Raw genomic sequence first — 115,343 nt, forward strand, 5'->3', positions numbered from 1 at the left:
AATTAAAACAATAAATAACCAAAAAAAATCATGTTAATAGCAACTATACATGAGTAGGATAAACACAGCACCTAATCGAGGTGTCAAAGAGTTAAACATAATCAAATGAAAAAAACAAAACACCTTATCTCTAAAATCACATTCAGCCTGGCCTCCCTTTTTATCGGAGGATGCCTATTAAAAGCCCCAGCACCGACTCAATCTGCCGATACCTTTCAAACTTTTATTGAATCCAATGAACCTGTTATCTTTGCAAAACAGTGTGGCGATAATGTTACCCAAGTTCTCTGTGACGCTATTGATTCTGCAAAAAAAAATATTTTTCTTAGCATTTATGATCTTTCCGCTCCTGCCATCACAGCAAGTTTGAAAAAACAAGTGTCCGCTCAGATCCCTATATGCATTCATTACCAACGCATCTCCAAAAATGCGGATTTCTCAGAATCCCCCTATCTTACATTGGTAGAACATCCCCCCGTGGGAAGAAAGCTTATGCATCAAAAAACCTTATCTATCGATGAGGAAACAGCTTGGCTAGGATCAGCAAATTTCACATTAGCCTCTTTAGAGAAAAGCGCTAACCTAATCATTGGTTTAAAAAGCCCAGAGCTTTGTCATTTCATCAAAACACAAACTTCTGGCCGTTGCTCAATCGATCAACAACACATCGAATATTTTTCGATCAATGAGGGCAACTCTTTAGCTTTAGACAGAGTACTCCATCACATTCGTTCTGCTAAGGAATCTATCCAAGTGGGTATGTTTGCTCTCACTCTTCCCCAGATTATTGTCGAACTGAATGCGGCTCAAAACCGTGGAGTTGATGTCATGATTTTAGTCGACAAAGGATTCAAATCCTTTACTGTACAACAGATTAAGCAACTAGAACATCCTAGCCTTTCCATTTACGAAAAGGTGACTCCATACCAACTACATCATAAATTTGGAATATTCGATAAAACCACTCTAATTACAGGATCTGTAAACTGGTCTGAAAATGGTTTTCTTCTGAACACGGAAGACATGATCATTATTGATAACCTTACGGAAAAACAGCAGCAGAAAATGCAAGCAATCTGGGAAGGATTAGTGAAGGAATGTGCTTTATATTACTCCCCAGATCAAGAAAAAGAAAACGACCCTTTAATTATTCCTTTTCCTCCAAACGAGGGGAAGCAAGCTGCTTAATTTTTGCAAAAGATTACTCGTCCTCTTTGTTGTGGAATAATGACAAAGTCATCTCCAAAACTCTTTCATTACGAGCAATCACCCATGCTTCTGCAGCATGAGCAATCGCTTGTGCTGCAGCAGTTCCAATCCGAATAGCTTTTTTAGATTTTCTAGTAATACGGGAACCTAACGATTTGAAGCGTTCTGTCTCATCATCCCAAGAACACTCAACAATACCTGTTCCCTGTTGAAGCTTATGGAAATTGAATCGAAAATGGCGCAGCTGACTAAGCAGTACCTTAGTTTGTTTTTTAGTTAGAATTTTAAATTTATGGCCTTGTTTTTTTTCTTTATCTTCTTGATCAGCAATGACTAATAAAGCCATGCGCAACGCCTCATTACGAGAGATCTCTTCAGCAATCTTTTCTGATATACTACCAGAATGACGTTCATGAGGATCTTTCGCTATGGCTTGAAAAGCCATCAACCCATAAGGATCAAAAGGGATAATTCTCAAGAATCACCTCCCGCGTCCTCAGTTTCTCTAGTCTTATCTTGATTCTGGTCCTGCTCCTCTGAACCACCATCATGATCCCCTGAAGATTCTTGCTCGTTATCGTCATAAACAGCAAACACCCCAGGTTTCCCTTGCACAGAAAAACGTGAAGAAACACTGAATGGTGAAGGCGTCTGAAAAATAATCGCAGGATCAACAGCAACATTACGGTACTGATAAATGAGAGGATCTGGAGGTCCTCCAGGACCTTTTCGGTGATCCACTTCTTTCTTATAATCATTCACAGAAAGAGGAGTGGGAGCGAGCGCAGCCATTCCCAAATGAGAGGGGAACTGATAAGCTGAACTTATGACATCATTTCCTGACTTTTCAGCAGAAACATTGAATTTTTCAGCACTTTCTTTTGGAACCCAATCCTGACTGACATTAGTATTTTCTGCTGGAAATACGGCACTTTGTTGAACGGCAAAAGGAATTTCATTAACGTCCCATGGAGACTCTCCCATTGGGAATCTGTAAGAAGCTTCTTCATGCAAACCTGTTGTTGGTAAGGGAATCACAGATCTCTCTTCGCGCGTATCAAAAGATATACTTTTCGAAGAAACATCTTGCCCCCAAATATCTTCCACCCTTTCTTTTTTAGAAAAGTTATGGGGGATAATTCCTGAAAATTTAGGTGCAGGAAACTGTGTAGATCCCGTCCCTGGTGTTGAAGATGCTACGAAAAATGTCATCTCCTGACCAGAGCTCAATAACGCAGCCATCATCTTTGCCATAGCGGCCATCTCTTCCAAAGAGAGCTCTTCTTTTTTCTTCTCTCCTTCTGCAGAGGAGGGCTCATCAACAACGGAATTAACGAGTCCTTCCATAGATACACTTGCCGACTGATTACCCATATCTGATACATCAATCATACCTTCATTATTGACAGTAGGAGCTCTACGTAAAAGAGATGAAGTCTCAACATTAGGATCTAAAAGAGAAGAGACCATCTCTCCTCCTAACCGTGATTCCGTCCATGTTTTGATTGTATGCTCATTTAGAGAAGCAGCACGGATAGTAGGATTAAAAGAGGCTAAAGCTGTCACTTCTCCTGCGGATAAATGCTCTACAGACACAGGATCATGCAAAGATGTTAACGATGGAGAAGCAGATAGAGAAGTAGCCCCTAAACTACTCTCAGTTGTTGGAGAAATGTCTGATGATTGGACACCAAATCCACTTGCTCCGAGATAAAAATTTTGCATTTCAGGAGAAACGCGATTTCCTTTCTTTTTTACATACTCCATCTGACTAGGGATCATAGACATCCCTTCGCCATTTGCTTCGGCCTTACGTGCAGAGATACGAGAAGCTCGAGTCCCAAATCCTGTCAAAAACCCTTGAGTACCTGCACGAACTTTAGAAAAATTTCCTTTTAATTTTGCTTTGGGAGATTGCGAAGTCTTATCGAGAGTTTTTTTATACTTACCCTCGCTCTGCTGTAAATCTGAGACATAGTCCAGTTCTACTCCTGAGCTTATGATAGCTTGTTGTTCCGCAGACGATGTCTCGCTAGGTCGAGCAGCTCCTGATGATTCTTTAGCAGCATTTGCCGATGCAGCCTGCTTACCCATCAAGATAGAGGGGTCGAAATCAGGTGTTGCAGGAGATACATTACCACTTCCAGAAACAGACATGCTTTTTCCTAAAAAAACAAAAAACCTGTGAAGATAATAATAATTTTAAAATGAAACAGTTAATAATAAAACAAAACAAATCCATGTAGATCAAAATCTTTTTGAAAGAAAATTTTTAGACAAAAAAAAACGCAAGGTCTTTGTACCTTGCGAAAAAAAACCAAAAATAGGTCAGACAGAAAAAAAAGCGGGTAGATGCAATAAAGTGCATCTCTGTAACCCCAAGCAGGCCTCAGCCTAACCGCTCAGTAATAAAGATTTTGGAAGTCTTTATTACTAAACGGTCTTTGGGGCCTATACATTACACCCAGGCTCCCCATCTTTCCATTGTAGGTTAATCCTACGTGTTTAGTTTTTTTATTAAAATCCGTTTGTCCCCTAACTACATTTCACTGAATATCTACCAAAGTTATGTAAATCCGTTTCTACAAAACCATTTTGGTAAGTAAAAATCAAAATCTGATCAGAATTCTTGGACGTCTGTTTATCTAAGAGAGAATGCACCAACTTATCGAATTCCTCAGCTCGTTCTCGCAATGCATATTTCGAGGCCGTACTGTAGTGGTGTTTTCTCCCTTTTTTGGTTTCACTCTCAGTAGAAAAAGGGAAATACTGTCCCGTCTCACGATCAATCACTTGTGCTAACTTGCGACAGTTTCTTTTTTTCATGAGCGGAAACCAGCATATTTTTTTAAAAAGTATATTTTAATAATAAAACAAAACAATTTTTAAAAACAAATTTTTAAAGTTAAAAATTTATTAACAAAAAAAATGCAATTTTTATTACTCCCCCCTAGTTGCTGTAAATCACTTTATCTTTTATAGTCTGATCGTGTTTTCTAACCCTAGAGGCCTCCTATTCCCCGGCACAAAATTTCTTCCCTAACTATCTCTAAAAGATTCTTGAGTAATCTTTCGCTAATTGTTCTGCTCTCGGCTTCCTTAATCAGTTTTCTCTTTTTTTCTCGCTATTTCCCAAAATGGCGTCCCGTGTATTTCTCTCCTCTAGTCGTTACTACGTTCTATTCTCATCCTAAAGAACGGGTTCTTCTTTGGGCTTTGCTGTCTGGGCTCCTTTGCGATATGGGCTCGACCTGTTTTATGGGTATTCAAGCCTTTCTTTATGTGAGTACCTCCCTTGTTCTCTACAAAACCCAAAAATTTTTTATCAAAGAGCGCTGGCTCTCTCTCCCTCTAATCAATGCTTGTTTTGCTTTGACCTTTTATGGATTGTCTTATCCGGTCCTTGCATTCTTCAACCGCCCTCTTTGTTTATATGGCGGAGCCCTTCTTGCAGACTTACAACATGTAATTTTAGTAGATCTTCCCTATGGAGCTCTTCTAGGTCTCTTAGTCTATAGAAAACCTTATACTCCTCAAATCTAATGCCCCTCTGTCTTCTAGTTTGAAAAATTCATCAGCTTTTGTACACTGGGCGAGAGATTCTATTCTCTCCCAAAGACAATCTGATAATGAAACTATTCAACTAAGTACTTGTACATGTTATTGAAAGGTGCTCCGGCAGCTGACCGCATTCTAGCCACAATCAAAGAAAATATTCGCTCCCACTCAAGTGCCCCAGGTCTCGCTGTTGTTTTGATAGGGAATAATCCAGCTTCAGAAATTTATGTGAATATGAAGGTGAAACGCGCTACGGACCTAGGAATGCTATCCAGATCTTATCGGAAACCTTCAGACGCTACTCTTTCAGACATTTTAGCTCTTATTCAACAGTTAAATTCTGATGAAAGCATTCATGGAATACTTGTTCAACTCCCACTACCTGCGCATCTAGATACTCAAGCAATTCTCTCTTCTATTGCTCCAGATAAAGACGTTGATGGACTTCATCCCGTGAATATGGGTAAGCTTCTTCTTGGAGAAACTGGAGGATTCATCCCCTGCACCCCCGCTGGTATAGTAGAGCTTCTCAAATATTATGCTATCCCTCTCTATGGGAAACATGTTGTTGTTTTGGGAAGAAGCAATATTGTAGGAAAACCTTTAGCTGCCCTACTCATGCAAAAATACGCAGACACTAATGCCAGTGTAACTGTGCTACATAGTCAATCTGAACATCTTGCAGAAATTACTAGAACTGCTGATATTCTTGTTTCCGCAATTGGAGTTCCTCTTTTTGTTACAAAAGAAATGATTTCAGAAAAAGCTATTATCGTGGATGTGGGAACATCGCGAGTGCCTGCAGCTACTCCAAAAGGATACTCACTTGCAGGAGATGTGGATTTTAATAATGTTGTACCTGCCTGCCAGGCTATTACTCCTGTCCCGGGCGGAGTTGGCCCAATGACCGTGGCCATGCTAATGAGAAATACATGGGAAAGTTTTTCACGTCATACATCTTGATTGTTGTAGCTCTCTTTTTTCAATCATGCTCCTCTCCCTCAAAAACAACCTTTGAAGGAATACGCATGACTATTCCTTATCGTATTATACTAGGAGAATCTTTTTCCTTTTCTCAACTAAAACAAATCGAAGAAGAAATCGATAGAGTTTTTTGCCTTATTGATAACACGTTTAATAATTGGAATCCTTCTTCTGAAATCTCCTGTATCAATCGCGCTGAAACACTATCTCCTATTCCTTTATCTGCAGAGCTCTTCTCTTTTTTATGCGAAATAGATCGTTTTCATGCTTTCTCAGATGGTCGGTTCGATCCGACTTTAGGAGCGTTAAAAACTTTGTGGATGCTTCATCTGAAATCACAAACTATCCCTTCTCAAGAGGTACTACAATCCTATAGACAACATACAGGCTGGCATCTGCTCTCTTTAGATAGAACACAACAAACAATAAGAAAACTATCTCCTTTCGTGCAATTAGATCTCTGTGGGACCGTAAAAGGATTAGCAGTAGACCTATTGGGGACTGTATGTTCTCAATTCTGCCACAATTACTATGTGGAGTGGGGCGGGGAAATTAAAATAGCAGGAAAACATCCTTCTGGAAGATCTTGGACAATTGCCTCTTCAGCGACCCCAGATATCCTTTACCTTGATAATCAGGCTATCGCAACGAGTGGCAGTCAATACCAAAGATGGTTTGTCAACAAAAAAACCTATACGCATATCCTAGATCCTTTGACAGGGATCCCCTTGGAGGATAGTAATTATCCAATCTTAGCAGCATCCGTAATTCACGAAAACTGTGCCTTTGCAGATGCAATGGCTACCGCACTCACCACTTTTTCTTCCAAACAAGACGCCTTAGATTGGGCAAGAAAGAAAAATCTTTGTATCTATATTACCGATAAGAGCGCTTCATAGCAGCTGCTAACTCACGATTTTTTTCTCTTTCAATAATGGACTGGCGCTTGTCATGTGCTTTCTTCCCACGGCAACATCCGACACGTACCTTAACATATCCCTTGGAGAAGAAAAAACTCAATGGAACTACCGTTAATCCTTTTTGAGAAATACGTGAATCCAATTTTTGAATCTCATACTTATGTAAAAGAAGTTTACGCTTGCGATGCTCTTCGTGATTATTGATATTCCCAAATCGATAAGGTGCAATACTTGATTGCAGCAACCATGCTTCTCCTTTAGAGATAGTCACATAAGCGTCACTTAAATTCCCCCCATGATCTCGCAAAGATTTAATCTCTGTTCCTGTTAACACTATTCCAGCATCAAATGTCTCGAGTATCTCATAATTATGAAAAGCTTTGCGATTCGAAACAATTTCCTTAGCGCTCATGTTTTTACCTCTTAAAAACTAAGGAGAGTATAGCAAAAACAGTTTCTTCTTAAAAGCACCGTTACTTCTCCTTACATACAAAATAGATTCGTCCTTTGTCGTTGATAATAATCCCAATCAGCAAGTACCATGTGGTTTCCGCCTCAAGGAGCCTTTGCCGCAGCCGTCTTTTGTCAAGATATTTTTTACTAAAGCTGGTCCCAAGAGACGACTTATGCCTCCGCGCTATGAAGCTCGGTTGTTCATTCCAAGAAGACTTGCATGATTACAGGAAAGTAATGAAATTTGTTATCTCTCGCAATGAATTAGGAAATCTGATCAAAAAAGTTCAGAATGTCGTTCCGCAAAGCACGCCCATTCCGGTATTAACCCACGTACTCATAGAAAGCTGTAACGATGAATTAGTATTCACAGCTACAGATCTGACTGTCAGTACACGTTGTGTTGTTAAAGCAAAAATCTATGAATCAGGATCCGTAACGATCCCCTCTCGACGCTTCTTTCAGCTCATCCGCGAACTAACAGAAGCAAATATAGAGGTAGCTGCAAACTCCGGGGAAATGGCAACTATTACTTCGGGATCTTCATGCTTCCGTCTCTTAAGCATGGGGAAAGAAGATTTTCCTATGCTTCCTGATATACAAAACTCTCTCCGATTTACGCTGGATTCTGAGCAACTTAAGGATATGTTCCAAAGAACGTCTTTCGCTGTCTCTCGAGAAGAAAGTCGGTATGTACTTACTGGAGTGTTACTTTCCATTTCTAACGGAACGATGACGGTTGTTGGAACCGATGGAAAGCGGTTAGCGAAAATCGATACAGAAATTTCTCTGGATCCTAGCTTTTCAGGTGATTATATCATCCCTATCAAAGCTGTTGAAGAAATCATTCGTATGTCTTCGGAAGACACTCAAGCAACTATCTTCTTAGATCAAACAAAGATTGCTGTAGAATGTGGTAATACACTTTTAGTCACAAAGCTCCTCTCCGGAGAATTCCCAGACTTTTCCCCAGTAATTGCTACTCAGAGTAATGTTCGACTAGCCCTTCACCGAGAAGAGCTTATTTCTCTTCTCAAACAAGTCGCTCTCTTCACAAATGAGTCTTCCCATTCTGTAAAATTTAGCTTCTCTCCAGGAGAACTCACTCTTACAGCCAACTGTACCAAAGTAGGAGAAGGAAAAGTAAGCATGGCCGTAAATTATACAGGTGAAACACTAGAAATCGCTTTCAATCCTTTCTTCTTCCTAGACATACTGAAACATAGTCGCGATGAACTTGTCCAATTAGGAATTTCAGACTCCTATAATCCTGGAATTATTACGGACTCTACTCGCAGCCTATTTGTGATTATGCCTATGAGATTACACGACGATTAATGAGAGTTTTTTCTCTATTTCTTAAAGATTTTAGAAATTATGCGGAGCTCCGTTTAGAATTCGGGCCGGAAATGAACTCGGTTTTCGGCCTTAATGCTCAGGGAAAAACGAATCTTCTTGAGGCTCTGTATATTTTGTCATTGGGACGTTCTTTTCGAACTAATCGGTTGACTGATGCTATCCGTTTCGGAGCTTCTCATTTTTTTATAGAAGCCGTATTCTCTCAGAAACAGGTTTCCCATACGCTCTCTATTCAGGTAGATAAACGAGGAAAGAAGATCCTTTTTGACGGGGCTCCCATTACTAAATTATCTGAGTTAGTAGGGTTATTTCCTGTTATTCTTTTCTCTGTAAAAGATAGTGCGATTATCGAAGGACCTCCGGCAGAACGTCGCCGTTTCCTTGACCTTCTGCTAGCCCAAGCCTCAGATAAATATACCGAGCATATTTCCCTATATCACAAATCTTTGGATCAACGCAATTCTTCTATTAAAACACAGGATCTTAAAACCATTGCTGCATGGAATTCCCCGCTTATTGCCTACGGAAGCCTGGTTACCTTCTTACGTCATGAATGTACTCAGAAACTTAATAAAATTTTTCAAAATCTTTGGGATAATACATTAAAAGAGTCTCTCTCCCTTCGCTACGAAAGCTCTCTCATCATAACGGAATCTCCTTCCCTCAATGACATAGCAAATCAGTACTATGAACAATTGCGAGTGGCTCATACCAAAGATCTTGAAGTTGGCTACACTACGGTAGGACCACATCGAGATGAACTTGTAATAACAATGAATGACCTTCCCGTCGCTAAATTCTCTAGTGAAGGACAAAAACATTCCCTTTTAGCTGTTCTCCGATTTGCTGAATGTATATATCTTCGGGAAGAATTTTTCATTCATCCTTTGTTGTGTATGGATGATATTCACGCTTGTCTTGATCAACAGCGTTTAGATCAGCTCTTCGAGCTCTCAAGCTCTCTAGGACAGACAGTTACGACTTCTACTATTTGTCCTCATCATTCGGATACGAAATCTTTTATTTTTCATGTTGCAGAAGCGCAAATATCACTTGTCGCTCCTACCCTTCTATAATGTTCTTTTCGCAATCATAGATTTTGCATTTGTTAATTAAAACAAAGCTTTTCGTTTTATTTTATTAATAAAAAGATATTTAAACTGTTTATTGAAATTAACAAAACAAACACTTGTTTTTAATAAAACAAACTTAATTAAAATAATATTAATCGGTGTTGCGAAATGAAGAATTTTTTATTAACTATACTCTTTCTATTAATGGGAACCTCCCTACTAGCAGATCCCTCTGTTATTCAAACACTAACATCTGGGGTCTCTGGGGTAAACTCTTTCCGCGAAGAAAAAGAATCCGTGGTGTGTGTTCATGCATTCCTAAGATCCTATAGTTCGCTAAAACCTATCGGTAGGATTCTAGAAAAAGAAAATTACGATGTTTTTATTTGGAACTACGAAACTCGGAAATTTACGTTAGAAAAGCATGCAGAACATCTTATTCGACTACTCAATAAGATCGCAGAACTAAAACCTGGAATACCTATTAACTTTGTTACACACTCTGTCGGAGGTGTTATTGTTCGCGTTGCATTGGCGCATCCAGACTGTCCAGAAGAAGCGAAAAAAGGGAAAGCTATTCTCATGGCCCCTCCTAATGCGGGATCTACATTAGCAAGACGTTACAGTCGCAGCTCTCTAGTACAATTTGTCTTTGGGGGAAAACTGGGCATGCAACTCCTTACTTACAGCCCGGAGAATATGTTAAATGTCGCCAAAATACCTCCTTCTGTTGATGTCTTAATCTTAAGCGGAAATAGAAGAAGCAAATTTTTACCATTTCAGTTAGAAGAAGCTAATGATGGAAAAGTCTGCGTGACAGAAACAAGACTTGATACGCCTCATCAAAATTATGTGATTGATGCGAATCACACCTATATCATTACCAATAAGACCTCTTTGTTCTTGATGAAAGAGTTTTTAAGAAATGGCAGCAAAAGCCCTACTCTTACACAAGTTCCAGAAGAAATAGAAGCTAGTATGAAACAATCTCCTAGATCTTCGGAAAATAAAGAGAAAAGTAAGGATATCTACATCATTCATTGTTTGGGGGCCCATCCATATAGCCTTTACGGGTTCCCCAAAAAAAACAAAACATCATCCAATGAAAACCCTAGAAAGATCTTGAAGAGTCAAGAAAACAAAAAATAAGATCAGCAGAATCATGAAAGGAATTAACCCCTTCTCAATTAGTCTCATATTCAATCGGCGTCTGGAGCAAATCTCCCATAAACATAGAAGTATATAACCCCCATCTAGAACCGGAATAGGGAGCAAATTCAATACTGCTAAATTCATGCTGATCAAACCAATCCAAGCCAAAGCTTCAGGGACTCCCATGGACCATCCTGTATGCAAGACGCGGACTATTCCTACAGGCCCTGATAACCACTGTGGACTTAACCGACCCATTCCTAAAGCTCTTACAGTCCTTAAGCTGTCTGAAATAGACTCTTCTATTAAAGCTAAAGGAGTTGGATTATATTGAACAGCTAGATCCTTAAGGGGAATACCCAAAGAGATACGCTGTTTTTCCGCTTCGATTCTTTCCAAATAGTGACGTCTTTCTTGTTCATCTCGAATCTTAGAAACAAGAGAACGTTGTTTATTCAACAACTCTTCAGAATAAATATGTGCCCAAGGTCTTGGCTGTATTCTAGTTACTAAACGATACTCTCCTAATTGAGAAACTTCTTTCTCTTCTCCCACAGATTCTGCAATTCTTAAAAGGTCATCCATATCATAAGAATTGATAAACGCTTGATCTGCAGCTCTCTGATCTAAAATAGTGAGCTGTTTTGGAGACATTCTCTGGAAGATCAAAGAAACTCTATGATCTTGCACAAGACGTAAAATATCCGCATTGCTTATAACAGGAATCCCATCAACAGCAATAATTCTGTCTCCTAGCTCTAAATGGTAATCTATTTCCCCCCAATTCTTGTTTAAAAGACCGATCTTACTTTCAACAAATCCATCGCTGTTAATAATATAGGGGAGCATGTGTAAAGATGCCCATTTTCCTTTAAGTCCCGCCTCGTACTGACAATCGATGAGTTCGTTCTTATAGTATGGAGTTAGATGCAAATCCCCTGCTAAGACTCTTACGTGACGAACAAAGATAATCTTTCCTTGACGCTCAACTCGTAAAAATGCTTGTTTCTCATTTAACATTTGAGCAATCTGTGCTCCAGAAAACACCAGCTCTCCGTCCATCCATACTAGACGATCCCCTTCAGATAAACCTGCATCTATCAAAGGAGATTTTTCCGGTAGAGGCTCATTTCCACGATAAAGCAAATAACTAGCACCCAGACAAGGAACTCCTTCCAAACTGGGATTGAATGGAGCTTCTAAAGAAAAAGCTCCCGTTTCAGAGAAATAGGCTGGATGCTCTCCCTGTAATAAAAGCTTTCTATCAAGCAAAGAAGATGAAAACGCCATTTTACTTCCAGAATAGGGCTGCCCATTACAAAAGAAAATCTGATCTCCTAGATGCAGTCCCTGGCGTTCCAAAGAAGGGTGAACCCAACCAACAATACTTGTGTGTTCAGAAAAAGATTTGGTTCTTCCTCCAGAAACATACAGAATCCCAAAAGCAACTAGAGCTGCGAGTATATTAGCCAAAGGACCTGCAGCTAAAACAAAAATACGTTTCCAAGGAGACTTACTAAAAAATCCTCCAGGAATATCGTAAACAGTCTTTTCCCTATCGATGGACTTATCTTTGTTGCTCTTATCCATCCCTTTGATACGAACATATCCCCCAAAAGGAATAACTCCTATTCGATACTCTATGCCTCTTACTGTCTTGCGCACAAGTGCAGGACCAAAGCCAATGCTGAAACTTTCTACAGTCATCCCCACAGCTTTAGCAGCCAATAAATGGCCGAGCTCATGAATTAAAATGAGGAAGCCTAAGGCTAGAGCTGCAAGAACAAAATATATTATTGTCATATCTATATACCCGGGTCATCAGCACTCTAGGTAGCTTAACACTACACTTAAAATCGCTGCTACATACACCTCTACAAAGAAGTTTTAATACCATTTATAGAGGCTCCATAAAATAAAGAACCGCCCCTATATTACACGATCGTTTTTTTCCGCACCACAATCGAACAAGAGAGAACATCTTCACTGAGAGACCAGGTTTAACACTCGCAAGCAAGAGCTCTTGCTTCAGAGTCTATTTGAATCACCTCTTCTAAAGACAAACATGGTCGCACTGTATGCTTATCCATCAGTACTTGCAATTTGGGCAAAATTTGATGCCAGGCAATCTCCCCTGCTAAAAATCTTTGGACTAAACCTTCATTAGCCCCATTGAAAAAGCAACCTGAAGACCCTTTCTCACACAAAACCTGTTTCGCCAAACGGATGCTAGGAAATCTTTCCTCATCTATGGGGAAAAATTCTAAAATTTGCCTTTCACGAAAATCTAATCCGGATCTTAAAGATGGATAGCAATCAGGGAAAGTTAAAACGTGTTGTATCGGGAAAAGCATACTGGGAGGATTCATAACAGAGATAATCGTTCCATCACAAAACTCCACCATTCCATGAACTAGACTTTGTGGATGTATTACAGCATCAATCTCAACAGACTCTAAACCAAAAAGCCAAAAAGCCTCTATAATCTCCAGTCCCTTATTTACCAAGGTAGAAGAATCTACTGTAATCTTAGGCCCCATGTCCCAAACAGGATGTTGTAACACCTCTTGTAAAGTAACTGTTTGCAACTCTTTTTTGGATTTATTCCTTAACGGCCCTCCTGAGGCAGTTAATAATAATTTTTTTATCCTAGAAGAATCCTTGCCTTCTAAACATTGAAAAAGCGCATTATGCTCGCTATCAATGGGGAGAATTTGTACATGATTCTCTTTAGCAAGAGTAGTAACTAATTCTCCTGCCGCTACTAAAGTCTCTTTATTCGCTAAAGCAATTGTTTTTTTCTTTTGAATAGCCGCAATTACCGCTGGCAAAGCATCTATACCAGAAGAAGCAACGATAATCATGTCCAAAGAAGACTCAGATGCAACTGCAACTAACCCCTCTTCTCCTAAAAGAATTTCAATATGAGGGAATAATTTACGAAGTTTTTTATAAGTTACCTCTTCACGGACAGCTACTATTCTCGGCATAAATTCTTTAATCTGAGCAACTAACTTCTCTTGATTTCTTCCATATGCCGCAAGCGTTTCCACGATAAAAGTATCTGGAATTGCTCTAACTACTTGCAAAACCTGTTTCCCAATACTCCCTGTCGAACCAATCAATGCTAATCGCTTCAAATCAACCCCTATGTATTTCGACGAAGTGAAATGTATCTTTTAGCAGAAACGACTATAAGAACTACTAAATAGAAAGCAAGCAATAGCCCCACAGCTAATCCTGACGTAGATAACCCAATCCCATAAACAGAAAGAATGGATCTAGAAAGAGCTGGAGCAACCAAAGCCGAAAGGATTCCAAAAATCATGGAGTAGATGATCATTTCTCGAATAGAAGAGGCTACGAGCTTAGCAATCAGTCCTGGAATCAGAAGAAAAGCTAAAGACATTAACACACCAACAGCTTTAAACGCCCCAACAACGGATACAGAAAGTAAAAACATGATCAGATAATCCACTAATCGTACTGGTATCCCTAAGGAAAAGGCAAAAATAGTATCAAAAGACACGCAAACAAAATTAGAAAAGAAAAAATAAGAGACTCCCAGATTAATCAATAAAACTAGAAATACAGGGAAAATATCCGATTTAGCTAAAGCATCCGCATTACCAATAACGAGCTCAGTCCCCACGTGAGCATTCCGAGTCAAAAAAACAAGAAGCAACAAGCTTGCCGAAAATAATAAAGAAAAAACCAAAGCAGTACTAGCTTCTTCTGCCACTTTGAATACGTTGCGAATAAAATGAATGGACGCACCAGTAAATAAAGTTGTTGAAACGGCCGCGATAGTCAAAGTTCGCATAGACAGGTGTGTGAGCTGGTCAGTAAACAAACAGGCACATACCAAACCAAACAATATAGTGTGAGAAACAACATTTGCATACATCGCCATCTTTTTTAAAACCAAAAAAGTGCCTATTACAGAACAAGACACTGCTATTGATAAAAACACAATTACCTGAATATCATCGATATACAAATGTCCGTTGAATAATTTCCCAGAAAATAGACGAGAAAAAAAGACAATAAAAAATTCAAAAAAAGATACCCCGTAATACGGAGAGACAGCAGCAAACATTTTACTCCCCTTTTCGTTTCGGAATCTCTCGTTGATGCGGATCATAATCTGGATCCTGTAACATCTGTGAAAGCGTGGAATCTAATTCATCTGTCAAAACATGCTCCATCTCTTCAGCAAAATTGTGTACCTTATTTTTATTAAAATCTAATTCACTAACGAGATACGACTCCCACAGTCTATGAGCTCGCACTAACTTAGCTGCCTTTGCTAATCCTTGATCCGTCAAAGACCAGCGATGTTCTGAACAAGATACTAAACCCTTTTTACACAGCAAAAATATTCTGAATCTAGGGAATGCTTTTACCCCAAAATATTCCTGATACTTTCTAGAACGAACAAAGTCTCGCATGCTCACGCGAAAGATGTTCTGCTCTTGCAAATACCAAAAAATTTTCAATAGATGCTCTTCATCTCTTAAAAATAGGAACCATTGTCTTCGAATATATCGCGTAACCCAACCAGTCTTCCAAGAAAAAATCAAACATAAGAAAACTAGCACCCCAGCGAAAAAAACAACTAAAGGCCCTGTTGGAAGGGTAATTGTAGAAATTTTATTTTCCACAGTAGTTTGACATGTAAACGCTACAGAAAAATAACATCCCAAAGCTCCACAAATCCCTCCAAAAATGCTAGACACAATAAGTATTGAGCTTAATCGATCAGAAAGTTGTCTAGCAGATAAAGGAGGAGCAACAAACATTGCAGAAATGAGTAAAATACCAACAGCACGGACACCACTTACTATGACAAGCGAAAGAAAAACAAGGACCACCATTTCTGATGTACGCGTTCTTAATCCACAAGAATAAGCAAATTCTTTATCAAAAATTGCCACAGAGATCTGTCGATACCACCACCACAAAAGAAGCGCAGACAAACAAAAAATTACAAAAGCAATCTTAGCTTCAGCATACCCTAAAGTTGCAGCCTGTCCATACAAATAAGCATTGATCTTATTGTACAAAAGAGGACAACAATCTTTAACATAGCTGACAAGAATAACTCCTATGCCAAAAAAGGAGACTAGAATAAAACATAAAGCAGAATCTTTATGCATGGAAAGTTTTTTCTCTAAAAACGCTATGCATAAACAACCCAAAACAGAAGCCAAACAACCGAAAAAAATAATTACCCACAAAGAGTCAGAAAACACAGGTATTTTGTAAGAAAGAAGAGCTCCTATCAAAAGACCAGGATAACAAGCATGGGAAAGACTTTCACTCAACAAAGGTCGTCTTTCTACTAAAAGAATTGTCCCCCACAAGGCTGTCGTCATGCAAATTAATGAAACAGCCAAAAAACTTGATAGAAAAATTGTATCTTCAAATAGACAACTAAGCATCTAATACGATCCTTGATACCTTCCTCTAGACAATTTGAGAGTGTAATCCAAGAGCTCAAGTTCACACCCATAAGCCTGAAAAATGGCCTCTTTAGTCAAGCATTCCTCTACACTCCCAGAACAGATAAGATGCTTGTTCAGCAAAATAACATGATCAAAGAGCTTACGAACATTACTTAAATCATGATGGATCACTACGATAGTCTTCCCCTCCTTCTTTAATTCTTGTAGAATATCCACAACCATTTGGTAAGAAGCCATATCAATAGCAGAAAAAAGCTCATCCATAAGATATAGATCTGCTTTTTGCATTAATGAACGGGCTAAAAATGCTCTTTGTTGTTGCCCTCCTGAAAGTTTTCCAATCTGACGATTCGCAAAAGACTCTAAGCCAACCTGCTCTAAAATATTCATTGCTTGTCGACGATCATCCGCGGAAATACGATTCCACATTCCTTTATAGCCATAACACCCCATCAACACGAGATCCAAGACAGTCATTGGAAAATCCCAATCCACGCTCGCTCGTTGAGGCATATATGCTATTCTTTGATGCACCTTCGAGAATTTTTGACCAAAAAATAAACTTTGACCAGAAGAAGCACGAATAAGTCCCAAAGAGGCCTTGAGTAATGTACTTTTCCCCGCTCCATTGGGTCCAATGATAGCCGCCTTTGATCCTACTGGCAAAGAAAAAGCAACATGACACAAGACGTCCGCGTGATCATAATTGACACAAAGATCTTCTACAGACCATGCAATGGTATTATCTTTATTCAAGAACAGTTCCTCCTAATTCCTCTGTGATAGTGCGAACATTGTGCTGAAAAGTATCAAAATAATTATTGCAAACGTTGTCACTATACAGAGGAGACTTCGCTAAACGAATCTTCTGCCCGCTCTTTGAACAACAAACAATTTTTCGTAAAGCATCCTGATTTAACGTATCCTCTAAAAAAACGACTCCCACATCATTCACACAAATATACTCCACTACTCGCATAATATCCCGAATACTAATTTGGGCTTCAGGAGAAAGCCCCTCAGGAGATATGCAACGCTTCTTCCAGTCTCCAGACTCACGCTCTTCACTAGAAGACAGGTATCGACGAGTAAAATAACTAAACGCGTTGTGTCCAGTTACTAAGTAACGATTCTTCTCAGGAATAGTCCCAAGAGAACGCACTGCCCAGTGATCTAACTCTTTCATTTCCGACAAAATACGATCCGCATTACTCTGAAATTCTTCCGCATATTGAGGAAATTTTTGAACAAGAGCTGCCGCCATCTCTTTTACAGCGGCACTCCATACTTGCATATCTGTCCAGATATGTGGATCGGGGAATCCATTTTCACTCAAAAGTTCAAAACTTTTGTTATTAAGTAAACGAGACCCTAAATCTACCACTTTAGGATTCCCTTCCAAATGTTTGCGTAAACTTGCTGAATGCTCTAACCCTAAACCATTACAAAAGATAAGCTGACTCAGAGCCATTCGATCTTCATCTCCTTTAACCATTTCATATGAATGAGGATCTATCGCGCCATCAATTAATACAATATTTCTAACTCGATCCCCTGTTATACGAGAGACACAATCATAAATCATACGATTCATAGACAAAACGTAGATTTTTTCATCAATTGGCTTATCTTCCTTATTAGAGGAGCAGCTATTCAGTAAACAACAACTCACAAAACATAAAAATCCTCTAATAACCAGCTTATATTTTCTAAAACGGAAAAAAGACATAGGAGCCTCCAGATAGCCTAAGCGAGAAACCAGCTCTGAGTTTCTTACTATTTTCAAAATGATATAAAAATCTGCCGAGTCTCCTGCTATTACAATACAAGTATAGATCCCCGACTTGTTGCGACATAACCATTGAAAGACAACTTCGCAAATTTTTTGTGGAAACACGCACCTTTTACGCAATTCCCCCTCTAATAATGCCAAAAGCCATGTCACAAAGATACTTTTAACAAAGATGGATTTATATCCTCAACTCAAAGAAACCCCTCTCCGGTATTCTAAGTAAATCTTAAACAGCCTTTCTACACAGCAATAAAAAAGACAATCACTATAGAAAATGATTCTCAAAAAAAAGATAAAAGATCTCATGACAATAGTAATTTTGTCTAAACAGATTCTCATTACTAACCAACAATCAGGCATATTTATTTCTTTTGTCAGTCTCAAAAAAATCTCTAAAATGATATTGCAAAAAACCAAAAACCACTATAAAATTCGCCAAAAGATAAACACTAATTGATTTTTATTTCGACCGAACATTAAATCGAAAAAAAACAGGTCAGTGACTATTACAGTTAATAAAGTAAAAACTATCATCTGTAGAACTAGATTCATCCATTAAGGAGCTATTCATGGCTACGGCACAGATTACTATCCAAGAAGAAATAGAGCAGCTCATAGCGAAAGCGATCAATAAAGTTGGCGGAAGTAAAGAAAATGATCTTTGCCGTTATCTCCCAGGACCAACAGGCGGATATATGCATCATTTCACTTTAAAAAAGATGAAAAATTCTGCACCGGAACAGCTTCTAAAAATGTTGAGAACGTTTGTCATAGACTCTATGACCCCTAGATCTATCAGTCCTAAACCTCGGGCTCCTCGAGGTTCCAAGAAGCGTCGCGACTTTGTTAACTTCACCAAAACTGATATTGAACGAGTCCTAGAACTTGCCCGTCAGGTCGGTGATAAGGATCTTCTAGCTCGGTTCAGTCCTAAGAAACCTCTCCCTTCACTAAAAAGAGAGCTTATTCGCTCCATTCGTAATAATATAGTGAGCACGGAGCTTTGGAATGCTTACGTAGAAGCACTTTCTCAACCAGTAGAATAAAAATATAAAAATTTTTATATCTGATATAAAATCATCTTTCTAGAGGGCTCTTCTAAGGAGCCTTTTCTCTCATTGGGCTCTCCCCCCCTTTTCTATTGCCTTCCGAGTCCTTTGATGGTATACTCTTTTCCTAAAGGCTGAATTTCTGTCATTTTTTACTTCAACCCTTCAGCTTCTCAAGAGGAGGGTGTTATTTCTCTACGTGATTGTAAAAATTCAGCTGGAATGAGCATTAAAGAAAACCAGGGATCGTGATGCTCAGAAGGAAATTACTTTTAAAGTTCGTTGATTTAATCAACAAAGGAAACTTAACAATAAACATAAGCTTTTCAGAGGGTGAAATATGACTCAAACCGCGGAAAAACCTTTTGGAAAATTGCGCTCTTTCATTTGGCCAATACACATGCATGAGCTAAAGAAAGTTCTGCCAATGTTCCTAATGTTCTTCTGTATTTCATTCAATTACACGATTTTGAGAGATACAAAAGATACTCTTATCGTTACAGCACCGGGATCTGGGGCGGAAGCTATTCCTTTCATTAAATTATGGCTGGTGGTCCCTTCTGCTGTTGTGTTCATGCTTATCTATGCCAAGTTAAGCAACATTTTGAGCAAACAGGCTCTTTTCTTTGCAGTGCTCTCACCTTTCGTCGTATTTTTTGCACTGTTCCCTGTACTTATCTATCCGTATCGTCACATTCTTCACCCAACAGCCTTCGCTGATACATTGCAATCAATACTCCCTTCGGGATTCATGGGTTTCATTGCGATGTTGCGTAACTGGACATTTGCAGCATTCTACGTGCTTTCTGAACTTTGGGGAAGCGTTATGCTCTCTCTAATGTTTTGGGGATTTGCTAACGAAATTACAAAAATTAGTGAAGCTAAACGCTTCTACGCTCTTTTTGGAGTTGGAGCCAATGTTGCTCTCTTAATTTCTGGGCCAGCTATTATATGGTCTTCTAAACTACGCGCAAGCCTCGGCGAAGGAGTTGATCCTTGGGGAATTACTCTTTACTTCTTAATGGCTATGTTTCTTTGCTCCTGCGCTATCATCTCTGCCAGCTATTGGTGGATGAACCGGTATGTGCTTACGGATCCTAGATTCTATAATCCTGCAGAACTAAAGGCTAAGAAATCTAAGCCTAAGATGAGCATGGGTGAGAGCTTCTCTTATCTGTTAAGATCTCCTTACATGTTACTTCTTGCTGTTTTGGTTATTTGCTATGGAATCTGCATCAACCTCGTTGAAGTAACTTGGAAGAGCCAACTTAAAATGCAATTCCCTAATCCTAATGATTACAGTGCTTTCATGGGGAACTTCTCTTTCTGGACTGGAGTTGTATCTGTGATCGTTATGCTTTTCATTGGTGGTAACGTTATCCGTAGATTCGGCTGGTTAACAGGAGCTTTGGTTACGCCTATCATGGTTCTCATAACAGGAGCTGTTTTCTTTGCTCTTGTTATCTTCAGAGACCATGCAACTGGATTAGTCGCAGCTTTGGGCACGACTCCTTTAATGCTAGCAGTCATTGTAGGAGCTGTCCAAAATATTCTGTCGAAATCAACTAAGTATGCCCTTTTTGATGCAACTAAAGAAATGGCCTACATTCCTTTGGATCAGGAACAAAAAGTTAAAGGGAAAGCTGCTATCGACGTTGTTGCGGCTAGATTCGGTAAATCAGGAGGCTCTTTAATTCAACAAGGTCTTTTGGTTATTTGCGGAAGTATCGGCGCTATGACTCCGTTCTTAGCTATAGCACTCTTTGCGATCATCATGGTCTGGTTAACATCCGCAACCAAACTGAACAAACTGTTCTTGGCAGCTTCTGCTGCTAAAGATCGGGAATTGGCAGAAGCCGAAGCTGCTACAGAGAAGGCTGCTTCTTCTACAGCTAAGGAAGCTTCTCCTGCCGTAGAGGGTATTTAAAGATATTCTTTAAATTTTCTCTAAAAAGGCCCCATTCATTCCGAGTGGGGCTTTTTCTTTTATCCTGTAAGCTTCTTCCACAGAACAATCTCTTCAGAATACATTTACTTTTCTCTAGATAGACAACTCACAATTTCGTTAACATATCTTTTTCAAATTCAAATCAGAAACCGGTTAAAAACCTTGAAACCGTATAAAATTGAGAACATTCGTAATTTTTCTATCATTGCCCATATTGACCACGGAAAATCTACTGTCGCAGATCGCTTGCTAGAAAGTACAAGTACCATCGAGCAACGAGAAATGCGTGAACAACTTTTAGATTCTATGGATCTGGAAAGAGAGCGTGGTATTACTATCAAAGCTCATCCAGTCACAATGACGTATGAATATGAGGGAGAAATTTACGAACTGAATCTGATAGATACTCCTGGTCACGTAGATTTTTCTTATGAAGTTTCTCGGTCTCTAGCAGCTTGTGAAGGCGCTCTGCTTATCGTTGACGCTGCACAAGGAGTCCAGGCTCAAAGCCTAGCTAATGTATATCTAGCATTAGAACGCGATTTAGAAATCATTCCTGTATTAAACAAAATCGACCTTCCTGCAGCCCAACCCGAAGCAATAAAAAAACAAATCGAAGAATTTATTGGGCTAGATACCTCTAATGCTGTCGCTTGTTCAGCAAAAACCGGTCAAGGAATTCCAGAAATTTTAGAGTCTATCATAAGGCTCGTGCCACCACCAAAACCTCCTCAAGAGACAGAACTCAAAGCTCTTATTTTTGACTCTCATTACGATCCTTATGTTGGGATCATGGTCTATGTGCGCGTCATTAGTGGAGAAATCAAAAAAGGTGATCGTATTACCTTTATGGCAACTAAAGGCTCTTCCTTTGAAATTTTAGGAATCGGAGCATTCTTGCCAGAAGCAACCTTAATAGAGGGCTCCTTACGAGCAGGACAAGTAGGTTACTTCATTGCGAACTTAAAAAAGGTTAAAGATGTAAAAATAGGGGATACTGTCACCACAGTTAAGCATCCTGCCAAAGAGCCTTTAGAGGGGTTTAAAGAAATTAAACCCGTAGTATTTGCGGGGATTTACCCTATAGATTCTTCGGATTTTGATACCCTTAAAGATGCCTTAGGCCGGTTACAACTTAATGACTCAGCTCTTACAATTGAGCAAGAGAGCAGTCACTCTCTTGGATTCGGATTCCGTTGTGGTTTTTTAGGTCTTCTTCACTTAGAAATCATCTTCGAGAGAATTTCTCGAGAGTTTGATCTTGATATTATTGCTACAGCTCCTAGTGTTATCTATAAAGTGGTCTTCAAAAATGGTAAAACCCTTTTCATTGATAATCCAACAGCATACCCAGACCCAGCTTTGATTGAGCATATGGAAGAGCCTTGGGTTCATGTAAACATCATTACTCCCCAAGAATATCTCAGCAATATCATGAGCCTTTGTATGGATAAACGCGGAGTCTGTTTAAAAACAGACATGCTTGACCAACATAGGCTTGTTCTTTCGTATGAACTTCCTCTTAACGAAATTGTTTCTGATTTTAACGATAAGCTCAAATCTGTTACTAAGGGATACGGTTCTTTTGATTACCGTCTTGGAGATTACAAAAAAGGTTCTATAATCAAACTAGAAATTCTTATTAACGATGAGACCGTGGATGCGTTTTCTTGTCTTGTACACAGAGACAAAGCAGAATCTAAGGGAAGAAGTATCTGTGAAAAACTTGTAGAAGTTATCCCTCCCCAACTCTTTAAAATTCCGATTCAAGCAGCTATCAATAAAAAAATTATTGCTAGAGAGACTATTCGTGCATTGGCAAAGAATGTAACAGCAAAATGCTACGGAGGAGATATCACAAGAAAACGTAAATTGTGGGAAAAACAGAAAAAAGGGAAGAAACGAATGAAAGAATTTGGGAAAGTATCTATTCCTAATACAGCTTTCGTCCAAGTTCTTAAAATGGAATAAAGGCTTCTTTGAGTTTTTTATAAAAAAAAGCCCAGTTTCTCCTTAACTGGGCTTTTTTCTTCTAAACTCTTACGGTTTCCTTAGTTCCTAACCAATCTGTGTGGTAAAACTCTCCACGAGGACGATCCTTTCGCTCGTAACCGTGAGCTCCGAAATAATCCCGCAATCCTTGCGCTAAAAACAAAGGAGAATCTGCGGTCCGATATCCATCATAAAATGACAAAGCAGCCGATAGACAAGGAATAGCTACACCAGCTCCAATAGCATGCAGAACTGCCCTTCGGAAACTCGTTTCAGAGTTGAACAGAACTTTTTTGAAATAATCTTGTAACATAAGCGAATGAGCATCTGGACTTTCTCTAAATCCTTGATAAATTTTATCTAAGAACACGCTCTGTATAATACAACCTCCGCGCCATATCAAAGCTAGTTCACCCAGATCCAGATTCCATCCTTTTTCCTCAGAGACCTGCTTCATTAGCATAAATCCTTGAGCATAGCTGATAATCTTTGCTACATAAAGGGCTTCTCTCAAATCTTCTATGAACGATAAAGTCTCTTGTGGAGGATGATGAAGAAACGGAATCCCGGGCAATTCCAACGAAGCTTCCTTACGAATCTCTTTCCAAGTCGACAGATAACGAGCTAGAACAGACTCAATAATCAGTGACATAGGAACCCCTGCTTCAATAGCATCTTCAGCAACCCAACGCCCTGTCCCTTTCTGTCCTGCCACATCAAGAATAGTTGAAGCTATAGGATTCCCATCCTCATCTTTTGCCATTAACACAGCAGCTGCAGCCCCTATGAGATAACTATTCAGATCTGTCTGATTCCATCTAGAAAAGATATCTCCTATCTCTTCAGAAGAAAATTGAAGACGAGATTTCAATATCTCATAAGTTTCACAAATTAACTGAATATCTCCATATTCTATACCATTATGAACTGCTTTCACAAAATGCCCAGCTCCTCCTGCACCAATCCAAGAACAGCAAGGTTTACCATCAACCTGAGCAGCTATTGACTGAAAAATAGGAGCGATAATAGGCCAGGCATCAGCATTCCCTCCTGGCATAATAGAGGGTCCCTTCCGAGCACCTTCTTCCCCTCCAGAGACTCCCATACCGACGAATAAAATTCGTTCTTTTTTGAGATCGACATAGCGACGCTCGGAATCCAGGTAATAACTATTCCCCCCATCAATCAGAACATCTCCTTCCTCCAAAAAAGGAAGAAGAGAGGCAATCATTTCATCAACAGGAACCCCCGCTTTGATCATCATCATAATCTTACGAGGACGTTTCAAAGATTGAACGAACTCTTTAATCGTAGAAAATCCTTGCAGAACCCCATTCTCTCCATGATTTTCTAAGAAAGCCTTTGTCTTCTCTGGGCTTCGATTATAAACAGAGACAGAAAACCCTTTATCTATCATGTTCAATACAAGGTTTTTGCCCATTACAGCCAAACCAATCAACCCAATATCTGTATTTGGAGCCACTGCCCCCTCCTAATCTAGTTAAGATCTATAACCTGTTTTTTCTTCTTCCCTTGGGAAATAAGAATATACCGACCAAAGCATAACTGTGTACCATCTAGAATGCCTTGCTCATCTATCAAAGGCTCTTGGTTAATATAAAGTCCCCGCTGCTGAATCAGTCTTCTCGCCTCTCCTTTTGAAGCACAAAAACCAAGTTGCACAACGATATCCAACCAGCGCTTTCCTATCACATCTGCTCGCGCAACTTTAACACCAACTCCAGACTGAATTAAAGCAGCCAGTTCTGACTCAGAGATTTCCTTGCCCTTACTAACAAAAAAGCTTTCTGTAGCAGCTTGTGCCTGGGCTAACCCCTCGTCACCGTGAACATCCTTAACAATAATATCCGCAACGTATCTCTTTACGACTTGTGGATCAGTAACTAGACGCTTATCAAGAGCAAAAACTTCTTCATTATCAAGTAAAGTGAGAGTTCGTACTATTTTGGGGATTTCTTGATCTGGTAAACGTAAGAAATACTGAAACAATTCGTAAGAAGATGTTAATGTGGGATCCAACCAAACAGTCCCAGATTCTGTTTTCCCAATTTTCTTCCCTTTGCTATCAGTTAGCAAAGGATAAGTGAGTCCGTAGGCTTGTCCCAATCCTCGCCGACGAATATAGTCGATTCCTGATGTAATATTCCCCCACTGATCACTTCCTCCACATTGCAATACAACATTATGTTGTTTGAAAAGATATGCAAAATCGTAGGACTGTAATAACAAGTAACTGAACTCAGTGTAACTGATCCCTTCCTCAGAATACACCCGTTGTTTCACTACATCTTTAGCTAACATTGGGCCCAGACGAAAATGTTTCCCAACATCTCTGAGAAAATCAACCATGCTCAAAGATCCTAACCAATCAGCATTGTTGACAATACGAACACCAGGTAAATAGCTAGCAAGGGCAGATATAATCTTTTCAGTATTATCAAGTACTTGAGCTTGATCTAATAATGAGCGCTCTACACTTTTCCCTGAAGGGTCCCCTATCATTCCTGTTGCTCCTCCAACAAGAGCGACGGGCGTAATTCCATATGCTAATAATCGACGCAGAAAACAAACACCAATCCAGTGTCCTATATGTAAAGAAGGAGCCGTCGGATCGAAGCCCAGATATGCAGAAACAGGAGCAGTTATATTTTCTAACCCTGCGGAAGAATTATCTAAAATCCCCCGTTTCCGAAGGCTTTCGATTAATTGTTGCATAGAATCTGTCCTTATAAACTATCCGGCAACATCTTATCCATCCTGTTCTTTTTATAGCAAGGCAAGCTACACTAGATATTCTACCGAATACCACGCCCCTTTGGATGAGATTGCGCAATAAGAAAAGCAAAAAAAGATTATTCAGAACCAGTTACTACAACAGGCTCGATAACGTGCCCCGTAACTTTAATAAGGCTTTAGAGTGAATTTGAGAAACCCGAGATTCGCTGACCCCTAAAATCTTCCCGATTTCTTTTAACACCAAATCGTCATAATAGTATAAAGCCATGACTTGCTGCTCCTTCTCATCAAGAGAAAGCAGCGCTTCTGTCAGAATAGAAATAGCTTCTTTTCTTTTAATAACATCATACCCGGTTTCCGCTCGTTCATCTGCAATTCTTTCTTCTAAAGCCAAACCTTCATCATCATCTTGAGAGGAAAAATCATCGTTCAGAGAAAGAACAAGAGCTGGTCGAGAGGAAGAAAACCAATATGATAATTCCTGCTGTGAAATATTCAAATACTCACACAAATCTCCATCAGTAGGCTCCTTTCCAAGAGTCTGCCTCAATGAATCCATTGCATCAGTTAATCTGTTTGCTCTCTGATAAACACTTCTTGGCACCCAATCCTGTTTACGCAGATCATCAATGATCGCCGCCTTAATAACGAAAAGAGCATAACTTTCAAATCGCTTACTTTTTTCTGGATCAAACCGCTCAACAGCTCGAACTAATCCCTCCACTCCGGAAGCATACAGATCCTCTATCTTCACATGCGGAGGCATACCTGATGCGAGCCGATGCGCTACATTTTTCACAAGAGGAAGGTAAGCTTCGATCAAAAAATCCCTATGCTGGACTTCTTTAGTCGACCAATACAGTTGCCAAGTATCTGCGAGATCCTGAGTCTTCACGAAAAAAATCTTTTATAAACTAAAAAAATAAGGTTAAATCAAATAAATTTTTTAAACAATATCTACCCGTACGTAACTAATAGGCGATTCCTAACAAATAACTCTTTTTAAGATAATAAAACTTCATCAGAAATGGTTCCTAACAAAGTTATAGGGATCTCCTCTGGCAACTCGCTATGAGCAAGAACGAGTAAATCTGGGAAATATGGATCGATTATGCGCTTCAGCTCTTTTCTCGTTTCAGCTCCTGTTACAATAGCTCGGAAATCCCCTTCACCAACTTGCAACAAACTCCTAACCTGAGAAACCACTTTCTCATTTAAATCTAACGCAACTTTCTCCTGAGAATCACGCACAAATTGCTCAACCAGAGAATCAACGGTAATCACCTTTAAAGCATCTTTTCTATTCCATAGAGATAACCCAATCTGTTTCCCTAAATATTTACGTACGCACTCTACTAATGACTGAGAATCTTTTGCTTGGGAACTAAATAAATCAATAGCTTCAAGAATTTTAGGGAACAAATGCAATGATACATTCTCCTTAACGAGGGTCCTAAGTAAAAAAATCAAAGAATTTTCTGAAATTTTAATTGGGACAATTTCCTCTATCGATAAGAAAGATTTCTTTTGAAATTCTTCAACTAAATGGGCAACAAAACTTTCATTAACAGTTTCAGAAGCTAACCTTTTCATTGCCTCTAACAGAGCAGAGAAAGAAAGCTCTTTTAGAGAAATTTCCTGCCCTGCAAAAATCATTCGAGAAGAAACGCCACTGACGTGATGTATAACGCTCGACTCAGGAAAAATCACTCCTAATTCTCGATAAATCTCACTACGAGCTTTTGCATAAAGGCTCGTAATATCTTCTTGAGCTTGACTCCCAAGGACTAATTCTACCCGCTCATTCTTGAATAATAAGTGCTCTTCTGAGGGAGGTTTCTTATATCCTAACAACAAGAGCGCAGAAAATCCTAATATCAAAATTTTAGGAGCCCCAGGAACGCAACACATCCCACATAAAATCAAAGCGATAAAAAGAAAACTTGGTCTGCATTGCTCATAATAATCGGCTAAATGCTGCGCTAAGCTCTCCTTTTCTCCAACCTTGGCAATAAGTGTCGCTGCTGAACAAGATGTTAGCAATGCAGGGATTTGGCTAACCAAAGCATCTCCTAGTACTGTTAACCACAAGTCGTAACCAGAAATATCCTGTCTTAAAAACAAGGCCGATAGAATATTGACTCCCAATAAGATCCAACTCATTATGGCATCGCCTTTTACGAAGCGAAAAACTCCCTCCATAGCAGAAAAATACGCACTCTCTTCTAGGAAAAAGCTCTTTTTAGCAGAAGCTCTTCCATACCCAATTCTTCCCGCTGCAATGTCAGCATCTAAAGACATTTGCTTTCCTGGAAGAGCTTCTAAAGAGAATCGCGCTCGCACCTCCGCTATACGCTCAGCTCCTTTAGTTACTACGAGAAAATTTACTAAAAACAATAGTAAACATGCTGTAAGAGCAACAGGCACTCGACCTAAAGAAAAAAAATTCCCTAAAGCAAAAATTAAAGGGGATGCCCATCCTGAAGCTAAAATCCATCGAGTAGAAGCTAAATTTAATCCAAGTCGAAGTAAACAGAGATAGAGTAAAAGCGAAGGAAAGATTTTAGCAGAAGATACGGAGCGAAGTGAGAACACCCAAAAAACCATCGACAGAGAACACGCTAAATTCGCGCATACGCCAAAATCAATCAACCAACGAGGAAGCGGAAATATTAAAGTGAATAATACACAACCAGGAATTCCTATAATTTTCCAAGAACTTCTTCCAAAATTATTCACAATATTCCCCCAATTATACCGAACGAATACCCAGCAAGAACTATATCTTCAAGAAGAAGTTCGAAGAATATTTTTCATTTATACTATCTTTCTCTTGTCGAGTATATAACTTATATGATAACTTCAGTGGCTTCTACTTCCTATTCGGAGTATAGCGCAGCCTGGTTAGCGCGGTTGCTTTGGGAGCAATAGGTCGGGGGTTCGAATCCCTCTACTCCGATCTTTTATGAACAGGAAATTGTTTTCTTCTCTGGAGATTTTATGGCTAAACTCATTGTTTCAGCGGATGGTGAAACTCAAGAGTTCGACCTAGAAGATGGTTCCCCTATAGCCGAAGTTTGTGAAAGCGTTGGCATTCCTTTGGCTTGTGCCGAGGGGGTTTGTGGAACATGTGTTGTCGAAGTTTTAGAGGGAGAAGAGAATTTGTCGGAGTTTTCCGAAGCCGAGCAAGATTTTTTAGGAGAACCTGGGCCATCTCATGAGCGTTTAGCTTGTCAGTGTTGTATTAAGGGCGGCTGTGTCAAATTAACCTTTTAACTGCTCCATTGCCTATTACATGGGATAGTCCTTCATCCAAAGTCTTCGGTTGAATTTTGATAAATAGGGCCCCATGTCTACTTCATTATCTGCAATACAAGGCATTACGCATACTCATCGAGAACTTGTTACTGTGATGCGTGAAGAAGCTTCGGTTACATCTCTTCTATCTAGTGTGGGAATTATCTTAGGGCTTGTCGGTTGCTTAATAGGAATTGTTGCCTCCCTTCCAGCTTTAGCTATTGTTTCTGTGTTTGTTTTGGGAATCAGCATCTATCTTCTCATTACAAATGTTTTTCTTCACAAAAGACATCTGATAGAAAAAAGCCTGATCAAAAGTCTTCCTTCCCCTACTCCCTCTGAAGACGTTCCGGAAGTTCTTGAGCAAGAGGCCCCAGAATCTCCTAAACCGTTAAAGGGCACTATCGCAGAAACTTTACTTAACTGGAACCGCATAGATTCGTCCTCTCTTTTTCCATACTTCCTTTCTTCTGATAGGATCTTACTTTTTAGAAATCCCTCAGCTCGATTCAAAGCATGGAATATGCCGGGGACACGAACTCTGTTCATTTCTACATCTGGCCCAGCTGCATCTTTGAGAATCCAATCGGAGTTACCTGCAGCCGTTGTTAACGGTACACATTCAGCTTCTTGCGAACAAGGAGGAAGAGGGGTCAATGATTTATTTTCCGTAGTACTTACCGATAAGTGTTGGGAGCGGTCCAAGCCTAAGTCTGGTATTCTACTTCCAGGAGAATGCTCTTCAACAGCCTGGGAAGATAACTATTCTATAGTTCCCCAATGGGACTCCCAAACTTCGACCTACAATAAGCCTGTTCTGTTTATGCAAGCATATGCTCCTAAAGCGTCTTGTTATGCGAACAATGTTGACTATTGTTATTATCATTGTTGTAGAGCTTATATAAATTGTTTTGAAAAAGCTTTGAACCAAGGCTGTCATATTATTCAAACTCCTCTCCTCGCTTCTTTTCCGGATTTTGTTCCTCAGGAGGAGCGCAAACGGAGAAGATGGATGGAAGCTGCTAAACTGGCTTTACTCCATGCGGTAGAAATCATATCTTCTAAACATCCATCAAAAGATATAGTGATTGTTTTAACCGATGTGCCTCAGCCGATTCCTTTCTAAAAAAAATAAAGGAGGGTATATTGCTATAATAAGCCTTCCTTTCAATCAATCTAACACTTACACTTCTTCCGTCCCCAGTTTTTCTAAAAATGAGCAAGTTTGCTCTACGGCATAATGTAAATCAAAAAATTGTTTATGAAAGACCTCGCTAGACAACATCCTGCTACACAAAAAGTTTTTCGAAGGAACACATTTTCAGTGAAAATCGGTGATCTTTTTGTTGGTAGCAAGCACTCTATCAAAATCCAATCTATGACAACAACGGCCACTACGGATGTGGAAGGAACTGTTAGACAAATTTGCGCTTTACAAGAGAGTGGGTGTGAAATAGCTCGGGTGACAGTACAAGGACTAAAAGAAGCGAATGCCTGCGAGGAGATAAAAGATCGTTTGATTCAACAAAATGTCTCGATCCCTCTTATTGCAGATATTCATTTTTTTCCCCCAGCTGCTATGCATGTCGCAGATTTTGTAGACAAAGTGCGTATTAACCCAGGAAATTACGTGGATAAGCGCAACATGTTCTCAAGAAAAATCTACTCCGATGAGCAGTATGCGCATAGTCTAGAACGTCTGGTAGAAAAATTCTCTCCTCTTGTTGAGAAATGTAAGCGTTTAAGAAAAGCTATACGAATAGGAGTTAATCATGGCTCCCTATCCGAGCGCATTACGCAACGTTATGGTGATAGTATTGAAGGAATGGTCTATTCTGCACTTGAATATGCCGAAATCTGTGTAAATATGGATTACCATGATGTGGTCTTTTCGATGAAATCAAGTAGCCCGAAGGTCATGGTGGCAGCTTATCGGGCTTTAGCTCATGAATTGGATAAGAGAGGATGGTTTTATCCTCTACATCTAGGTGTTACGGAGGCAGGAACAGGCCTCGATGGAATTGTGAAGTCTGCAGTAGGTATAGGAACTTTACTCTCCGAAGGATTAGGAGATACCATTCGCTGTTCTCTAACAGGACATCCCACCACTGAAATTCCTATTTGTATAAACTTACTCAATCAAACAACAAAATACTTTGATATCGTAGAGAAATTTAATCCTTTCAAAATCAATTGCTCCGAGCAATTGGCTTCCCAGGAAACTCAAAAAAATCTTCCTTGGGGGAACGTCTATGGTCTTCTCGTTAATTTAACTGAAAAGCACTTACTAACTACAGAACCAGCTACTCTCCTCGAATGCTTAGGAGTTAACATAACAACTGGAGAAAAAGACCCTACAACTCCCGAAGGTGTAGTCATTCCCAGATCTATGAGCTCTTCAGCAATTGTCTCTGAAATAAAAAAACATTTGCTTGTTTTGCATAAAGAAGATTCACCTGTTCTTAACACAATGAACCAAGAATCTTGGACTTCTACAGAAACTTTTTCATCATCATTTGTGTATTTTGAAGTAGATGACATCTATGAGGCACGTCAATTTTTCTTTTTACGACGAGAACATACACAACCAGTTTGTCTAAGTTTCTCTTTGAATCCTAATCTTCCTGAAAATGAAGCTATTATTGATTTATCTACTCGTTTGGGAGCCTTACTCTTAGACGGATTAGGATCTTGCGTGCTTCTTAATTTATCAGACTTAAAACTCTCCCGAGTTCTTGGTTTCTCGATTTTACAAAGCGCGAATGTTCGATCTGTAACCGTAGAATACATTTCTTGTCCGGGATGTGGTAGAACATTATTTGATCTTCCTCAAGTTTCCCAACGTATTCGCGAAAGAACCAAACACTTACCTGAAGGGTTAAAAATTGCTGTAATGGGCTGCATTGTCAATGGACCTGGGGAAATGGCTGATGCAGATTTCGGCTACGTAGGGTCTAAACCAGGAATGATTGATCTGTATGTGAAACATAAATGTGTAAAATCTTGCATTCCTATGGAAAATGCTGAAGAAGAATTAGTCCAATTGCTAAAAGAACATGGTGTATGGAAAGAACCAGAATAGGGTGACGAATGACTACTCAATCGCAAGTTTTGCGTATACATACTTTTCCTGAACTGGAGCACTTTCCTATTCGTCATGGGGTTTTCCCAAAACAAAATGACGAAGAACATGCTTGTCAGGCTTCTGATAAGGTCATTTCCTCTTACTTAGGAGGAGATGATTTTTGTAATGCGCATCAAGTGCATAGCACAAGTTTGCGCTATGTCACTCATAAGACACCGAAACGGTGTCCTGCTGATGGACTATTAACGGATATTCCACTACTTTCATTGCATATTTATCATGCAGACTGCCAAGCAGCTATTTTTTATGATCCAGAACATCATGTGATTGCTGACGTACATGCAGGATGGCGGGGTCTTGTAGGTAATATCTATGCTGTTACCGTTCGTCTTCTTAAAAAAAGGTTCGGCTCTGATCCTCGAGATCTTATCGTGGCTATAGCCCCTTCATTGGGCCCCGATATGGCGATTTACCCAGATTATAAACAACTATTTCCTTCTAGTTTTTTCCTTACAATGCCCCAAGAAAATCACCTAGATTTCCGCGCTGTAGCAAGAAATCAACTTCTAGCAGAGGGATTGTTAAAGAATCACATCTTCATCTCAGAACGTTGTACGTGTTCGGAATCCGATGTATTCTTCTCCTTCAGAGGTTGGCGATCCCATCATCAAAATCATCCTTTGGTAACCCGCCCCCGAAGAAATAATGTAACTGCGGTTCTACTTCTACCTAGATAATTAGGTTCTAGGAGACTCCTCAATTTCACATAATCAATAAAAGCTCTGGTTGTTCTAACAACTCTTTAATATTAACGAGAAATCCCACAGCTTCTTTCCCATCAATAATCCGATGATCGTAACTCATAGCAACATACATCATATCAGCTATAATAATGGTATCTTCTCTTACTACAGGGCGCTTCTCTATCTTGTGCATACCGAGAATACCAACTTGTGGAGGATTGATAATTGGCGTCGATAAAAGCGAGCCATAAACCCCACCATTAGTAATCGTGAAGCTTCCTCCCTCTAGCTCATGAATGGCCAGATTGCCTTTTCGAGCACGAGAAGCCAAATCTGCAAGCTGTAATTCAATATCCCCATTGGATAACTGATCACAATTACGAATCACAGGAACAACTAATCCTCGATCTGTCCCTACAGCAATAGAAATGTCATAGTAATGACGATAAACAATTTCATTTCCATCAATGTATGCATTCACACGAGGATACTTCTTCAAAGAATCAACAACGGCTTTAATGAAGAAAGACATATAACCAAGTTTAACGCCATATTTCGACACAAAAGCATCTTGCTTTTCCTTACGCAAAGCAATCATGGGCCCCATATATACTTCGTTAAACGTAGTTAGCATTGCTGAATCATGCAAAGCCTGAACCAATCTACGAGAAATGGTCTTGCGAATAGCACTCATAGACTCTCGAGATTCTCTACTATTAGAGTCAGATCGTTGTATCTCTTTTAAAGGAACAAAACGTTTTCCTTCTGCAGGAGGATCCTGTCTTAAGGATGAGGGGAAAGAAATAATCTGCGCATCGCTTTCCTGCTCTACAAGACTAAACGGCATCTGCTCACGAATTTGCAAAGTATCTTGGCTTTCAGATTCAAAGATTGTGCCGACAACACTACCAACTGCTACCGTATCACCAACAGAAACACTCCATTCTACCCTTCCTGAACAAGGAGCATAGATCAACTGATTAACCTTATCACTCTCTATCTCGAGTATCCCCTGATTCTCTTGAACACAATCTCCAGAGGACACTAATAGCGAAGAAACTGTCACTTCACTAATAGACTCTGCAATATTTGGAATACGAACCTCTATACCCATGCTCTACTCCCTACCTATAGAAAACAAAGTTTCCATTAATGTGGACAATTCTTGTTGGCTCAAACTTGCAGATCCTGTTGCTGTTGAACTACTTCTAGGACGACTTACACATTGTAACTTACTCGGAAAGATCTCATCGGTTGCTAAAGAAAAATAACTAAAAGCTCCCATATTCTGAGGTTCTTCTTGCAACCATATATATTTTTCAACTTGAGAATACTTACCTATCAAAATCAATAAATCTTCCAAATATAGCGGATATAGACTTTCTACACGTATGCAGGCAAAAAGGGATGCACAATCTTTTGGTAGAGCCCCGCAATAGTCGTAATAAATTTTACCACTACATAGTACAAGAATTTTCGCTCGATAATTAGGATTCGCATCCTCCAAGAAAGGTTTGAATCCTCCTTTTACCCCAAAATCTTCTATAGAACTGACACACTTAGGATGTCTTAACAACATTTTAGGAGTAAAAACAATCAATGGAAGGGAGAGATCTCTTTTTGTATGTTCTCTGAGAATACGGAAATATTGTACGGGAGTCGAAGGGAGTACAACTTGAAAGTTCCAATTAGCAGCTAGCTGTAGATATCGTTCTATGCGAGCAGAGGAATGCTCTGGCCCCTGTCCTTCATAACCATGAGGAAGTAAAACTACCAAATCTGAATGTAGATCCCACTTCTGAATCCCAGAAGAGATGTATTGGTCAAAAATAATCTGTGCTCCGTTAGAAAAATCTCCAAACTGAGCTTCCCAAATCACTAAAGTCCTTTCTGCTTGTTGTGCATAACCATACTCAAAACCCAACACAGCATACTCTGAAAGAGGAGAGTTGTATAATTCTACACTCCCCTGACTTGAGGACACATGATACAAAGGAGAGAAGGTATCCTCTGTTTGAATGTCTGTCCAAACAAGCTGTCTCTGGCTGAAAGTTCCTCGAATCGAATCTTGTCCAGATAACCGCAAAGAAAAGCCTTCTTGCAATAAAGAAGCAAAAGCTACCTCCTCTGCCATTCCCCAATCATAATCCTGATCTCCATTAGCCATACTCATACGTTTATTTAATAAAGCTTTAACTTTAGCGTGTAGAGTAAAATGCTCAGGGACATCACAAAGTTTCACACTCAAGTCAAACAACGAGTCCTTATCTAAAGAAACATCAACATTATCAATAAGAAGCTCTCCTGCCTCCATACGGGAACAGTGCATACATTCTTGTTTCGTCCACTGTTCGACACCAGGATCTTTCAAAGAGGCAAATTCACGGTTTAAAGTATCCGCAATCTCTGTATCAATATGATCTAACTCCTGGGAAGAGATTTTCCACTCGGGATGATTCAATATTCTCTCTTTCAGTAGTACAGAAATAGGCCTTTTCTTTTTGATTTCTTCATAAAGAAACGGAGCTGTAACGGAAGGATCGTCACTCTCATTGTGGCCATATTTTCGATAGCAGCATAAATCAATAATCACATCACAATGGAATCGCTCCCGAACACTCAACGCGTGCTCGACAACCTCAAGACAAGCTAAAACATCTTCGCTATTCACTCTAAATACGGGGATGCCCATCATCTTGGCAATATCTGTGCAATAGGGTGTAGACCGAGATTCTCTAGGATGAGCTGTGAATCCTATCTGATTGTTCACAACAATGTGTAAAGTCCCTTCCGTGGAATACCCTGGAATTCTACTCAACTGAAAAGTCTCGTATACTACTCCCTGTCCGGATAAAGCGGCATCTCCATGCATCAAAACTGCTAAACAAGACTGCTCTTTTCCAGCTTCTCCCTGATGTTGAATAGCAGCTACAGTGCCTTCTACAACAGGATCCACAGCTTCCAAATGGCTTGGATTCGGTAATAAGGCCATCATGACATTCTGTTCAGGTCGATTGGCTACATAACCTTTGTGATACTTTACATCTCCAACATCTTGAATTCCTCTCATTTGAGGGGCATCCTCAAATTCCATGAAAATCTGTCGGTAAGGTTTATGAAAAACGTTTGCTAAAACATTCAAGCGACCGCGATGAGGCATCCCCATTACAAAACGATTGGTTCCTTGCTGTGCACCACACGCAATGAGCTGTTCCAGCATAGGGATCAAACTCTCCCCACCTTCTAAAGAAAAACGCTTCTGTCCAGTAAATTTAATCTGTAAAAATTCTTCAAAAGCTCCAGCTTGTTTTATTTCCCGATACCGAGCAAGAAGCACTTCTTTAGTTAGGGCAACTTTATCTCCCTCCATCAGTTTCCAAATATATTCTTGAATCTCAGGAGAACAGTTTAACGTTTCTACAGCAATACTACGACAATACTTATCTTTTAATACCTGAATGAAATCCGCGATACGAACATGCGATTGAGGAAGCAGTCCTAAAGACGGAACCATTTCCTGTAAATCAAACCCCCGAACTTTCTCTGAGACTAAAGGAGATTCTGATACAGAAGATAACGGAGAAATCTGACTCTGCAAATAGCCATAATGACGATATATCATGAGGAGACTTTGAGCCTTTTTTTCCTGTAAAGCTTCCAAAGCCTTATCACTAGAAGTGGAAGGAGAAAGGACATCGGACTTGCCAACTTGATAACCTTCAAAAAAATATTTCCATGAAGAATCTAATGGCTCGTGTCTTTCAAATCGTTTAAATAGAGCTTCTATCCAATCAATATCTGACGAATGTACATGCTTAGCGAAGTCTGAATCCATAAAAAGAATCTATTTATTGAGGGAGATACTTTTAGAAGTTTTTCCATAGCAAAATTTTTATTTTTCAAAAAAAGCAATCTTTGCTTTTTTTTGAGTATCGAATACCCTGGCCTCCTGACTTCTTATAAGAGCTGGTGGAGCTTAGCTATTGCATAAATACTTCGGAACGAGTATTTTGTTTTCCAAAATCTCTCCCGATCTATTTGTTCATGCCCGCTCACTTTTGGCCTTTCTAGGCAAAAGATGCAGTCACCCTTAGTAGGAAGCAAGTAAATTGGCTCTCAGGGGGGTTCCTATTTCAATCATAGAACAGGACTATTTACGAATGAAAAGTGAGCGTTTAAAAAAATTAGAATCAGAACTGCATGATCTTACTCAGTGGATGCAACTAGGCCTGGTTCCTAAAAAGGAAATCGAGCGGCATCAAGAAGAAATCCGTCTTTTAGAGAGCAAGATCTTAGAAGAAAAAGAGCGCTTACAACTCCTTAAAGAAAGTGGTGAAATCAAAGAGTATGTAACCCCAAGAAGAAGTCCAGCTAAAACTATTTATCCGGATGGTCCAAGCGTTTCGGATGTAGAATTCGTGGAATCCTCTGATACTGAAGTTGATCTTGATACCAGCGAGACTATCGAGATTGACCTAGGAGAGGAGGGAAGAGAGGATAGTGGACACGAGCTGGATTACTCTAACGATGATGATGAAGACCCCTTCAGCGATCGCAATCGCTGGCGTCGAGGGGGTATTATAGACCCTGATGCCAATGAATGGTAAGATTCCGTTAGCTCTGTACATACACATTCCTTTCTGTTCGAAGAAGTGTCACTACTGTAGTTTTTATACAATTCCCTACAAGGAGCAGCTCATCACCTCTTATTGTGAAGCGGTAATTAAGGAGGGGCAAAAAAAACTTGCCTCTCTACGTTCCTCTCATTATGTCGATACTGTGTTTTTTGGAGGAGGAACACCCTCCCTCGTCCCTCCCTCTCATATTCAAGATATCCTTATGGCATTAGAGGCCCATCTCGCAAGAGAGATCACTCTCGAAGCTAATCCCGAAAACCTTTCTCAAGACTACTTACGTGATCTAACCTTTACTGCGGTCAACCGCATTAGTATTGGCATACAAACATTCAATGACCCTTTGCTCAAGCTTCTTGGGCGCACTCATAATTCCTCCAAAGCCACAGAAGCTGTTTCGCTTTGTTCTCAGTATGGATTCTCAAATGTGTCCACAGACCTCATCTACGGTCTTCCTACACAATCTTTCAGCGATTTCATTACAGACCTTCACCAAGCTATTGCTCTTCCCATCCAACATATTTCGATCTATAACCTTACCGTAGATCCTCACACCTCATTTTATAAACACCGTAAACAAATCCTTCCTTCCATAGCTAATGATGACTCTTTAGCAAAAATGGCTCTAACAGCAGAAGAGCTTTTAGAAAGTGAGGGATTTTCCCGTTACGAGCTTGCTTCTTACGCAAAAAATCGAGCCGCTTCTCAACATAATTTATACTATTGGACAGATCAGCCTTTTTTAGGATTAGGTGTTTCAGCTTCACAATATCTCAACGGTATTCGGTCCAAAAATTTTTCCAGAATTTCCCATTATCTAAGAGCCGCGCATCAAAATCTACCAACCGTGGAATCTATGGAAGAGCTTCCTCCTAGCGAGCACATTAAAGAGGCTCTAGCTCTGCGTCTTCGTCTCTGTAAACCCATTCCTTTTGGCATTTTCCCCCAAGAACTTGTTAATGAGATTATCAACAATCCGTCCATACACTCTCTATTTACAACAGATCACCAGGCATTTTCATTAAATAGAGAAGGACGCCTTTTTCATGATTCTATTGCAGAAGAAATCATGGCCTCTTCTTTTTCATTTTAAAATAAAAAATTAATCGATATTAAAACCATTAAAACTAATCGATCAATTTTTAATTGAAAAATGAATAAAAAAGAACTAACTACTAAAAATAACACATCTACAATTTCCCAAAGGAATACTCCTGCTGATGCATTGCTAAGTGTAAGCTCACAGCAAATCTCTTCGTTCACTACGCTAAATTTTAACAACAAGGCTAAGTTAACGGGAGTCGCTAACCCAACTCGAGATACAGACGTCGTTCCACTTCAGTATCTGCAAATGTACTACCTGTCCAAAAATGATCCTAATCCAGGGTATCTTCCTATTCAAGGAGGGAACATGTTTGGAAACATTAACATGGCAGCGAATTCCATCTTCAACTTGAAACAACCTACTGAACCAATTTTACAGCTCCCCGAAGAATCTACGAAACCTAAAGATCCTCGAGAAGAAAAGGATTTCGCAGATAAAACAGCTGAAGAACAGGAACTGGCGCTAAAAGAATACGACACGGAACTCGCCGAGTATCAGAAGAAAATCGATGACTATAATGCAGCTTGGCAAACGTTCTACTCAGAGGCAGCGACAGTAGAATATGTCCAAGATATAGTCAAAAAAATCACTGAGAACCAAAAATTAGATACAACCTTAGCCTTTGTCGATGAAGTAGAAACAAAAATTGAATTAGCCTACAAAGCTCTTGGCATTAAAATAACCAAGAACCCTGATGCTCCGCAACCAATCGATATTGATGGAGTAATTCAAGGAGCAACAAGCTCAACCACTACAGACACTTCAAACGACAACACATCCTATGACAAGCTTCCGTCTATTATCAACGACTCCCCATTCGTACTGACGCAATCCAACAATACACTCAAAAACGATCTGAAAATGACAAATTCTCAGATTTCCAATATCAAGACGCCAGAAAATACTGAGAACGATTACGCAGCTAACGTCACATACCTAGAATCTAAACTTAAGCAGCCTAAGCGCGCTTTTGTTTCAAATTCCGTTCCTTTTAGTTCTACACCTATTTCAATAAATGGACACATTCCTTGGCTCAGTACAAATGGATCCAGTAACAATGAACCTAATTTCAAAACCTCTCTTGCCAGTAAGTGCTTTGAAACTACTGCAGACAACCTAAAAATAAAAACACCTGGGTTACTTGTTCTATCTGCGAGAGGAACCTGGTCAGGTAATAGTGGAACGAACTCAAATACCCTTTCCGTAAATCTAACAGTCACTCCAGATAGCTCTAGTGGCTCCGGTTCTACAGGAAGTACAACAACAGCATCTCTCTCTATCCCTTTAACACTCATCTCTGGGAACTCTATATTCTTGCAAATTCCCATTACAGATGTATCCAACATAAAAATGGCAACAACTTCTGGAGGAAGTGGTGGGTCATCTCAAATGCAATTATCGTCTTGGTCTTGGGAAGCATCGCTCTACCCAACAGATGTGCCTTCTACAACAACAACACCGACACCTCCTCCACCTGCTCCTTAAGGAGAGATGATGTATTGAACAGGCTAAGTAAAATCTTAGCCTTTATTTGAAAACACATAGAAAAAATCAAAGATTAAACAAAATAGCAAAAAACATATGGGCAATAAAAAAGATATCGTTTCTTCCTCTATCTGGAATCGTAATCAAGTGATTAAAAAAGTTTTATTGAATACTACTGAAACGGGAATCGAAACAACTCCAGGAATCATAGCAAATGGAAAAAAAATTACACAATTACAAGATCCCACAGATACCACAGATGCCGTTACACTAAAATACCTGAAAGATAACTACACTAAAGAAAACGATCCTAACCCAGGGTTTCTTCCTACGACAGGAGGAACAATGACTGGGGACATCAATATGCAAGGAAATACTATCACTGATCTTGTGATGTACACAAATGGTCAAAAAGACCCTGTTGATGATTCTGCCGTTACTATTGACTATGTGAACCAGCAAGCAACCGTCATTAAAACGAATGATAAAATTACACAAGTAGTCTCCAAATTATCTGATATCAACTCACAAGTGGGAACATTAGAAGAGCTATTAGGCATCACTGAAGGTGCTGAAGCCCAGACAAACGCCGAATTCTTAAAAACGAGTGGGGGCACGGTCTATGGTAATATCGACATGAGCGACAAAACCATATCCGATTTAGGAACACCAACAAACAAAGACACAAAAAGCGCCATCAATGTAGAGTTTGTGCAAGCCAAAATTACCTCTCCACAAATGGCTTTTTTAAAAAACAACGATAAGGAACTCTCAAACATTACTGTTTCAGAATACTTCGATTGGCTACAAAATCCCAATCCTACAGTTCCAGATCCTGCTCCATCCCCAACTCCTCCGAGTCCTCCCACAACACCCATCATTACATCCATTTATAAGTACGGAGCAGCTCCTTCAGGAAACACTGAAACTCCCTCATCAACTACAAGCACGAGCTCAGAGACAACATCACCAGCTACAACCAGCGACCCCATTTTACCAAACTCAACCTTCTCAGAAAAATCTCCTTTGTGGGATGAGTTTTTTTCTTTCTCAGAAAGTTCTCGATCAGAAATGATCATTCAAAAAACAGGCATTCTAACCTTTTTTATGCAAGGCACTTGGGAACATCCAAGCAACTCTCAACCATCATCTACAGACTCCATCTCCTTAGAACTTACGGTTAGCTCTCCAAGTTCTGTCACAACAACAACTACTGCTACGCCTGGTACACCATCTGCGACGAATCCAAAATCTAGTCTCCCTCAAAAACACTATATAGTATCATCTACTGCTACACAGCCTACACCTACTAAAGTAGATTCAGTGACTAGAACATTCTCTCTCGCTTCAGGACAATCTTGCACGCTACAAATTCCTATACAGGCAGAAAGATCCATATTAAAACTGAAGTACAATAACCCTAATAACAACACAGGAGGCAATACAGGATCTGTAACAACAACAACAACAACTACTACTACGTCTGGTACATCAGCTAGTGGCATAAACATACAACACATGATAGCAGCCACTGATTCATCAACTCAACCAACATCTGCAAATACAACAACAATACCTATCGGTATTACTCTGAAATCTTTCGCCTGGTCTTTAGTGTTGACCCCAGGAGAAACTACAAAAGAAACAACTACATCCTCACCAACACCTTAAAAAGCGTATAAATGGACAATAAAAATGTTAAGGGAGAGTTCCTCCCTTAACTAAGATTTAGTATCCAGCACCCATATAAGAAATTGCTACATAACTCTTAGAAGCTGTCGCGTCTGTTGTTGATCCTGCATCGCCAGTCGTTAATTTCAATTCTAGTGTATGTTCTGAAGAAGCCTTATCTCCTGGAACTAAGATATATGAGCTTCCTAATAAAGTTTGGCCTGAAGAGCCTACTATAGTAAATACCGTCTCTGAAGCATCGGGATCCTTAGGCGGTGATCCTGCCGGAGCCACAGGACTTGCTGCTGGTTGCGAGCCTGAACTTCTTGTTGTTGTAGTGGTTGTCTTTTCTTTAAGAATTCCTGTACAAGTGACAACGCCATTTTGTGAAGGAGTAACCTCATACGCAAATGTTACAAGATAGACCCCTCTTCGTAAAAGAGTATACGTACCGTTATCCTCATTGATGTAATTATCAGCATTACTAGATTCAACGAGATTTTGTGTACTTCCTCCTGGGGGAGTAGCAGGATTCTGAGATACTAAACAAGGGACCTCTTGTCCTGTCCAATCCGGGAATTGTGTTGTTGTACCTGATCCTTGCGAGCTTCCTGAGGAAGAATTATTTCCCTTCAAGCTATTCAATATGGTGTTTAGATCAGAAACCGTAACAATTTTCTGTAAATCATCTTTAGACGTAGCTGTCCCAACACTTACTACATCTCCTGTTTTCAGATTTTTTATCGTAGGTTCAGGTTCAGTAGGTAAGGCCCCCTGTTTTTGTTCAAGACGTAGTGGCCCTGTCATCGCGTTCTTAGCGCTTAACAACAACCACTTAGCATCTTTAGGCTTTTCAAATGTTACAGCAGGAGTCAGCCCAGTATTCTCTTTAGGACTACCAAGATCTTTGAGTAGCTGATCCATGCTGCCTTCTCCTGACCCGGCATACTTGGTAATCTTCTCGATTAAATCATTGAGGCGATCTCCATAATCCCCCAAGATATCTTTCACGATCCCAACAGAGGCTATATAATCGTTCCCGAGATAGCCTGATCCTCCCCAAGAATAAGGTAATCCAACTATAGTATTAGCATCTCCTTGGTTTGTGCCCATATCGATGTTCCCGACCATCATTCCTCCAGAAGTAGATAGAAATAGTCCTGCTATCGATTGAGATCCTTTCTGTAGATATCCATTTAATTGCGAGCGAACAATAACATCCTGGTCTTCAGTCCCTTCTCCAACCTGACGAACCTGTTGATTCTTGGCATCTAAATTGACGTAAACATTAGCAACCATGTCACCAACAGAAGGATTGCCTCCATTTTGTTGAGAAGTAGCGTATTCCAATAACAACATTTCAGTAACAGGAGTCCCAGGCTGCGTAGGCGGAACAGCAGCAATGACCTCTTTTTTATGATTTAGAGTTTTTTTATCCATGCCTCATCTTTTATTTAATTAATTTCAATTTTCTTTTAATTAGAAAAAATTAAATTAACAAACAAAACAAAGGATTACCTAAATTCAATTAAAAAGAAGCTATAAATAAAAAAATAGCCGGCACCCTCTTCAATCGTTCGCGGACTGCCTCTAGATCTGTTGCCTGATTCCAGCTAGCTATACTCCGTATCGAGACGTATTCCTGCTCTCCCATCAGATCAATGGCAACACAAAGCTCCCCATGAGCAGGCAGATGATCCAATAATGCTTCAAATGTGTATGGATTACGATAAGGAGTTTCTATACAGATGTGAGTATGCGCCTTCCCTAAACAACTACGTAAATAACGAGCTCTCTCCTTAGGATTCTGGGGAAGATAACCATGAAAAGAAAAATTTTGTCCCGGAAGCCCTGAAAGCATCAATGCTTGTGTAATCGAACATGGACCAGATACAGCACAGACCGGTATTTTTAATGATCGAGCCCGTCGAACTAACCTGGCCCCTGGATCCGCAATACACGGCAAGCCTGCATCGGAAATAAGCCCCCAAGCTTCCTGTTTTTTAACAATGGGCTCTAAATAAAAATCACAGGCCTTAACGGAAACATCGTTCTTGCTCATCACAGCGAGAGGGAATTTATGTGGCTCCGCTACCTTACATAGACTTAGGAATAGTCTCCCTCCTCGATCACTTTCTACTATCAATCCTTGAATTTTGCTCCGGACAATCTCCCCAACAGAAGCAGGAAGATCCTCTATTCTTTTGCTACCTAAGGTATTGGGAAGAAGATACAGCGTCATAGGAAAAATTCATTTTAAACATTGGCACGCCATCCATTTTAGAGAATGCTAATGAAAAAATACACAGAGAAACCATCAACTTAACAGTAGTCTATAGTCGCTCAACCATAGTTTCTAAAGAAAGAAGCGGATCTTGTAGATGATTCTTAATCAAACTTTCCGTATGGAAAAACACATTGAGCCCATTCAAAAGTGCCTGCTCCCCTGCGACAATAAAGATCTGCGCCTTTCGGTCCTTTGATCGTTCTGTGATTGCACGAAGCCCCAACAAATACTGACTTCGTAAAAAATTTAGAATCGCTAACGGATCTTCTCCTGAATCCGACACTAAAGATTGTATTAAAGTTTGTGCTGTCACACGATCTTTACGAAGGAGAAGATCTCGAAGCTTCCAGAGAGAAACAGATTCTTTTTTCTCTACAAATGCTTGGATATCAGAAGTTTCTACACATGTTTTGTCTCCAATTTGACAAACAAGCTTTTGAAATTCACTAAGTATTTCAAGTACCCCCGTCTGAGGAAACTTACTAACAAAAAGCTTAGCAACTCCTAAGGAGCAAGCGATTTGCATTTCTTTAGAGCGCTTCATGAGTAACTGTGCCATACGAGAGTCTCTTTCTGCAAAATACTCTCCAAAAAGAGATAAACAAAGAGCGTTAGATAACTTCTCTGAAAAAGAAGAAAAAAACTCGGCTTTATTAATGAAAAGGAAGAGAGAAAGAGTGGGATTCGGGTTCTTGGAATACCGGATTATAAATTCCTGTAAAGAAGCACTCATCTTCTCCGCTTGGTAGACACCTATAGTCTCCTCAGAGACAAACAACCCGAAATTATCTGTCCAAGACAAAAGTTCCTGTTGTATTAGGCGCTGTCCATCAACAAGGCGCCTCCCACCAGCAACATAAAGTTCTAAGAATATATCTTTATCCTCTATTGATGACGAACCGATCACAATTATCTTAAAACGCTTACTTTCAATGCGATGAACAAAATCTTTAATCGACTCAATATAAACGTTATTTTGACTGTTCTCCATAACCTTTTGCCGAAATTCCAATCTCCATTCTTGTTCCAAGATTCTATCTCTAGATGAAATTTCAACTAAGTGAATAAATAGAAAAACCGGGAAAAGGTGGTCCCTTATTCCCGGTCACTCGAGAAAACTAGCTATCTCTAATTTTATCTAGCAACAAGCTTCATTAACTGTTGACGCCAACTATGCGCTGTACGAGTGCGGTTGTGATGAGCTTTTCTTTTAGTTGTAGAAGCACAAACTTTTACACCAGAAGCAGCTGTACGTCCACAGGCTGCAGTATGTTTATGTTTTTTCATACAAACTCCAGCTTTTGCCGCGACGGCTGTTTTCTTAGTTGATGTTGTTCTTGAAACTGAAGGCTTACGAGTAGCTACAGTCTTCTTAGCTGCAACTTTTCTTACTGGAGCCTTTTTAGCTATTGTTGTCTTCTTAGCTGTAGGCTTACGAGTAGCTACAGTTTTGCGAGCTACAGTCTTCTTAGCTGTAACTTTTCTTACTGGAGCCTTTTTAGCTATTGTTATCTTCTTAGCTGTAAGCTTACGAGTAGCTACAGTTTTGCGAGCTACAGTCTTCTTAGCTGCAACTTTTCTTACTGGAGCCTTTTTAGCTGTTGTTGTCTTCTTAGCTGTAAGCTTACGTACTACAGTTTTGCGAGCTACAGTCTTCTTAGCTGCAACTTTTCTTACTGGAGCCTTTTTAGCTGTTGTTGTCTTCTTAGCTGTAGGCTTACGTACTACAGTTTTTCTTGCAGCAGTCTTTCTTGTGCTGCGTTTCTTTTGTACTCCCAACATGTTCATTCCCCTAATTAGACAGGTAACTACTACTTACTTGATCTATCGGCAGGAAGAATGAAAAACTTTAATAAAAAACGGTTAGTTTTTAATTTTTATAAAAAACTAACCGGAAAATCTTGTTTAATAAAAACTAGAAGGCAATTATTTAGATAAGAATTTCTCCATATAATGAACTAAACAACGTACACCAAACCCTGTTGCATACTTAGGATATGGAAGTTCTTCTTTTTCGTGATAAGCAGTACCTGCTATATCCAAATGCGCCCACGCTACGGATTTTTCCTCTAGAAAACGTTGTAAAAATAATGCCGCGGTAATCGACCCAGCACGATTACTCCCTATATTTTTCATATCAGCAATATCTGAATGGAGAGCTCGGTCATACTTCTCTACTAAGGGCATTCTCCAAAGAGCTTCTCCAGTCTCAGCTGCTGCTTCTGCAAGATCTCTAGCCAAAACGTCATTGTTCGCAAAAAATCCTGCGACGGATTCTCCTAAAGAGACAACCATAGCTCCTGTCAAAGTTGCAAAATCGATGATTCTCGTGGGATCACAATACTTCAAAGCGTAGGTAATTGCATCAGCCAAGATGAGTCGCCCTTCAGCATCCGTACTTCCTATTTCTACCGAGAGTCCGGACATTCCAACATACACATCCCCCATTTTGTAGGCAGCTGATCCAATTGCATTCTCTGTAGCAGGGATAATCCCGGTTACATTGATAGGGAGTTCTAAAGCCGCCAATGCGGAAAAGATCCCCAGAACTGTAGCAGCTCCTGCCATATCCTCCTTCATAGTGACCATCGCCTTACCAGGCTTCAAATCCAATCCTCCAGAATCAAATGTTACTCCTTTACCAATGAGTACCGTTCTATCTTTAGATTTAAGCTTGCCTTGGTAATTTAAAACGATAAAACGAGGTTCAACAGCAGCGCCTTTAGAAACAGCCGCTAACAACCCCATTTTCTCCTTCAATATGGCCTTCCTGTCAAGGACCGTGACATCGAGACTGGAAAACTCTTTAGCCAAGCCTCTAGCAACCGCAGCAAGCTTCTCTGGGGTTACCTCATCAGCATTGGTATTCACGAGATCTCTGGTTAAATAAACACCCTCGAACAGACTCTCTTCTTTTCTAAAGATCTTGTCGCCAATTTTAGGCACAATACCAATCACTGTGACTTTTTCTAAAAAAGGCAAAGAAGCGTCTACTTTATGATAGGTTGGATAATTGTAATTCAGAGAAAGGATCCCTGCAGAAAGATTGACTAAAAATTCTTCCACAGAAGAACGTAATTGCGAAACTGTAGGAAGTAAAACATTTACTGTTTTACATTTAGCCTTTCTTAACATTATGGTAACTTGAGCATAAGCATCCAAAATGGAGCTTCCAGAAACTTCCTCGATCTTCCCTAAACCAAGTAAAATGATTCTCTGTTCTTTTGTTTGAGAATTTCCAAAAAGAAAAGAGGTTTCTCCTTCTTTCCCTGAAAAATTTTGTAATGCGCTTTGATATACAAGCTTGTAGTCCTCATCAACAACTGCAGCCTCTTGAGCCTTATTGTTCTTTGTCCAGAAAGGAAGAACAAGGGCATCAGCCTTAGATCGTTTATCCCAACTTGCTTGAGAATAGAGTAACACCACAGTAACCTCTTTGTTGAATCGATTGAGTCAAAAATTATAAGCATCCATAGAATACGTTTTGCGATTCCCGTCTCAATCAGGAGGCCTGACCCGACATTCGCTGTAGAAGACAGGGCCAGAAAAGCAAAACGACAGCCTCCACCTCTACCTTACTCTGAATTCTGAGATGAAAAAAGGACTATAAGAAAGAGCCACCTTTTTAGCAAACATGCTCTGCAGCTTACTAAGCATCGATTTGTTGCTTTTTGCTACAACAGTAAACTCTCAAATTAATTTATAAAAACTTGGCGCAGAACAGGCCCAAATCGATAAGAAATATTTTCTCTTTCTTCTCAAAGAGGGCCCTAAAATTGTGATCAAAACTTAGGCTAGAAAGGAACATCTTCGCTAGCATATTGCTGGTCTTCCCCAAATCCAGCATACACTTCCTTATCAAAAGCCATTTCTGTATCCAAAGACTCTCCGTCAAATCCAATGGAAATATTATCATTGGATCGCTGACGTCCTTCATCCGAACCTCTTCCATCAGAGCGTGAATAACCAGAATTAAATTTCAACGTATCTACGCTTACAGAGATAGAAGCCTGAGGAGAACCATCTCTACCTACATAACTCTCTAAAGAAAGCTCGCCTGCAACAATAACTGAGGATCCCTTTTTCAAATAAGGGAGCATCTTGTCATAGCGATTGTTCCAGATATTGCATCTACACCATATTGTTTCGTCTTTAGATCCTACACGAGATTTCACACCTAAACGCAAAACAACAACCCGCTTCCCTCCAGAAGTCATTCTTTCTTCAGGATCGGCAGCCAGAAATCCCACCAAATATCCGAACAACATAAAAACCACCCTTATCTATATAACCCAAGAAAATACTCCACCTAGGAAGAAAGTTCCTTCAGAACCTTCCTATCTTCAGAGAAGAATGTACACTAGGATTGATTTTTTCGTGAACACAAGTATTCGCTATAGAGTATTGCGCAAAATAACCAAAAAAAATATCCTGTGACAATTGTCCCCTCGTTGCATCTACGGCTAGATTAAGCTTACGAAAACTAAAGGGTTTTTTAGAGAACGTACACTCAACATAATAGGCAGAACGAGGGGAACTAGCTTGCGCTTCTTTTTTTCTCGATGGCGAACAACTAGGGTTTGTCAGAAAACTGCGGGAGAAGATGTCGCACAAACCTCGGTGAGGCCTTGCCCAACGGTAAGTTACCTTGTCGCGGCCCTAATCATTTACTAACAAACCTGCTTATGTTAGGTTTAAAAAAAACAGTACGAAGGAGATTCCCTCATGTCCAGGCAGAATGCTGAGGAAAATCTAAAAAATTTTGCTAAAGAGCTTAAACTTCCCGACGTCGCTTTCGATCAGAATAATACGTGCATTTTGTTTGTTGATGGAGAGTTTTCTCTTCACCTAACCTACGAAGAACATTCTGATCGCCTCTATGTTTACGCACCTCTTCTTGACGGACTTCCAGACAATCCGCAAAGAAAGTTAGCTTTGTATGAAAAATTATTAGAAGGCTCTATGCTCGGAGGCCAAATGGCTGGTGGAGGGGTAGGAGTTGCTACAAAAGAACAGTTGATCTTGATGCACTGTGTTTTAGACATGAAGTATGCAGAGACCAACCTACTCAAAGCTTTTGCGCAACTTTTCATTGAAACCGTTGTGAAATGGCGCACTGTTTGTGCTGATATCAGCGCTGGACGGGAACCTACCGTTGATACTATGCCACAAATGCCTCAAGGAGGAAGTGGCGGTATTCAACCTCCTCCAGCAGGAATTCGCGCATAATTTTTGCTTACGTGTGACAAAAGGAAGAGTTTTCTCTCTTCCTTTTGTGTCAAAATTCTATTCTTTTTCTTTGCCTCGTCATTCTGATTTTTTGTTAACGCTTTAGTTTGCTATGGAGTCTTTCTCTGTTCATCCTACCTCCCCCCTCCCTCTTGGGGCTCACAAAATTTCCACGGATCGCTACCGTTTCTCTCTATTTTCTTCTCAGGCTCACCAAGTGATCCTAGTGTTATTAGACCCTTTTTCAAATATTCATGAGATTCCTCTTTCCCCAACGGATCACAGAACTGGAGCTATCTGGCATATTGAAATCTCTGGAATCTCTAGTGAGTGGTCCTATGCTTACAAATTACAGCAAGCAGATTCCAATTCTCAAAAATTCTCTACAGATGCCTATATTGCAGACCCATATTCTAAGAATATTTATTCTCCACAATTGTTTGGCTCCCCTAAACAAGCGAAAGATTATGCCTTCAGCTACCTAAAACAGGAGGATTTCGACTGGGAAGGAGACACTCCTTTGCATCTCTCAAAAGAAAATTATTTCATCTATGAGATGCATGTTCGATCCTTTACTCAAGATCCTTCTTCTCAAGCCTCTTATCCAGGGACTTTCCTGGGAATCATCGAAAAGATTGATCATCTTAAGCAATTGGGAGTCAATGCTGTTGAATTGCTTCCTATTTTTGAATTTGATGAGACGATTCACCCGTTCAAAAATAAGGATCTTCCTCATCTATGTAACTATTGGGGCTACTCTTCTGTTAACTTTTTTTGTCCCTCTCGCCGCTATACTTATGGAGCAGATCCTTGTGCTCCAGCCCGAGAATTCAAAACTTTAGTTAAAGCACTACACCGTGCTGGAATAGAAGTAATTTTAGATGTTGTTTTCAATCATACGGGATTTGAAGGAACGAGCTGTCCTCTCCCTTGGATAGATCTTGAATCTTACTACATGGTCAATGATCATGGAGATCTTCTAAATTTCTCAGGGTGTGGAAATACAGTAAATACAAATACTCCCACGGCTCTTAAATGGATTCTTGATGCCTTGCGCTATTGGGTACAGGAAATGCACGTGGATGGGTTCCGTTTCGATTTAGCTTCCGTCTTCTCCAGAAACTCACAAGGAGTTCCCCTTCCACTCACTCCTATTTTACAAGCGATATCGTCTGATTCTATTTTATCGGAAACCAAACTTATTGCCGAACCCTGGGATGCAGGAGGACTGTATCAGCTGGGTCATTTCCCTTCCATATCAACGAGATGGAGTGAATGGAATGGTTGTTATCGCGACCATGTAAAAGCGTTTCTTAATGGAGATGCTCATCAGGCCAGCTCGTTTGCCTCTCGTATAGCTGGCTCTCATGATATTTATCCAAAAGGAAAATCAGTCAACTCCATCAATTACATTTGCTCGCATGATGGATTCACTCTTTATGATACCGTATCTTATAATGATAAACACAATGAAGAGAACGGAGAACATAATCTTGATGGCACTTCTGCCAACTACAGCTATAATTTTGGCTGTGAAGGAGAAACTACAGATCCAGATATTTGCCTATTACGCGAACGGCAAATGAGAAATTTCTTTCTTGCTCTGTTTTTGTCACAAGGAATCCCTATGATAAAATCTGGGGATGAGTATGCACACACCGCTTATGGGAATAATAACCCCTGGTGCCTAGATACTAAGGTTAATCATTTTCTTTGGAATCGACTAACGGAAAAAAAAGAGCTGTTCTCTTTCTTGTGTCAGGTGATCGCCTTACGTAAGGAATATGCAGAGTTATTCAATACCAATTTTTTATCAGATGAGACCGTCATTTGGTTGAATGCAAAAGGCTCTCCTAGAGAATGGGCTCCAGATCACTATTTAGCTTTTGAATTGAAGCATCCTAATTACAGCTTATTCATAGCATTTCACAGCGGAAATAATCGCATCGAAGTCGCCTTACCTAAACTTAGACAAGAGCACTTGGCGTATGAGAAAATTGTTGATAGCACAACGGGCTTTTCCTCGCAGATCCTATCTCCTAAGTTCTCTCTTGAACCCTATAGCTCTCTAGTTGCTATCAGTAGAAAAAAGGGGGCTTGATTAAGTTGAAGAAGAAAGCCTCATTGCTTTGCACTTCAGGCAATCTTCCTGCAAAGCAATGAGCACTACTCACTAAGCGTTTTTACTATCGTCTTCCCAAGACTCGATGACTACCAGGTCTGCATCTTTGTAGAATTTTTCTAAAATTTGCCGAGCATTGTAACCTTCTATAGCTAAACGATCTACATTAGCTTGCAACAGATGATCCGCATTGAAAACTAGTCCTTCCGGATTATCTAAAACTAATCGGGATGTCCAGTCAACAGCTTCCTCTACTCCATAAAACTGTGATGTAACCCCAAATCCCCCATAACGATCTTCCTGAGCAGTTACATGCCAAAAACTATTAGCATTACCAGCTAAAAGACGCTCATATAAGGCAGTTCTCTCCAAAATAACACAAGCAGACAAAGCCTCTTTATCTAATTCTTTCAGATACTTCACTGAAAGAACGGATTTTAGGTAATCTTCTACAGCAAGTTCATTAACTACGAATAAACAGTTTCTCTCTGTTTTGTGAATATACACAGCACCTTTGTATTGAATACCATTAACAAACAACGATGCAGTACCATCAAGAGGTTCGATTTTTAAGCATTCAACATTTGGATAATTTTCACCCCAACGAATCCCTCCATATAAAGCATGAGCAGCACAACGTTGCCCTTGAGAGCAAACCTGTAAAAGCTCACCATCTCCAAATACTGAAAACGCTCCCTTAGCCTCAACTAAGGCAGTTGTACTTTCTCCGAGAAGTAGGACACGAATTTTTGGCTCTACGAGAATGGACTGTGACAAAGCATCTGATACCTTTACATCAGCATCGCCAACAACCCCAACACTACAAAAAACTCCCAGCAGCATGAGTAGATTCAACTTTTTCATTCTTTATTCTTCTCTCCAACTGTCTTTTGAGTCTCTATTCAGATGTTTATATGCTAAAGGAGTCGCTACTCTGCCTCTTGCAGTTCGCTGAACTAATCCTCTCAAAATCAAAAAAGGTTCATACATATCTTCCAGAGTTCTGACATCCTCTCCTACAGCCATAGCGAGGGTTTTCATCCCAACAGGGCCTCCCTGATAAAAATCAATCATCACAGAGAGGAGCTTAATGTCAATCTCATTTAACCCTAAGTTATCTATTAATAACATAGCTAAAGCTTTTTCTGCTACAGCACTATTAATACTATTCCCCTCCCGCATTTGAGCGAAGTCCCGTACCCATCGAAGCAGATTATTCGCTAAACGTGGAGTACCACGTGCTCTTTTAGCAATTTCTAGTAAAGTTTCTTTGCTCGCTTCTATATCCAGCAACTGCGCAGAACGAGAAAGAATAGCAACTAGATCCTCGTCATCATAGTAATCTACCCGTCCTGTGAAAACAAAACGTGTACGCAAAGGTTCGCTGAGCATTCCTGCTCGAGTAGTAGCTCCAACTAAAGTAAAAGGAGCTAAGTCAAGACGAACAGAACGAGCTCCAGGACCAGAATCCAAAGTAATGTCAACCTTAAAATCTTCCATCGCGGGATAAAGGTATTCTTCGGCAGCTTTACCCATACGATGAATCTCATCGATAAAAAAAACATCTCCTTCTTGTAATCCGGTCAACAGTCCTATGAGATCTGAAGGTTTAAGTAATTGAGGACCAGAAGCAATCACTAAGCCTTTCCCTATCGTACCAGCGATGATATGAGCTAATGAAGTCTTCCCTAAACCTGGAGGACCATAAAACAAACAGTGCCCAGGAACCTCATTCCTTTGAACAGCAGCTCGAAGGAATAAGTCCAATCGTTCTTTTAGCTGTTTTTGCCCACAAAACTCCGCTAGTTTTTTTGGCCTTAAAGAAAAATCAAACTTTTTATCTTGGTGTAAAACAGAAATTTTATGAGTCATACATTTATTCGTAGTAGTTAGTTGTTCGTTGGTAGAAAATGAAAAAGCTTATTTTGACATTCTCTAATCACTGAAGTCAAAAAATTCCTTTGCCCATTGTATAGAGCCCTTCCTCTATATAAAATACATTTAAAGAGAAAAAAACGCTTCATTAAGCTATTAAAACGTTGCGTCTTTTCATACAATTGCACATGCTGTAGTACTGAGAGTTTCATCTCTTTTTCTGGTAATAATCTTTTCCAAAGAGCATGGACATAAAAAAATAATCGAGAGAAGTTATGGGGATCAAAGAAGATAACTGGATTCGCAAAATGGCAATAGAAGAAGGTATGATAGAGCCTTTTGCTGACAGTCAAGTGAAGGTGCATCCAGAAACTGGAGAAAAACTGATTAGCTATGGTTTGTCCAGCTACGGATATGATTTACGTATATCTAGGGAATTCAAAGTTTTTACTAACGTATATAATTCACTCGTCGATCCAAAATGTTTTACTGAAGACACACTCATTTCAATAACAGACGATGTTTGTGTTATTCCTCCAAACTCTTTTGCCTTAGCTCGAAGCGTTGAATATTTCCGAATCCCCCGCAATGTCCTCACTGTTTGCATTGGGAAATCAACTTATGCGCGTTGTGGCCTTATCGTGAATGTTACTCCCTTTGAACCCGAATGGGAAGGATACGTTACTATTGAGATCTCTAATACTACTCCTCTTCCTGCAAAAGTTTATGCCAATGAAGGAATTGCTCAGGTTCTTTTCTTTGAAGGAGACTCTGCCTGTGACGTTTCTTATGCTGAACGGCAAGGGAAATATCAAAAACAACAAGGCATCACTATTCCTTTCGTATAAACTCTCCCTTCCTGTACTCACATAATGGGTAAAAAACGGATTTCCTGGTTCGGGTATATTGAAGAAATTGTCATTCGCTCTTGGTGGCTGATTCTTTATCTACTTGGAGGTGGCTTTGTATATGACAGAGCTATCTCCCAGTTATGCACCCAAGAGCTCAGGCTGCAACAGCGTGTTGCTCATTTAAAAGCTCGTTTAGAAGAAGCTTTAGATCAACAACAAGAATTTAGTACACATCTTGCTTCATGGGACAACCCCTCTGTCGTTGAATTAGCTTTGATTCGAAAGCTTGGCTTAGTTCCTAAAGGTTATGAGAAAATTTGCTTTCAGGATCCCTCTGTACCACAAAAAATTCCTGAAAATAAAAATCTCATTCGCAATTGATTGACTTTTTATTCCCTTCTCATGCACAATGCTGCTTTAATTGTTCCGGAGTAGCTCAGCGGTAGAGCAGTGGACTGTTAATCCATTGGTCGTTGGTTCGAACCCATCCTCCGGAGTCTTTCGTTCCTCTTGATGTTCCATCAGAAATTCTTTTTGCATAGCTTTGGGGTGTTGCGTCATATATCTTGAGTGAGAACTATTCCCTATTAATATTTTTGAGGGGGCTTAGTAAAATCTGTAACTCTTGGTTCTATACTTTGTTCGATGGAGAAAGATCGAGCTTTCCTGAACAGAAACTTTTTCTTATCCATCCTTAAGAGAATATTCCAAGGGGGCATACTTTCTAAGCAGCTTTATACCGACAGAGTAAAAAGCTAAGAGATCCTTATAACATTTTATTTTTCTTTTAAAGGATTGGTAGCGTTATGTACCCAATAGAAAGTCTCTCCGTTTCTTCTTGTAAAGATATCTTTTCTTTCATTACAGAACAGTTAAAAACTAAAGCTTTTATCATTTTTTCTATCCTACTTTCCCTAATGATAGGGTTCGTCACAGCATGTGGTTTCTTTTTAGCGGGGCCTCCTATTTTTATTGTCTCAGGGATCTGCTTCGCTTTACTAGTTTCTGTAGTTAGTTTTTTCGGATGTCGAGTACTGACTTTTTATGGAAAGCAGTATTTTCTTTCTTATACTAAGTCTATTCCTTCCCTCTCCCCTTCTCTAATAGATTTTTTAAAAACAGAGCCAAAAGGTATCTCGAGCTTATTCCCTCATCCCAATTTACAAAACTGTTTCCAAGGAGCTTGTCCTGAATACAAACAGTTTTTCTTCGAGAACCCAGATAAACTCTTATCCGCAGCCTTGATAGACTGGACGCCACAAATTGTTCCATCAGATTCACATAAAACGAGCACGGTGATCCTGAGAAATCCTTATCTTCCGTTCTCTATCACTCTCTCGACTTTGAACTTCGAGCTTCTTCATACCTATCTTGCAAAATCTAATGAGCTCACCTGCCAGTTAAGCTATGCACACCAACTGCCTCCAGGAAATCCTGTCGTGCGCCAAGGAAGAAAAGGAGTTTTCTTGCAATCCTGCAATGAGGGAGCCAGCGCCTTCTTTATTCCCATTCAAGAAACCCAAACTTCTTTGGATCAGGAAGAAAGTTTTAAAAGACTCTTTACATACTACGTTCAAATCATAGAGCACAGCTTATCAACGGGAGTTTTATTACTCGAACCTTTGAAAACTCCTCTACAAACCCCTAAAGCCAGAGCTTTGGAATTGTTAGCTCTCTTTTGTGCGCTAGAGCAGCTGCGCTACGCAACTATAGCTGAATATGAAAAACCATCTGCCTCTATACATACTCAGGGTTATGAAGAAGAAGAAGGACCGTCTCTTGCTCCTATATATCCTCTGGATTATAAAGACTTCTTTACTCTTTTCATGAAGAAACAGTGTTACACTCTTCCTTGCAACGTATCCAATATGAGAATCTTATCTCCTGAACGACCAGCTAGTGACACAGAATTAACAACAATTATTCTTTCTGGATTGGAAGAAAAAGATAAGTTGGGGTTGTTAGGACAAATCAAACCATTCCTATTTAATGCACAATATGCTGATCCTGAAGCTGTTGAAGCTATCTTAATACAGAATGTGCTCGACGACATTAGTTAACAACCGCCTGATCAAAGCTCGTCTGTATTCTTCGAGATTTAAAGAATGTGCGATAATTTGTTCTCGAGCACGCACCACATTTTCTTCTTGAAGAGAGCAAAAATCTGGCAGATATTCGATATGAGGCCCGGACAGAACAACGAGGCCCTTATCCAAACATCGAGAAACAATTGCTGCAGGTTTTCCTGGGAGATTCTCATAGCGTGCTTCTATACGTATTTCAGGAAAACGTTCAGCACATTCGAAATAGCAGCCTCCGTTAAACAATGAGAAGCTTCTACCAGGAAAATCTGCAAAAACCAACGGAACAGCCATAACCCCAGAGGAGCTCGTATAAGAAAATGCACTTTCATAGGCAGGACCGCTGGCTGCACCAGGGAAAAAGCCTAAATCTCGCTTAGCAACGAATAGAGAACCATTAGGCTCAAGAAAAGAAAATTGAGCGCAACCAAAATAGGCTCCTGCACAAATCCCTAGATAACGCCCTCCTTCTTTCACATAACTATCAATACGGGCGGTACCCAAACCATGTAATACATCATGATAAGGAACATCCGCGCCACCAGGAACAACTAGCAACTGGGTGGTCTCTTCCCAAAAAGGCTCGTGAATAAGAAACTGCCCATTCACACGGCACACTTCCATCCCAAAAGATTCAGAAACCTGTTTTAACCAACGAACTGTATGTCGCAGATAATAGGGAGAAACTCCTTTATCTGAGTAAACCAAGATGCGTTTCATACTCAGCCTCTATAACCAGTCGTCTTCCATTGTACCAAAAAAAAGCTTTGTCTGCCTCTCCCTGAGAGCAAAACTTATAACTGATAATAAACTCTTTTAAAATCTTTACTGAAAGCAATAAACAGCATTTCTTGCCCCTGTTTACGAAAAATCTTTATGAGAATATAATTCTTTTGATGGTCCCTTAGGGCTATACACTCCCTTAAAGAAGAGGAGAAAAAAAAGAAAAGAGAGGCCTTTTACCATCTCTTCTTGTCTTTGTCTAACCTTTCGTTCTCGCGAGTTCTCTATTCTTTAACAATGTCTTAGCAATACAATTTTTAAGCTGGAGAGCCTACAAAGCATGATGTCTTCCCCTAATCCCATGTTATCCTCTCGTAATACGCCTTTGGGTATCTTTTATAGCCTCTTGGCTTGTTTTTACTGGGGTATCGTTTTTGTTATTCCTAGTATGCTGGGGAACTTCCCAGATTTAGATATAGTACTGACTCGTTATTCCATTTTTGGAATCTGTTCACTCATTACGATTATTTATAAGCGTTCAAATATTTTCAAAACAGTTCCTTGCTCACTTTGGAAAACTAGCACATTGTGGGCCTTTCTCATTAATATTGTATATTATTTTGGTATTGCACAAGCTGTCCGCTACTCAGGATCTGCAGTAACTGTAATCATTGCGGGATTAGCTCCTATCGCGATTCTTTTTTATTCTAATATTAAGAAAAAAGTGCTCTCCTACCCTTTTCTCCTTAGTATGAGTAGCATCATTGTTGTTGGAATTATTTTGTCCAATATCTCTGAATTTCAATCGGAATCAAGCTCTTCGTTACTCCTTTACCTGTTCGGATTAGGGTGTGTCATTATTGCAACAAGCATTTGGGCGGGATATATCATATGTAACCACGATTTTCTGGAAAAATACCCTGAAATCTCTCCTGATACTTGGTGCCATATGCTAGGCATTAGCTCTCTTGTTATTTGCCTTCCATTGATTGCTTTAGGAGATCTATTTGGAATTACTCACGTCACGCGGGACTTTCTATTCCACACTCCTCTTTCAGAAAGATGGCTATTCATTCTTCTCTGCTCAGCAATGGGAATTTTTTCTTCCTCTAGAGCTATCTCTGCATGGAACAAGGCTTCTCTCCACCTGTCTACTGCCCTTCTAGGGGCTCTGCTTATCTTTGAACCGATCTTTGGGTGGATCCTATCTTATGTGTACAAACAAGAAGTTCCCTCTTTCCAAGAAGGTCTAGGATTCTCTCTAATGCTTGGAGCAAGCCTCTGCCTTCTTCTTGCTCAGAAAAAAGTAAACACACAAGACCCTGTCGCAGACACTTTAATAACCTCAGAATCTGAATCCAATTCATGCTAAATAAAAACTTTGGGGTAACTTTCACAAAAGCTTTTCTCAACATTATGAAGGTTACCTTTTAAAGTACTGCTAATGACCGCACAAACATTCTGAGAAAGGTTCATTTTTCCATGGACTTCTTTTGTGGGTAAATATAAAAGATACCGCTTGTAGCTTTATCGGAGTCTATAATACTGTCCGACACAGACTTAAGCCTTTCTAACATTCGAATATTTCCAAGAGAGTAAAAAAAATATGGGTTGCGAAGAGAAACTTTCCGGTATTTTGGAGCTTATCCTACCAGAAGACCCCCTATCTGATCAAACGGGGTATGCTTTTCTACGAGTCCCTTATAAAAATTCATTAGTTACTGTTTGTGGAAATATCCCCTCTTCGCTTTCTAAAATTGGAGCCCCCATCGATTTAACTGGGCACTGGAGTGTAGATGCTAGTGGAGCTTTAGTATTTCGCTTCCATTCGGCTAAAATCTACAGCCCTGATTCAGGAATCATAGCTTACCTAAATTCTCAAATTAAAGGAGTAGGTCCAAAGCTTGCCCAAAAAATCGTTACCACTTTTGGAGAAGAAACATTGACAGTTCTTGATTCATGTCCCTCTAAATTAGCTCAAGTAAATGGGATTTCTCTAGCTCGCTGTGAAGATTTCTCTAAGCAGCTCCAAGAACAAAAAGACTTACGCCGTTCACTGTTATTTCTGCAGAGACATGGGATCGCTATTCACTATGGCCTACGTCTATATAAAAAATACCAAACCCAGACTATTGATAAGGTCTGTCAAGATCCTTTTACCCTTGCTAAAGAAATGTACGGAGTAGGGTTTAAAACAGCAGATCTCATTGCTACATGTCTTGGAGTCCCTCTTAACTCTCCGAACCGGATCGTGGCAGGTATACAGTATTCCCTAGACGAACTCCAGGAAGAAGGCCATACCTGCTACCCTCTTCACGATTTTATTATCCTCGTTGAAAAACTTCTTAATGAGAATGCTCCTGAAAAAATTGTACATAAAGAAGAAATTCATACACAAATTCTCTTGCTCTCCAAGCAAAAAGCTGTCTATATCAAAGAGCTTGAAAACGATACCTACATTTGGTCTCGTCAGCTTTTTCTTGCTGAACAACAGATCGCTATAGATATAAGAAGACTTCTTTTCTCTTCTAAGCGCATACCGTCTATTAACACGCAAGAAGCAATTCTCGATGTTGAGCACCTTCTTGATTTGAAATTAGAAGAAAAACAAAAAGAAGCTCTTCATGCTAGTTCTTCCCAAAAGATACACATCATATCAGGAGGGCCAGGAACTGGAAAAAGTACAATCACACGAGCTATTTTATCTATCTTTGAAAAACTCTCTTCTCCTCAAAAAATCATTCTTGCTGCGCCTACAGGGAAAGCTGCAAAACGCATGACAGAAATCACTGGGAAACGCACGCAAACCATTCATTCGTTACTTCAGTATGATTTCAAAACTTTATCATTTCGAAAAAATCATGAAGCTCCCATTGATTGTGATCTTGTCATCGTCGATGAGTCAGGAATGATTGATACGATTCTTCTTCAAAGGTTCCTTGCCGCTCTACCAAACCATGCTATTCTCATTTTAATTGGAGATGTCCATCAGCTTCCTAGTGTGGGGCCTGGGAATGTCTTGAAAGATCTTATTCTTTCACATCATATTGAAGTGACCTACCTAACCAAAATCTTCCGGCAACTTCAGAATTCCAATATTATTACGAACGCACACAAAGTGAACCAAGGAGAATTCCCTGTTTTGAATAGCTCCTCGGGGAAAAAGGATTTTTTATTTTTTCAAAAAGAGAACCCAGAAGAAGCTGTCAAGCATATCATTTACCTTGTTTCTGATTTTGTCCCCAAAAAATTTGGTATCCTAGCAAAAGATATTCAAGTTCTCGCTCCAATGAAAAAGGGAGTTTTAGGAATCTTAAATCTTAATAAAGAATTAAAAGCTGCCCTTAATCCTAATAAACCCTTTATTCAAGGAAAGTTCCATTCTTTCTCTACTGGAGACCGCGTTATGCAAACGCGGAATAATTATAATAAGGAAGTTTTCAATGGAGATATCGGCTATGTTGCATCCATCGACCTTTCTACAAAAAGTTTAGTAGCGTGCGTCGATGGTCGTTATGTCTGCTACTCACAAACAGAACTCAATGATTTGACGCCAGCTTACGCCACTTCAATACATAAGTACCAAGGAAGTGAGACTTCTTGTGTTATTCTACCAATCCATACTTCACATTATGTGATGCTGTATAGAAATCTTCTTTATACCGCTATCACAAGAGGGAAAAAACTGGTCATTTTAGTTGGTACTAAGAAAGCTGTTGCTATTGCTGTACGAAATGATAAAGTCCAACATCGTTGCACTGGACTACAACAAGCCATGCACTCTCTTCTCACCTCAACTTCTCTTTGCTCTTCTTGCACAATTTGTTGACATATTTAGGGGGAAGACATCCCTTATATCTCAATAAGGTCATTCAACATCGTATGAGCATGCCATTCTTTCTTGCAGACTTTTCTCACCGTTACATAAAAAAAAGAGATTCTAATTAGCGATTAGAATCTCTCTTCCGTCAAACTAGGCAGTGTCACAATCACTCAACCATTGTGAATAACAACTCAGACTCTTTCAAAGAAAACCGTTCTTCCAAATAGTTGAAAAACTCGTTTGTCCAAATAGACTGTAACCTATCTAGATCTTGTGACTGCAAGTCCAAAGAACTTGGTGTGATCATTTCCCAAATCTTCAACGCTGTTTCCGGCATAATAGGATAGGAAATGAGGGCAAGCAACTTCTGGCAATAGCAAGCAGCAAATAAAATGGTTTGTACACGTTTCAAATCCCCTTCCTTAATAAGCCTCCAAGGGGCTTCATCATTGAAATAACCATTCCCTAAAGCAGCTAACTCCATTATCGTTGAACAAATTTTACGTAAACTATATTGCTGATAATGCTTTTTAGCTTCCTTAACAAGTTTTTGGGATTTTTTGATGAAATCCAAATCCTTCTCTTCTAGCTGAGGATTTGCTAGTTCTTTACACGCATTTTTAGCAGCAAAAGCAACCACTCTATTCACAAAATTTCCGTATTTCCCTACCAGCTCAGAATTACACCGTGTCTTAAACTCCTGAAAAGAAAATTCACTATCTGAAGTTTCAGGAGCAATAGCAGCTAATACGTAACGTAATTTATCTAAAGAATACGTTTCTAAAAACGCATCCATATCTACAAAATTGCCCTCTGACTTACTAAACTGGAATCCTTCTAAAAGTAAAAACTCAGAAGTAACTAAAGTATCTACTTTCTTATAAGGAAGTGACTGCCCCATCTCCATAGCAGGGAAAATAACAGCATGGAAAGACGTGTTATCCTTACCTATGAACTGTGTATAAGTCACGTTGTCATCTAGCCAAAATTTCTTCCATGCTTCAGGATCTCCAATGGATGCTGCCCAATCCATAGTTCCACTAATGTATCCAATTGGAGCATCAAACCACACATAAAATACCTTGTTCTCTAGATCAGGAACAGGTATCCCCCAGGATAAATCTCTGGTAACTGCTCGGGGACGAAGATTTTTGATGTAATCTGTCACAAAATTACGCATATGAGCACGTAAGTAGATCCCTTCTGTAAAAGTCAGTAACTCCTCTTTCATGCGCTCTAAATGTAAATAAGCATGTTCCGTCTCTCGTAAAGACAAAGACGTTCCTGTTAATTTAGAACGAGGATCTCTTAAATCACTAGCTTCATAGTCAGCACCACACTGCTGACATTCGTCTCCTCTAGCTCGATCAAACCCACACTTAGGACACGTACCAACAACATAACGGTCAGCCAAAAACTTCTCTTCTTCCTCTGAATACAGCTGTTCCGTCACCCGATTTTCTATTAGTCCTCTTTCCTGCAAGTTGCGATAAAAATCTTGCACGATAGCAGGATGATAGGAGTTTGTGGTTCTAGAAAAAAAATCCACAGAAATCCCAAGTTTATCGAAGGTATCCTTATGAAGCTTGTGATACATATCTACATACTCTTGATACCCCATACCTGCTAATTCTGCATTTAGAGTAATAGCGATCCCATATTCATCAGAACCGCAGATATATAACACTTCCTTTCCTAACAACCTCTGAAAACGTGCATAAACATCCGCAGGTAAATAAGCACCAGTAATATGTCCGAAATGAAGAGGGCCATTTGCGTAAGGCAGAGCAGAAGTTATGAGAATACGAGAAGATTGCACTATTTCACATCGCTCCAGTTGTACAAAGAAGGATCCTTTCTTCTGGATGCTCCAAGGCCTTGGTCTTTTCGTCTCTCCCCTGAAACAGGTTTATCCCGATCTTCTCTCTCTACATACTCAGATTGAACGCCATAAAGATCTAGAAAATTCAACGCCTCAATCGCAACATTGGAAGAACGCACATCTCCTTTAGCAATTTTATTTTTAGCTTGTTTAATTACATAATTAACCAAACTAAAAGGGCTATCGAATAATTTATTTAATTTTTCATTAGTTAACCGATCTTTTCTAGCCATGACTTATCCTATGTTCTTCAGCTATAAAAATACTTTTTAAGACTTGATATGCTGCGGTCAAATCATCATTAACAACCACATAATCGAATTGGCTGGCAGCAGCAATTTCAGTAGCGCTATGCTCCAATCGTGCTTTTTTCTGAGAATCTTTTTCTGAATTTCGAACATTCAAACGTCTTTCAAGCTCCTCTTTAGAGGGAGCTTGAATAAAAATAGCCACCGTTGACATGTGCTTTTTCAACGCCAATGCCCCTTGTACATCAATCACTGCTATACAGTGCTTACCTTTCTGGAAGATTCTAGAAATCTCTGCTTTACTAGTCCCGTAATAGGTGCCGAATAAAAAGACCCATTCTAAAAAACCATTCTCGTCCAAAGTCTGCTTAAATCTGTCCTCAGAAATAAACAAATAATCGACGCCAGGCACCTCTCCCGGACGAGCTGAACGTGTTGTTGAAGAGACCGTTTTTTCAAATGCAGCAGGGAACTCTTTTTGCAACATATGAACTAACGTTGTCTTTCCAGCTCCGGCAGGAGCACTAATAGTAAAAAGTTTGGGGAAGCACTCAACTCCATCTTGAGAAAATGGAGAAATCACCTTTACCGACATACTCCCTCTTGAATACTCTCTTTTACAGGAGAAAAACTTTTTCTATGATATATACAAGGACCAAACTGTTTCAAAGCTTGCAAATGAGCCGCAGTTCCATACCCCTTATGTTTATCAAAACCATATTCGGGATACTCTAAATGAAGATTCCGCATTAGCTCATCTCGATATTCTTTCGCAAGAATAGAAGCTGCAGCTATTGATACAGACCGAGCGTCTCCCTTTATAATCTTCAAGGACGGAATTTTGTGAGGCAAATACAACCCATCAACTAACAAAAAATCTGGAACCTCTCGCAACGAAGCTATAGCTTGAATCATAGCCTCTTTGGTCGCCTCCAAAATGTTGATCTCATCTATTCGCTCAACAGAGACAACTCCGATTCCACAAACAACCTCGGGATCCTCGAGCAAAAGATCATACAAGAAGCGTCTCTGTTTGGGAGACAATTTCTTGCTATCATCAATCCCCAAAAAAACCTTCCCTTTAGGCAAAACACAGGCCCCAGCAACAACGGGGCCTGCAAGAGGGCCTCTTCCAGCTTCATCCACACCAGCAATCTGCGAGTACCCTTGCTTGATAGCTTGCCTTTCAAAAATGCTTTTTTCTTCAAAAAGCAGAGTCTGCTCAACGATCGATTTCATATAAAAACAGTCTCTTAACGTTGAGAACAGCAGAAAAAGATTACTACTGCTACCTCTCTCTTTTTTTTCCTATTTCTTAGCAGCTCTAGGTCCTATAAGCTCCTTAACCTTAGCAGCCTTACCTGTTTTTCCTCTTAAATAAAAGAGCCGTGCACGCGAAACTTTCCCACGTTTAACAACTTCAATACTTACTACTTTAGGACTGTGAAGTAGAAAACTTTTTTCCATCCCTTCACCATAAGCGACCCTATGAAGAGAAATCGTCTCTCCTGCACCACTGCCCTTACGAGCCATTACAGTTCCTTGGAATACTTGAACACGTTCCTTACCACCTTCAGAAATGTTTGTAGCTACACGAATCGTGTCACCAACGCAGAAATCTGCGAGATCAGTTCTACACTGCTCGTCTTGTAATTCCTTGATTAAGTTCCCCATTATATTTCACCTAAAAAATGTTTTTCATTGTTGTACACAAGAGACAACCCAATTATGACCATCTAAATCAAAAATTTGTCTTAAAAGAAGGCCTTCTGTCTCTTTTTCACTAAGTCTCCCGCCAGCCATTTCCCATTTTTTTAAAAAGTGGATGAAATCACGCTCCGATTCCAATTCTATCAATAATCGAGTAATTCCCCTTTTTTCTTCTGTTTGCTGCAGGTACAAACCCATCTTTCCTAAAAAGAACAACCTATCTCCTTTCCAACACTCTTTCCCAAACATTTTGGAATAAAACTTCTTAGCTTTTCGAAGATCGCTAACCTCCAAGATGACAGAACAAGCCTGAGGAAAGGTATTTTTGATTTTTGGGAACTCCTCCTGTACATCTAGATGAGCATTATTGCCATAAAAATACTTCAAATACAAATCTGGCCTTCGCTCTCTAGTTCTTTCTAAACTAACCCGTCTTCTCCACTCCGAGATTTTCTGATGATTCCCGCTAAGGAGCACTTCAGGGACTTCCTCTTCCTCAAAAACTCGAGGACGAGTGTAATGGGGCCCCTCTAGCAATCCGTTTTCCAAAGAATCGTACTCAGCGCTCCCCTGATTTCCCAAAACCCCCGGAATAAACCGAGAAAGCGCATCTATAAGGACTAAAGCCGCCACACAACCATTAGTAAGGACATAATCACCAATACTTATTTCCTCATCTACTTCGGCAGCTAAAGCTCGCTCATCAATTCCTTCATAATGTCCGCATAACAAAAGTAAATGCGGGCACAACGAAAGTTCACGACTCTTTCTTGCAGAAAGAAGACTTCCCTGAGGAGACAAATATACAACCTTGGTCCCTTCCCTTTTTATACTTCTAATCGCTTGCACAACAGGCTCCGCCATTAGAAGCATCCCCTCTTCACCATAAGGCGCATCATCCACTTGCTTCCATTTTCCTAGACCAAACTCTCTAATATCCCGAGAGCGAACAGATAAAACTCCCCGTTGAATCGCTCGGCCTAAAATAGTTGCCTGCAATGGGCTAGTGAAATAATCGGGGAATAGGGAAAGAATATCTATCTCCATTCCTTATGCCTATCTCTATTTAGCAGCTGCCTCAGCCCTTCTTGCTGCAAGACGCTGACGATAAGCACGTCTTTTTTGTCTAACAACATTTCTATGAGCAACTTTTTTAGCCACCAACTCAGAATAAACCCCTGGAGCCCCTTGCTTGACTAAAGCCTCAGCTTTTTCAGTAAGTTCCGCTCCCTGATTTAGCCAATAAAAAATCCGTTCGCTTTTTAGCTGATAGTTTTGCTCACTATGTGGATCATACCACCCTAATAGCTCGATATATTTACCATCTCTAGGAGATTCCACATCAGCTAGTACCAATCTATATACAACATGGTTCTTTCGCCCTTGTTGTCTTAAACGAATTTTTAACGCCACAGATTCCCTCCAGACATTTTTTTACTCATCTGTTCCATTTTTTCTCGGGTCATTCCCTTAAAAAACTTCTTAGATTGCATCATTTGCTTACGGAACTGATTCACATCACCTAAAGTTAAGCCACAGCCCGCAGCGATCCTTTTCATCCGACTCATACTCAACTCAACCAACTCTTTTCTTTCCTCAGGAGTCATTGAGAGAATAATCGCCTCATTTCTTTTCATTTGTTTCTCGGATTCTTCTAAATCCTTATCGCTAGGCTTTACACCGCCAAAACTTGGCATCATATTCATAATTTTGCGTAAAGGTCCCAAACGACGAAAAGCAAGTATCTGCTTATGAAAATCCTCATAAGTGAACGTTGCTTTTACTAACTTTTCTTCCAACTCTTTATTCTCTTCTTCAGAGATACATTCACGCATCTTGTCGACTAGACTTATTGTATCTCCCATTCCAAGAATACGCTCAGCCATGGACTGTGCATTAAAAGGACGCAAATCTTTTATCTTTTCTCCACATCCTTCAAATTTAATCGGCTTATTAAGCAAAGCCCTCACAGATAACACGGCTCCAGCACGAGCGTCACCATCTGCCATTGAGACAATGACACCGGTAAGTCCTAAACGCTCGTCAAAAGCTTTCGCTGTAACCACAGCATCTTGTCCCATGGCCAGATTCATAACAAATAACGTCTCACAAGGCTTCGTCATATGAGCAACAGCTACTAACTCATCCATTAGCACATTATCCACATGCAGCCTTCCTGCTGTATCAAGAACGACCAAATCATGCCCTTGATCCTTCGCATACTGGATAGCCTCCGCTGCCATATTCACAGGATCATTTCCTTGTTTTCGGAAAAAATCTGCACCAGTCTGGCTGACCAATCCCTCTAACTGTTCCACAGCAGAAAAACGTTTCAAATCACAAGGAACCACCAACACTTTTTTTGCCTTCTTTTCTCGAAGCAAATAATCCGCAAGCTTGGCACATGTAGTTGTTTTCCCAGCCCCTTGTAACCCGCAAAGTAAAATGACTGCGGGATTCCCTCGCAATAACAAACCTGCCTGATCTGCTGCTAAAGAAGCGGTAAGTTCCTCATGCAAGCATTTCACAAATTGTTGCCCAGGAGACACATGTTTCCATATCTCTTCCCCGATTACTTTTTGCTTAACTCTAGCTATAAAATCCTTAACCGCCTGATAATTTACATCAGCATCCAGGAGAGCTAAACGAACCTCTCTAATTGAATCAGAAATGCTCTCCTCTGTTATCCTTTTTGCGGAAAAAAGCGAGGAAAAAATACCGGATAATTTTTGCGATAAGGAACTAATCATTTCTTCGGAAAAGCCAGAAAACTCCCTGAGGATACAGGATCACTTGCTTGATTTTCAAGAAAAAAAAACCTATCTAACTGAGCATAATCTTTCAGCACTTGCCCTTTGATTCCTCTTAATTGAAAAATTTCTTTTACATACTCTCCCTGTGTGGCACCAATTTCTAGCCAACCAATGCCTCCCGGCACTAAAATTTTATCTATATCTGCAGCTATACGATGATAAAATTCCAAACCAGAAGCCCCTCCCACCAACGCCTTCCAAGGTTCATGACAACGCACTTCAGGATCTGATTCAAAAAATTCTTTATATGAAAGGTAAGGAGGATTACACACGAACACATCTGCAGGAGCATCGAACGGCTCAAACAAATCTCCTTGCAAAAAGTGAATAGAAAGCCCATTTCTTTCTGCGTTTGACCTAGCAACAGCTAAAGCTTCCGAGCTAATATCTGATGACACAACGTGTACATGTGGACATAGTTTCTTCACAGCTAAACCAATACACCCACTTCCACAACAAATATCGTAAAAAGAAACTTTTTCTCTATGGGCTTGCAAATAGCCAATAATCTTTTCTACAAAAATTTCTGTTTCCTGCCGGGGAATCAAAACTTGTGGAGTTACCAATAACTCTATTCCCAAAAAAGACACCCGACCATGAACATATGCCGTCGGACAACGAGTTCCTCGCTTTTGCACTCGCTTCCAATATACATTCTGCTCATGATTGGATAATTCGATATGATAAAGAGCCCCTCTGGAAGAAACCCTTAACAAGTCCATCATAATATCTTCGGCCTCCCTTTGAGGAAACCGAATACCTCGAGAAGATAAATAGTCTGAGGCTTCTCTAAGCAGTTTCTTCATTGCCAAATCGTTGTCGATGTGCATGAGATACAAGAGCTGTGGTAATCATATCCAACTCTCCCTCCATTACACGATCTAGATTATATAAAGTCAGACCAATTCGATGATCTGTCACACGATTTTGAGGGAAATTATATGTCCGAATTCTTTCCGAACGATCTCCACTACCTACTTGAGCAGATCGCATGGCCGAAGCTTCTTGTGCTCGTTTTTGCACTTCAGCATCACGAATACGAGCTTTTAATACCCGCATAGCTTTAGCTTTATTTTTGTGTTGACTACGCTCATCCTGGCACGTGACTACAACACCAGAAGGTATATGCGTAATACGCACAGCAGAATCTGTAACATTCACATGCTGCCCCCCAGCACCAGAAGATCGAAAGGTATCTATACGCAAATCTTTTTCATCAATAAACACCTCGTCCTCATCTTCTGCAGGTTCTGGAAGAACTGCAACAGTTATAGCTGAGGTATGTACCCTTCCCTGCGTCTCTGTTTCTGGTACTCTTTGGACACGATGGGTCCCCGCCTCATACTGCAAAAACCTTTTCACAGCAGTCCCAGATATCCCCATGACATACTCTTTGTATCCACCAAGATCAGCCTCTGATGCAGAAAGCACCTCACACACCCATCCCTTAGATGCTGCATAAAGATGGTACATCCGCACACAATCCCCTACAAAAAGAGCCGCTTCATCCCCCCCTGTGCCTGCTCGTAATTCCATAATCACGCTTAAATCATCATCTGGATCTGGAGGGACAAGTAAATTTTCTAATTGTTTCGAAAGACGCTCTAAAGACGCTTCCCCCTCTCGAACGCCGTCTTCTAACATAGCAACGATTTCTGGATCACTTTCTGTTGACAAGGCGAACTTATCATCTTGAAGGACTTTTTCAGTAGCAACAATAACTTCATGAACCTGTTTAATCTCAGAAAGACGTGCATGTTCCTTACTTAAGGAACTATACTCCTTAGGATTGTTGAAAATACTCGGATCAGATATCTGCTTTTCAACTTCTTCAAGACGCTTTAAGTATTCTAAAATTTTTATTTTCATAGACAACTTCTTTTGCCTTTATCCTTGTGTCTTTCGAAGATCAAAGTGTACATTGACAATCATTTTTTGGGGAACTCTAGACTTTACTGCACACAGATTGCTTCCCAATCTTCTTAAATACAAAAAAAGGCGGGATATACAACACACCCCGCCCCTAAATATACAAAAAGACTAGAACGCCCTACTTTTTCTTCTTAGCAGGAGCCTTTCTTTTACCTTTAGCAAGAGGCTCTTCTACAGCGGTCTCAGATTTAGGAGCAACTTGCTTAACGCCACTATACCGCTTCAAGAACTTGTCAACTCGTCCCTCCGCATCTACAAGCTTCTTGCTTCCAGTAAAGAATGGATGCGAAGACGAGGAAACGCTGACGTAACAAACTGGGTACTCTTGTCCTTCAAAAACTTCTGTTTTTTCCGTTTGGTAAGTAGAACCACAAACAAACTTATAGCCAGTAGAAGAATCCACGAACAGAACTTGTCTGTACTCAGGATGAGTATTTTTTTTCATTTGACAACCCCAAAATCATTACCTTAGTATGTGAAAATCTCACACAACAGAAGGGAGAGCATACCCGAACATTTTATGAAAAAGCAAGAAAAAATACACCTTCGAGAGCTTCTTCAATATCTTCTTTTTTTCTTTGCTTTTCTACCTATGCCAAGAGCTGAAGCCCACTCATTTCCTCCGCCTTCTATTCAAAAAAAAATTCTATCCTCTCATCCTGGGGACTATGCTGTTCTTAGCCGAGGGGTTCAAAAAATTTTTCTTTTAATTCGTCAAAAATCTCCTGAAGCAACTTGGGTTGAGATTTCTGAATTCCCTTCTTTAATGCAGCAGGAAAAAGCATTGACCGAACAACTTTCTTGGAAAAAAGCATTTCAGCAACTACGGTCCCAGAAAAGAGTGTATCTTTTACGAATTTCTAAGCATTCTCACACTATTTTTGTTCTCAAAAATGCACAATGGACTGCCTTACAGAACAAAGATTCCTTACCTGTATTTGTGAAAATACTTCAACTTCCCTTGACTCCTGCCCCTTTGCATTTGATCAAATACAAAGGGAAAGAGCGTACACCTTGGTACCCAAAAACATCTTTGAATGGAGAATCTGTGATTATTCCCTCAAGTGCTTGGGTTTCTGTTTGGCCTGAAGACTCCTTTTTATTATCAGGGAAACATATCCTGATGTATTTCTCTAATGATGAAAGTCTGCCCTTCCCCTTATGGACCAGCATTGATACTCCTAAGGGAGCCATCATCTTTAAAACTATCGAAATAGGACATCAAGCTACTTCTCCGCATCCAACTCTTCCAGACTTTTAGATCTCTTCTCCTATACAGAGACCTAGAAAGGTTTCAATGTAGTGCTGAAAAACCTTTTTGTGTAAGATGAACCTTGGCTTAAAGAACTCCTTATGAGTCAAGTAAATCCTAATTTTATGATGAGTTTCTTAGAAATTAGGGAGCCCTTGTGATAGACAAAGTGGGCCAAGTTGTCTAAATATAAATACCATTAAACTCTCCTAATGACGAGCAACTATATGAGTCGCTTATATTCCCTGAATAAGAGTCGTCGTATTCTGCATTCCTCTTATAAATTGCTGAAAAGCAAAAAAATACTCTCTTATCCGGATACTCAAAAAGAATTACTTGAAATCTTACAACAACTCGAAGAAGCAGTGTTAGATCAAAACAGAGAAGACGCTTCTCTTCTCGCAAAGCAGGCTCAAGTAATACAGAAAAGATTTCCCCGATCAAAGACTTGCGCTGTTTGTGATTTAATCTGTACCTTAACGTTCGCTGCAGCTTTAGCCTTTTTAATCCGCCAATTTTGGTTTGAGTTGTACGAAGTCCCCACAGGATCTATGCGCCCTACCATTCTAGAACAGGATCGTATTCTTGTCTCTAAAACAACCTTTGGACTTCGTTTACCCTTTAGCAATAAAAGTATCGGCTATACACCAGAGTCTATCACTCGAGGAGAACTTGTTGTCTTCACAGTTGGAGATCTCCCCATCCCTAATGCTGATACAAAATATTTTGGATTTATTCCTGGGAAAAAGCGCTATATAAAACGATGTATGGGCAAGCCTGGAGATACTCTATACTTCTATGGAGGTAAAATTTACGGTATAGATCACAGGGGAGCTCCTATCATCTTCAAAAATACAGAAACGCTTTACCATGTCCCCTACATCTCTTTTGATGGAACAACAGAAATTTGTTCTCGCTCAGAAGACCAAACGGATGTGATCTTTAACCAGTTTTATATGCCTTGTGGAAAAATTTCATTACCCCAAAACTCCCCTTATGGACAATTTTTCTATAAAAATGAGTGGCGTAATGATACTCCTTCTGCTTTAAAAGAACCTCACAACGAACCCATGAGCTATTCCGATCTTTTCGGCATAAAAAATTTTGCTATGGTTCGTATCCTTACTAAAAAGCAAGCAGCATTAGCGCATATGCTCCCTTCTCCTCTTGCAGAAACTTATCTAGAAATCGCACACACTCCCAATCTCTCTTATCCTCATCCACATCTACATCCGTTTGAAACACAACTGATTCCTACCATTGAACCTATGAAAACTCTTCTTCCTTTAAGGAAGGAACATATTCATTTGATTCGTAATAATCTTACAACATCCCGATTCACTGTAATTGACGGGTATGCTTACAAATACCAGCCTACGCCAATTAATACCTCTGGTGTTGCAAGAATGTTTGCTCTTTCTATGCCAGATATTCCAGATGGTTGTTATGAGTTTTCTAAAGGAGACGTTTTTAAAATCCATCTAGGTGGTTTCCGAACAAAACTCAAACAACCACATCCTTTAACACAATTGAGCGATGCTCGAGTTATTGATTTATTCAATTGTGGTATCAGTTTCCACACCGTCTATATCCCTAAAAATCCTCAGTGTGCCCCCTTCCCTAACCGCTATGCCTTCTTCAATCAAGGGAACTTGTTTGTTATGGATTCGCCGGTTTTCATTGAAAGCGACCCAGCTTTACAAAAGTTTGTTCTCGCAGAAAAGGAAAAGGAACTGCAATCTTCTGAAGAAAAACCTTATATTGCATTTGTTGATAGAGGTCCTCCTCCAGAATCTAAAAAGGAGTTTGTCTCTTTTGTTTCTAATTTTGGCTTGAAAATACCAGAAGGACACGTTCTTGTCTTAGGAGATAACTGCCCTATGAGTGCTGATAGTCGCGATTTTGGCTTTGTTCCTGTCGAGAATCTTTTAGGATCACCAGTAGGAATCTTTTGGCCTATCAACCGTGTAGGATTATTATCCTCGAACCTCACTCCTATAAGCTTTCCCGGCTATATTGTTAATGGATTAGCTTTGGGAGTCTGTATATATTTTATAGGTTTAAGAATTTATCGAAGAAATCATAAACTATTCCCCTAACAAAGAGGAAAGGTCTTTCAAGACCTTTCCTCTTTTGCTAGGACAATATCAATACTGCACTATCTGCAAGGCTAATGAGATGGTGTGGCCATTAATATCCCACTCTTCCCCTTCCTTGTCATCGATAAAGGAAACTGTCATAGTCAGTGTTTCTTCACAAATGTATTTTTCATATGAAGAAAACGCTTCACGAACAATCTGAGGAGCGTGTAAGCGTACAGCTATCCGATCAGAAACATGTAATCTTTCATTTCTTCGCATAGTGTTAATCTTATTCACGATCTCTCTAGCAATCCCTTCTTTAATCAGGGAAGGAGTCAGCTGACAGTCTAGAACCGTCATAAAAGAGGCAGAGCCTCTTGCAACGAAACCTGAAGCAGCTTCCCAAGAAACAGTGATCTCCTCTTTATCTAAACAAACAGTCTCTTCTCCTAAAGAAAGAGTTAAGACACCGTCACGTATAAATGTATGGATATGCTCCTGAGAAAGATGCGTTAAAGCTTTTTGAATTTCAGGGAGACGATTTCCTACTCTCTTTCCTAAAGATCTAAAATTTGGCTTAACAAGAGTCGTTACATACTCAGGAGTTTCTGAGCAGAAACACACTTCCTTCACATTTAATTCCTCTTGAATCAAAGCTTTAACTTGAGTTAATGCTTCTATTCGATCTTTGACTCCCACAATACAAACGCTTTGAAGCGGCTGCCGAACCTTTAGCTTGTGCTCTTTACGCAAGGAATGTCCTAAAGCAACAATCTCCCGAATATCAGACATTTTTCTTTCTAAATTAGGAAGAATATTCTCCAAAACAACATGAGGGAAATCACATAAATGTACAGACTCGGGGTCTGCATCTCCCCGTAATTGTTGATACATATCCTCTGCAGTAAAAGGAATAAATGGAGCTATTATTTTCGAAAACACTGTCAACACTTCATAAAGTGTAGAAAAAGCTGCCCGACGATCCGCAGAATCTTCAGCATCCCAAAAGCGCCGACGAGATCGACGAATATACCAGTTAGTCAAATCATCAATAAAATCTACAAAAGGATGTACCGCAGCATGCAAATCATATTGAGCTAAATTTTCTCGAGTTTTTGCTACCAAACTGTACAAACAAGAAAGAATCCAGCGATCTATCTCGGCCAGTTCTAAATCGCTAACTTCTTTTGGCTCAAAATCATATAAATCTGCGTACGTTTTATAAAAAGTCAAAGCATTGGATAAAGGTAAAAGTACTTGCTTGAGTACCCCCTCCACGCCTTTATCAGAAAATCGCAAATCCTCTGCTTTAACAACAACGCTATTCAATAAATACAAACGCAAAGCATCAGCGCCGTATGTATCCATGACTAATTTAGGACTTGGATAATTATTCAACCGCTTAGACATTTTATTACCATCTTCAGCAAGAATAATTCCGTTTACAACAACATTTTTGAAAGCTGGCTGGTTAAATAAAGCTGCTGCAATTACGGTCAAAGTATAAAACCAACCACGGGTTTGATCGAGTCCTTCAGCGATAAAATCAGCAGGGAACCGTGCTTCCGTTTCTTCCGAGTTTTGGAAAGGATAGTGATTCTGGGCATACGGCATAGCTCCGGAATCAAACCAACAATCGAAAACGTAAGGAACCCTTCGAAAGACCTTATTGTCTTTGTTAATTTCAATGTCATCAATGAAATGTCGATGTAGATCAACAACTTTCTTCCCAGACAAAGTCTCAAGCTCTTGGATGGAACCTATAACAAGAAGCTCCCCGTCTTCATTCCTCCAGATAGGTATAGGAGTCCCCCAATAACGATTTCTACTGATAGCCCAATCACGAGCTCCCTCAAGCCATTTACCAAAACGCCCTTCTTGAATATGCCCTGGCATCCAATGAATAGCTTCATTAGCTCTGATCATCTTGTTTTTTACTTTTTCTACAGCAATAAACCATGAATTCACAGCTTTGTAGATTAAGGGAGAATCTGTTCTCCAACAAAACGGATATCGGTGTCGGATTGTTCCCTGATAAAACAATTGATTTTTATTCTTTAACTGGCGAGCTATCCCCTTGTCAGCTAGCTTAATATATTCACCGGTAAAGTCCACAACTTCAGCTGTAAAACATCCTTGATCATCAACAGGACAAACCAAAGGGACATTATGCTCTTGGCAAACAAAAAAATCTGCCTCCCCAAATGCTGGAGCCATATGCACGATTCCAGTCCCTTCACTCTCTTCAATAAAGTCTGCAGGAAGAACGCGGAAAGCTCCTAATTCCTGCTTATCTTGAAAATATGGGAAAAGAGGTTGATAACTTCGCCCGATCAGACTTTTCCCTGATAACTGTCCAATCCATTCATAAGACTCTCGATCTGGAAACCAACGAGCCAAACTCTCTTGACCAAGAATATATTCTTCTCCTGATTCCTTATCTTTAATCCGGACATAAATCAGGTCTGGATGAACGGCCAAAGCCATATTTGAAACTAGGGTCCAGGGCGTTGTCGTCCAAGTCAAAAGAATTCCTTGATCTCCTTGTAAAGTGAATTTCACAACAATAGAAGGATCATCTACCTCTTTATAATTCTGGCCAGCCTCAAAATTAGATAACGGAGTCCCTAATTTTGTAGAGAAAGGAACAACTTTTGTTCCCTCGTACACAAGTCCTTGATCATAAAGTGAACGGAATACCCACCACACACTTTCCATAAAAGATAAGTCCATGGTCTTCCATGTTGTAGAAAAATCAACCCAACGGCCAATTCTATCTACAAAATACTTCCATTCGTCTACATATCGGAAGACAATTTTGCGGCACTCTTCATTAAAATTCCCCACACCAAAGCGTTCAATAGCTCTTGGTTCGGTTAGTCCCAAAGACTTTTCAACTTCATATTCAACAGGAACACCGTGGCAATCCCAGCCAAAACGCCGAGGCACATAATACCCATCCATTGTAGCATAGCGACAAACAACATCTTTAATCGTTCCCGCTAGCAAATGCCCATAATGAGGCAATCCTGTAGCAAAAGGTGGTCCATCATAGAAAGAAAAAGTAGAGCATCCTTCTCGATTTTTCAAAATTTTTTGAAAAATATTCTGCTCTTTCCAAAAAGCTAGAATTCTTTCCTCTCTAGCAGAAAAACTAACTTTATCTTCGTTATCCATTGCTCAGTCATTCACTCTTATTTTTTGATGCTATCAGAAAGCTTTCGTTGTTTTATCTACCTAGTCTTTACAGTTTAAAAGCTTTCCAAAACAATCCTTTCTTAACTAGCGGATTATGATAGATTTGCCTTTTAAACCGTTAATTAAAATACACTTCTTGAGCAAAGACAAATATGAATAACAGAAATTTTATAATTTTTTACAAAAAAGCCTATGGCTATTCTTCTCTCTTCTTTTTAAAACAAGACATTACTATAGCAACTGTTATTTCATAAATCTTTGATCAAAATATTGCGGAAAAGCCCTAGAAACCTTACAATCCCCTTCGCAAGGGGGGTGTAAAGGTTTCGACTTGGGAATGAAGCGTTAATTGCATGCGGAGGGCGTTGGCTGGCCTCCTAAAAAGCCGACAAAACAATAAATGCCGAACCTAAGGCTGAATGCGAAATTATCAGCTTCTCTGATCTCGAAGATCTAAGAGCTGCTGCTTAATTAGCAAAGTTGTTGCCTAAACATAGGTAACCCGGTGTTCGCGAGCTCCACCAGAGGTTTACGAAACACCGTCATCTATCTGGTTAGAACTTGGGTCCTTTAATTCTCGAGGAAACTAGTTTGAAGTTTAATGAGAGTCGTTAGTCTCTATAGGGGTTTCTAGCTGAGGAGGCGTGACGTAATATATCTAGAAACTAAGCATGTAGAGGTTAGCGGGGAGTTTACTAAGGACGAGAGTTCGATTCTCTCCACCTCCATAGGTTTCTTCTTCTGTGCTTTGCCTAAAGGGCTCTGGGTATTCAAGTCCTCCCAAACAAGAGTCCAGGGAGTCCTCGTAGCAGCACAGAAGGGGGAACCGTTTACCGAACTTTTACGTAACAGATCATTTTTCCAAACTTTATCTCGAGTTTTGGTAAGATATTCTTCAGCTTTAACTTTTCTTTCGTTCTTTTTTTATTTCCTATCTTTAGATTCCGTAAATTCAACATCATAGGAATATCATATGTATATATTTTCCAGCTCTTTCTTCTTCATGCAACATGCTCATGGTTCCGATCCTCTTCCACCCTGGGATTGCTTGCAGAAAAATTATCTTCATCGAGGCTCTCTCACGTCTCTGTGCAGCTATATCCCTGTCTTGAGTACAATCGTAGGATTACGGACATTGTACAATATGCAAAAACTAGAAAATACTCTCATTCGTCGAACGGGAGGATTCCTTTGTAAAAGTGACACTAACACTCCCTGTACCTGGTTCCCTTGTTCCATAATTAGACGTGAATGGCCAAAAGCTCGGGCAATAGCAATACAAGAGATTCTCGGAATTAAAACATTGGTTCGTTTAAAAAATCTTTTTATGAAAGTCTTCCGAGCCGTAAAAGATTTTTTTCAAAAAACCTTCCGTTTTTCTCCAACAGTCTTAGATGATGAGAGTCTTATCAGTATCCCAGAAAAAAACTCTTCTACACTCTCTCCAGTCACAGAACCGGCGTTTGAAACTCCATATAATTTGTGACCTAAAAAAAAGATCTTGCTTCATAAGAAGCAAGACCCCTTCATCGAACAACGATTGTATGTCTTTCTTAAGAAGCTTCCTTAATGCCTAAAACGATATAAGCAGGAAAGGCAAAATGGTTGTTAGGTCTAGAAACGCAATTCAGAACAACACGTTTCCCTAGCCATTGATTCAAATCAATACTAGTAGCATATACAAAAGCCACAACATCTTCACCATTTCTCAAGAGATAGTCCCCGGGATTATTCTTGACAACATGAGGATACACTTCGAGCTCTCCAACTAACTCCTGTTTCTTCTTCTCTTCGTCTTTATAGAAAGATTCCATTGTCAGTTTGTGTCGATTCTCTTCAGGTTGCAAACTTGCCCAAACCTCAAATAAGGATCGCTCAAAGCTCTCTCTACCTTCTACAACAGGAGAAACCTTAGCAAAACCTTTCTTACGGATATAATGAGACAACAAAGACCCTTTTATAGGAACACTCTCTTGCACTTGCAAAGGTTCTGGTAAAGTAGACGAACCAGACACCTCTTTGTGTGCTTCTATTTTCGATATAGCAGAGATTTCAGGAGATGAGGGAACAACAGCTTCTTCCACAGTTTTATGTTGTTGCTGTGAAATCGGTGAGCTCATAGTTTTGGCAGAGGTCTCTTCTATTGATTTTGCAAGAAAAGCCTCCTGAACTTTTTCTAGAGCCTTATGCACTAAGGGCTGCAACCCTGGGACATCTTTTAACTCTCCAGACTGAGCAAGATTCATTCTTTTATAAATAGCGTCTAAATCAACATCTTCTACTTTCTTTTTCAACTCTGCATCAGCAAAATCCATTGCAGAATTCAATAGATCTAACGCTAACTTCTTCTTACCTTCTTTTTGATTGTATAAATCTAAAGTACCAACGTTTTTAACAAAATTCTTAGCGACATAAAATACACATTGTTTTGGAAGAGCAATTTCTACCCATTTTCCTTGTGCGGTGCCCAAAGTTTGTACAGTCGTTCCTTTGGATAACCTAGCTAAGATAGGTGCAGAAGTCGATGGCTCTAAACGAACATTAACCTTTTCTCCCTCAATGACATTATCCAAAACAAAGGTTCGGAATACGTAGCCTCTAACTCCTTCCGGAGCAGCCACAATATAATAATCCTTACTTTCTCCTAAAACAGCTAGACAATCACCTTTAGATAACTCTTTAATGATGGAGCTATCCGTATGTGGTGCTAGACGTAAACGCACACGATTTCCCTTAATTTCTCCTGTAAACGGAGAAAAAGTCGCCTTATCAACGATGGGAGCATGAATTTTTACATTTGGAAGATCCGCAGCATATAAGCAGGCGTTTACCCCACAAGATAAGGCGAAAATGAGCATAGAAATAGATAACGTTCGCACGCAAAAACTCCTGCAATTCGCTAAAACCTAAGCCCCTACAGAGGCACTCGCAGCCCTAGAAGATACACCCTCTAGAAGAGGGATTATTATAGACTTAAAGGAAAAAGTCAATCGCGACTATTTGATCTTTATCACGAAAAGACAGGTCCATCCCCGTGAAACATCATGTGTAAAGCACAGCTTTCACATGTTCGCAACATGACTGCCCACATGTACATCCAATTGGATTTCCTAAGTACACGTTGAATTGCTCTTCAGGATTTAGAGGATCTGTAACGGTATACATTCTTTCTCCATTTTGAGTAACATCCCAAGAGCGGAAAGTTAAATCTTCTTCCGAAACAGTGTTATCCTCTTCCTCTTCTGAAACAACTCGTCCAATCTGACAATGCAAACAGTTGCAATGGGGTTCAGGTTTAGCAATAATCGATGTCGTTCCTACAGATAAGGAACTCATCATCTGCGCCATTTTTTCTAAAAGATCTGAAGGAAGATCGGGATAACCTTTATGCTCTGGAGAATGTTGTAACAGCATATCAATAGAATTTACTCCGCCCAAAAGCATGGACACGATACCTTTTTGAGGGAAAAATTGTATCTCACATCCCTTAGCAACTTGTTGAACAGATTGTAATAATGATTGAATTTTTTCTTCTTCCTTTCCTTTCTGAGGACTTGTTGACTCTAAATAAAGTAGGTGTTCTTGAAAAACCTCATTGATAATAGCCTGATCCAAATCTGGTATAGAAACAGATTCTCCATCAACTAAATGAAGCTTCAAAGTAGCTCGACCCTCTGTGCCTCCATCATGAGACTCTATGAAAGCCACCTGACTCCACCGAGCAGAAATATATGGGGGGATACAAATTAACTGGTCATTAATTTTTACTTTCATGACAACTCCAACAGAAGGACTCGCTTTGTTTTGGCATTGTAGTGAAGGGCGGGTATTTTTGACAAACAGATTAGCAAACATCAATGTTGATTGCTAAAAATATCTTTCTTCTATCTCTAACAAAGACATGTTGTAAATTTTCTTAATATGTTACAAACCATAAAAAGGGCACTTTTTATATCAAAGAATCAATTAGGGACTTTCTAATGAAAAAAACCTCTGTTATTGATACTAGCGTTTTTATTTACGATCCCGAGGCCCTCTCCTCTTTCGCAAATACTCGTATCATTATCCCTTTCACTGTGATCGAAGAATTGGAGTCCTGTGCCAAATTTCGTGATGAATCTGGGAAAAATGCTTCCCGAGCCTTAGGTAATATCCGCCTACTACTAGAGCAATCAGATAAGCCTATTACAGGTCAAATTTTATTAAAAAATGGAAGTGAACTATGCATTGAGGTCTCCCCTTTTGCTAATCTTTCTTCCAATGAGAAACAAAAAAAGCATCTTACACTGGAATTACTACAAATTATCTCTCAAAGAGAACCTATTGTTTTTGTAACCAAAAGCCTGGGAAGAAGAGTTCATGCAGAAGCTTTAGGCATCGAAGCTAAAGACTATGGAAACAAATGTGTATCTTTTCGCTCCCTTTACCGAGGTCATAGAAAACTCAAAGTCTCTAACAGCGTTATTGAATATTTTTATAAAGATGGCTCCACAGACTTCCCTTCCGATCTGACGCCTCTACCTTCTCCTAATGAATACTTTTTTCTCTCAGGAGATGACGAAAACCATTTTGCTTTCGGTCGTTATAGCCCCAAAGATAATAAAATCATTTCTCTAAAATCTGTTCCTGAAAAAGTTTGGGGAGTGAAACCTCTTAATCTAGAGCAAAGATGTGCTTTAGATCTTTTATTAAGAGATGACATCAAACTTGTGACATTAATGGGCCAAGCCGGATCAGGGAAAACGATCCTTGCTCTTGCAGCAGCAATGTATCAAGTGTTTGAAAAAGCTAAATATAACAAATTACTAGTTAGCAGACCCATTATTCCTATGGGGAAAGATATAGGCTTTCTTCCTGGAATAAAAGAAGAAAAGCTCATGCATTGGATGCAACCTATTTATGACAACATGGAATTCTTATTCGATGTGAATAACATGGGAGATTTTACGGAAACATTGCATAGCCTTATGGAAACCAAAAAATTGGAGATGGAGGCCCTCACATACATTAGAGGGCGTTCTTTACCCAAGGTGTTTATGATTATTGATGAGGCACAAAATCTCACCCCTCATGAAATCAAAACCATTATCTCTCGAGCTGGGAAAGGTACGAAAATCGTTCTAACAGGAGATCCTACCCAAATAGACAGTCTGTATTTTGATGAAAATTCAAATGGACTCACGTACTTAGTAGGAAAATTTCACCACTTATCCTTATATGGACATATGTTTATGACCCGAACAGAACGCTCAGAGCTTGCTGCCGCTGCTGCTACTATTCTTTAATTGTTAAATACTTCCGTTCCGTCTCCTCGACTTCCCCAATATAGAGTCTGTAACAGTATCTATTTTCTTTTTGATTAATAAATCGAGGGGAAATCTGTTTTTCCTCTAAATACTCGGTATATATACACTGCGTACGCAATAACAAAAGGGAGCCCAATCAAAACAATGGTAATAAGACATTGCAAAGCTCGCGGTTCTGCAGATCCATTAAAAATGGTTATAGTATAACGACTATCTACTGTAGATATCACCAAATTTGGAAAAAGTAGTACGTTGTACGCAAGTATTGGGAAGAACAAATTCATACAAGAAAGAATAAAGGCCTTACCGTATTTCGCAACGGCAACAGCTTTTTTCTCTGCATAACAACAAGAAAGTGTCGCTACAGCTATCAAGATTAACAACGGATAAGCAGGGATACCAGACTCTCCTCCAACACGACAACAAACTCCACGAGTCTGTGGCATTCCTAAAATAGTAGCAACTAATAAACAAAGATATAAAACTAAGTAGTTAGATAAGATATAGGGAAACTGATTTCTTAGACGTTGCTGAAACCCTTCTGTAGTTTTTGTGAGAGCGAAGCTAACACCATGTAAGGCAAAAGCTGCAACAACAAAAAGGCCACATAATACAGGATAAGGACGGAAAAATAGCTTCCAAGACAAATCACTATAAGAAGTATCTGGAGCTATCGGTAATCCAACTAATAAATTCCCTGCGAATGTTCCTAAGAAAAAGCTTATCGACATTCCTGATGCAGAAAAAAGAAGATCCCAAAAAGATTTCCAATAACGAGATTCAGCTTTACTGCGGAACTCGAGAGAACAGCCCCTGAATATATACAGCATAACCATCGTCCAAACAGGCATATAGAAGACAGGAAGCAAAGTTCCATAGGCGATAGGAAATCCCGCGAACAAACCGGCAAATATAATCACAAACCATACTTCATTCCCATCCCATACGGGACCTATTGAATTCAGTAAAAGCCGCCGTTCCTTCTCTTCTTTAGAAAGAAAATAGATTGTGCTTAATCCTAAATCAAAACCATCTCCCAAAGCGTAAGCAAATACAGCAACGCAAAGAATAACATACCAAGCAATAGGAAGAATCGTCGTCAAAGAAAATTCCATAATAAAGGCCTCACAAATCTACTTCTATAAGGTCCTTTTCATCTGGCCCCTCTCCAATTTTTTTCATAAGAAGCAAGATAAAAACGCTTAATAAACAAATAAAAATTATCGAAAACAAAATCAACGACTGCCAAATTTGCCCTGCATCAACAAAAGGAGATGTTGCATCCTTAGTTTTTAATAAACCATAAACAACCCAGGGTTGTCGTCCTACTTCTGTAGAAATCCAACCGATCTCGTTACATAATTCAGGATATAACACAGAGAAAGAAAGAATCAGCAAGATACTCTTCTTCCAAGCCCAAGATTTCTGTTTATACACAGCCAAAGCGAGCAAAGCTAGAAGGAGCATAACGCCCCACAACATCACCATTAAGTGATAAGTTTGAAAAACAAAAGGAACATTTGGCCATTCATCTCTAGGAAATTGATCAAGTCCTTGAACAGGAGTTTTTGCATTTCGATGAACAAGAAGTGACAAACCAGAAGGAATGGGTATTCCAATGACTCGCTCTTTTTTCATATCGACAATGCCAAATAAGTAGATAGGAGTATGTTCTTGTGTCTTAAAAACTCCTTCAAAAGCAGCCAGCTTAGCAGGTTGATGCTTTGCAACTCCTCGCGCAGTCACATCTGCAGACCAAAGTTGCAAGCCTAAAATTAACAAAGCCGAAAATACACTTAATTTTAAACCTTGTTTAGCGAAATCCTTATGTCGTTCCTTACGCAAGTAATGAACACTCACAGACAATACAAGAAAAATTCCAGATAACCAAGCACCAAGAACAACATGTGTAAAACGCTGTAAAGCAGAAGGAGAAAGTACAGCAGCCCAGAAGGAGGTCATTTGGGGAACTAGCATTCCATTTCGTAGAACCATTTCATAGCCCGAAGGTGTTTGCATCCAAGAATTAGCACAGACAATCCAAAAAGCACTCATATGCGCTCCTAAAGCAACCATACAAGCAGATAGGAAATGCATTTTTTTAGACACCTTGTGTCGCCCAAATAGAAGGACTCCTAAAAATCCAGACTCTAAGAAAAAAGCAAACATTCCTTCACTACCAAGAAACATTCCGAAGATGTTACCTGTGTACTCAGAGAACCGAGACCAGTTCGCTCCAAAAGAAAAAATTTGCATAAGGCCAGTAACAACACCAACGACAAAAGTCAGGGTGAAGATTTTAATCCAAAACCAAGTCAACTGCTGATAAATACTTTTTTTTGTGAATATATAGAGCCCTTCCATAAGAACAATCATCATACTTAGTCCCAAACTAATCGGAACAAAGAGGTAATGGAATCCAATGAATAACGCAAATTGCACTCTCGCCAACATCTCAGCACTCATATTTGGCTCTCCAAATCAAAAAATATTTGCATTCCCTCTAGTATATATACTATGCGCGTTTCCCTGTCATCTGTTGTTAAGGTAACTCTTCTCCACAAAATACTTTGCCATTAACTGTTTTCTAGTTAAACTAAGGATGAGTCCTCTCTATGAAGCTTCCCCAATATCTTCCTTATCTTGCGGTTATTCGTGAAGAATTGGTTGTGAGGATTTAGTAAAACATTTTGTTTTACTAACAATGATGAAAACACTTCAACAGCTAGGGTTATCTTAATAGATGTTCGTAGGTATAATGTGTTACGCCACACCTCTGTTAGAGATAGCTTTAATTTGGGTTGTCCTAAATTATTTGCTGAAATTTTTCTGGGGAACGAGAGCCATGGACTTAGTCTTTGGCTTGCTCTCTTTTCTTTGCTTGTTCGTTCTTGCAGAAAAGCTTCATCTCCCAGTTATTCGCAATTTGATGCTTCACGTGGTTAACATAGCAGCCATCGTTGTCTTTATTATTTTCCAACCAGAAATTCGTCTAGCTTTATCGAGAGTACGCTTACGCAGAGGGAAATTTGTTATCAATATGCAGGATGAGTTCATTGACCATTTAACATCCTGTGTTTATCGCATGGCTGAGCGGCAAATCGGCGCACTAATTGTTCTGGAGAATGAACATCTCTTGAATGAACTACTTAATCTTTCTGCAGTAAAAATCAATGCTGATTTTTCAGAAGAGCTGCTTGAAGCGATTTTTGAACCATCCTCTCATTTACATGATGGCGCTGTTCTAATGAAAGGAGAAAGTATCTCTTACGCTCGAGTGATTCTTCCTCTTGCCCACGATACTACACAATTGTCGCGATCCATGGGAACACGCCATCGAGCAGCACTTGGCGCTAGCCAGCGTACAGACGCTCTTGTGATTATCGTGTCAGAAGAAACTGGAGCAGTTTCTTTAGCTCGGGATGGAATTTTAACTCGTGGAGTAAAGATGGATAGATTTAAAGCTATCCTACGAAGTATTCTTACACGCAACGAACGAAAAACAAACTCTATTATTTCCTGGATGCGTAGAAAATGATTAATTTCGTCTCTTGGATTTCACGCAATTGGCTCCAGAAGCTTGTTTCTTTAGGATTCGCGATTATCATTTGGTTGCTTGCGAATCAGTCTGTTACAATGACCAGAACTTTTCATAACATCCCTGTTCGCATTATTGACTTAACTCCAGAACAAACAGTGATCGGCCTGCAAACCAATGGCTTATTAAAGAAAAAAGTCGCTATGATGATCACTGGAAATAAGTCTGTCATTGAAAAACTTCGTCCTACAAACTTAGAGGTCGTTATTAGCGCTAAAGGACGAACCGAAAGTTGGATAGAAACTATTAATCCTTATAATCTTGTTTGTTTAGATTCGGACGTCAATTTACGTAAAAATATTAAAAGTGTAACATCGGAAGATATTTTCATTCGGCTGACTCAATTTGTTACTGAGGATGTTGCTGTTACAATCACAAAGCCAATAGGAAGGGCCCCTAAAGGATATGAATATCTAGATGCATGGCCTAAGTATTTAATACAAAAAGTAAGTGGTCCTAAAGAATATGTTTCTCCTTTAAAAGACCATGGGCTGGAACTTACCTTTAATCTCAACAAAATTTCTTTTGAAGAATTAGATCGTAATCGTTTAGCTCAAGGGAACCTTGATGAGGTTGTGTACTCTGTTCCTGAAGATTGGAAAAAGGTATATATCCCCTTCGACAATAGCTATGTAGCATTAAACGATCCCCAGGCAGATTTTTTGCGATTACTCTTTCTCAAACAAGAATTTATTCCCCTCAATATCAATCTTCCTGTGCTTCTATTTTTCCCTGTGGAAAACAGCCAATTTGTAAATCCACAAAACTATTACCTCGAACTAAATCCTCCTTTAGTTCTTAATCATGGGATCTATCAAATGGATCTCCCCCTTTACGTAAAAGATGTTAGTCATCTATTCCTAGAGGTTGTAAAAAATAATATAGCTCTCACTATCATTATGGAACCTCCTGTAAAATCTCAAAGAGAGCATTTTATTCATTGGGCAGTGGAGTTTTTAGATGAGAAGACATTAGAAGATACTTTTGTTCAAGCAGTCATTGCCCAAGATCGAGAAACAAATGAACATATGGTTCTTGATGAAGCAGGAATTCGACACCGCTTTAGGGAATACTTACGTAAACTTACATTATTTGATCAAGATGGAGAACCTTTAGCTGTAACAGCTCGGACATCAGGAAATAAAGTGATCATTCAGGTAGCTTCTCCTTCGCTAAAGAAAAAATCCATACCGCGGTAAGCGTTTTTAGGATGTATATCCTTCCTTTCTGAAGCTACTAGCGAAATCGTTCACAGCTCTACGGATACATACTATGCTTTTTAAAAGATTACGCTTGAGAGGAAAAGTTCTCGTTGATCATCTTGTTTATGGATTGGGTATAGGAATCTTAACTTTCCTTCGACTACTTCCTCGATCTTCTTTGCGCATTTTTAGTAAAGGGCTTGGGACGTGTATCTTCTACATCGTCTCAGATTTTAGAAAAACTGCACTGACTAACCTAGCTCTTGCTTTTCCTGAAAAAAGCTTTGTTGAACGTTATCGAATAGCTCTGCAGTCGGTACAACAAGTTGTTATTACATTCGTGGAACTCGCGACTGTAGACAAGTTTGCTAAACATATTGATGAAATTATTACTATAGTAACTTCCGAAGACACTCCAGAGGGGTTCTTCCCCGAAGAAGTATCTTCAAAACAAGAATTAGCGAACTTTTTTGCTCGTTTAGATCGACGAGAAGGTGCAATCCTATTCTGTGGTCATCAGGCAAACTGGGAACTTCCCTTCCTTTACATCACTAAGCGATACCCTGGTTTGGCTTTCGCTAAACCAGTAAAAAATCTTCGATTAAATAAAAAAATCATTTCCTTAAGAGAATCTTTTCAAGGAAAAATTGTTCCCCCTCAAAATGCAATTAACCAGGCTTTACGCGCTCTTTGTAAAGGTGAGATTGTAGGAATTGTTGGAGATCAAGTGCTGCTTTCTTCCCAGTATTCCTATCCGTTATTTGGTTCTGAGGCATTTACTACGACCTCTCCAGCTCTTCTAGCGTATAAAACTAAAAAACCTGTCGTTGCTATCACCATTTATCGACAACCTAATGGAAACTACCTTGTTGTTCCTAGCAAGGCTTTTCATGCGAATACAGAGCTTTCTATACGAGAATCTACAGAACAATTAATGGATCAACTCATGCGATTCTTAGAAAAAGGGATCGCATGCAAACCAGAACAATGGCTATGGCTACATAAACGCTGGAAAAGAAAGCTTCGTCATAAATTCAAACGTCGCTACGCTTTCAGTCATATTCTCGTTATTGTAAGAGGAACTTCATTAAACGAGATCCAGCAATTTTTAGTAGAATTCGCCGAATTTTATGCAGAAGCTTCTCTATTCTTAGCAATCATAGGAACTCCGAACATCAATCCTAAGAAGCGCTTAAGCCCTTATTCCACGCAATTTTTCTCCTCAGAAACAGAGCTCTTAACCTCTCCTAACTTTTTTCCTGCTGTGGTAGACTTATTTGGTTTATCCAGAAAATTACGCCAACATTATAAGAAGACAGGATCAAAAAAATTTTTCACGAAGAACCAGTTAAAAGCTTCGCTTTCACAGAGGCAGCCCTTGTCAAAGAGACTGCATAAGCTATTACGTAAAAATGGGGTCTCCTAAAAAGGAATCTTCTCTCCGTTTTAAAAAATATGTAGCAGAGTCCCCAACCACCAGAGACAAGCCACTCCTAAAACACAGATCCCTGCCCAGCCCAAATTTAACCAACTACGGATAGCTTGCTCGGGAGAGTTTCTGCCTCCCATGGACTCTAAATCAAGAAGCATATCCATATTTTGATCGGAGAATTCCTGAAATATTTTCAATACGTATGGATGTTCTTTGAGTAATCGATCCCCATCCATGCCTAAAAAAGCTGCGTATTTCTTCATAAATCCTTGAGCATAAACAGGAGAAATCAATTTTCCTAAATGCCCTGCCTCTATAGCCTCTAAAGCCGATAAACGAATAGATGTTGCAGCTTCGACATCTTTTAAAGAAAGAGCCTTCTCTTCTCTTTGCACACGAAAGACTTCTCCTAAATGCAACAACTCTTTATGGACATGTTCGCTCATATCATTCCCCCTATTCGTACTCGACTGATAAAAAAGAGTGCAGCCCCTTCTTTACTGATAATGAATAGTCCTTTTAGATTCCTTTTTCCTAGTATCAAAGTTTCTGAGACTTTTTCTCAAGAAATACACTTAAGTACTGGATTCTTCTGAGAAAAATTTTTCTATCATAAAAGTTTAAGGATGATAGAATAGGAAAAAGACCTCATAATTACGGTTCTTTTTTCCTTAAAAATCGAATCTTTTAGGATCATTATGCCCGCTCCCTTTGTCTCTCAACTTTCTCCTTCTTTATTCTCTACACTCCGAGAACAGTTGGAACAAAAAGGGTTCACTATTTCTACTCCTCCGCATACCGTTTTTCAAGGTAAATCCCCAACCGTAAGTTGTACGGTATATCAATCTGGTAAAATTGTAGTACAGGGGAAAGGAACTCAAGAATTCGTAGAATTTTTCCTTGAACCAGAAATTCTGCAAACCTTTTCTGCCCACAATACACAACAAGATTTGCGCCTTCGCATCGGTGTAGATGAATCTGGTAAAGGAGATTTTTTCGGACCTCTCTGCACTGCGGGCGTTTATGCTTCTTCTGTTAAGGCGCTAGAAGCTCTTTACACTATCACTATTTGTGATTCTAAGTTGATCCCAGATACTCAGATTCCCTCTTTAGCTCGTCGTATTCGTTCTCTTTGTATCTGTAAGATCATTACTCTATTTCCAGAAAAATATAACTCTTTATATGCCAATTTTCAGAACCTAAACTCTCTTCTAGCTTGGACACATGCGACTATTATTGATAACTTAGCTCCCACACCCGCAGGAGAAATTTTTGCGATCTCTGACCAGTTTGCTTCTTCTAAACAAGTCCTTCTGCATGCTGTTCGAAACAAACGCTCGGACATTACATTAATCCAACGCCACCGTGCAGAACAAGATGTTGTAGTCGCCGCAGCTTCTATTCTAGCACGAGATGCTTTTCTGTCTTCTATGAAGACATTAGAATCCCAGTATCAAGTCCAACTTCTTAAAGGAGCTTCAGGGAAAGTCAAACAACAAGCTCGCGATATTCTTTGCAACAAGGGTCGCCATGTTTTAGAAAAGGTTTGTAAGACACATTTCAAGACATTTCATGAAGTACTAGCCTCCGCTTCCTAAAGCAAGAGTTTAACATTTTTAAAAATGAAGGTTCGCAGATCCCCCAAAAAAGAGAGAGGAGCCAAATTTATAGGTTTTCTCATCTTCATTACGGGGATTAGCTAGTGAGATGTCATTACCCAGTGAATATCCTCCAAATAATTTAAGGCTCTGTCCTGGCCAAAAAATGAGTTTAATATTCCCTTCTATTTCTCTTCCCGAATATTCAAAAATCCCTTCGGAGGTCTTTAACGAATTTTTAGGGAATTTTTTACGAAGTCGCGTCAAACGATAGGCCACTCCCAAATCACAAACAGACGTACACTGATATTCCGCAGAAAAATTTACTGGATAAATACAATTGATAGTGAGTCGATCCTCCGGCTTGTAAGAAAAGCCCAACAAAGGCCAGGCCTGTTTATCATGTAGACCAACTTCATTAATTACCCCCATCACAAGAGAAAACACGTCTGAAGTATGATACTTTGAGGATAAGATAAATTGATATAGTCCAGATCCTATCTCCATACTCTCAGGATCTACTATACCGGAAAAAAGAACAGACCATTGCCAATTGTTGAGAGCTAATGTGTATGCTCCTGCAGATAAAGTAACATATTGATAAAAAGATTTATCTTGAAAAGCAAGATATCCTAAAGCCTGTGGGTCTGTATTCTGAAGCTTTTTAGAGCTTTTCCACAGGACTTCTGCTCCTAAGTAACGTGCCGATAAAAGAAAGCCCGACATATCAGTAACAGGAAGTGTAGCAAAAAACAGTGTATCGGCCTGTCGATACCCTAAAGACTGACTAGGGAGAGTTTTGAAGTCCGCATTCCCTATCTGTAAAAACTGACTCTCCACAGAAAAAGCTGTTAAAGGGGGATTTTTGTACTCATCCCGATCCTTTCCACAAGCGTCTCCGACAATATAAATAGGCGTAGATAGCAAATGTCCCAAAAGAGTCATCGAATGGAAAAGAATCTTAAGCATATAACTCCATCATAAAATCAGGGAAAAGCTCCTTGACACAAGGAACCTTTCTTTTGATCAAAGACCATCTTGAATTAGAGGGGATCATACTGCTTAATAAAATTTTTAGCAAACCTCACACATAATTCTTGAGAATAGAATCAATTCTACTACTAAATCGTTCAGAAAAACTTTTTACTAGTACATCCTAGATAAAACTGATTAACTATAAATAAAATAGATACAAATTATCGATTTTTTGTCAGAATATCTCCCGGATATAAATTTTTACGCTCGCAATACGGAGTTTTACTGCACATAAAACATGATTGGAAAGATGCCCCCCACCACTACACCTATAAAAGGATCAGACCGTTTTTTAAATTTTGTCTTCCCAGAAAGGATGGTTGCTGCCTACATGAGCCCTCTCGCTCAAAAACATCCTAAGGCAGCTTTGTCTATAGCTTCTCTAGCTGGCTTTACCCTTGGCTTACTGAAGCTCGTTACCTTCCCTGTACTTTGTACAGTAGGCTTGTTTGTTTTCCCTATCAAAGGCCTTATCTCTTGTTTACTCCATAAAACTATTGACGCCTGTTCCGGGTATATTTTGGCTACATTTCTTTCTCTCCTATCCCTAGCTCTCATAGTTGTAGGAATTGTCAGCTGCGTCACTTGGGCTCCCGGGTTCATTTTCCCCATGATCTCTATCAGTATGGCTCTTGCAACGACGGAGACGTGCTTCCAGATTTATTCGCATCTCTTCCCGGCTTTAGAACACAGAACTTCTCCTTCTCTAAAAATCGAAGTCGCAGCCGCCAAGCTTTCTCGTTCTTTATCTGCTCCCGATCTTAATACCTCACCACTATCTACTCCATCCGTGACACCTAAACAGACTTCAGTCCTCCGATTCTGAGATAAAGTAGGTTATTCAATTAAAATCTTAACTGTTTATTAAAAACTCTATCCCTTCGAATTTTTGTATTAACTTATAATGGACTCTAATATTCTGTATTTTTTGTTTTTTGGGTAAATTATGACTCAAGCGACACCACCGTCAATCCCCCCTTTCCGGGGAGGAGGACTCTTATCAAGATTTCTCACAGCTCCTGATCGCTACCCCAAACTACGCTATGTCTACGATATTGCTCTCATTGCGATCAGTATTATCTGTATTATCAGCATCATCCTTTGGACGCAGGGCTCTGGACTAACCTTATTTGCTATAGCTCCGGCTTTAGCTATTGGAGCTTTAGGAATCACACTTCTAATTTCTGATCTCACGGAATCTCAAAAAAGCAAAGAAGCGGCAGATGCTATAGCTGCGGTCTCTCTCCCATTCATCCTAACAGGTACGGCTGCTGGGCTCATGTTCTCTGCTATTGCTGTTGGTGGAGGAGCTTTGATTTTAGCTAATCCTTTATTCTTAATGGGATCTATGACCTTAGGCTTTGCTCTGATATCCCTACACAAGGTTACGTACCAATACTTAAGCAACCTTAAACAGGTACAGCAACAGAATAAACTAAAACAAATTGAGCTAGCAGCTCGGGAGCATCTCGGTCCTGAGGAGATCAGCAGAAGAGGTTCTTTGACAGATTCTTTCCATGTCTCTAGCTCAGAGAAAAAAGCTACTCATCATCGACATAGAACGGTCGCAAGAAAAGAGACGAAAGCATCTCAAGAAGAATTATTTGAGGACTTGAAAAAAGCTCGTAATATCGAAGAAGGAGAATTCTTCCAAGAAGAATATATCGATCTCCCACGCAATAAGCAGACTTCTAAGTCCTCTGACTCTCAAGTAGCATCCACACTTTTTTCTCAAACCTCAACCGCTCTAGAATCATCGGACGATTTAAATCTCAGCTACTATACAGCACTATCAGATAGCACCTCCTCTTCTCAAAACTTAGCTGTGGGAGATGTTTCTGGAATGCATCCATCTCCAATTAGAGATCCTTATCCTAAAACAGAACGACGTGTTGTCAGACTGTCTCGTGGAGAAAGAAACGCTCGCCATCAGCGCAATAAAGACCAAGAGCAAAAAGAACGCGACTCATCCTCTGATGATGAAGATGCTCCATTCTCTCCTCCACAACGTCCCCGAAAAAGAAAAGTCCGTCGAGTGAAATAGTTCTCTGAAAATTTTATCGACAAAAAGAAGCCTCCCTCTTTTGCATAAAAAGGGGAGGCTTCCTTGCTATCCAATGTATAAAGGATTATGCATCGTTTATAACAGCCAATAACAATTCGTTCACTCTTTTAGGAGGAGCTTTTCCTTCTGTCCGTTTCATAATCTGTCCGACTAAAAAACCCAAAGCCTTTGCTTTACCATTCCTGTAATCTTCTACGGACGCTGGATTCTGTTCCACAACCTTTTTTACAATAGCACGTAAAGCATGATCATCTGTCATAGGCAATAACGAAGGATGTCTCCGTAAAATGTCTTCTGGACTCTCTCCAAAAGAAGAAACCATCTTATCCGCTATCTCTTTAGCAATTTTCCCTGTTATCACATCTCGGTCTATAAGGTTAACTAATTGTGCAACCCACTCAGGAAGGATTCCTGTGAATGGCAATGTCTTGCCTATAGCCTTACAACGCCCAGCAAATTCAACTGTGATCCAATTAGAAAGAGCTCGATAATTCTTACAAAACATCGTCGCTGTCTCAAAGAAATGTGCGGTATGCCGATCACTGACAAGAATCATAGCTAAGTCTTCAGCAATATCAAAATCTGTGATGTATCGCATATACTTACTATGAGGAAGCTCTGGGAGTGTTTGACGAACTTCCTGAATATAAGATTCCGTAATTTGTAGAACAGGCAGATCAGGCTCGATGAAATACATGTAGTCCTCTGCACGTTCTTTGAGACGCATGAGTACAGTTTTTTTCTTTTCAGGGTCCCAACGATAAGTCGCTGCAGGAACGACTTTCTTAGGATCCTCCCCTGGGTGATTGAGATATTCTTCAATTTGACGTCGCTTTTCAGCCTCTAAAGCCTGTGCCATAAAGGTAAAGGAGTTCATATTTTTGATCTCCACCTTATTTCTAAGCTCCTTGCTTCCTCGAGGACGCACAGAAATGTTCACATCAAAACGAACAGATCCTTCTTCCATATTACAGTCAGAAATCCCTATATAGCTCAGGATAGATACTAGAGCATTGGCATAGGCTACAGCATCTTCCGCACTAAACATACAAGGTTTAGAAACAATTTCAATTAAAGGAACGCCTGCTCGGTTGTAATCCACACCAGCAAACTCTCCGAAATGTTTCAGCATCCCTGCGTCATCTTCCAAGTGTGTTTGTGCAAGCTCAAATGTTTTCTCTTCCCCTTCTACTACAGCACGAACACATCCGCCCCTTACAATAGGATGTTCGTACTGTGTAATTTGAAAGTTTCTAGGGCTATCAGGATAGAAATACGATTTTCTATCAAATCGGCTGAACAAAGCCACGTCCCCTTCTACTGCACATCCAAACAAAACAGCCTTACGCACAGCATCTTTATTTAGGACGGGCAAAGCTCCTGGCATTCCAGTACATACAGGAGAAATATTCGTGTTAGGCTCGTCTCCGAAATGGTTTCGTGCAGGGCTAAATAATTTCGATGCTGTATTTAACTCAACGTGAACTTCCAGACCAATCACAGATTCCCAGTCAGTATATGCTGTACTCATCTTATTCTATTCCTCCGTCAAAAAGTCCGTTCACTGCTTTAGGATATAACCGCTTGATTCGCGAGTGTTCCTGGAAACTATAACCCACTTGACAAATCTGCTGATCCGCTCCCCTTTGACCAATAAATTGAACACCCAAAGGAAGACCTTCTTTAGAAAGTCCGGAAGGAACAGCAATCGCAGGTAAATAAGCTAAGTTGACTGCGACGGTATAGATGTCTTGTAAATACAGAGAAACAGGATCTAATACATCCGTGTCTTTAATAGCCGGTGAAACACATACAGGCATTGCAATCACATCACAACGTTCAAAAGCAGCTTGGAAAGCCTCTATTAAACGAGCTCGAACTGCAGTCCCTTTTTTATAGAAGATATTCTGTCTTTCTGCAGAAAGGACATAATTTCCTAAAAGAATCCGACGAGTCACCTCCTTTCCAAAACCTTCTTTTCGAGAACGCGCATACATCTCTTGCATGTTGTCAACATGGGTACAACGATGACCATAACGAACCCCATCGAAACGTGCTAAATTTGTAGCAGCTTCTGCCGAAGCAACGATGTAATACACTGGCACTGCATGCTTCAAAACACTGAGATCTACATCAACAATGCGACTACCTTGATGCTCCATAACAGCAAGAGCTTCGAAAAAGTTTTCTTTACAATCTTCCTGAAGTCCTTCTAAAAATCCTCTAGGAACTCCAATCAATTTAGGCACTTCTAGTGACAGTGCTTTAGAAAAAGTTCCTTTGAAAAAATCTCTTGAAGTCGCATCTTTGACGTCCCTGCCTGCAAAGGCATCCATTGCTAAAGCAACATCTTCAACAACTGTTGTCAGTGGACCAATCTGATCCAAGGAAGACCCGAAAGCAACCAGCCCATAGCGAGAAACTGCACCATAGGAAGGTTTAAATCCAACAACCCCACAAAAAGCTGCAGGCTGACGAATGGATCCTCCTGTATCGGAACCTAATGCTATAGGGCAAAACCTTGCAGAAACAGCAGCAGCTGATCCCCCAGAAGATCCTCCAGGAACACGCTCTAAGTCCCAAGGATTATTGGTTTGTTGAAAAGCAGAGTATCGGGTTGTAGATCCCATGGCAAATTCATCCATGTTCAATTTACCCAGTAAAATACCATCTTCCATCTCAATACGTCTGACTACTGTGGCATCAAAAGGAGCAACAAAATTTTCCAGCATTTTTGAAGCACAAGTCGTTTTCACTCCTGTGATATGGATATTATCTTTAACTCCAATGGGAACCCCCGCTAATATTCCTATTGGATCTCCATTTGCTATTTTATCATCGATTCGTGAAGCTCTCAGTAAAGCTCTCTCTTTACAAAGAGAGAGAAAAGCTCCTATTCGCTCATCATGACTTTCTATACGATGATAAAAATACTCTGTTATCGCTGTAGCAGAAATTTCTCTATTCACTACAGCATCTCTTAACTCTAAAGCACTTTTACGATACATAGCGATTTCACCTATTTGATAACTGTAGGGACTTTGACTAATCCACCCAAAGACATAGGGACATTAACTAAAAACTCTTCTCGAGTAAAATCTGAGGTTACCATGTCCTCTCGAAGATCTTCTGGACCAACGAAATGATGCACCGTAGCTTCAAGGATAATATGAGTAATGTCCATTGCAATCACTTCTTGCATTAAAGCAACGACATCATTCATAGATGCCACAAGTTCTTCCACGTGAGCATCATCTAACTCCAATGCTGCATTTTTCGCTAAAGAGATAATTTCTTCTTTATTTACATATGACTGTGTCATCTTTCATCCTAAACATGGTCTATCATGATCTTATACAGAATAAAATCCTTCGTACTTTTTTACACCAAAAACACTCTTACTGAAGCGTCTTTTGCTGAAAAAAAAGACTACTTGAATAGAGAGAACAAAAAAAGGCTTTATTAAATTGTAAAAAAGATTAAAAGTCGGGGGTAAGTACACATCTACGTTGGAGAAACGTCATGCTTTGTAAAGTTTGTCGGGGCTTGTCCTCCTTTATTGTTGTTCTTGGAGCTTTAAATGCAGGGGTTTTAGGGGTAACGGGCTATAAAGTAAATGTTATTGCCCACTTGCTTGGTGAAGGCACCATGCTAACGCAAGCTGCCTATGTGGTAACAGGAATCGCGGGAATCATCTCTCTTATGGGCTTTTTTAGCTGTTCCTTCAAAAAACATCATAAGGATTGTTGCTCTCCTAAGGAAGGGTGTCATCACCACATGGATAGAGAGTAAAAAACCTTCAAAATTGTACTGTCCTGGTGGACTGTATAATCTTGGAGGCCTGTGTTTCTTTCCTTTGACAAACACTACAAGCCCACAGTTTACCTGCAGGTTTGTAGTGTTTGTTATTGTTTTCTCTTCTAGGCAAGAAGTCTCTAATCTTCAGAATTGTTGATCTCTCTGTCGTATCGCCGCAAGATTTCTTGAAGATCTCGTGAGCCATTTCGGAACATATCTTCTAGAATTGCTCGTACTTCTTCCGTATTCGGAATCCGGTCTTCCGGCTGAGTAATAACGTAGTTATACATCCCCGCTACGAAGCTTGCCATAACCATATCACGGAAGCCGTTGGTCACATTTAAATTTCGAAGCTGTTCACGAGAAGGTATCTGTGGAGGAACAGGGAGAACATTTCTCGGAATATCATAGTCATTAGTACGTGGGCTTGCATAATGATCGGGATCTACTAAGCCTGGCCCCTCTAAAGACATCATCACTTCATAAACAGCGTCGGAACCATCTCCTTCTATGTTCGGTACTCCACCCTCCCAAGCGGCTGCAAAAGGAACATTATAATTTCCTTCAGGATCACGGGATATCCCCGATTCATTGGCGAAATCTGCTAACGCTCCTGCTAAATTTTTACCATCTGGTGTTAGATCACCTTTTTCGGAATACACAGTCCCTTCCCGACATTTACAACAACGTCGAAGAGCTGTTCCTGCAGCAACAAAACCTCTGGATACTCTACCTGCTATATCTCGAGTCAAATCTCCAAGACTTCCAAAAGAAAGCTCTAAATTTCTACCTTCATTTACAAATCGTCGAAAAGCTTCTTGTACTAGTGAAGGCTTCTTCTCTTTTGCCGATTCTTCTAATGCAGCTTCTCTTGTCCAACCAGATTCTTCTATAGTCTTACTAGCAGCATCACAAGCTTCTTGTAACCGTATAAGCCGTTCTCCTAAACCACTTAACTGCGGCGAAACATCTTGCAAGGCAGCTTGTGCGCGAGTACCTTCTTGGATTTCATGAGTAAGTTCTTGATCCGAAACAGAATCCATTCCCAAATTATCATAAAATGTGGACCTACTCGCAACCTCCTCTATCGAATCATTTGTTGAACCTTCCTTCTTACTTCTTCCAAAAGGATTCTTTATAAGGGCTTTAGCTGCTTCCTTATCTCGTAAATCTCTTGCTCTTCTACTCCACTTATCAGCTACACCACGACAAGCTATTCTACTTTCCTGAGTCCCCAAACCTAAATCTTCCAAACGATCTGCGTATTCCTTGGTGTAAGCTGCCATACCTTCTGCATCACTTGCATTAAGATCGGCGAAAGCCCCCATCATCTCTGGCTTTTGTCGCAACACCCGATACTTCCAAAAATCTACGAACATAAGGCGCAACCCTCTCGCAGCTGATGGAGAATAGCTGCTACGAGTAGGGTGCGTTCTTTGTGAAGATCTTCCTGGTCTACTAGGGAAAATAGAGGCTACTGCTCTACTAACGGCTTGACCAACTCGATTCAGTCCTGCTCGCAAACGAGAAAACATTCCTGGAGAACGCGCAGAAGTACCCTCTACGTGCTCTTGGTTCTCCACAGCATCATCGCTCCCCATCATGCCACTCACATCGACTACCGAATAAGGAGACTCCTCTCGATCGCTAGTCTTTCTCCCCTTATTAGGCACTGCATATAAAGAAGAGGTGACCTTTTTGTTTATTTTCCCACTCGTAGAGTCTGAGGAATTTCCGTTACCCGACGAAATACGTCCATCCCCACTCTGACTATTTATGGCATCGTCTATCCCATCTCCATGATGAGAAGGGAATCGATTATTATTACCGCCCACTCCCCCAACGCTCATAGCAACCACACTAAAAAACTAAACAATAAACTTATTTTTAATTTTAAAAATAAAAGTTATAAAAAATCGATAATAAAACCGTTTTTCTAATAAAAAACACTCTAATAAAAACAAAGTTTTAATGTTACGGAAATTAGGTTCTTTTTTAAAGAAAGCCTTTTTGAGGAAAAAGTCTGTAAATTATTGCTTTTTTTTGTCATAACCTCTCTTTTTAGACTCTTCGGGTAACCTATGCGATCTAATTATGTGAATTTCTGTTGCCTATGCGCTGCCGCTCTATCTCCCACAGTCATCCTCTTCGGCCAAGATCCTTTAGATGAAAAAACGCTCCTTACCAAAAATCCTAATAGCGTTGTCTGTTCGTTTCTTGAAGATTGGACTATGGAAAGCCACTCCTCTTCTCTAGACTCCCTTGCACGGCAGGAGGATCCGTTATACCTATTAGGGAATACTCACAATTGGTGTGTTTCCAATCTCCAGACTTTAACCAACGATGAGCTTCTTCGTAAGGAAACAGGCGACCTTTCTCTTCAAAACTTCCGTTGCCTTTCTTTCATGGATTGTTCTTCTTCCAAGGAAGATTCCCCTACTCTTTTTCATCAGAAAAATGGCCGGTTACTTTTAACAAATAATGGAAGCATGAGTTTCTTCCGTAATCATGCTGAAGGGTCTGGGGGGACTATTTCTGCGGATACACTGTTTGTTCAGCACAATTATCTTTTCACAACTTTTGAAGAAAACTCTTCAATGAAAAATGGTGGAGCTATTCAGGCTCAAACTTTTTCCTTATCTAGAAACGTCTCCCCTATTTCTTTTGCTCGTAACCGAGCAAGCTTGAATGGAGGAGCTATTTATTGCCAAAATTTGGTATGCGCAGGAAACGTTAACCCCCTTTTCTTTACCAATAACTCAGCCGTGAATGGAGGGGCTATTTGTTGTATTCAAGAACAAAATTCTTCAGAAGAAAGCTCTCTCTCCCTAGCATGTAACCAAGAAACTATTTTCTCTGGAAACTCTGCTAAAGAGAAAGGAGGCGCTATCTATGCAAAACATGTCACTGTGCATCATAATGGGCCTGTTTCCTTCGTGAATAATAGCGCTAAAACGGGAGGAGCTATTGCCATCCAATCTGGAGGTAGCCTATCCATCATTGCAGGGGTGGGCTCTGTTCTCTTTCAAAACAACTACTGTCATGATTCCAATCAGAACTCGGTAAGAAGAAATTCCATCTACTTAGAAAAAGATGCTGTTCTCTCTTCTTTAGAGGCTCGAAACGGGGACATTCTTTTCTTTGATCCTATCATACAAGAATCTACGAGTAGCACATCTTTACTATCTGCTTTAACTCAAGATACCCCAACTTCGTTACCTTCTTTAGTCATCCAAACCACCCCCAACTGTTCGGTGATCTTTTCTAGTGAGAAACTTTCTCCCGAAGAGAAAAAAGACATCAATCTTACTTCTCAGCTACAGCAGCCAATTGAACTTAAGTCTGGCCGCTTAGTTTTAAAAGATCGAGCTGCACTCTCTGTGCCATCCTTTTCTCAAGATCCCAAAAGTCTCTTAGTAATGGATGCTGGGACGACGTTAACCTCTTCTGAAGATTTGAAATTAACTGTATTAAGCATCCCTCTCCATTCTCTTGATCATGAAAATAGCGTTTCTATCCACGCTCCGGATCTTTCTATCCAGAAAATCTTCTTATCCAATTCTGGAGACGAAAATTTTTATGAGAACGTAGCTTTATTAAGCAAAGATCAAAAAGGGATCCCTCTCCTTACTGTCTCTAAAGGTCAAACACGTCCAAATCTTCCTAATGGGAATCTTTCCTCTCCATTTGGTTATCAGGGAGAGTGGCATTTTTCTTGGCAAGATTCTGAACAAGGGCAGACTTTAGTTGCTGATTGGACCGCTAAAGACTACATACCGCACCCAGAACGTCGATCTCGTCTAGTTGCTAATACGCTTTGGAATACATATTCTGACATGCAAGCCGTGCAATCGATCATAAATACCACGGCTCACGGATGCGCTTATTTATTCGGTACCTGGGGATCCGCTGTTTCTAATCTATTCTATGCTCACGATCATTCTGGGAAATCTGCAGACAATTGGCATCACAGAAGTCTAGGCTATCTTTTTGGTATCAGTACCCATAGTCTCGATGATCACTCTTTCTGTTTAGCTGCAGGACAGCTTCTTGGGAAATCTGCAGATTCTTTCATAACATCCGCAGAAACAATATCCTATATAGCAGCTGTACAAGCACAATTAGCTATCCCCTTAATGAAAATTTCTGCGCAAGCCTGTTATGATGAAAGTGTCCACGAGCTCAAAACAAAGTACAAATCTTTCTCTAAAGAAGGCTCCGGGGCATGGCATAGCGTTGCTGTTTCGGGAGAAATTTGCGCATGGATTCCTATCGTATCCAACGGATCAGGGCTTTTCGGCTCTTTCTCCATTTTCTCTAAACTACAAGGATTCTCTGGGAAACAAGATGGGTTTGAAGAATCTTTAGGAGAAGCTCGATCCTTTTCTGAAAGTTCTTTCAAAAATATTTCGCTTCCAATAGGAATAACCTTTGAAAAAAAATCTCAAAGAACGCGAAATTATTATCATTTTCTAGGAGCCTATATTCAGGACCTGAAACGTAGTGCGGAATCAGGACCTGTAACGTTACTCAAGAATGCCGTCTCATGGGCAGCTCCTATGGCTAACTTAGATTCTCGGGCTTGGGTGTTCCAACTCACGAATCAGCGATCCTTGTACAGATTCCAGACGCTATTAAATGCGTCTTGTATGCTGCGTGGGCAAAGTCATAGTTACTCCCTTGATCTTGGGGCTACTTACAGGTTCTAGTCTCCTTTTCCGAACTTTGGTGTTTGGGTCCTGGTGGAAAGTCTTAGAGATCTTCTCTAAGGCTTTTCATTTTTTCTCTATGTTCCCTTACGGAAATGCTTCAAAGCTACGACGTCCGCAAGATCGGTTATGCCCACTGAGTCTCTATATTTTGCAAAAATTTCGTCTTGCATTTCTGGAGGAAATTGTCCTCCAAAATTTCCATAACCGGGGAAACCTCCCCCCCCCAATACTGTAGCATGAGTTTTACTAAATCCTGCGCTGCTGTTTCTAAATCACGATTTAAGCACTTCTCCTCCCCAGGAGAAAGGAGTTTCCCGCCCTGCAAGGATTTTCTCCCAATCTAGCCCAGATCTGTGTACAGCATATCCTACCACTAATACTCCGTGGGAACGTACATGTTGTTGCATCCATACAGAAAGACCTGTTCTACCTTCTTCATTATTTGCTGCACAACAGCAACAAAAGAACCGTTTTATTCTTTTCCAACAGCTCACAGTGCAACTAGTTTTTTTCTTATTATAAATTTTAGCTCTCTCCGTATACCTTGCTGCTTCCAAACACACTTTTACAGCACTCTCCACAGCTTCTACTAAAGGATTAGGTTCTTCAATAGTCTGGGTGAGTAGTTGAGCATTTAAGCAACAATTGTTCGACGGATAAACCATAAATACACTCTTGTTTTATCAAAATCAGAAGTGTTTTATCCGAAAGAAGAAGTAATTTTTATTATTAAAAATAATAATTGATTATAAACTTTTGTTTTTCAAGACAAGATAAAATCAAAAAAATTCTATAATAGTAATAGATGGATTGGGCATCTTTGCTCTATGGCTAAGAATCTCTTCTTCCCCTCAATACAAGGTCCCTGGAAAAAAACTTTTTAGTCTGAAAACAATATCAAGATCGAAACAAACAGCGACTAGAAACAAAACAGAGAGCCCAGAGTGATAATGCCCTGGGCTAAAGAACGACATTAAAAAATACGATTCAATCCTAAAGATACAAAATGCGTAGTTTGCCGATGACGAGCATCCAAAGAATAGTTCATGTAAGCTCTCCCTAGATGATGGATATACAAAGTATCATGAACTTCTAAGAAGAAAGCATGGCGAGCTAGCGGAGATCCTTGTATAGGCGTCTTCACTCCATTAGCAATAATTTCTATATTACAATGTGGAGTAACCCGCCAAATATCCGGTCTATATCCCATATTAATAGTCAGTTTAGAAGGCGGAGATCTTCTTACATGAGAAATCGCATGTGCTACAACTCCTATAGGAAGAGACATGTTATGCCCTGATCCTCGATCAAAATGTCGAATGAGAGCACCGGTCTCACTGGTAGTACTCGACCACCCTCCTGCCATCTCAAAACGCACAAATCCTGTAAGATCATAGTCTCTAGCTATCTGACGCGTAGGAATGCAATACTCAAAAAAGTTATGTTCTGCACCAATGAACGCATAATAGTTATTATTATGCCAACGACATTTCGAGTGATCAAATTTTTGCGTGACTGTATTCAAATACTGAGTATGCATCCTATGAGTAGAATATCCATAGGCGGTCTCCCAGTACACAACCGTTTCTGTTCCCTTAATATCGATATAACTCCGTCCAAAGCAGGATAACATCGTAATATTTCCTGCATCTTTAGATTGGTATAACCGACTCTTTGTTTGCCCATAAAGCTGCCCAAAAGCGATACCAAATATGCCCCCGTTTTCATAATGAGAAGCAGCAATGGCTTGAAATCCCCCGTACCTAGCCAGAAATCCATCTCGATCATCTCTTGCATAATTAAGAATATAATCGCCAAGAGCCTGAATAGACGTAACTAACCCAGTATCTCGAGAAACGTAATTCTCCTTCAATCCATTGGTAAAAGTCCTTAATGCCGACCCTGACACCCAAATAGAGTTCGGGACTAACTCTCCTTTTCTTTGAGGATCCAAAAGATATGTTCCGTAGTTACTAGCGGGTCTCCAAGTCACATAAAGAGTATTATTCACATTAAGAGGTACCATACCGTTGGGATCAGGAGCTAAAGGAGGTTTTGTCCAGTCTGCAGACCAGGATCCCTGATATCCATAATGCGCAGCATCGGCATTGTTAATCGTGACATCATCTTTTGTGATATTATTGTTATTGTTAGAAGTTAGCGTTACAAAAGGAATCGTAAGCGCATTCATAAACAGAGGATTATCGTATACCTCTGCTTGATCTTCTATCACCAAATCCAAAGTGGGGGTACTATTAACCGTTACTGTTGTATCTGCACCCAAAATCGCCGTCTCGTAATTAGGAGTGAGAAAAGAGGCTAAATCAATCCCTAATTTAGACACCGTACAAGTACTAGAAGATCCTCCTCCTGCCACAGCAGATAGAGAAGCTCCTGATCCTAAAGTCACTCGTCCAGCTGTTGCTGTAATAGTTCCAGTTGTGACCGTTGCTCCTTTTGTTACAACGAGCTCTCCCCCTGATACTGTCAAAGCCCCAGGAAAATTCGAAGTCGCATTTATAACATTGAGTCTTTCTGAAGGCGTCAATGACTCAGCAGTAAATACAACCGACCCATTTCCCGATTCGTTAATCGTAACTGTACCTGACGCGGCGGGAGCAGGTGGTTGAGGCTGTGTTGCAGGATTGTTTTGCACTACAGGATCATAAAAGATAATTTTCGATAAGCCTGAAGCATTCAAGGAGACAGTTGTTGTATTACTTAAGACTCTAATCGCATTACGCTCTCCCGGACGATCGCTAGTCATATTCCCTAAGAACACAATGTCACCATCATTAGCACTTAAAACGAGCAGTCCATTATTACCGCTAGCACTAGTACCAGTAAGCTCACTCACACAAATAGCGCCTCCTTCAGCAGCTCTATTTCTTTTAAAAAAAATATCTCCTCCATTCGTGCTAATAGTAATCGTGGGAGCGTAAATAGCTCCTCCCCCTTTTTCTGCTGTATTATCATTGAAGGTCACAGAATTACCTGCGACTAGGGAGAATGTCTGGGCTAGAATACTTCCTCCCCGACCTTTCGCAAAATTATAATCAAAGGTGATCGGCCCTGTGTTGTCTTCAAAAGTCACAGTTTTTTCTGGAGTACAAATAACGCCTCCCCCACCACCATCCGTAGACGGTTGTGTTTGGTTATTAGTAACACCTAGATTATCGTAAGCTGTATTCCCTCGGAAAAGCATCTCGCCTGCATTACCTTGGAAAAAAACGTTTCCTTTATAAACCACTCCGCCTCCAAATGAGGCTACGTTATCTGTGAAAGAAATTTTTCCTTTACAATCCTTGACTGTAAAACTCACATCTACTGAAGTGCTACTACTATGAAAGACGGCACCGAAATTTCCTACATTATTATCAAAAGTGACCTCTTTGTTGATTCCAGAGATCTCCAAACTTGTTTCAACAGAAAAAATGGAGCCTTTCAAAGCATCACTTGTAGTAGGTGCAGAAGGGGAGGGAGGCGTTTGTCCTGTAGTCGATAATGGAGAATACCCGGCCGAGTTATCCCAGAAAATAACCCGATCACTTCCTATGATACTCACTGTTTTCCCTGAAATCATTCCTTTTTCTCCATAAGAAATGTTTTTCGAGAACTCAAGATTAGAAAAATCTTTTAAGGTGAGCGTTTCCTCTGCAGAAATAAAAGCATAATCTGGAAGAACCGGCCCCTGTGAGCCTGTAAACGACAAGAGATGATGATTCCCCGTAACGGTTAGATTTCCCCCATTACTGTTAGAAGAAATGATAGAGCCTTGCTCCGCACCTGCATAGACATTAGTAAAAGTGCAGTCCCCACTTAGATAAATATCGTCCCCTTGAAAAGGAAAAGTGACGTTAGGCATCAACACCTGCGGAGAACTCGCTAATCCATACGAATAGGAACACAAACACGCTAAAAAACAAAACGATGTGGATCTTAAAGAAAAAGGCATGACTAACACTTTTTATCTAATCAATATTTTTAGAACCGGACTTTACTTCCTGCGCTCAAACCATAACCCCGAGAGTCATCTCGATACTCATATCTTCCATGGCCATACACTTCTATATTGCTCGTTAGAGAAGCATACATGGATCCTCTAACCACAGCTCCATGTCTTGCTAAATGAAACGCATCGGTAGTCCAAGTTTCCTTATGAGAAAGAAGCGTAGTTTTAGTTCCGGATATGGATCGATAAGCATCACAAATATAAGCCCCCATAAAACTGTATTTATTAGGATGTTTGCTAGAGCATCGATCAAATTTCACTCCAATAGGAACCGCTAAGTTCATAAGATGTCCGCTCTTAAAGTCTCTAGCTTGATCCCCACTTTCTGTGAAAGATTCATGATCAGCATAAGCAAATTCCGCCTGTACAAAGGGACGCAATTCATTCAAATACAACTTGGAGGGAGCAATCATTATAGGAAGCCCAACTCCGATTTCCCCTACTAAACCATTATTATCCCAACGCACACTGCTTTCTTCCGCAAATGTGTAGGAGGTTTTCATATGCTGATTCCCGAATCCATAACTAGCTCGGATAAATGCATCGCCGAACAAACGAGACCCGCATAAAACGCGTTTCGTAGATAGATAAATAGATCCTATACACGTATGCTCATTTGATCGACATACTACGTAATCCTTGGATCTACCAAAAATTTCTGTAAAAGCCAGTCCAAACATTGATGATCCAAAGTAGGAGTTAGCTCCTATCGAATATCCACCACTAATATGCCGCCATCCCTGACCTAAAGCATCTCTGTCATGATAGAAAAAGTTGGAAACTCCAGATATCCATAACCCACGACAATAAGCCCTCCCGTCAATACTTGCTTGAATGGCTGAATGCGCAGAACGAATATCTAAAATTGACCCCCAAAGACTATTAGGAACTAAAGACGCTACTCGCTCAGGGCCTGGATTGTAACCTGTTTTTGTCCAAGTTGCTTTCAAGGTATAAGGGCCATTCTGTGGAGGTTGTGCGGTAGGAGGCTCCCACTGAAGTTGCCAAGTTCCCTGATACCCATACTGAGGATTTTCATTCCCTACAGTCAAATCAGGAGGAGGCTGAGTGGTTGATTGCAACTGAATGACATTAATGGTCTGATTTGCTCCTAGCCAATCATAATTATCATAAGCAGTATTATCTAAATCTTCGAAAAAGATCGGGTCGGAGATTGTCACAGAGCCAACGTTTGCACTCCCTATTACTGCAGGCTTAGAAGTTTGAGCAGGAGGATTGGTAGGAGGGTTAGTCACCCCATTATTAGCTAATAAAGAAGAGAGGGACAAATGCAGATTGGAAAGAGTGATTAGCTTAGTTAGTTGTTGCTGTTGCGTATTGACAAAATCCAGCGTACTCCCAGCTCCCATATATACAATCCCCCCTGTTTGATTTAGGGAGTTGACGGATAGTTTTGCCTGATTACGCAGGATCACTCTTCCTTGGGAGAGTTCCACATCTTGGTATAACACGTTGTTACCATTGGCAAAAACAATGTCTCCTGTATACCCCTCGCCATCGTTAATCTTAAGAGCTTTTGTTAGTTGTGTCTGTCCATTGGCCATCTCAATAGGGTCATTAAACAGGATCTGATATCCCTCAGCAGCTTTTAAAGCGGTGATTGTTCCTCCCGCAGCCATAGAGATAGCGTTTAACGAAACGGCTACATCATTCGCAGTTGTAGCACTTGGCTTCGCAGCTCTTTTTAGATTGCCATCAAAAATGATATCTCCGAGATCAGCAGATAAACTCAGCTCCCCCGAATCCCCTAAATAAATAGCACCTCCATCATTGGCGATATTCCCCAAAAACTGCACAGGCCCGCAATCGGAAATCGTCAGCTTCTTCGCGTAGATGGCCCCTCCCTTTCCTGCAGCAACATTCTTACTAAAGAAAACGACTCCTTCTCCCTGAAAAGAAACTGTTCCAGGACTAGTAGTTCCTGTTTGCTGCGCATCATTCTTACAGAAAATAGCCCCTCCATTTCCATAACCTTGACCATTTTGTTGCTGCGTCGGCCCTCCTGTCTGCTGAGGATCAATATAGACCGGAGACGCTATGTTATTGCGAAAAATAGTCTTGGTATTCTGAAGAAAGGAGACATCCCCGTCTGAGTAGATACCTCCTCCGATACGAGCAACATTCCCATCAAATTCTACAGAAGTATTCCCTGAAAAAAGAACGGACGGACTTGTTGTGCCTGTTCCCGTTCCTTGACCATTTACAACTGCTGCAATACCTCCTCCTTTTATTCCTGCAACATTAGCTACAAAAACAATAGGAGCATTGTTATTGGTAGCCAAGAAAGACTGAGTTACTCGGCATACTCCTCCGTCAGATTGTGCTGTATTCTCTTGGAAAGCACAAAGCTTTCCTACTCCTCGCAAAATTAAGCTTTTCGCATCTATAGCTCCGCCATTTCCAGAAACTAGATTACTATAGAAGGACAGCTTATTGATGTTGCTTATTAGAAGGTCGGTTTTAGAATAAATCGTCCCATCAGAAGGAGTGGGAGTTGTTAATTGTTGTCCAGTTGAAGGTGGTAATACGGAGAGCAGAGAATTACAATTTGAAAAAGATAATTCTCCAAAATCTTCAATAGTAAACAGCCCTGTGCCAGCGCTATTACTCAAGGCTGCTCCATGTGTAGATGTGCGTATATTCTCAAAGGTTAACGAATAACCTTTTCCATCGACTGTGAAATTCCCCGACAAATTACCGAAACAACTTAAAGGGAGGGCTACAATGGAGTTGTCTAGATTTTTTAATGTTAAATTGCCTGCAGAAGAAACCGATGTCCCGCTCGGATCACCTACCACTGTATAAGGGAAAGATACCGTCAATGTATCCCCATCATAAACCCCTTGAGGGACTACAATATCAGCTGCATATGCTCCTGGCAAGCAGCAAAAAGAATACGACAGAACCACTGAAAGCAAGAACTTATGAACAGGCATTTGCATTATACAAAAGACAAAATAAGGTTAACTATTTTGTTTCATAAAAAAATCGTAATTAAACATCAATAAGCGCTCCCAAATTCTTTGTTTTCAATTTTTAAAAATCCTCTCTTTACAAAATCCATCAATTACACTATCTGCAGGCTAAGAATAACTTCGGATTTCTAATGACTAGAAGAATTTCTCTATCCTTTACTTGCCTAAGCTTGTTTACTGTTTCATCAGCATGTTCCCTGCTAGCTGATGAAACAGATACTTTGAAGTTTCCGCGCTTTACTTTTATGGGTAGAGATATTGAATTTATCACTGATCTTCTCCCTTTTGTCTCAGCTCAAAATGTTACTATTTCTAGAAGCGGCGGCTGCACAATTACGGGTAATACACAAACCCAGATCTTTTCTAATGCGATGAGCACTACTGCTTCTTCTGGCGCTTTTAATATAGCGATGACCTCCTTCACAGCCACCGATAATGCGAATTTATTCTTTTGCAATAACTTTTGCACACATAAGCAAGGTGGGGGAGCTATCCATGCCGCAGGCCCTATTGAGTTTATAAATAATCTAGATGTGCTTTTTTATAATAACACAGCAGCTGGAGCCCAATACGTCGGAACAGGAAATGCGAGTCAAAACGAAAAAAATCGTGGTGGAGCCCTCTATGCCACACAAATTAGTCTAACTGGAAATAAAACCCTCTCTTTTATTAACAATGTTTCCGGAGACTGCGGTGGAGCTGTCTGTGCTGATAGTGCAATAGCCATCATGAATACTACAAAAGGCATTTTATTCGAAGCCAACCACACACTCGACCATATACCCACTACAAATGCTCAGGACATGGCTAGAGGAGGAGCTATATGCAGTAGATCCCGTGTTTGCTCAATTAATGATAACTATGGGCCTATAGTCTTTAACTATAATCAAGGGGGGAAGGGCGGAGCAATCTCTGCACGAGAATGTTCCATTAACAACAACAAGGATAAGCTGATTTTTTCTAATAATAGTGCTATAGGATGGCATAACTCTAGTCCTAAAAGTAATGGGGGAAGCATTCAAGTAGAGCAAGAGTTTTCTCTACAAAACAACCAAGGGCCTATTTACTTTGATAGCAATTCTGCGACACATGCCGGAGGAGCCATTGATTGTCGAAACATTAACATCCAAGAGAACGGTCCCATCTACTTTGTGAATAACTCAGCCACTTGGGGAGCTGCAATTAACCTACTAAAGTCAGCTTCCTCAGCCAATTATATCCATACAGGTACTGGTGATATCATTTTCAATAATAACACACAGCTCCAATCCAACGGGGTTTTGGGAATACGAAAAATTTTCCATATTCCTAAAGGGCCCACAAATTTAACCTCTCCCTATACACTCTCTCTTGGCGCTAAAAAAGATACTCATATCTATTTTTATGACCTTTTCCAATGGGAACGTGTTAAAGCAGACGACCCCAATCAACAACTCCAACATACCGTTACTATCAATCCCTCAGCAGATTTTTCTGGCGCCGTTGTGTTCTCATATAAAGAATTATCCAGCGATATGAAAACGCTCATGCTCATGAACAAAGAGCACAACTATATCAAAGAGTCTCCCACGACCTTAAAATTCGGAACGTTAGCAATTGAAGATGATGCGCATTTGGAAATGTTCAACGTCTCTTTTACACAAGAAAATACGAGTCTTCTTGCTTTAGGAAGCGGAGCTACACTCACCGTTGGGAAAGGCGGATCACTCAATCTTACAAATCTTGGCGTCATTCTGCCCGCTGTTCTACAAGCAAAAGATAACCAGCCTATCATTCGTGTCAATCCTCAAGATATGACACAAAATACAGGGACTAACCAAACTCCCTCTGACACAAGCGGTGTTACTACTCCAATGATCACTCTCAATGGAGATCTTTCACTAATCGATGAAAATTATGAATCTGTCTACGATAGTGTCGATCTCTCCCGAGGTAAATCAGAACAACCCATCCTATCTATAGAAACAACCAATAATCAACAATTAGCGTCTAACTGGAAAGATACTCTCAATACTTCATTGTATTCCTTACCGCATTATGGCTATCAAGGACTTTGGACGCCTATTTGGATAACCACAACTTATACAGTTACTCTTAATAATAATCCTTCAACACTTACTGCCGAGTCCCCTATTTCTAAGCAGAAAGAAACCAGTAATACCTTCAGCCCTAGTAGTACTACGACAGCTAAAGCGCCTGTTGTTAATGCTTCTACAGGAGGAGGAACTACCTCCACTACAAGAGATGTAACCGTGACACGACATACCTTAACAGCCAACTGGACTCCTATCGGGTATATCGTAGATCCTGTTCGTAGAGGAGATCTTATTGCCAATAGTCTCGTACATTCTGGAAGAAATACTACCATCGAGCTACGCTCATTACTACCAGATGATGCTTGGTTCGTTTTACAAGGAACGGCAGCTACGCTATTCACTAAGCAGCAAAAACGCTTAGACTACCATGGTTATTCCTCCACATCAAAAGGCTACGTTGCATCTTCTCAACTATCGGGAACCCGTGGACATAAGTTCTTACTTGCCTTCTCTCAATCCTCGGATACGATGAAGGAGCACATCACAAATAACACAATTGCTTCTCATTACTATTTATCAGCTCTCTGTTTTGAACATCCTGTATTTGACCGCATGGCTCTAATTGCAGCAGCAGCTTGCAACTACGGTACACACGAAATACACAGTTTTTATGGAGATACGAAGTCTTCAAAAGGAAAATTCCATTCCACAACTCTTGGAGGTTTTCTTCGTTGTGAATTACGGGATAGCATGTCTTTCCAATCTATTACGTTGACTCCCTTTGCTCAAACTCTAATCTCTAGAACAGAATCCGCGTCCATTCAAGAAAGAGGAGATCTTTCGAGATTATTTACCTTAGAGCAGGCCCATACAAACGTGATCTCACCGATCGGCATCAAAGGAGCTTATTCCTCCAATACATGGCCAGAACTCTCTTGGGAAATAGAACTGGCTTATCAACCTACTCTTTATTGGAAACGTCCTCTCCTTAATGCAATTTTAATTAAAAATAATGGATCTTGGATGGCGACTAACACCCCGTTAGCCAAACATTCTTTCTATGGAAGAGGATCTCATGCATTGAAATTCCCTTATCTTAAATTATTCGCGAACTATCAGGCAGAGGTATCTACTTCTACTGTCTCACACTACATCAATGCAGGAGGAGCTCTAGTCTTTTAATCGTATGAAAAAAGTTTGTTTCTTTTTAATTTTTGGAAGCTCCTTTTTAGGATTCGCTAGAGAAGTTCCCTCTCCTATTTTTTTAATCCCTACTCCAGTTCCTGACCTAACAGAAGAATCTCTGACAGCTAAAGTCAGTTTAATCGGAGATACACACAATCTCACTAGCTGCTATCTAGACAATCTGAAATGCATATTTGCTTTTTTACAAAAAACTGCTAATCAAGGAGCAGTTATTACCATATCTGATATCCTTAGTCTGGAAGATACACAACAGGAAGGAATTTCTTTTGTGAAAAACAGCACTCTAGAAAGTGGTGGAGCAATTGGTTACGCAAATCCCAATACCCCTACTGTAGAAATCCGTGATACACAAGGTCCTGTCATCTTTGAAAATAATGCCTGTTTTAGATCTTTTTCCTGGGGTAGCACCACCGTCCCTCCCCAAGTAAAAGAAGGTGGCGCTATTCATGCTCAAGATATCTACATCAATAACAACCAGAATGTTGTTGGGTTTATTAAAAATTTTTCCTATGGTCAAGGAGGGGCTATCAGTGCAGCTGATGCCTTTGTCGTCAAAAACAATCAATCCTGTGTCCTGTTTATGGACAACATCTGCCTCCAAACTACGGCAGCAGGAAAGGGCGGGGCTATATATGCCGCAGGAAGTAACTCCTTCGAGAATAATAAAAATGATCTCCTATTTATCAGCAATTCCTGCTGTGCAGGAGGAGCCATCTTCTCTCCCAGCTGCTCTTTAATAGGAAATATAGGGAATACTATTTTTTATAATAATCGCTGTTTTAAAAACGTTGAAACAGCCAGCACTGAAGACTCCGATGGGGGTGCTATTAAAGTCACTAACCGCTTGGATATTACAGGTAATGGCGGGAAAATTTTTTTCTGTGAGAATATCACAAAGAATTATGGAGGAGCCATTTATGCCCCTCTTATTTATCTTGAGAATAATGGCCCTACCTATTTCCTGCACAATATCGCTAACAATAAAGGAGGCGCGATTTACATAAATGGAACAGCAGGCTCCTCCTCCAAAATTTCTGCCGATAAACACCCAATCATATTTAATAATAATATGGTGACAAATGTCACAAATGCAGATGGAACGAGTACCACTGCGAACCCTCCTCGAAGAAATGCCATCATGATCGAAAGTAACTCTGGAGGTATAGAATTCGGAGCAGGACAAGGTCAAAATCTCATCTTCTATGATCCTATTCAAGTCCCTAATGCTGGGGTCTCTATAGATTTTAATAAGGATACTTCCCATGTCGGCTGTGTCGTCTTCTCTGGAGCAACAGTCAATTCTGCGGATATCTCCCCAATAAATTTACAGACCAAAACCCCCGCTACGCTTACTCTTAGCAATGGTTTCTTGTATATCGAAGACCGCGCTCAGTTATCGGTGAATCAATTTGCGCAAGTAGGAGGCGTCATTGCCTTAGGCAATGGTGCCATCTTTAGCTGTTACAAAAATGGAAATAATACAGATGCTTCTGTAACTCTCAACAGTATAGGGCTTCATCTTCCTTCTATTCTGAAAAATGGTGCAGAGGCTCCCTTGTTATGGGTAGAACCTACAAGCACTACTACAAATAATAGCACAACATATACGGCAGATACTGCAGCTACCTTTTCATTAGATAATGCAAAACTTTCTCTTGTTGATGAGAATGGGAACCCTCCTTATGAGTCTACAGACCTAACCCATGCCTTATCTGCTTATCCCGTGCTTACGATCTCTGAGGCTAGTGATAACCAATTAAAATCTGAGAGCATGGACTTTTCTGGTATCAATGCTCCCCATTATGGATGGCAAGGACTCTGGACTTGGGGCTGGGCAAAAACAGAGGATCCTGCCACTACTCCCCCCGCTACAATTACAGATCCCCAAAAAGCAAATCAATTCCATAGAACGTTACTCCTCAGCTGGCTTCCAGCTGGATACATTCCCAGCCCTAAACATAAGAGTCCCCTAATAGCTAATACTCTTTGGGGAAATATGTTGATGGCAACAGAGAGCTTAAAAAATAGTTTGTTAGATAGGATTTCTGAACACTCGTTCTGGGGAATTACTGGAGGAGGATTGGGAATGCTGGTGTACCAAGAACCTAGAAAGGAACACCCTGGATTCCATATGCATTCTTCTGGGTATTCAGCAGGGATCACTGCAGGACACACACACATATTTTCCTTACGTTTCAATCAAGCCTTCACCAAACTTCGTGAGCGCTATGCAGAAAACTTTGTCTCTTCTAAAAATTACTCCTGTCAAGGAGAAATGCTTTTCTCTTTGCAAGAAGGATTCCTTCTAACTAGACTGATTGGGCTTTACAGTTACGGAAGTCATCATTGTCATCATTTTTATACTCAAGGAGAAAACCGATCCTCCGAAGGCCAATTCTGTAGCCAAACATTTGGGGGAGCTGCTGTATTGGACTTTCCTTTAAAACCTTTTGGATCTACACATATACTTACGGCTCCTTTTCTGGGAGCTTTTGGAGTGTACTCTACTCTCTCTAGCTTCACCGAAAAAGGTGCGTATCCACGGAATTTTTCAACCCAAACACCATTGATCAATGTGGTCACTCCTATTGGAGTAAAAGGAAGTTTTGTCAATGCCCGCCGAAGACCTTCAGCGTGGAATATAGAACTCGCTTACCAATCTGTTCTATATAGACAAGAACCTGGTATTTTCACTCAATTACTCGCTAGTAAAGGAATATGGTCTGGACACGGAAGTCCGGCATCCCGTCACGCAGTGTCTTACAAGATCTCACAAAAAACCCAGCTTTTACGTTTTGCCGTGTTGAATCTCCAGTACCATGGATTCTATTCCTCCTCTACTTTTTGTAACTACTTAAACGGAGAGCTTTCATTAATTTTTTAAAAAAATCGTTAAGCAAATTAAAAATTGAGATATAAAAACGAAAAACTGTTAGAATATTCTTCCTAGTTTTATTTCATTTTTTATTTTGTTATGAGAATCCAAAATTCTTCCCCGTCTATCCCGCCCGTTACGTCCCCCTCTTCTCCTTTTTCTCAAAGCGGGCTTTTGGGGAAAATTACCAGAATTGTAGTGGCTTTGCTTCTCGTTCTAATCTCTTTAGGGATGATCCTACTTGCTTATAGCTTCTCTGATTTATTGAACTATCGCTTCTGTATAAGTGTGCCTACTAAACAATCCAAGGCATTACCGATCCCAAAACCTGTTCCTAAAAGCGGATCAGTCATAGAACAGCTGTCTAAAGAAGTCGTCGACACATACTTGCAATCTCATCAGCTTCCTGAACTAAATATACTGGACAATTCGCAAATCTTTCAGTTCATGTGTGCCTTACACGATCAATATCCACAGCTTTTACCTTGTGATTGTCTTGTTCCCCTGACCATTTTCAACTATCAAGAAGAAGTGTGTTCCGTCCTTAAAAGCAAGCAGAAAGCTGATACATCTCTAATGGATCCCTTGAAAGATTATCATCCCATCACTTGTCCTCCGGCAAACTATTTCCAACTTCTGAAGCAGGCTCGAGTATTACCATTTGTGTTATGGTATGATCCGGAGTGCAGAAACTATCAGCAAACTCTTAACAAAATGCAGCAGCTCTCTTCTTTAGGAATTTCTGAAAATAGCCATTGGACTCTAATCATTGTAGATTTGAGTGCTCAATGCATCACCTATTTCGATAGTCAAAAGAACTACATCGCCCCCGTCGAGGACATGAAACAGCAGATGGAAGAGCTTGCTGATCGTATTAACGAACTAGGCTTCCATAAAGATAATAAAACTTCTTTTGATGTACACATTGCTGTTTCAGAAGAACTTTTACAATCCGAAATGGGTCTATGTTGCGGATTATGGTGCTGTCAATACATGAAATGGTACATGGAGAATATAAGCAGAGAAATCTTAACTAGAATTCCAAATTCCCCAGAATATAAAACTCTGCTGCTACACTCGCTCTATACTTCTTTCAAAGAATCTACGAAACCCTATGCCAATCTTTCATGGCCCAAGACCTGATTTTTATAGAGAATCCCGGTGAAACACCTTTTCAAAAAAAACCTTGCTGCCTAAAATTTTTCTCTCTTAAAACGGCCGCATCATGTTATTCCCTGTTCATTACGTTCCCACAACACCCCAAACTCCCTCAAAACAGGCTTTTGTTAAAAGAGGGTCTCCGTGTCTCTCTTTGGAAAAGATTGTGCGCATCGTCTTAGCAATTTTCCTTGTGATCGCTACTTTAGGACTGATCCTTCTTTTCTATTCTTTTTCAGAGCTTACTTCTTTCTCTTGGATCTGCCAAAAATGCTGTCCCTCCAAGGAGGAAATTCCCCTCCCGCTTCCCTCATCACCTCCACCTTCTCCAATTTTGCCGTATACCCCCCCCCCCATCCCCAGTGACCTCGAGAAGGAAATCTTTCCTAAAAAAAAACCTTCTCTTTTGCCCTCGTTGCCTTCCCTCGATAAAGAGCCTTTACGAGATTTTTTTGTTCCAACACCTCAAATCT

91 protein-coding genes, 2 tRNA genes and 1 other RNA gene (1 of these 94 running past the window's edge) are annotated in these 115,343 nt (G+C 40.0%); 44 read left to right on the forward strand and 50 right to left on the reverse strand.

The genetic code is table 11. The features are described from left to right. The first annotated feature begins 105 nt into the window (after positions 1–105). Positions 106–1,188, forward strand: a complete 1,083-nt coding sequence (locus IJ490_RS01090; protein WP_291892009.1) for a phosphatidylserine/phosphatidylglycerophosphate/cardiolipin synthase family protein — start codon at positions 106–108, stop codon at positions 1,186–1,188. Positions 1,189–1,201: 13 nt separating this feature from the next. On the opposite strand, the gene IJ490_RS01095 is transcribed toward IJ490_RS01090, so the two are convergent. The 3 genes from IJ490_RS01095 to ltuB form a co-directional block, all read right to left on the reverse strand. Next, positions 1,202–1,687, reverse strand: a complete 486-nt coding sequence (locus IJ490_RS01095; protein WP_291892011.1) for a hypothetical protein — start codon at positions 1,685–1,687, stop codon at positions 1,202–1,204. Beyond that, positions 1,684–3,366 carry a hypothetical protein gene (locus IJ490_RS01100; protein ID WP_291892014.1) on the reverse strand — a complete coding sequence of 561 codons (1,683 nt, stop codon included), beginning with the start codon at positions 3,364–3,366 and terminating at the stop codon, positions 1,684–1,686. The genes IJ490_RS01095 and IJ490_RS01100 overlap by 4 nt, the downstream gene beginning before the upstream one ends. Positions 3,367–3,744: 378 nt before the next feature. Beyond that, positions 3,745–4,035, reverse strand: a complete 291-nt coding sequence (gene ltuB / locus IJ490_RS01105) for a late transcription unit protein LtuB (RefSeq protein WP_291892016.1) — start codon at positions 4,033–4,035, stop codon at positions 3,745–3,747. A gap of 252 nt (positions 4,036–4,287) precedes the next feature. Here ltuB and mreD point away from each other — a divergent pair, with 252 nt between their 5' ends. The 3 genes from mreD to IJ490_RS01120 all read left to right on the forward strand — a co-directional run bounded on the left by mreD (position 4,288) and on the right by IJ490_RS01120 (position 6,650). Beyond that, positions 4,288–4,752: a rod shape-determining protein MreD gene (gene mreD / locus IJ490_RS01110; protein ID WP_291893075.1), complete on the forward strand. Its 465-nt coding sequence runs from the start codon at positions 4,288–4,290 to the stop codon at positions 4,750–4,752. Positions 4,753–4,866: 114 nt separating this feature from the next. After that, entirely contained in the window at positions 4,867–5,730 is an 864-nt protein-coding gene (folD, locus tag IJ490_RS01115; RefSeq protein WP_291892018.1) for a bifunctional methylenetetrahydrofolate dehydrogenase/methenyltetrahydrofolate cyclohydrolase FolD, read from the forward strand. Beyond that, positions 5,700–6,650 carry an FAD:protein FMN transferase gene (locus tag IJ490_RS01120; protein ID WP_291892020.1) on the forward strand — a complete coding sequence of 317 codons (951 nt, stop codon included), beginning with the start codon at positions 5,700–5,702 and terminating at the stop codon, positions 6,648–6,650. Before folD ends, IJ490_RS01120 begins: the two co-directional genes overlap by 31 nt. On the opposite strand, the gene smpB is transcribed toward IJ490_RS01120, so the two are convergent. Next, complete coding sequence (gene smpB / locus IJ490_RS01125) at positions 6,628–7,083, reverse strand: SsrA-binding protein SmpB (protein WP_291892022.1); 456 nt, start codon at positions 7,081–7,083, stop codon at positions 6,628–6,630. The two genes, IJ490_RS01120 and smpB, sit on opposite strands and share 23 nt — an antisense overlap. Before the next feature lie 278 nt (positions 7,084–7,361). Between smpB and dnaN the strand changes: the two genes are divergently transcribed. From dnaN to IJ490_RS01140, 3 genes are all read left to right on the forward strand, one after another. Further along, on the forward strand, positions 7,362–8,462 hold the full coding sequence (dnaN, locus tag IJ490_RS01130) for a DNA polymerase III subunit beta (protein WP_291892025.1): 1,101 nt from the start codon (positions 7,362–7,364) through the stop codon (positions 8,460–8,462). Then, positions 8,462–9,559, forward strand: coding sequence for a DNA replication/repair protein RecF (recF, locus tag IJ490_RS01135; RefSeq protein ID WP_291892027.1), 1,098 nt, complete (start codon positions 8,462–8,464; stop codon positions 9,557–9,559). Before dnaN ends, recF begins: the two co-directional genes overlap by 1 nt. A 165-nt stretch (positions 9,560–9,724) precedes the next feature. Continuing rightward, positions 9,725–10,705 (forward strand): alpha/beta hydrolase, encoded by a 981-nt coding sequence (locus tag IJ490_RS01140; RefSeq protein WP_291892030.1) that lies wholly within the window; start codon positions 9,725–9,727, stop codon positions 10,703–10,705. On the opposite strand, the gene IJ490_RS01145 is transcribed toward IJ490_RS01140, so the two are convergent. The 6 genes from IJ490_RS01145 to IJ490_RS01170 all read right to left on the reverse strand — a co-directional run bounded on the left by IJ490_RS01145 (position 10,652) and on the right by IJ490_RS01170 (position 17,905). Next, positions 10,652–12,511 (reverse strand): site-2 protease family protein, encoded by a 1,860-nt coding sequence (locus IJ490_RS01145; RefSeq protein WP_291892033.1) that lies wholly within the window; start codon positions 12,509–12,511, stop codon positions 10,652–10,654. The genes IJ490_RS01140 and IJ490_RS01145 overlap by 54 nt on opposite strands. Before the next feature lie 197 nt (positions 12,512–12,708). After that, positions 12,709–13,848 (reverse strand): 1-deoxy-D-xylulose-5-phosphate reductoisomerase, encoded by a 1,140-nt coding sequence (dxr, locus tag IJ490_RS01150; RefSeq protein ID WP_291892036.1) that lies wholly within the window; start codon positions 13,846–13,848, stop codon positions 12,709–12,711. A gap of 8 nt (positions 13,849–13,856) precedes the next feature. Beyond that, on the reverse strand, positions 13,857–14,807 hold the full coding sequence (locus tag IJ490_RS01155) for a metal ABC transporter permease (RefSeq protein WP_291892041.1): 951 nt from the start codon (positions 14,805–14,807) through the stop codon (positions 13,857–13,859). Between the two features lies 1 nt (position 14,808). Then, a complete protein-coding gene (locus IJ490_RS01160; RefSeq protein ID WP_291892044.1) occupies positions 14,809–16,152 on the reverse strand; it encodes an iron chelate uptake ABC transporter family permease subunit in 1,344 nt (447 codons plus the stop codon). Further along, complete coding sequence (locus IJ490_RS01165; protein ID WP_291892047.1) at positions 16,153–16,932, reverse strand: metal ABC transporter ATP-binding protein; 780 nt, start codon at positions 16,930–16,932, stop codon at positions 16,153–16,155. Further along, positions 16,925–17,905 carry a zinc ABC transporter substrate-binding protein gene (locus tag IJ490_RS01170; protein ID WP_291893078.1) on the reverse strand — a complete coding sequence of 327 codons (981 nt, stop codon included), beginning with the start codon at positions 17,903–17,905 and terminating at the stop codon, positions 16,925–16,927. The genes IJ490_RS01165 and IJ490_RS01170 overlap by 8 nt, the downstream gene beginning before the upstream one ends. A 632-nt stretch (positions 17,906–18,537) precedes the next feature. Between IJ490_RS01170 and IJ490_RS01175 the strand changes: the two genes are divergently transcribed. From IJ490_RS01175 to lepA, 3 genes are all read left to right on the forward strand, one after another. Then, positions 18,538–19,014 carry a hypothetical protein gene (locus IJ490_RS01175; RefSeq protein ID WP_291892051.1) on the forward strand — a complete coding sequence of 159 codons (477 nt, stop codon included), beginning with the start codon at positions 18,538–18,540 and terminating at the stop codon, positions 19,012–19,014. 343 nt (positions 19,015–19,357) lie between these two features. Then, positions 19,358–20,944, forward strand: a complete 1,587-nt coding sequence (gene npt1, locus IJ490_RS01180; protein WP_291892054.1) for an NTP/NDP exchange transporter Npt1 — start codon at positions 19,358–19,360, stop codon at positions 20,942–20,944. A 183-nt stretch (positions 20,945–21,127) separates the two neighbouring features. Beyond that, positions 21,128–22,936, forward strand: a complete 1,809-nt coding sequence (lepA, locus tag IJ490_RS01185; protein WP_291892058.1) for a translation elongation factor 4 — start codon at positions 21,128–21,130, stop codon at positions 22,934–22,936. 61 nt (positions 22,937–22,997) lie between these two features. Here lepA and gnd read toward each other — a convergent pair whose 3' ends face one another. The 4 genes from gnd to IJ490_RS01205 form a co-directional block, all read right to left on the reverse strand. Beyond that, positions 22,998–24,440: a decarboxylating NADP(+)-dependent phosphogluconate dehydrogenase gene (gene gnd, locus IJ490_RS01190; RefSeq protein WP_291892061.1), complete on the reverse strand. Its 1,443-nt coding sequence runs from the start codon at positions 24,438–24,440 to the stop codon at positions 22,998–23,000. A gap of 14 nt (positions 24,441–24,454) precedes the next feature. Further along, positions 24,455–25,693 carry a tyrosine--tRNA ligase gene (tyrS, locus tag IJ490_RS01195; protein WP_291892066.1) on the reverse strand — a complete coding sequence of 413 codons (1,239 nt, stop codon included), beginning with the start codon at positions 25,691–25,693 and terminating at the stop codon, positions 24,455–24,457. 154 nt (positions 25,694–25,847) lie between these two features. Next, positions 25,848–26,609 carry a FliA/WhiG family RNA polymerase sigma factor gene (locus IJ490_RS01200; RefSeq protein WP_291892069.1) on the reverse strand — a complete coding sequence of 254 codons (762 nt, stop codon included), beginning with the start codon at positions 26,607–26,609 and terminating at the stop codon, positions 25,848–25,850. Between the two features lie 107 nt (positions 26,610–26,716). Next, positions 26,717–28,453 (reverse strand): FHIPEP family type III secretion protein, encoded by a 1,737-nt coding sequence (locus IJ490_RS01205; protein ID WP_291892072.1) that lies wholly within the window; start codon positions 28,451–28,453, stop codon positions 26,717–26,719. Between the two features lie 145 nt (positions 28,454–28,598). On the opposite strand from IJ490_RS01205, the gene IJ490_RS01210 reads away from it, so the two are divergent. The 5 genes from IJ490_RS01210 to pgeF all read left to right on the forward strand — a co-directional run bounded on the left by IJ490_RS01210 (position 28,599) and on the right by pgeF (position 32,833). Further along, positions 28,599–28,673 (forward strand) — tRNA-Pro (locus tag IJ490_RS01210). A 41-nt stretch (positions 28,674–28,714) separates the two neighbouring features. Beyond that, positions 28,715–28,990 carry a 2Fe-2S iron-sulfur cluster-binding protein gene (locus IJ490_RS01215; RefSeq protein WP_291892075.1) on the forward strand — a complete coding sequence of 92 codons (276 nt, stop codon included), beginning with the start codon at positions 28,715–28,717 and terminating at the stop codon, positions 28,988–28,990. Between the two features lie 73 nt (positions 28,991–29,063). Beyond that, positions 29,064–30,137, forward strand: a complete 1,074-nt coding sequence (locus tag IJ490_RS01220) for a hypothetical protein (RefSeq protein WP_291892079.1) — start codon at positions 29,064–29,066, stop codon at positions 30,135–30,137. A gap of 135 nt (positions 30,138–30,272) precedes the next feature. Further along, entirely contained in the window at positions 30,273–32,093 is a 1,821-nt protein-coding gene (locus tag IJ490_RS01225; protein WP_291892082.1) for a 4-hydroxy-3-methylbut-2-en-1-yl diphosphate synthase, read from the forward strand. An 8-nt stretch (positions 32,094–32,101) separates the two neighbouring features. Next, a complete protein-coding gene (gene pgeF, locus IJ490_RS01230) occupies positions 32,102–32,833 on the forward strand; it encodes a peptidoglycan editing factor PgeF (protein WP_291892085.1) in 732 nt (243 codons plus the stop codon). A gap of 25 nt (positions 32,834–32,858) precedes the next feature. On the opposite strand, the gene sucB is transcribed toward pgeF, so the two are convergent. Both sucB and IJ490_RS01240 read right to left on the reverse strand, forming a co-directional pair. Next, entirely contained in the window at positions 32,859–33,953 is a 1,095-nt protein-coding gene (sucB, locus tag IJ490_RS01235; protein ID WP_291892088.1) for a dihydrolipoyllysine-residue succinyltransferase, read from the reverse strand. A gap of 3 nt (positions 33,954–33,956) precedes the next feature. After that, entirely contained in the window at positions 33,957–36,674 is a 2,718-nt protein-coding gene (locus IJ490_RS01240) for a 2-oxoglutarate dehydrogenase E1 component (protein ID WP_291892091.1), read from the reverse strand. Positions 36,675–36,999: 325 nt separating this feature from the next. Here IJ490_RS01240 and IJ490_RS01245 point away from each other — a divergent pair, with 325 nt between their 5' ends. The 4 genes from IJ490_RS01245 to IJ490_RS01260 all read left to right on the forward strand — a co-directional run bounded on the left by IJ490_RS01245 (position 37,000) and on the right by IJ490_RS01260 (position 41,734). Next, entirely contained in the window at positions 37,000–37,446 is a 447-nt protein-coding gene (locus IJ490_RS01245) for a hypothetical protein (protein WP_291892094.1), read from the forward strand. Continuing rightward, the gene (gene hemW / locus IJ490_RS01250; RefSeq protein WP_291893081.1) at positions 37,436–38,566 is read left to right on the forward strand and encodes a radical SAM family heme chaperone HemW; all 1,131 of its coding nucleotides are present in this window, start codon (positions 37,436–37,438) and stop codon (positions 38,564–38,566) included. The genes IJ490_RS01245 and hemW overlap by 11 nt, the downstream gene beginning before the upstream one ends. 60 nt (positions 38,567–38,626) lie before the next feature. Then, entirely contained in the window at positions 38,627–40,063 is a 1,437-nt protein-coding gene (locus IJ490_RS01255) for a hypothetical protein (RefSeq protein ID WP_291892097.1), read from the forward strand. Positions 40,064–40,159: 96 nt separating this feature from the next. Continuing rightward, positions 40,160–41,734 (forward strand): hypothetical protein, encoded by a 1,575-nt coding sequence (locus tag IJ490_RS01260; protein WP_291892100.1) that lies wholly within the window; start codon positions 40,160–40,162, stop codon positions 41,732–41,734. 57 nt (positions 41,735–41,791) lie between these two features. Here IJ490_RS01260 and IJ490_RS01265 read toward each other — a convergent pair whose 3' ends face one another. The 6 genes from IJ490_RS01265 to IJ490_RS01290 all read right to left on the reverse strand — a co-directional run bounded on the left by IJ490_RS01265 (position 41,792) and on the right by IJ490_RS01290 (position 48,289). Continuing rightward, on the reverse strand, positions 41,792–43,174 hold the full coding sequence (locus tag IJ490_RS01265) for a hypothetical protein (protein WP_291892102.1): 1,383 nt from the start codon (positions 43,172–43,174) through the stop codon (positions 41,792–41,794). Between the two features lie 88 nt (positions 43,175–43,262). Next, positions 43,263–43,976, reverse strand: coding sequence for an SAM-dependent methyltransferase (locus IJ490_RS01270; RefSeq protein ID WP_291892105.1), 714 nt, complete (start codon positions 43,974–43,976; stop codon positions 43,263–43,265). A gap of 91 nt (positions 43,977–44,067) precedes the next feature. After that, entirely contained in the window at positions 44,068–45,012 is a 945-nt protein-coding gene (locus IJ490_RS01275; RefSeq protein ID WP_291892108.1) for a DNA polymerase III subunit delta, read from the reverse strand. 143 nt (positions 45,013–45,155) lie between these two features. Continuing rightward, the gene (gene hctB / locus IJ490_RS01280) at positions 45,156–45,803 is read right to left on the reverse strand and encodes a histone H1-like DNA-binding protein Hc2 (protein ID WP_291893084.1); all 648 of its coding nucleotides are present in this window, start codon (positions 45,801–45,803) and stop codon (positions 45,156–45,158) included. Positions 45,804–45,947: 144 nt separating this feature from the next. After that, the gene (locus IJ490_RS01285) at positions 45,948–47,447 is read right to left on the reverse strand and encodes a leucyl aminopeptidase (RefSeq protein ID WP_291892111.1); all 1,500 of its coding nucleotides are present in this window, start codon (positions 47,445–47,447) and stop codon (positions 45,948–45,950) included. Between the two features lie 368 nt (positions 47,448–47,815). Further along, positions 47,816–48,289 (reverse strand): single-stranded DNA-binding protein, encoded by a 474-nt coding sequence (locus IJ490_RS01290; RefSeq protein ID WP_291892114.1) that lies wholly within the window; start codon positions 48,287–48,289, stop codon positions 47,816–47,818. 457 nt (positions 48,290–48,746) lie between these two features. Here IJ490_RS01290 and IJ490_RS01295 point away from each other — a divergent pair, with 457 nt between their 5' ends. Both IJ490_RS01295 and IJ490_RS01300 read left to right on the forward strand, forming a co-directional pair. Then, positions 48,747–49,250 (forward strand): type III secretion chaperone Slc1, encoded by a 504-nt coding sequence (locus IJ490_RS01295; RefSeq protein WP_291892117.1) that lies wholly within the window; start codon positions 48,747–48,749, stop codon positions 49,248–49,250. Between the two features lie 112 nt (positions 49,251–49,362). Then, positions 49,363–51,351 carry a glycogen-debranching protein gene (locus tag IJ490_RS01300; protein WP_291892121.1) on the forward strand — a complete coding sequence of 663 codons (1,989 nt, stop codon included), beginning with the start codon at positions 49,363–49,365 and terminating at the stop codon, positions 51,349–51,351. A gap of 72 nt (positions 51,352–51,423) precedes the next feature. Here IJ490_RS01300 and IJ490_RS01305 read toward each other — a convergent pair whose 3' ends face one another. Both IJ490_RS01305 and ruvB read right to left on the reverse strand, forming a co-directional pair. Further along, entirely contained in the window at positions 51,424–52,236 is an 813-nt protein-coding gene (locus IJ490_RS01305) for a SpoIID/LytB domain-containing protein (protein WP_291892124.1), read from the reverse strand. 3 nt (positions 52,237–52,239) lie between these two features. Next, positions 52,240–53,244, reverse strand: a complete 1,005-nt coding sequence (gene ruvB, locus IJ490_RS01310; RefSeq protein ID WP_291892127.1) for a Holliday junction branch migration DNA helicase RuvB — start codon at positions 53,242–53,244, stop codon at positions 52,240–52,242. Between the two features lie 278 nt (positions 53,245–53,522). On the opposite strand from ruvB, the gene dcd reads away from it, so the two are divergent. The 4 genes from dcd (at position 53,523) to IJ490_RS01330 (ending at position 56,158) form a co-directional block, all read left to right on the forward strand. Next, positions 53,523–54,095, forward strand: a complete 573-nt coding sequence (gene dcd, locus IJ490_RS01315; protein ID WP_291892130.1) for a dCTP deaminase — start codon at positions 53,523–53,525, stop codon at positions 54,093–54,095. Positions 54,096–54,119: 24 nt separating this feature from the next. Further along, positions 54,120–54,479, forward strand: a complete 360-nt coding sequence (locus IJ490_RS01320; protein ID WP_291892133.1) for a hypothetical protein — start codon at positions 54,120–54,122, stop codon at positions 54,477–54,479. 44 nt (positions 54,480–54,523) lie between these two features. After that, positions 54,524–54,595 (forward strand) — tRNA-Asn (locus IJ490_RS01325). A gap of 309 nt (positions 54,596–54,904) precedes the next feature. Then, a complete protein-coding gene (locus IJ490_RS01330; protein WP_291892136.1) occupies positions 54,905–56,158 on the forward strand; it encodes a hypothetical protein in 1,254 nt (417 codons plus the stop codon). Here the strand turns inward: IJ490_RS01330 and IJ490_RS01335 are convergent. After that, entirely contained in the window at positions 56,126–56,899 is a 774-nt protein-coding gene (locus tag IJ490_RS01335; protein ID WP_291892139.1) for a BPL-N domain-containing protein, read from the reverse strand. The genes IJ490_RS01330 and IJ490_RS01335 overlap by 33 nt on opposite strands. A 343-nt stretch (positions 56,900–57,242) precedes the next feature. On the opposite strand from IJ490_RS01335, the gene IJ490_RS01340 reads away from it, so the two are divergent. Beyond that, complete coding sequence (locus IJ490_RS01340; RefSeq protein WP_291892142.1) at positions 57,243–58,274, forward strand: DMT family transporter; 1,032 nt, start codon at positions 57,243–57,245, stop codon at positions 58,272–58,274. Between the two features lie 234 nt (positions 58,275–58,508). Further along, a complete protein-coding gene (locus IJ490_RS01345) occupies positions 58,509–60,731 on the forward strand; it encodes an ATP-dependent RecD-like DNA helicase (RefSeq protein ID WP_291892145.1) in 2,223 nt (740 codons plus the stop codon). A gap of 160 nt (positions 60,732–60,891) precedes the next feature. On the opposite strand, the gene metG is transcribed toward IJ490_RS01345, so the two are convergent. From metG to IJ490_RS01400, 11 genes are all read right to left on the reverse strand, one after another. Next, positions 60,892–62,544 (reverse strand): methionine--tRNA ligase, encoded by a 1,653-nt coding sequence (gene metG / locus IJ490_RS01350; RefSeq protein WP_291892148.1) that lies wholly within the window; start codon positions 62,542–62,544, stop codon positions 60,892–60,894. Further along, a complete protein-coding gene (locus tag IJ490_RS01355; RefSeq protein ID WP_291892152.1) occupies positions 62,544–62,840 on the reverse strand; it encodes a hypothetical protein in 297 nt (98 codons plus the stop codon). The genes metG and IJ490_RS01355 overlap by 1 nt, the downstream gene beginning before the upstream one ends. After that, positions 62,833–63,450 carry a guanylate kinase gene (gene gmk / locus IJ490_RS01360; protein WP_291892155.1) on the reverse strand — a complete coding sequence of 206 codons (618 nt, stop codon included), beginning with the start codon at positions 63,448–63,450 and terminating at the stop codon, positions 62,833–62,835. Before gmk ends, IJ490_RS01355 begins: the two co-directional genes overlap by 8 nt. Further along, entirely contained in the window at positions 63,441–64,094 is a 654-nt protein-coding gene (locus IJ490_RS01365) for a ribonuclease HII (protein ID WP_291892158.1), read from the reverse strand. Before IJ490_RS01365 ends, gmk begins: the two co-directional genes overlap by 10 nt. Positions 64,095–64,163: 69 nt before the next feature. Further along, entirely contained in the window at positions 64,164–64,529 is a 366-nt protein-coding gene (gene rplS / locus IJ490_RS01370) for a 50S ribosomal protein L19 (protein WP_291892161.1), read from the reverse strand. 24 nt (positions 64,530–64,553) lie between these two features. Beyond that, the gene (trmD, locus tag IJ490_RS01375; protein WP_291892163.1) at positions 64,554–65,612 is read right to left on the reverse strand and encodes a tRNA (guanosine(37)-N1)-methyltransferase TrmD; all 1,059 of its coding nucleotides are present in this window, start codon (positions 65,610–65,612) and stop codon (positions 64,554–64,556) included. A gap of 15 nt (positions 65,613–65,627) precedes the next feature. Further along, the gene (locus tag IJ490_RS01380; protein WP_291892166.1) at positions 65,628–65,978 is read right to left on the reverse strand and encodes a 30S ribosomal protein S16; all 351 of its coding nucleotides are present in this window, start codon (positions 65,976–65,978) and stop codon (positions 65,628–65,630) included. Next, positions 65,969–67,315, reverse strand: a complete 1,347-nt coding sequence (ffh, locus tag IJ490_RS01385) for a signal recognition particle protein (RefSeq protein ID WP_291892170.1) — start codon at positions 67,313–67,315, stop codon at positions 65,969–65,971. Before ffh ends, IJ490_RS01380 begins: the two co-directional genes overlap by 10 nt. Continuing rightward, entirely contained in the window at positions 67,312–68,184 is an 873-nt protein-coding gene (prmC, locus tag IJ490_RS01390; RefSeq protein ID WP_291892174.1) for a peptide chain release factor N(5)-glutamine methyltransferase, read from the reverse strand. Before prmC ends, ffh begins: the two co-directional genes overlap by 4 nt. Further along, positions 68,168–69,247 carry a peptide chain release factor 1 gene (gene prfA, locus IJ490_RS01395; RefSeq protein ID WP_291892177.1) on the reverse strand — a complete coding sequence of 360 codons (1,080 nt, stop codon included), beginning with the start codon at positions 69,245–69,247 and terminating at the stop codon, positions 68,168–68,170. Before prfA ends, prmC begins: the two co-directional genes overlap by 17 nt. A 181-nt stretch (positions 69,248–69,428) precedes the next feature. Further along, complete coding sequence (locus IJ490_RS01400; RefSeq protein ID WP_291892180.1) at positions 69,429–69,755, reverse strand: type B 50S ribosomal protein L31; 327 nt, start codon at positions 69,753–69,755, stop codon at positions 69,429–69,431. Positions 69,756–69,830: 75 nt separating this feature from the next. Between IJ490_RS01400 and IJ490_RS01405 the strand changes: the two genes are divergently transcribed. Beyond that, positions 69,831–70,571 (forward strand): hypothetical protein, encoded by a 741-nt coding sequence (locus IJ490_RS01405; protein ID WP_291892182.1) that lies wholly within the window; start codon positions 69,831–69,833, stop codon positions 70,569–70,571. Between the two features lie 203 nt (positions 70,572–70,774). Continuing rightward, positions 70,775–72,661, forward strand: coding sequence for a signal peptidase I (gene lepB, locus IJ490_RS01410; RefSeq protein ID WP_291892185.1), 1,887 nt, complete (start codon positions 70,775–70,777; stop codon positions 72,659–72,661). A 48-nt stretch (positions 72,662–72,709) separates the two neighbouring features. Here lepB and ileS read toward each other — a convergent pair whose 3' ends face one another. Next, complete coding sequence (gene ileS, locus IJ490_RS01415) at positions 72,710–75,820, reverse strand: isoleucine--tRNA ligase (protein ID WP_291892188.1); 3,111 nt, start codon at positions 75,818–75,820, stop codon at positions 72,710–72,712. 332 nt (positions 75,821–76,152) lie between these two features. Between ileS and ssrA the strand changes: the two genes are divergently transcribed. Together ssrA and IJ490_RS01425 are read left to right on the forward strand one after the other, a co-directional pair. Next, positions 76,153–76,572: a transfer-messenger RNA gene (gene ssrA / locus IJ490_RS01420) on the forward strand. A gap of 242 nt (positions 76,573–76,814) precedes the next feature. Continuing rightward, positions 76,815–77,327, forward strand: coding sequence for a hypothetical protein (locus IJ490_RS01425; protein ID WP_291892192.1), 513 nt, complete (start codon positions 76,815–76,817; stop codon positions 77,325–77,327). A gap of 67 nt (positions 77,328–77,394) precedes the next feature. Here the strand turns inward: IJ490_RS01425 and IJ490_RS01430 are convergent, their stop codons facing one another. Both IJ490_RS01430 and IJ490_RS01435 read right to left on the reverse strand, forming a co-directional pair. Beyond that, positions 77,395–78,699, reverse strand: coding sequence for an SH3 domain-containing protein (locus IJ490_RS01430; RefSeq protein ID WP_291893086.1), 1,305 nt, complete (start codon positions 78,697–78,699; stop codon positions 77,395–77,397). 184 nt (positions 78,700–78,883) lie between these two features. After that, complete coding sequence (locus IJ490_RS01435) at positions 78,884–79,615, reverse strand: hypothetical protein (RefSeq protein ID WP_291892195.1); 732 nt, start codon at positions 79,613–79,615, stop codon at positions 78,884–78,886. A gap of 206 nt (positions 79,616–79,821) precedes the next feature. Here IJ490_RS01435 and IJ490_RS01440 point away from each other — a divergent pair, with 206 nt between their 5' ends. Then, complete coding sequence (locus tag IJ490_RS01440) at positions 79,822–81,126, forward strand: PhoH family protein (protein ID WP_291892198.1); 1,305 nt, start codon at positions 79,822–79,824, stop codon at positions 81,124–81,126. 74 nt (positions 81,127–81,200) lie between these two features. On the opposite strand, the gene cydB is transcribed toward IJ490_RS01440, so the two are convergent. Then, entirely contained in the window at positions 81,201–82,262 is a 1,062-nt protein-coding gene (gene cydB, locus IJ490_RS01445) for a cytochrome d ubiquinol oxidase subunit II (protein ID WP_291892200.1), read from the reverse strand. Positions 82,263–82,272: 10 nt separating this feature from the next. Further along, positions 82,273–83,613, reverse strand: coding sequence for a cytochrome ubiquinol oxidase subunit I (locus IJ490_RS01450; RefSeq protein WP_291892203.1), 1,341 nt, complete (start codon positions 83,611–83,613; stop codon positions 82,273–82,275). A gap of 277 nt (positions 83,614–83,890) precedes the next feature. Here IJ490_RS01450 and cdaA point away from each other — a divergent pair, with 277 nt between their 5' ends. The 3 genes from cdaA (at position 83,891) to IJ490_RS01465 (ending at position 87,373) form a co-directional block, all read left to right on the forward strand. After that, positions 83,891–84,685 carry a diadenylate cyclase CdaA gene (cdaA, locus tag IJ490_RS01455; protein ID WP_291892206.1) on the forward strand — a complete coding sequence of 265 codons (795 nt, stop codon included), beginning with the start codon at positions 83,891–83,893 and terminating at the stop codon, positions 84,683–84,685. Next, complete coding sequence (locus IJ490_RS01460) at positions 84,682–85,944, forward strand: hypothetical protein (protein ID WP_291892209.1); 1,263 nt, start codon at positions 84,682–84,684, stop codon at positions 85,942–85,944. Before cdaA ends, IJ490_RS01460 begins: the two co-directional genes overlap by 4 nt. A 73-nt stretch (positions 85,945–86,017) precedes the next feature. Beyond that, complete coding sequence (locus IJ490_RS01465) at positions 86,018–87,373, forward strand: lipid A biosynthesis lauroyl acyltransferase (RefSeq protein ID WP_291892212.1); 1,356 nt, start codon at positions 86,018–86,020, stop codon at positions 87,371–87,373. Between the two features lie 20 nt (positions 87,374–87,393). Here the strand turns inward: IJ490_RS01465 and IJ490_RS01470 are convergent, their stop codons facing one another. Further along, positions 87,394–87,825, reverse strand: a complete 432-nt coding sequence (locus IJ490_RS01470) for a RodZ family helix-turn-helix domain-containing protein (protein WP_291892215.1) — start codon at positions 87,823–87,825, stop codon at positions 87,394–87,396. Between the two features lie 252 nt (positions 87,826–88,077). Here IJ490_RS01470 and rnhC point away from each other — a divergent pair, with 252 nt between their 5' ends. Next, the gene (rnhC, locus tag IJ490_RS01475) at positions 88,078–88,977 is read left to right on the forward strand and encodes a ribonuclease HIII (protein ID WP_291892217.1); all 900 of its coding nucleotides are present in this window, start codon (positions 88,078–88,080) and stop codon (positions 88,975–88,977) included. Positions 88,978–88,995: 18 nt separating this feature from the next. Here rnhC and IJ490_RS01480 read toward each other — a convergent pair whose 3' ends face one another. Continuing rightward, positions 88,996–89,946 (reverse strand): hypothetical protein, encoded by a 951-nt coding sequence (locus IJ490_RS01480; RefSeq protein ID WP_291892219.1) that lies wholly within the window; start codon positions 89,944–89,946, stop codon positions 88,996–88,998. A gap of 316 nt (positions 89,947–90,262) precedes the next feature. Here IJ490_RS01480 and IJ490_RS01485 point away from each other — a divergent pair, with 316 nt between their 5' ends. Together IJ490_RS01485 and IJ490_RS01490 are read left to right on the forward strand one after the other, a co-directional pair. Further along, positions 90,263–90,838: a DUF5422 family protein gene (locus tag IJ490_RS01485; RefSeq protein ID WP_291892221.1), complete on the forward strand. Its 576-nt coding sequence runs from the start codon at positions 90,263–90,265 to the stop codon at positions 90,836–90,838. Positions 90,839–90,958: 120 nt separating this feature from the next. After that, complete coding sequence (locus IJ490_RS01490; RefSeq protein WP_291892224.1) at positions 90,959–92,056, forward strand: IncV family inclusion membrane protein; 1,098 nt, start codon at positions 90,959–90,961, stop codon at positions 92,054–92,056. Between the two features lie 85 nt (positions 92,057–92,141). Here IJ490_RS01490 and gatB read toward each other — a convergent pair whose 3' ends face one another. From gatB to gatC, 3 genes are read right to left on the reverse strand one after another with little or no spacing between them, the layout of a single operon-like run. Continuing rightward, positions 92,142–93,608 (reverse strand): Asp-tRNA(Asn)/Glu-tRNA(Gln) amidotransferase subunit GatB, encoded by a 1,467-nt coding sequence (gatB, locus tag IJ490_RS01495; RefSeq protein WP_291892227.1) that lies wholly within the window; start codon positions 93,606–93,608, stop codon positions 92,142–92,144. Between the two features lies 1 nt (position 93,609). Then, the gene (gene gatA, locus IJ490_RS01500) at positions 93,610–95,085 is read right to left on the reverse strand and encodes an Asp-tRNA(Asn)/Glu-tRNA(Gln) amidotransferase subunit GatA (protein WP_291892230.1); all 1,476 of its coding nucleotides are present in this window, start codon (positions 95,083–95,085) and stop codon (positions 93,610–93,612) included. A gap of 11 nt (positions 95,086–95,096) precedes the next feature. Next, complete coding sequence (gatC, locus tag IJ490_RS01505) at positions 95,097–95,399, reverse strand: Asp-tRNA(Asn)/Glu-tRNA(Gln) amidotransferase subunit GatC (RefSeq protein ID WP_291892233.1); 303 nt, start codon at positions 95,397–95,399, stop codon at positions 95,097–95,099. 200 nt (positions 95,400–95,599) lie between these two features. Between gatC and IJ490_RS01510 the strand changes: the two genes are divergently transcribed. Next, complete coding sequence (locus IJ490_RS01510; protein ID WP_291892235.1) at positions 95,600–95,869, forward strand: DUF378 domain-containing protein; 270 nt, start codon at positions 95,600–95,602, stop codon at positions 95,867–95,869. A gap of 143 nt (positions 95,870–96,012) precedes the next feature. On the opposite strand, the gene IJ490_RS01515 is transcribed toward IJ490_RS01510, so the two are convergent. After that, positions 96,013–97,725, reverse strand: coding sequence for a hypothetical protein (locus IJ490_RS01515; RefSeq protein WP_291892240.1), 1,713 nt, complete (start codon positions 97,723–97,725; stop codon positions 96,013–96,015). A 231-nt stretch (positions 97,726–97,956) separates the two neighbouring features. Between IJ490_RS01515 and IJ490_RS01520 the strand changes: the two genes are divergently transcribed. Further along, positions 97,957–100,584 carry a polymorphic outer membrane protein middle domain-containing protein gene (locus IJ490_RS01520; RefSeq protein WP_291892243.1) on the forward strand — a complete coding sequence of 876 codons (2,628 nt, stop codon included), beginning with the start codon at positions 97,957–97,959 and terminating at the stop codon, positions 100,582–100,584. Between the two features lie 275 nt (positions 100,585–100,859). Here IJ490_RS01520 and IJ490_RS01525 read toward each other — a convergent pair whose 3' ends face one another. From IJ490_RS01525 to IJ490_RS01535, 3 genes are all read right to left on the reverse strand, one after another. Further along, positions 100,860–101,252, reverse strand: a complete 393-nt coding sequence (locus tag IJ490_RS01525) for a hypothetical protein (RefSeq protein WP_291892246.1) — start codon at positions 101,250–101,252, stop codon at positions 100,860–100,862. A 308-nt stretch (positions 101,253–101,560) separates the two neighbouring features. Further along, entirely contained in the window at positions 101,561–104,542 is a 2,982-nt protein-coding gene (locus tag IJ490_RS01530) for a polymorphic outer membrane protein middle domain-containing protein (RefSeq protein WP_291892249.1), read from the reverse strand. Between the two features lie 29 nt (positions 104,543–104,571). Next, complete coding sequence (locus tag IJ490_RS01535; RefSeq protein WP_291892252.1) at positions 104,572–107,562, reverse strand: polymorphic outer membrane protein middle domain-containing protein; 2,991 nt, start codon at positions 107,560–107,562, stop codon at positions 104,572–104,574. Between the two features lie 164 nt (positions 107,563–107,726). Between IJ490_RS01535 and IJ490_RS01540 the strand changes: the two genes are divergently transcribed. The 4 genes from IJ490_RS01540 to IJ490_RS01555 form a co-directional block, all read left to right on the forward strand. Further along, entirely contained in the window at positions 107,727–110,813 is a 3,087-nt protein-coding gene (locus IJ490_RS01540; RefSeq protein ID WP_291892255.1) for a polymorphic outer membrane protein middle domain-containing protein, read from the forward strand. A 4-nt stretch (positions 110,814–110,817) separates the two neighbouring features. Then, positions 110,818–113,721: a polymorphic outer membrane protein middle domain-containing protein gene (locus IJ490_RS01545; RefSeq protein ID WP_291892258.1), complete on the forward strand. Its 2,904-nt coding sequence runs from the start codon at positions 110,818–110,820 to the stop codon at positions 113,719–113,721. Between the two features lie 189 nt (positions 113,722–113,910). Then, the gene (locus tag IJ490_RS01550; RefSeq protein WP_291892261.1) at positions 113,911–114,855 is read left to right on the forward strand and encodes a Ulp1 family isopeptidase; all 945 of its coding nucleotides are present in this window, start codon (positions 113,911–113,913) and stop codon (positions 114,853–114,855) included. Positions 114,856–114,937: 82 nt separating this feature from the next. Continuing rightward, a protein-coding gene (locus tag IJ490_RS01555; RefSeq protein ID WP_291892264.1) for a Ulp1 family isopeptidase crosses the window boundary here: on the forward strand, positions 114,938–115,343 show its 5' end (the start). It continues 839 nt past the right edge of the window; the window shows 406 of its 1,245 coding nt (coding positions 1–406); its start codon is at positions 114,938–114,940; its stop codon lies off the right edge, out of view.

This window comes from Chlamydia sp. (assembly GCF_017472245.1).
Lineage (GTDB): Bacteria > Chlamydiota > Chlamydiia > Chlamydiales > Chlamydiaceae > Chlamydia.

Excerpts from the sequence above, each read along its gene's own strand:
- IJ490_RS01090 (WP_291892009.1), top strand. The coding sequence starts at position 106 with ATGAAAAAAACAAAACACCTTATCTCTAAAATCACATTCAGCCTGGCC.
- IJ490_RS01100 (WP_291892014.1), bottom strand. The coding sequence starts at position 3,366 with ATGTCTGTTTCTGGAAGTGGTAATGTATCTCCTGCAACACCTGATTTC.
- ltuB (WP_291892016.1), bottom strand. The coding sequence starts at position 4,035 with ATGAAAAAAAGAAACTGTCGCAAGTTAGCACAAGTGATTGATCGTGAG.
- folD (WP_291892018.1), top strand. The coding sequence starts at position 4,867 with ATGTTATTGAAAGGTGCTCCGGCAGCTGACCGCATTCTAGCCACAATC.
- IJ490_RS01120 (WP_291892020.1), top strand. The coding sequence starts at position 5,700 with ATGGGAAAGTTTTTCACGTCATACATCTTGATTGTTGTAGCTCTCTTT.
- smpB (WP_291892022.1), bottom strand. The coding sequence starts at position 7,083 with ATGAGCGCTAAGGAAATTGTTTCGAATCGCAAAGCTTTTCATAATTAT.
- dnaN (WP_291892025.1), top strand. The coding sequence starts at position 7,362 with ATGAAATTTGTTATCTCTCGCAATGAATTAGGAAATCTGATCAAAAAA.
- recF (WP_291892027.1), top strand. The coding sequence starts at position 8,462 with ATGAGAGTTTTTTCTCTATTTCTTAAAGATTTTAGAAATTATGCGGAG.
- IJ490_RS01140 (WP_291892030.1), top strand. The coding sequence starts at position 9,725 with ATGAAGAATTTTTTATTAACTATACTCTTTCTATTAATGGGAACCTCC.
- IJ490_RS01145 (WP_291892033.1), bottom strand. The coding sequence starts at position 12,511 with ATGACAATAATATATTTTGTTCTTGCAGCTCTAGCCTTAGGCTTCCTC.
- IJ490_RS01155 (WP_291892041.1), bottom strand. The coding sequence starts at position 14,807 with ATGTTTGCTGCTGTCTCTCCGTATTACGGGGTATCTTTTTTTGAATTT.
- IJ490_RS01160 (WP_291892044.1), bottom strand. The coding sequence starts at position 16,152 with ATGCTTAGTTGTCTATTTGAAGATACAATTTTTCTATCAAGTTTTTTG.
- IJ490_RS01170 (WP_291893078.1), bottom strand. The coding sequence starts at position 17,905 with ATGTCTTTTTTCCGTTTTAGAAAATATAAGCTGGTTATTAGAGGATTT.
- IJ490_RS01175 (WP_291892051.1), top strand. The coding sequence starts at position 18,538 with ATGGCTACGGCACAGATTACTATCCAAGAAGAAATAGAGCAGCTCATA.
- npt1 (WP_291892054.1), top strand. The coding sequence starts at position 19,358 with ATGACTCAAACCGCGGAAAAACCTTTTGGAAAATTGCGCTCTTTCATT.
- tyrS (WP_291892066.1), bottom strand. The coding sequence starts at position 25,693 with ATGCAACAATTAATCGAAAGCCTTCGGAAACGGGGGATTTTAGATAAT.
- IJ490_RS01215 (WP_291892075.1), top strand. The coding sequence starts at position 28,715 with ATGGCTAAACTCATTGTTTCAGCGGATGGTGAAACTCAAGAGTTCGAC.
- IJ490_RS01220 (WP_291892079.1), top strand. The coding sequence starts at position 29,064 with ATGTCTACTTCATTATCTGCAATACAAGGCATTACGCATACTCATCGA.
- IJ490_RS01225 (WP_291892082.1), top strand. The coding sequence starts at position 30,273 with ATGAAAGACCTCGCTAGACAACATCCTGCTACACAAAAAGTTTTTCGA.
- pgeF (WP_291892085.1), top strand. The coding sequence starts at position 32,102 with ATGACTACTCAATCGCAAGTTTTGCGTATACATACTTTTCCTGAACTG.
- sucB (WP_291892088.1), bottom strand. The coding sequence starts at position 33,953 with ATGGGTATAGAGGTTCGTATTCCAAATATTGCAGAGTCTATTAGTGAA.
- IJ490_RS01240 (WP_291892091.1), bottom strand. The coding sequence starts at position 36,674 with ATGGATTCAGACTTCGCTAAGCATGTACATTCGTCAGATATTGATTGG.
- IJ490_RS01245 (WP_291892094.1), top strand. The coding sequence starts at position 37,000 with ATGAAAAGTGAGCGTTTAAAAAAATTAGAATCAGAACTGCATGATCTT.
- hemW (WP_291893081.1), top strand. The coding sequence starts at position 37,436 with ATGAATGGTAAGATTCCGTTAGCTCTGTACATACACATTCCTTTCTGT.
- IJ490_RS01255 (WP_291892097.1), top strand. The coding sequence starts at position 38,627 with ATGAATAAAAAAGAACTAACTACTAAAAATAACACATCTACAATTTCC.
- IJ490_RS01260 (WP_291892100.1), top strand. The coding sequence starts at position 40,160 with ATGGGCAATAAAAAAGATATCGTTTCTTCCTCTATCTGGAATCGTAAT.
- IJ490_RS01265 (WP_291892102.1), bottom strand. The coding sequence starts at position 43,174 with ATGGATAAAAAAACTCTAAATCATAAAAAAGAGGTCATTGCTGCTGTT.
- IJ490_RS01270 (WP_291892105.1), bottom strand. The coding sequence starts at position 43,976 with ATGACGCTGTATCTTCTTCCCAATACCTTAGGTAGCAAAAGAATAGAG.
- IJ490_RS01275 (WP_291892108.1), bottom strand. The coding sequence starts at position 45,012 with ATGGAGAACAGTCAAAATAACGTTTATATTGAGTCGATTAAAGATTTT.
- hctB (WP_291893084.1), bottom strand. The coding sequence starts at position 45,803 with ATGTTGGGAGTACAAAAGAAACGCAGCACAAGAAAGACTGCTGCAAGA.
- IJ490_RS01290 (WP_291892114.1), bottom strand. The coding sequence starts at position 48,289 with ATGTTGTTCGGATATTTGGTGGGATTTCTGGCTGCCGATCCTGAAGAA.
- IJ490_RS01295 (WP_291892117.1), top strand. The coding sequence starts at position 48,747 with ATGTCCAGGCAGAATGCTGAGGAAAATCTAAAAAATTTTGCTAAAGAG.
- IJ490_RS01300 (WP_291892121.1), top strand. The coding sequence starts at position 49,363 with ATGGAGTCTTTCTCTGTTCATCCTACCTCCCCCCTCCCTCTTGGGGCT.
- IJ490_RS01305 (WP_291892124.1), bottom strand. The coding sequence starts at position 52,236 with ATGAAAAAGTTGAATCTACTCATGCTGCTGGGAGTTTTTTGTAGTGTT.
- ruvB (WP_291892127.1), bottom strand. The coding sequence starts at position 53,244 with ATGACTCATAAAATTTCTGTTTTACACCAAGATAAAAAGTTTGATTTT.
- dcd (WP_291892130.1), top strand. The coding sequence starts at position 53,523 with ATGGGGATCAAAGAAGATAACTGGATTCGCAAAATGGCAATAGAAGAA.
- IJ490_RS01320 (WP_291892133.1), top strand. The coding sequence starts at position 54,120 with ATGGGTAAAAAACGGATTTCCTGGTTCGGGTATATTGAAGAAATTGTC.
- IJ490_RS01330 (WP_291892136.1), top strand. The coding sequence starts at position 54,905 with ATGTACCCAATAGAAAGTCTCTCCGTTTCTTCTTGTAAAGATATCTTT.
- IJ490_RS01335 (WP_291892139.1), bottom strand. The coding sequence starts at position 56,899 with ATGAAACGCATCTTGGTTTACTCAGATAAAGGAGTTTCTCCCTATTAT.
- IJ490_RS01340 (WP_291892142.1), top strand. The coding sequence starts at position 57,243 with ATGATGTCTTCCCCTAATCCCATGTTATCCTCTCGTAATACGCCTTTG.
- IJ490_RS01345 (WP_291892145.1), top strand. The coding sequence starts at position 58,509 with ATGGGTTGCGAAGAGAAACTTTCCGGTATTTTGGAGCTTATCCTACCA.
- IJ490_RS01355 (WP_291892152.1), bottom strand. The coding sequence starts at position 62,840 with ATGGCTAGAAAAGATCGGTTAACTAATGAAAAATTAAATAAATTATTC.
- gmk (WP_291892155.1), bottom strand. The coding sequence starts at position 63,450 with ATGTCGGTAAAGGTGATTTCTCCATTTTCTCAAGATGGAGTTGAGTGC.
- IJ490_RS01365 (WP_291892158.1), bottom strand. The coding sequence starts at position 64,094 with ATGAAATCGATCGTTGAGCAGACTCTGCTTTTTGAAGAAAAAAGCATT.
- rplS (WP_291892161.1), bottom strand. The coding sequence starts at position 64,529 with ATGGGGAACTTAATCAAGGAATTACAAGACGAGCAGTGTAGAACTGAT.
- trmD (WP_291892163.1), bottom strand. The coding sequence starts at position 65,612 with ATGGAGATAGATATTCTTTCCCTATTCCCCGATTATTTCACTAGCCCA.
- ffh (WP_291892170.1), bottom strand. The coding sequence starts at position 67,315 with ATGATTAGTTCCTTATCGCAAAAATTATCCGGTATTTTTTCCTCGCTT.
- prmC (WP_291892174.1), bottom strand. The coding sequence starts at position 68,184 with ATGAAGAAACTGCTTAGAGAAGCCTCAGACTATTTATCTTCTCGAGGT.
- prfA (WP_291892177.1), bottom strand. The coding sequence starts at position 69,247 with ATGAAAATAAAAATTTTAGAATACTTAAAGCGTCTTGAAGAAGTTGAA.
- IJ490_RS01400 (WP_291892180.1), bottom strand. The coding sequence starts at position 69,755 with ATGAAAAAAAATACTCATCCTGAGTACAGACAAGTTCTGTTCGTGGAT.
- IJ490_RS01405 (WP_291892182.1), top strand. The coding sequence starts at position 69,831 with ATGAAAAAGCAAGAAAAAATACACCTTCGAGAGCTTCTTCAATATCTT.
- lepB (WP_291892185.1), top strand. The coding sequence starts at position 70,775 with ATGACGAGCAACTATATGAGTCGCTTATATTCCCTGAATAAGAGTCGT.
- ileS (WP_291892188.1), bottom strand. The coding sequence starts at position 75,820 with ATGGATAACGAAGATAAAGTTAGTTTTTCTGCTAGAGAGGAAAGAATT.
- IJ490_RS01425 (WP_291892192.1), top strand. The coding sequence starts at position 76,815 with ATGTATATATTTTCCAGCTCTTTCTTCTTCATGCAACATGCTCATGGT.
- IJ490_RS01430 (WP_291893086.1), bottom strand. The coding sequence starts at position 78,699 with ATGCTCATTTTCGCCTTATCTTGTGGGGTAAACGCCTGCTTATATGCT.
- IJ490_RS01435 (WP_291892195.1), bottom strand. The coding sequence starts at position 79,615 with ATGAAAGTAAAAATTAATGACCAGTTAATTTGTATCCCCCCATATATT.
- IJ490_RS01440 (WP_291892198.1), top strand. The coding sequence starts at position 79,822 with ATGAAAAAAACCTCTGTTATTGATACTAGCGTTTTTATTTACGATCCC.
- cydB (WP_291892200.1), bottom strand. The coding sequence starts at position 82,262 with ATGGAATTTTCTTTGACGACGATTCTTCCTATTGCTTGGTATGTTATT.
- IJ490_RS01450 (WP_291892203.1), bottom strand. The coding sequence starts at position 83,613 with ATGAGTGCTGAGATGTTGGCGAGAGTGCAATTTGCGTTATTCATTGGA.
- cdaA (WP_291892206.1), top strand. The coding sequence starts at position 83,891 with ATGTTCGTAGGTATAATGTGTTACGCCACACCTCTGTTAGAGATAGCT.
- IJ490_RS01460 (WP_291892209.1), top strand. The coding sequence starts at position 84,682 with ATGATTAATTTCGTCTCTTGGATTTCACGCAATTGGCTCCAGAAGCTT.
- IJ490_RS01465 (WP_291892212.1), top strand. The coding sequence starts at position 86,018 with ATGCTTTTTAAAAGATTACGCTTGAGAGGAAAAGTTCTCGTTGATCAT.
- IJ490_RS01470 (WP_291892215.1), bottom strand. The coding sequence starts at position 87,825 with ATGAGCGAACATGTCCATAAAGAGTTGTTGCATTTAGGAGAAGTCTTT.
- rnhC (WP_291892217.1), top strand. The coding sequence starts at position 88,078 with ATGCCCGCTCCCTTTGTCTCTCAACTTTCTCCTTCTTTATTCTCTACA.
- IJ490_RS01480 (WP_291892219.1), bottom strand. The coding sequence starts at position 89,946 with ATGCTTAAGATTCTTTTCCATTCGATGACTCTTTTGGGACATTTGCTA.
- IJ490_RS01485 (WP_291892221.1), top strand. The coding sequence starts at position 90,263 with ATGCCCCCCACCACTACACCTATAAAAGGATCAGACCGTTTTTTAAAT.
- IJ490_RS01490 (WP_291892224.1), top strand. The coding sequence starts at position 90,959 with ATGACTCAAGCGACACCACCGTCAATCCCCCCTTTCCGGGGAGGAGGA.
- gatB (WP_291892227.1), bottom strand. The coding sequence starts at position 93,608 with ATGAGTACAGCATATACTGACTGGGAATCTGTGATTGGTCTGGAAGTT.
- gatA (WP_291892230.1), bottom strand. The coding sequence starts at position 95,085 with ATGTATCGTAAAAGTGCTTTAGAGTTAAGAGATGCTGTAGTGAATAGA.
- gatC (WP_291892233.1), bottom strand. The coding sequence starts at position 95,399 with ATGACACAGTCATATGTAAATAAAGAAGAAATTATCTCTTTAGCGAAA.
- IJ490_RS01510 (WP_291892235.1), top strand. The coding sequence starts at position 95,600 with ATGCTTTGTAAAGTTTGTCGGGGCTTGTCCTCCTTTATTGTTGTTCTT.
- IJ490_RS01515 (WP_291892240.1), bottom strand. The coding sequence starts at position 97,725 with ATGAGCGTTGGGGGAGTGGGCGGTAATAATAATCGATTCCCTTCTCAT.
- IJ490_RS01520 (WP_291892243.1), top strand. The coding sequence starts at position 97,957 with ATGCGATCTAATTATGTGAATTTCTGTTGCCTATGCGCTGCCGCTCTA.
- IJ490_RS01525 (WP_291892246.1), bottom strand. The coding sequence starts at position 101,252 with ATGGTTTATCCGTCGAACAATTGTTGCTTAAATGCTCAACTACTCACC.
- IJ490_RS01530 (WP_291892249.1), bottom strand. The coding sequence starts at position 104,542 with ATGCCTTTTTCTTTAAGATCCACATCGTTTTGTTTTTTAGCGTGTTTG.
- IJ490_RS01535 (WP_291892252.1), bottom strand. The coding sequence starts at position 107,562 with ATGCAAATGCCTGTTCATAAGTTCTTGCTTTCAGTGGTTCTGTCGTAT.
- IJ490_RS01540 (WP_291892255.1), top strand. The coding sequence starts at position 107,727 with ATGACTAGAAGAATTTCTCTATCCTTTACTTGCCTAAGCTTGTTTACT.
- IJ490_RS01545 (WP_291892258.1), top strand. The coding sequence starts at position 110,818 with ATGAAAAAAGTTTGTTTCTTTTTAATTTTTGGAAGCTCCTTTTTAGGA.